Source organism: Pseudomonas mendocina (assembly GCF_900636545.1).
GTDB lineage: Bacteria > Pseudomonadota > Gammaproteobacteria > Pseudomonadales > Pseudomonadaceae > Aquipseudomonas > Aquipseudomonas mendocina.
The window spans coordinates 2,231,398-2,343,605 of record NZ_LR134290.1 but is presented as its reverse complement, the minus strand read 5'-3'; the positions used below and the strand labels follow the sequence as shown (position 1 = coordinate 2,343,605).

Genomic DNA, 112,208 nt, shown 5'->3' with positions numbered 1-112,208 from the left:
TCGACGGTGGGCTTGCTCATGGTGTCCTTAACAATACTGGCGCGGCACGGGTAGGCCGCCTCGGGCAAAGTCCGTATCATAACCAACCTGTCAAGCCCCTGACAGGGTGCATGCCACCCTGTCAGGGCCGTTCACCCACGAGCCAGCGGCTCGAACCTGCCTCATCACGGATACGATCATGATCAAACTGCACACCAACCACGGCGTCATCACCCTGAACCTGTTCGCCGACAAGGCCCCGGAAACCGTGGCCAACTTCGAGCAATACGTGAAGGAAGGCCATTACGACGGCACCATTTTCCACCGCGTAATCGGCAACTTCATGATCCAGGGCGGCGGTTTCGAGCCGGGCATGAAGCAGAAGCCGACCCGCGCGCCGATCAAGAACGAAGCCAACAACGGCGTGGCCAACAAGGTCGGCACCATCGCCATGGCCCGCACCATGGAGCCGCACTCGGCCAGCGCGCAGTTCTTCATCAACGTCGCCGACAACAGCTTCCTCAACCACAGCGCACCGACCGTGCAGGGCTGGGGCTACGCCGTATTCGGTGAAGTGGTGGAAGGCATGGACGTGGTCGAGAAGATCAAGGGCGTGGCCACCACCATGAAAGCGGGCCACCAGGATGTACCGGTCGACGACGTGATCATCGAGAAGGCCGAAGTCGTAGCCGAGTAAGTCGATGATCCTGCTGATCTCCGATCTGCATCTCGAAGAGAAACGCCCGGACATCACCCGGGCGTTTCTGCTTTTTCTCGCCACCCGTGCACGTCAGGCCGAGGCGTTGTACATCCTCGGCGACTTCTTCGAAGTCTGGATCGGCGACGACGGCATGACGCCCTTCCAGCACGAGATCGCTGGCGCCCTGCGCGAACTGAGCGAAGCCGGCACGCGCATCTACCTAATGCACGGCAATCGCGACTTTCTTATCGGCAAGCGCTTCTGCCGCGAAGCGGGCAGCACCCTGCTGAGCGATCCGCACAAAGTGCAGATGGGCGGCGGGTCGGTTCTACTCATGCACGGCGACAGCCTGTGCACCCTGGATGTCGGCTACATGAAGCTACGCCGCTGGCTGCGTAACCCGCTCTCGCTGCTGATTCTGCGCAATCTGCCGCTGAGCACCCGGCAGAAATTGGCGAGCAAGCTGCGCAACGAAAGCCGAGCGCAAACGCGGATGAAGGCCAGCGACATCGTCGATGTCACGCCCGAGGAAGTGGTCAGGGTAATGACCGAGCACGGCGTGCGCACACTGATCCATGGTCATACCCATAGGCCAGCGGTGCATGAACTGGAAGTGAACGGACAACCGGCACGGCGCATCGTGCTGGGCGACTGGGATCGTCAGGGCTGGGCGTTGCAGGTCGACGAAACGGGCTTCAACCAGGCGCCGTTCGAGTTGACTCCTGCCTGACCCTGTTCGACTCGAACTGACCTTGTAGGAGCGGCTGGGCGGCACTCCGCTTCAGCCGCGAAGGCCACTGTCTCCGCGTTCGCGGCTGAAGCCGCTCCTACAATTATTGGAAAACCGCTTCGCGGCTGCTTTCTGCAGGCACACCACTATGGAAACGGAACTGCTCGTCCGGCGAGGTAATCAGTTCCCGCTCCACCGCACGCACCACCTCGATACGCGCATCCACATCGGCCGCATCGCCATACAAATAGGCGAGCTTGAGATAACCCCGATAGTGGCGCCCTTCACTCTCCAGCAATCCGGCGTAGAACTTGGCCAGCTCGGCATCCAGGCGCGGTACCAGCGCCGCGAAGCGCTCGCAGGAGCGCGCCTCGATGAACGCGCCAACCACCAACACATCCACCAGGCGCTCCACTTCGCCACCGCGTAGCAGTGCACGCAACCCTGCGGCGTAACGCGAGGCGGAAACATGGCGAACCTCGATACCGCGCCCGCGGATGATCTTGCTCACCTGCTCGAAGTGCACCAGCTCCTCACGGGCCAAACGCGACATTCTCGCGGTCAATTCGGTCTTAGTCAGGTAGCGCCCCATCAGGCTCAGGGCCGTCTGCGCTGCCTTGTATTCCAGGTTGCGGTGGTCGAGTAGAAGAATCTCTTGCTGGCGCAGGGCCTCTTCCAGCCAGGCATCGGGAGTGGCAACGCCGCCGAGAAACTCGAGAATTTCCTGCAGGATCGTGACAGATTCCTCACCATTGCTCGGAACATGCTGGGCATTTGACATCATATTTGAAGCGCTCTCGGTGCTGGCGAGGTTGGAAATGGCGGGCCATTATACGAGTGGCAAGCCGGACGACCAGCACGCCGTTGATACAGGTCAAGAAGCTGCTGGTAATGACGCACCTATAGTTGGATAAGCGCTATTCACTCTCAGGGAGACGACCATGCAAGCGATCCGTAGCATTCTGGTGGTGATGGAACCCCAGCACCCCGAAGGCCTCGCGCTGAAGCGGGCAAAACTGATAGCTGGAGTCACCCAGTCGCACCTGCACCTGCTGGTATGCGACAAGAAAGGCGACCACAGCGCGTGGCTAAGCGACCTCAGCAGCAGCCTCACCGGGGAAGGTTTCAGCGTCTCCACCCAGCAGTCCTGGCATGACAGCCAGCACCAGACCATCATCGCCGTGCAGCAGGCCGAGGGCTGTGGCCTGGTGATCAAGCAGCATCTGCCGGACAACCCGCTGAAGAAAGCCATCCTCACCCCCGAGGACTGGAAGTTGCTGCGTTATTGCCCAGGCCCGGTGCTGATGGTCAAGACCGAACGCCCCTGGACCGGCGGCACCATCCTCGCCGCAGTGGACGTTGGTAACGCCGATGGCGAGCACCGCACCCTGCATGCCGGCATCATCAGCCATGGCTACGATATCGCCGGCCTGGCCAAGGGCACGCTGCACGTGACCACCGCCCACCCGACGCCAATGTTGTCGGCAGCCGACCCGACCTTCCAGCTCAAGGAAACCATCGAGGCCCGCTACCGCGAACAGTGCCGCAGCTTTCAGGCCGAGTACGACATCAGCGACGAGCGCCTGCATGTGCTCGAAGGCCCTGCCGACGTGGTGATTCCACAGGTCGCTCACCAGCTCGATGCTGCGGTCACGGTGATCGGCACCGTAGCGCGCACCGGGCTATCCGGCGCCCTGATCGGCAATACCGCAGAAGTCATTCTCGATGCGCTGGAAAGTGACGTACTGGTGCTCAAGCCGGACGAAATCATCGCCCACCTCGAGGAACTGGTGGCGCAGCGCTGACCCGCACCTGAAACGAAAATGCCGCTCTAAAGGAGCGGCATTTTCTTTTTTCTCAAAGGACCGACTACACCCGCAGCTCGAGACCTTCACGTAGAAATTTCGGCGCGATGTAGCGCTCGTAGTGCGCCTCGGAGAGCAGGAAAAATTCCCTGTCGATGGCATCGCGCAGCTCGGGCAGCGGCCAGTTGCGAAACTCCGGCAGCAGCACCATGCCGTAGGCCTCCAACTGATTGATCACCCGCGCGCCCCTGGCGATCAGTTGATAGGCCCAGCAATACGGCGACTGTTGTGGCACGAAGCGAATCTGCCGCTGCTCCAGCTGCTGCCGCAGGCGCTGCTCGTCGAACACCTCGACCTTGGCCGTCATAACCTGCACCAGCAGCACCTCCAGACGCGTCCAGACGGCACGCTTTTCATCGTCGTTATAGCTGTTCCAGTTGATCACCTCGTGATGGAAGCGCTTGCAACCGCGGCACACGACATCGCCGTAAACGGTCGAACACAAACCCACGCAGGGCGTCTTGATGCGCTGATTGGACATGGCGAAACAACATAAACAGCAAAACGGCCTGGCATCTTAGCCCTTTGTCTAATCCAGATCACCCCTGCCGACAGACCACTGAAAACAACCTGCGCTGGCACTAGCGCGTTAAAAACGGCCTCAAAATGCTTATTTAAAGCAGCGAAACCGCGCTTTTTTGGCTGTTTTTGCCGGGCCGCCACCGATCTTGGCTTGCCTGCCAATCCTTTTCAGCAAGCTGCCGCGACAAGGAGATCGGCTTAACTTTATTCGCACTTTCCATTAGAATCGGCCCGCCTTTTAAGGCGCCAATGTCCGTTGGAAGCTGTTTTCAAAGCGTCACGAGCACAGTCGATCCTGCAGGTACGATGACGGCGCAGCCACTCGGAGTCCCCCCGAGTCTCTGCGCCCGCCCTCATCAGAAACCGTCCTGCCGGCGTAAAACTTTGAAAGCAGCTTCTACAAGAGACTCATGAAACCTCGGCTGCTCGGCTCATAAAGTCGAAAAGCGCCTGGTTCGTGGGTATCTGGATCGCGTCCCGGACAACCCTTTGGGACCACTGATGAGGGTAATAACTGTGCTTGAAGCCTATCGCAAACACGTAGCAGAGCGTGCCGCTCAGGGTATCGTGCCCCAGCCGCTGAACGCCGAACAAACCGCAGGCCTGGTCGAGCTGCTGAAGAACCCGCCGGCTGGCGAAGAAGAATTCCTGCTGGATCTGATCACCAACCGCGTACCGCCAGGTGTTGACGAAGCTGCCTACGTCAAGGCCGGTTTCCTCTCTGCCGTTGCCAAGGGCGAAGCCACTTCCCCGCTGATCAGCAAGCAACGCGCTGTCGAGCTGCTGGGCACCATGCAGGGCGGCTACAACATCGCTACCCTGGTCGAGCTGCTGGACGACGCCACCCTGGGCACCGTCGCTGCCGAACAACTCAAGCACACCCTGCTGATGTTCGACGCCTTCCACGACGTCGCCGAGAAAGCCAAGGCCGGCAATGCCAACGCCAAGGCCGTCATGCAATCCTGGGCCGACGGCGAGTGGTTCACCAACAAGCCGGCCATCGCCGAGAAGTACAGCCTGGCCGTATTCAAGGTGCCTGGCGAAACCAACACCGACGACCTGTCCCCTGCCCCGGACGCCTGGTCGCGTCCTGACATCCCGCTGCACGCCCTGGCCATGCTGAAAATGGCTCGCGACGGCATCGTCCCTGAGCAGCAAGGCGCCATCGGCCCGCTGAAGCAGATCGAAGAGATCAAGGCCAAAGGCTTCCCGGTCGCCTACGTCGGTGACGTGGTCGGTACCGGTTCCTCGCGTAAGTCCGCCACCAACTCAGTCCTGTGGTTCTTCGGCGACGACATTCCGTACGTTCCGAACAAGCGCGCTGGCGGTTTCTGCTTCGGCACCAAGATCGCCCCGATCTTCTACAACACCATGGAAGACGCCGGCGCCCTGCCGATCGAGTTCGACGTATCGAACATCAACATGGGCGACGTGATCGACGTCTACCCGCACGCGGGCAAAGTCTGCAAGCACGGCACCGACGAAGTCATCACCACCTTCGAACTGAAGACCCCGGTGCTGCTCGACGAAGTCCGCGCTGGCGGCCGTATCCCGCTGATCGTCGGCCGCGGCCTGACCGAGAAGGCGCGCGCCGAACTGGGCCTGGGTTCCTCCGATCTGTTCAAGAAGCCGGAGCAGCCGGCTGACAGCGGCAAGGGCTTCACCCTGGCACAGAAGATGGTCGGCAAGGCCTGCGGCGTCGAAGGCGTCCGTCCAGGCACCTACTGCGAACCGAAGATGACCACCGTCGGCTCCCAGGACACCACCGGCCCGATGACCCGCGACGAGCTGAAAGACCTTGCGTGTCTGGGCTTCTCCGCCGACCTGGTGATGCAGTCCTTCTGCCACACCGCTGCTTATCCGAAGCCGATCGACGTCACCACCCACCACACCCTGCCGGATTTCATCCGCACCCGTGGCGGCGTGTCCCTGCGTCCGGGCGACGGCATCATCCACAGCTGGCTGAACCGCATGCTGCTGCCGGATACCGTCGGCACCGGTGGCGACTCGCACACCCGCTTCCCGATCGGTATTTCCTTCCCGGCCGGCTCCGGCCTGGTGGCCTTCGCCGCCGCCACCGGCGTGATGCCGCTGGACATGCCGGAATCGGTTCTGGTGCGCTTCAAGGGCAAGATGCAACCGGGTATCACCCTGCGTGACCTGGTCCACGCCATCCCCTACTACGCCATCCAGAAAGGTCTGCTGACCGTCGAGAAGAAAGGCAAGAAGAACATCTTCTCCGGCCGCATCCTCGAGATCGAAGGCCTGGACAACCTGACCGTCGAGCAGGCGTTCGAGCTGTCCGACGCCTCCGCAGAACGTTCGGCTGCCGGTTGCACCATCAAACTGCCGGAAGCAGCAATCGCCGAGTACCTGAAGTCCAACATCACCCTGCTGCGCTGGATGATCAGCGAAGGCTATGGCGATGCCCGCACCCTGGAGCGTCGTGCTCAGGCGATGGAAGCCTGGCTGGCCAACCCGGTACTGATGGAAGCCGACAAGGACGCCGAGTACGCCGAAATCATCGAAATCGACCTGAGCCAGCTCAACGAGCCGGTACTGTGCGCCCCGAACGACCCGGACGATGCCCGTCTGCTGTCCACCGTGGCCGGCGACAAGATCGACGAAGTGTTCATCGGTTCGTGCATGACCAACATCGGTCACTTCCGCGCTGCCGGTAAGCTGCTGGACAAGGTCAAAGGTGGTATCCCGACTCGTCTGTGGCTGTCGCCGCCGACCAAGATGGACGCCCACCAGCTGACCGAAGAAGGCTACTACGGTATCTACGGCAAGGCCGGTGCACGCATGGAAATGCCGGGCTGCTCGCTGTGCATGGGTAACCAGGCACGTGTGGCTGCCAACTCCACCGTGGTCTCGACCTCGACCCGTAACTTCCCGAACCGCCTGGGCGATGGCGCCAACGTGTACCTGGCCTCTGCCGAACTGGCTGCGGTCGCTTCGATTATCGGCAAGCTGCCGACCGTCGAGGAGTACATGGCCTATGCGAAGGATATCGACAGCATGTCTGGCGACATCTACCGCTACCTGAGCTTCGACCAGATCGCTGACTTCCGTGAAGCCGCGGCCAACGCCAAGATCCCGGTCGTTCAAGCCTGATCGCAGCGTCGTGAAAGGAGCCCCGCCTAGTGCGGGGCTTTTTTATGCGTCATCGCACCGTTTCGAATCGTCCAAGTGCTCACCGCTCCTGATGCCTGCCGTGTGGCATATGCCTTGCTTCGTTACAGGCAAACGGCCTGTCCAACAACGGAACCGGCCTCTGCGACAACGGCGTCGCACTCGATTCGGGACCGCTCGGCCCCGCAATCCAGTGCGACGTTTTTTATGGGCCAGCGACGGCCGGCCAACGTTTTGCGTGACGTTAAGGAAAGCAGCATGAGCGAACACGACACCCCTCGCGACGATGCCCTGTCCTGGGCCTGGGGCAGCAACGCCCCGGAGAAGAGCGTGCTGAACATCGGCTTCATGGCCCTGAGCGATTCGGCCTCGGTGATCGTTGCCGCCACCCAGGGCTTCGCCGAGAAATACGGACTCAGCATCAGGCTGCATCGCCAGTCGTCCTGGGCCGGCCTGCGTGATCGCCTGCTCAGTGGCGAGCTGGATGCCGCGCACAGCCTCTACGGGCTGATCTACGGCGTACAGCTGGGCCTCGGTGTTGGCTCAGCCACCGACATGGCTGTACTCATGGGATTGAACCAGAACGGCCAGAGCATCAACCTCTCGCACTCGCTGCAGGCCGCGGGCGTGACCAGCGGCGAGGCACTGCGCAAGCATGTGCACCAACATGAAGCACGCCTGACCTTCGCCCAGACCTTCCCCACCGGCACTCATGCCATGTGGCTGTATTACTGGCTGGCCAGCCAGGGCATTCATCCCTTGCGCGATGTCGACAGCGTGGTGGTCCCACCACCGCAGATGATCGAACACCTTAAAGCCGGGCGCATCGACGGTTTCTGCGTCGGCGAACCCTGGACCGCCAAGGCCGTCGATGAACAGCTCGGCTGCACCCTGACCACTATCCAGGCAATCTGGCCGGATCACCCGGAAAAGGTACTGGGTTGCACCCGCGCCTTCGCCGAGCAGAACCCCAACACCGCCCGCGCACTGATCATGGCGGTGCTCGAAGCAGCGCGTTTCATCGACGAAAGCGAAGAGAACAAGCGCAGCACTACGCAACTGCTCAGTGGCAGCGACTATGTCGATGCACCGCTGTCGGCAATCAGCCCACGCTTTCTCGGCCAGTACCAGGACGGCCTGGGGCACGCCTGGCTGGACGAGCACCCACTGCGCTTTCACGCCGGTGGCCTGGTCAATCAGCCGTACCTGTCCGATGGCATGTGGTTCATGACCCAGTTCCGCCGCTGGGGCCTGCTGCGCAGCGATCCCGACTACCTGGCAGTGGCCCGCCAGGTTCAGCAACTGGCGCTGTATCGGGAGGCGGCAACGGCTCTGGACATCGTCGTGCCGGGCGAAATGCGCAGCTCTATCCTGCAGGACGGCAGTTGCTGGGACGGCAGCAACCCGGCAGCCTATGCCCGCAGCTTCCGCCTGCACGCCCTGGCCGAAAGCCCGGCTGTCACCCTGTAATAGCCGGGAGAGCCATCGATGCTGCGTATCCTCCTGATCAACGACACCCCAAAGAAGGTCGGTCGCCTGAAAAGCGCGCTGATCGAGGCCGGCTTCGAGGTGATCGACGAATCTGGCCTGACCATCGACCTGCCCGAACGCGTCGAGGCGGTACGCCCCGATGTGATCCTGATCGACACCGAGTCGCCCGGCCGCGACGTCATGGAGCAGGTAGTACTGGTCAGCCGCGACCAACCACGGCCCATCGTGATGTTCACCGACGAACACGACCCCGGCGTGATGCGCCAGGCGATCCAGAGCGGGGTCAGCGCCTACATCGTCGAGGGCATCCATGCCCAGCGCCTGCAGCCCATTCTCGACGTGGCCATGGCCCGCTTCGAGAGCGACCAGGCGCTGCGCGCGCAGCTGCAGGCGCGCGACGCACAGTTGGCCGAACGCAAGCGTGTGGAACTGGCAAAGGGCCTGTTGATGAAGATGAAGAGCTGCAACGAAGAAGAGGCCTATACCCTGATGCGCCGCCAGGCCATGAGTCGCCAGCAGAAATTGATCCAGGTGGCCGAACAGATCATTGCGATGCATGACATGCTCGGCGGCTGAGCAACTGTACCGCTGAAACAGTTCACTGTATCGGTACGGACTGTATCACTCGGGCAACTGTTGCAGCCGCCTTCGCTGGCGCCTGTGTATGCCGCGCTCTGCTGGGCTCGGCTAGGGTAGACAGCCCCTAGCCGAGGACTTCCTCATGACCGAACACGACCTGCTGGCCGAAGCCGACCGCCGCGCCCTGGCCTACCTGGACGGCATTACCACCCGCCGGATCTTCCCCGACGCCTCAGCCATCGCCGCCCTGGCCACCTTCGACCAGCCCCTGCCGGAGCAAGGCCATGCTGCCGATCAGGTACTTTGCCAGCTCGACGAAATTGGCTCACCAGCCACCGTGGCGAGTAATGCCGCACGTTACTTCGGCTTCGTCATCGGCGCGACGCTGCCAGTGGCAGCAGCTGCGGAACGCCTGGTACTGGCCTGGGATCAATGCGCCTCGTCCTTCGACAACTCGCCAGTCGCTGATCGACTGGAGAAAATTGCCGGACGCTGGGTCTGCCAAGCGCTGGGGCTACCGGATCAGAGCGCCGTGGGGTTTGGCACCAGTGCAACTGCCTGCACCCTGGCCTGTATTTCTGCCGCACGGCGCGTGCTACTGGCTCGCCAGGGCTGGGATTTCGATGGTGACGGATTACTCGGCGCACCGCAGATCCGCGTCGTACTCGCAGAAACGGCACACATCACGGTGAAGAAAGCGCTGCGCGTGCTCGGCTTCGGCATGAACCACCTGCACTATGCGCCAGTGGACCAGTACGGGCGTATAGACCCGGCCCGGCTCCCTGAACTGGATGAACGTTCGCTACTGATATTGCAGGCCGGAGAGGTCAATACCGGCGAGTTCGACCGTTTTGCCGAACTGATTGCCATCGCCCGCGCGGCTAACGCCTGGGTGCATGTCGATGGCGCATTCGGCCTATGGGCACGCGCCTCATCCTCAGCGCATTTGCTCGAGGGCGTCGAACTGGCAGATAGCTGGACGACCGATGGACACAAGTGGCTGAACACCCCCTACGACAGTGCCATGGCGATCTGCCGTGACGCCGATGCACTGGCCGCCGCGATGAACAGCGATGCGGCCTACGCCTCGGCAAGCAAGGATGCGCAGAAGAACCTGACACTGGAGTTCTCTCGTCGCGCCCGTGGCATCGCCATCTGGGCGGCCCTGGCCAACCTGGGCCGCACCGGCCTGCAAGCGATGATCGACCGCCATATCCGCCAGGCTGAAGAGCTGGCCAGCACACTGCGCAACGCCGGCTATCAGGTACTGAACCGGGTTGTGCTGAACCAGGTATTGGTGCGTGGCGATACGGACGAACAGACCATCGCCATTCGCCAAGCAGCCCAGGCATCTGGCGAAGTCTGGTTCGGCCCGACCGTCTGGCAGGGCCGCCCCGCCTTTCGCCTGAGCCTCTGCTCCTGGCGCACCGAAGACGCCGATGTGGAGGCACTGGGCGCCTTGCTACTGCGTTTGAAAGATGAGTTGAGCTGAAGCGACTGATTCGCTGTTTTCGCCTGCAACTGCGCTGGACAGCGCAGTTCGGCAGCCCTTATCTTTAGCGCCGGCCACACCTGTGGCCAACGTCGCTCGGACGGTTCCGGGCGCTTACGTATCCGAGGAAATCATGGCTGAGAACGCCAAGCGCCGCTTTGCGCGCATCGATCGTCTCCCCCCCTACGTCTTCAACATCACCGCCGAACTGAAGATGGCCGCACGCCGTCGCGGCGAGGACATCATCGACTTCTCCATGGGCAACCCCGACGGTGCGACCCCGCCGCACATCGTCGAAAAGCTCGTGCAAGTCGCCCAGCGTGAAGACACCCACGGATACTCCACCTCCCGCGGTATTCCCCGCCTGCGCCGCGCCATCTCGCGCTGGTACAAGGACCGCTACGACGTGGAGATCGATCCGGAAAGCGAAGCCATCGTCACCATCGGTTCCAAGGAAGGCCTGGCGCACCTGATGCTGGCTACCCTGGACCACGGCGATACCGTGCTGGTGCCCAACCCCAGCTACCCGATCCACATCTACGGCGCGGTGATCGCCGGCGCTCAGGTGCGCTCCGTACCGCTGGTGCCGGGCGTGGACTTCTTCGCCGAGCTGGAACGGGCTATTCGCGAGTCGATCCCCAAGCCGAAAATGATGATCCTCGGCTTCCCCTCCAACCCCACCGCCCAATGCGTGGAGCTGGACTTCTTCGAGCGCGTGGTAACCCTGGCCAAACAGTACGACGTACTGGTGGTGCACGATCTGGCCTACGCCGACATCGTCTACGACGGCTGGAAGGCGCCGTCGATCATGCAGGTGCCGGGCGCCAAGGACATCGCGGTGGAGTTCTTCACCCTGTCCAAGAGCTACAACATGGCCGGCTGGCGGATCGGCTTCATGGTCGGCAACCCCGAGCTGGTCAGCGCCCTGGCACGGATCAAGAGCTACCACGACTACGGCACCTTCACCCCCCTTCAGGTGGCGGCCATCGCCGCGCTGGAAGGCGACCAGCAGTGCGTACTGGATATCGCCGAGCAGTACCGCCAACGCCGCAACCTGCTGGTCAAGGGCCTGCACGAGATCGGCTGGATGGTGGAAAAGCCCAAGGCCTCGATGTACATCTGGGCCAAGATTCCCGACGCCTATGCTCATCTTGGTTCACTGGAGTTCGCCAAGAAGCTGCTGGCGGAGGCCAAGGTCTGCGTCTCGCCGGGCCTGGGTTTTGGTGACTATGGCGACGACCACGTGCGCTTCGCCCTGATCGAGAACCAGGACCGCAGCCGCCAGGCACTGCGCGGCATCAAGGCGATGTTCCGCGCCGATGGCTTGCTGCCGGGCAAGCCGGCCAAGGCCGAGTGAGCGATCACCGAGGGCGCCGTCAGGCGCCCTTTTCTTTACGCCACGGGGAACTGACAAGTTCTGCGACAATTAGGGACGTTAGCCCAGGCTGAGCGGTAGTTTTGGATAATTGCCGGACAAAGTGAACGTCCGTACACTGCGCGCCCCTCCCTGATGGTTTCCCCAAATGCTCTTCGTTTTGCGCATGCTGTTGATGGGCGTGCATTTCATCGTGGCCGGCTTGCTCGGTCTGCTGCTCGGCCTGTGCCGTCCCTTCAACCCTGATAACAGCCGCCTGTGCGCACGCCTCTATTCGCTGCCCGCCCTGCGCCTGCTGCGCCTGAAACTCAAGACCGATGTACGTCCACTGCTGGAGCATCAGCGCTCCTGCGTGATCATCGCCAACCACCAGTCCAACTTCGATCTCTATGTGCTAGGCCGCGTGGTGCCGGAACGTACCGTAAGCATCGGCAAGAAGAGCCTCAAATGGGTACCGTTCTTCGGCCAGTTGTACTGGCTCGCCGGCAATGTGCTGATCGACCGCAGTAATGCCGCAGCGGCCAAACGCGCGATGCTCACCACCACCGAAACCCTGCGTCACCGTGATACCTCGATCTGGGTGTTCCCCGAAGGTACGCGCAACCTAGGCCGCGGCCTGCTGCCGTTCAAGAAAGGGGCATTCCAGATGGCGATAACCGCCGGCGTGCCGATCATTCCGGTATGCGTGAGCAACTACAGCCAGGCCATGCGCCTGAATCGCTGGAACAGCGGACATATCCTGATTCGCTCGCTGCCGGCGATCCCTACGGCGGGCCTGAGCCTGGACGACATGCCCGCGCTGATCGAACGTTGCCAGCAGGCCATGAGCGAGTGCATCGCCAGCATGGATCAGGAGCTGGCCGCCGCTTAAGTGAGCGCGCCGGGTTGCCGGCGTGAAATGGCAACCCACACCAATCATCAAATCGATCGATAGTTACTCTGCAGAGCATCCATTATTCAATCGAAATGACTTAGGCGATTCTGTGCCCACGCCAACTCCTGACCTGGAGCACAGAACATGTCCCGCCTCTCCCAAGCCGCCCGTAACGGCGCCCTCGCCGCCATCGGCCTGTATCTGATTAGCACCTCCACGGTGCTGGTCCTGAGCTACGCCACCTTGCAGCGCAGCGTCCCGGCCTTCGAACAGCCGGGCCCGCTGCATAGCCTGACCAGCCAATTGCCCACCCTGCTCCGCGCCATCGCGTTGGGCTGAGTCAATGATCATGATCAGAAGCCAACGCAGCCGCCTGCTGCTACTGGCCAGCCTGTCTCTGCTCACGACTCTGCTGGCGCTCAGCGGTATTGGCAAAAGCTCCGCCAGCGCTGTGGCGCGCAATATCGAGTGCAGCCATAAGCTGGCCCATCATCTGGACCTTGCCGAAGGCCTCAAGCGCCAGCGCAGCAGCCCGCCACCGAACCGGAGCGAATCCCTCTCGCCCTACTTCGTACCAGTCGAACACGCATGAAAAAGCCCGGTTAACCGGGCTTTTTCATGACTCGAATCAGGCTCAGGCCTTGGCTTCCTTGCCCTGCGCCACGAAGCGCATCATCCACTCGGCAACGGCATTGCCTTGCTGCGAGTGTTTGAGGCTGTCCACACCCTGCTGGTAGATCTGCTCACCAAGATGCTGCTGGCGCAGGTCGAGCAACGCACGCGAATAATCATGGACGAACTCGGGATGCCCCTGGAAACACAGCACCTGATCTTCGATATGGTAGGCGCCAATCGGGCAGAAATCGCTGGAAGCCAGTAGCGTCGCCTTCTCCGGCAGACGGGTAACCTGGTCCTGATGACTGATCAGCAGTTGCAGTTCGTCCAGCGCCGGGCTCATCCACTCGGGTTTGCTCTGCAGGCGGTAACTGTGTACGCCGACACCCCAGCCCTGCTCTGCGCGCTCGGCCTTGCCGCCCAGCAGCAACGCCAATAGCTGATGACCAAAGCAAATGCCCAGCAGCTTGTCGCCACGCTTGTAGCGCTCCAGCAGGTATTCCTTGAGCGTTTGAATCCAGGGCTCACTGCCAAAGGAGTCGGCCTTGCTGCCAGTCACCAGATAGGCATCGAACTTCTCGCTATCGGGCGGGTAATGCCCCTCCACCACGTTGTAGACACTGAACTCCGCCGCCACCGGCTGTTGAGCGAACAGCTGCTCGAACATGTGGCCATAACCCTGATACTGGTCGACCAGTTCAGGGCGAAGGATGTCAGTTTCCAGGATGCAGATACGCAGTGACATGAGGTTTCCTGTGGTGAGCACGGAGTGCGGGTGATTTGTGCGTTTTACTTAACACATGAACCTGCACAAAGGAATAGCCGGGCCTGATTTTCAAACATATTCGCGCGCTCTTCCCCCTGTGCAACGCCTCAAACGATCGTCAATTAAAATTTACAACGCAAGCGTACGCCAGTGCCGGATCGAATCACCATCAGCCGCCTCGATAGTTACCATGCACACCATTCACTTCTGTGATTGCCAGAGCGCGAGGAATATCGACACATCGGGCAGTCGCCCTCATCGCACAGAAGGAAACCGATCATGAGCATCTACGCCGCACTCGCCAGCTTCGCCGCCGCCTCCGCCTTCCAGACCGCTGCACCGGTTCGTCCCGAGCAGGCCGCAGCCGCTGCTCGCGACACTCGTCCAAGCTGACACGCCCACAGGAGAGCAGCCATGCACAGCCAACTCAGCCTGGACGCCTACGGCGTCACCTACGTCCACCTGCAAGACGGCGGCCTGCAGTTCGAAAGCGAAGCGGCCCTGCAACTCGACGACGGCAGCATGCTGACCTTGCGCATGCCGACCCGTCACAGCGAGATGCTGGCGATTCACGAGGCCGTGTGCATTCGCCAGGGGTGGTGCCAGGCGGCGTGAAATCGCGATGGTCTAGACTCCTCAAGGCGTCGTTCAGACGCCTTCTTCAACGGAAAGAGGAACCAGACCATGCAGACACGCAATCTGATCGCCCTGATCGCAGGCAGCCTGCTGCTAAGCGGCCATGCCTTCGCCGATCGTCCCGGCAGTGACTGGATCAGCATCGAGGATGCTCTGAACAAGGCTCGCGCAGCCGGGTACTCCGAGATCCACAAGATCGAGGCCGATGCCAAGGGGTACTGGGAAGGTGAAGGGGTCAAGAAAGATGGCCGCGTCCATGAGTTTCGCATCGACGGCAAGAGTGGCGAAGTGACCCACGACCATCACGACGATTGACCGCACCAACGAAAACGGCCCTCACGGGCCGTTTTCCATTCACCCAAGGCGTTAGAACCTGTCACCCCTTGCGGCCTTCTCCAGCAACAGTGCCGGCGGCAGGAAACGCTCGCCGTACTGCTCGGCCAGGTACTGAGCACGCGCGACGAAGTCCTTCACCCCGTACTGGTTGATGAACTGCAGCGCACCGCCGGTCCAGGCTGCGAAGCCGATGCCGAAGATCGAGCCGATATTGGCATCGGCCACTGACTTCAGCACACCCTCTTCCACGCAGCGAACCGTCTCGATGGCCTGGATGAACAGGATGCGGTCGCGCACGTCTTCCTGCGCGATTTGCGCATCAGCCTTCTCGAAACGCGCCTTGAGCTCAGGCCACAGGTACTTCTTGCCACTGGCTGGAGCGCCGGCCGCAGGGTAGTCGTAGAAGCCCATGCCCGCCGCTTTGCCCGGGCGTTTGTATTCACCCAGCATCAGGTCGATCACGGCAAAGGCCGGGTGTTCTGGAATGGATTTGCCCTCGGCCGCCAGATCCTTGATGGTCTGCTGGCGGATATGGTTCATCAGGCTCATCGACACTTCGTCACTGATCGCCAGCGGCCCGACCGGCATGCCGGCCTTGCGCGCCTCGTTCTCGATCATGGCCGCGCTGACGCCTTCACCGAGCATGGCCAGGCCTTCATTGGTGAAGGTGCCGAACACCCGCGAGGTGAAGAAGCCACGGCTGTCGTTGACCACGATGGGCGTCTTCTTGATCTGCATGACGTAGTCGAAGCCGCGCGCCAGGGTCTCGTCACTGGTCTTCTCGCCACGAATGATCTCCACCAGAGGCATCTTGTCGACCGGGCTGAAGAAGTGCAGGCCGATGAATTTCTCCGGTTTGGCCACGGCAGTGGCCAGGCCGGTTATCGGCAACGTCGAGGTGTTGGAAGCGATCACTGCATCGCTCAGCGCGGCGGTTTCGGCGGCGGCAGTGACCTTGCCCTTGAGCGCACGATCCTCGAACACCGCTTCGATGATCAGGTCGCAGCCGGCGAAATCCGCCTCACTGTCGGAGGCAGTGATCAACGCCAGGAAAGCCTCGCGCTGCTCGGCCGTCATGTGGCCCTTGCTGACTTTCTTGTCGAGCAGCTTGGCCGAATAGCTCTTACCCTTCTCCGCCGCTTCGACGGACACATCCTTGAGCACCACCTCGATACCGGCCGCCGCCGACACATAGGCGATACCGGCGCCCATCATGCCAGCGCCGAGCACGCCAACCTTCTTCGTCTGGGTTTTCGGATAGCCCTGTGGGCGCGAGCCGCCGGCATTGATTTCATTGAGCTGGAACCAGAAGGTGCCGATCATGTTCTTCGCCACCTGGCCGCAGGTCAGCTCGGTGAAGTAGCGCGCCTCGATGATCTGCGCGGTATCGAAGTCGACCTGCGCCCCCTCAACCGCCGCGCACATGATTTTCTCCGGCGCCGGGAAGCAGCCCTTGGTCTTGTCGCGCAACACGCTCGGGGCGATGGCCAGCATCTGCGCCACGTTCGGCGAGCTGGGTGTGCCACCGGGTATCTTGTAGCCTTGCACGTCCCACGGTTGCTTGGCGGCAGGGTTGGCGGCGATCCAGGCACGGGCCTTGGTCAGCATCTCATCGTGGTCGCTGGCCAGGTCGTGGATCAGGCCTGCCTTGAGCGCCGCATCCGGGCGCACCTTCTTGCCTTCGGCCAGGTACGGCAGGGCTTTCTCCAGGCCGAGCAGACGCACCATACGCACCACCCCGCCACCGCCTGGCAGCAGACCCAGGGTGACTTCCGGCAGACCGAGCTGCACGTGGCTCTCATTAAGGGCGATGCGGTGGTGACAGGCCAGGGCGATTTCCCAGCCGCCGCCCAGCGCCGCACCGTTGATGGCAGCAACCACCGGCTTACCGAGGGTTTCCAGGCGGCGTAGCTGACCCTTGATCTTCAGGATCATCTGGTAGAAGCCTTGAGCCTCGACCTTGGTGACCTTGATCAGCTCGTTGAGGTCGCCGCCAGCGAAGAAGGTCTTCTTTGCCGAGGTGACGATAACCCCCGCAATCGAATCCTTTTCCGCTTCCAGACGATCGACTATTTGGCCCATGGCCTCGCGATATACCGCGTTCATGGTATTGGCGCTCTGGCCGGGCATGTCCATGGTCAGGACGACGATATTGTCCTGGCCCTTTTCGTAACGGATAGCGTCAGTCATTTTTATCTTCTCTTCCCAAAACTGTGGGAGCTGCGTAGGGCGGGTGCAACCTGCCAGCACACGAATGGCGGGTTTCACCCGCCCTACCGATCAGATTCGTTCGATGATGGTGGCGATGCCCATACCGCCGCCGACACACAGAGTGGCGAGGCCATAGCGCAGCTGGCGCTTCTCCAGCTCGTCGAGCAGCGTGCCAAGGATGGCGCAGCCAGTGGCGCCCAATGGGTGGCCCATGGCGATGGAGCCGCCGTTGACATTGACCTTGTCCTCACTCACGCCCATGTCCTTCATGAACTTCATCACCACCGAGGCGAAGGCCTCGTTGACCTCGAACAGGTCAATGTCGTCGACAGACAGCCCTGCCTTGGCCAGCGCCTTGCGCGTGGCCGGCGCAGGTCCGGTTAGCATGATGGTCGGGTCGGTGCTGGTCACTGCCGTGGCGACGATGCGCGCACGCGGCTTCAGGCGCAGTTCCCTGCCCTTGGCCTCGGAGCCGATCAACATCAGCGCCGCGCCGTCGACGATGCCCGAGCTGTTGCCGGGCGTGTGCACGTGCTCGATACGTTCGACATGGCTGTAAACGCGCAACGCGGTGGAGTCAAAGCCCATCTGCCCCATCATCTCGAAGCTGGGCTTGAGCTTGCCCAGGCCTTCGAGGGTGGAGTCGCCACGGATGAATTCGTCATGATCGAGCAGCACGATGCCGTTCTGGTCAGCCACCGGGACCAGCGACTTGGCGAACGAACCATCAGCGCTGGCACGTGCCGCCTTCTGCTGCGAGCGCAAGGCGAAGGAGTCGACATCCGCGCGACTGAAGCCCTCCAGAGTGGCGATCAGATCGGCACCGATACCCTGAGGTACGAAATTGCTGTGGATGTTGGTTTGCGGATCCATGACCCAGGCGCCGCCATCGGAGCCCATGGGCACGCGCGACATGGACTCCACGCCGCCGACCACCACCAGATCCTCGAAGCCTGAGCGCACCTTCATCGCACCCAGGTTCACCGCCTCCAGCCCCGAAGCGCAGAAACGGTTGAGTTGGACACCGGCGACGCTGACGTCCCAGTCAGCAACCATGGCTGCGGTCTTGGCGATATCGGCGCCCTGATCGCCCACGGGCGTTACGCAACCGAGGACGATATCGTCCACCTGGCTGGTATCCAGATCGTTACGCGCCTGCAGGGCATCGAGCAGGCCGGCAACCAGTTGTACCGGCTTGACGCTGTAAAGCGCGCCATCCTTCTTGCCCTTGCCACGGGGCGTGCGCACCGCGTCGAAAATATATGCTTCGGTCATGGCGTCCTCGGAGACTAATACGGCGCTGGCGGAACAGGTTGCCCCAACCACGCATGTTCATATTGAGCCTGCCTACCATAGCGCCGAGGCGTTGGGGCTCAATGACCGAAGCGCTCAGTGCTATTGACCACTGAGCTCAGACGAACGGTCGTTTGACCTTCGGGAGGCGCTGAAAACGAAGCAGGCTGTCTGCCTCAAGCCCCACTACGGGATGGCCAAAAGCCATGCATAGCCTGAAGTTCTAACCACGGCCCATTAGCAACCAAGTCATCTAAAGGAACAGTGATGCCAGCCCTAGAGTTAATCGTGTTCCCGCCATCGAACGGGCACAGGGAGCCGCTGCCGGGACATGCCGGAGCGGCGAATCAGAAAGACGCCCAGGTGTGACGTAACGGCCTGCCAGACAGTGCGGCAGCCCCCGACGACACCCATAACAACAAAAGGCATGCGGCCATGTTGAAACAGCCGAAATACCGCCAGGCTGGAGTTATCCTTTTCGCCACTGCGGTCATCCTGATCCTTCCCAATCTGACCCGTCTGGTCAGTTGAACCTCCACAGCACCCGCCACTGTGCCGACGCCGTAGCGCGTTCAGCGCAGGGCGGGTATCCACCATGCAAGCAGCACGGGAATCAGCCCGAATGCCAGCAGGGTCGAGCACAGCACCAGGCTGGCGACCTGCTCCGGCGAGCGACCTGCGCGCACGGCGAACAGGTAATTGAACACCGCCACCGGCATTGATGACTGCAGTACCAGCACGGCGTGCGCCAGCGGTTGCAGGCCCATCGCCCAACCGACGATCCAGCCCAGCGCCGCACCACAGAGAATGCGCAGCAGGCCCAACAGCATGCCGTTGCCCAGGTGCTTCACGCGGATGCTCGCCAGCGATACGCCCAGGGTGATCAGCATCATCGGGATGGTCATGCCGCCCAGCAGGTCAACGGTGTTGGCCAGCCAGCGGGGCAGTTCGAAATCGAGCAACAGTACAGGAAGGACCAGCGCCAGGCTGATCATGATTGGGTTGACCAGCAGCCCCTTGATCGAGCGCTCGGCCCCGGACAACAGCATGCCGATGCTGAAATGCCCCACTGACAACACCAGGAAGAAAGCCACTGCCAATGCCAAGCCGGCCTCGCCAAAAGCGAACAGCGCCATGGGCAGGCCCATGTTGCCGGAGTTGGGAAAGAGATAGGCCGGCACCAGCACTTTCCAGTCGATGGCGAACAGGCGGCTGAGCAGCAGGCCAACCAGCCCCATGAACAGCATCACCAGTACACAGGCCAGCGCCATCTGCGAGAAGGCGCCGAGATCCAGGTTTGCTCGGCTCAGGGTCGACAGCACCAGGCAGGGCGTGCCGATGTTCAGCACCAGCCGCGCGACAAAATCAGTGGGATAGGCGTGACCACTACGCGCCCAGCCGTAGCCGATACCCGCAGCAATCAATACCGGGGCCAGAACAGCGAACAACTCGGCTAACATCTGCTACTCCCGTCACGTCGAGCGCCGCATCCTAGACTGCATGGCAGCCTCGGGCAACGCTGCCGGGCCAATTGACTCGTTCTGGAGCCCCTCATGCGCATCATTTTCCTGCTCGCCGGCCTGCTCACGCTGCTCAATGCCCACGCCGGTGAAATCGACCAGCCTGCCGCCATCTCCGCCCTGCAGCGCAGCGATAGCCTGCTTATCGACGTGCGCAGCGCCGAGGAATTCGCAGACGGTTCGTTGCCCGGAGCGATCCGTATCGGCCATGAAGAAATCGCCGCGCAGATTGCTAGCGTCGCGCCTGATCGGAATCGCCCAGTGGTGCTCTACTGCCGTAGTGGGCGCCGCTCGGCCCTCGCCCAGCAGACCCTGGAAGAGATGGGCTACAGCCACGTGATCAATGCCGGCGCCTATGAAGATCTGCAGCCACTGCTGGAGAACCGCGAATGAAAACAACCCTGCTGCTGGCACTGCTAACCCTGACCGGCGCGATACAGGCTGCCGAGTTCGAAGTGCAGCTTGAGGAAGGGCGGCACACCTGGAATACCAACGAACTGCTGAAGCACCCAAAAGCTCGCGATATCGAGATAGTCGACGACGTCAGCTACAAACGCACCATGCAGTATCGCGCCGTACCGATCAGCGAACTGCTGAGCGACGTGACGCCGGGCGATCATCTGCAGGCCGTGGCCCTGGACGGCTTTGCCGCCGAATTGCCGGCAGCGATTTTGCTGGCCAGCGAGGGCGCCAAGGCCTGGTTGGCCATCGAAGACCCACAACATCCCTGGCCGCCGCTGGCCAAGGGCAAACCCAGCGCTGGGCCGTTCTACCTGGTCTGGACCGATCCGTCCGCCAGCCAGATAGGCCCGGAACAGTGGCCCTATCAGGTCGCCAGGATTCGCCAGCTGGCGCCGGTCGAGCAGCGCTTCCCTGCCCTGCTGCCGGCACCGGACGCCAATCCCGAGATCCGTGCCGGATTCGCTGCCTATCAGAAGAACTGCATGGCCTGCCACCGACTCAATGGCGCTGGCGACGCCGAGTTCGGCCCCGACCTGAACATTCCGCACAATCCAACCGAGTACTTCAACGGCGAATTTCTGCGCCAGTACATCCGCGACCCGCAGAGCCTGCGGCGCTGGCCGCAGGGGCGTATGCCTGGCTTCAGTGAGCAGACCATCAGCGGGGTGGAACTGGAGCAACTGATCGGCTATCTGCAGCATATGGCGCAGCGCAAGATCGACCGCTAGGAGGACAGCATGCATCGCAGCAGACTGGGCAACCTCGTCATCGACTGCAACTCGGACGATCTACTGGCAGAAGCCCGGTTCTGGAGCGAGGCGCTAGGCTATCCGCTGCCGGAGACGATCGACGGCGACAGTCCATTCATCCAGTTACGAACCCCGCCGGGCGAGGTACAGGTAATCATCCAGCGCGTATCACACGAGGCTCGCGCTCATCTGGACATCGACACCGACTCGATTCCCGATGAAGTCGCGCGCCTGGAACGGCTGGGTGCCACGGTCGTCACCCGCAAAGAGGCCTGGGTAGTGATGCAGGCCCCCAGCGGTCACCGCTTCTGCGTCGGCAGCCCCTATCGCACCGGTTTCGACGAGCACGCCAACCACTGGCCCGAATGAGCGCAGACTGAGCCCAAGGACAAAGCGCCCTCTTACTGCTGCCGCACCTGCAACAAGGGCGCGACCTGCACCTGCGCATGCATCTGCTCACAGCCACCACCACGGCGCATGCCCCGCACCGGGCAGGCATCGAGATAGTCCAGGCCGACTGCCAGCTTGAGGTGACGCTCCGGGCGCGCCAGGCAGTTGGTCACGTCGAAGCTGTACCAGGCGTCGCCCACCCAGGCCTCGGCCCAGGCGTGGCTGGCCAGGTGCTCGGAGTCATCGGTGTAGAGATAGCCCGACACATAACGCGCCGGTACGCCCAGGCTGCGCGCGCAGGCGAGAAAGGCATGGGTGTGATCCTGACAGACGCCACGGCGCCCGGCGAAGGCCTCGGCAGCACTGGTGTCCACCTCGGTGATGCCGGGCTGATAGACGATGTGCGTATTGAGCGCGTGCATCAGGTCGATCAGGCCGTTGCGATCCGTGCGTGCCCTGCTCTGCTGCGCAGCGAACTCACGCATGGCGTCATCGGCCTGGGTCAGGCGGGTGAAACGCAGGAACGGCAGCGCTGACTGGCGCTCATGTTCCGCCTCACAGGCTTCGTCGATCTCTACCTGGCCACGGGCGCCGATGACAATGGACTCGTGCGGCTCGTCCAGGGTCAGCACATGCAGGATGTTGCCGTAGGGATCGAGCTGGGCATGCACCGGGCGTGGCAGGTCGAGTTGCCAGCTGAGCACCTGCTGGCGTTCACTGTCATGCGGGGTCAGACGCAGGTACTGGATGCTCGCTCGCACCTGATCATCGTAACGGTAGGTGGTGTCGTGGCTGATCGAGAGTCTCATGCGACCTCCAGGTAAGACGTATGGATGGTGTTGCCCAGCTGGCGCACCAGCAGGATGAAGTCGGTCAGCCAGGCGTGCAGGCCTTCGTCGAGCACCTCACCGATGCTGGTGTAGCGCAGGCGGGCATCCAGTTCGGCGGCCAGGCGCTGTGCCGGGCGACCGTTCTCTCCGGGTAGACCGGCGAGCATCAGGTTCAGTTCTTCCATGCAGGCACGCAGCGAGCGCGGTACGTCCGGGCGCAACAGCAGTAGTTCGGCGACCTTGCGTGTGCGCGGCGAGCCACGGTAGATCTCGGCAAAGGCCTCGAACGAGGACAGCGCGCGCAGCAATGCACTCCATTGGTAATAGCTGCGTGCGGTGCGCTCTTCCAGCTCGTCGATTTCCTCGCCGAGCATTTCGTAGCGCGCATCGAGCAGGCGCAAGGTGTTGTCAGCGCGCTCGATGAAAGTACCCAGGCGGATGAAGCGATAGGCCTCGCCGCGCATGATGGTGCCGAAGGTGGCACCACGGAACAGGTGCGAACGCTCCTTCACCCATTCGCAGAAACGGCTGATGCCGTAGCGCCCCAGGCCCTGCTCGGCGATACCGCGCATCTCCAGCCAGGTGGCGTTGATGTTCTCCCACATGTCGGCAGTGATCCGCCCGCGCACGGCATGGGCGTTGCTGCGCGCGGCCTGCAGGCAACAGTAGATGCTGCCCGGGTTGCTCGCATCGAGGGCGAAGAAGTGCAGCATGCGCTCGGCGTGCAGCGGGCCGTGGCGCTCCAGGTAGTCATCCAGGGTGCCGGTGATCAGCAGCGGCATGGCCAGTTCATCGAGGCCGTCACCACGGCCGTCCTGCGGCATCAGCGAAAGCGAATAGCTGACGTCGAGCATGCGCGCCAAGTTCTCCGCACGCTCGAGGTAGCGCGACATCCAGTACAGGTCGGAGGCAGTTCTACTCAACATGGTTCAGTCCTCCACCACCCAGGTGTCCTTGGTTCCGCCGCCTTGCGACGAGTTGACCACCAGCGAGCCTTCGCGCAGTGCCACGCGAGTCAGGCCACCGGGCACCAGGCGGGTTTCACGACCGGTCAGGACGAATGGGCGCAGGTCGATATGGCGCGGTGCGATGCCGCGTTCGACGAAGGTCGGGCAGGTCGACAGGCTCAAGGTCGGCTGGGCGATGTAGGCCTCCGGCTTGGCGATCAGGCGCGCTCGGAAGTTCTCAATCTCGGCCTTGCTCGCCGCCGGGCCCACCAGCATGCCGTAGCCGCCTGAGCCCTGGGTTTCCTTGACCACCAGCTCGGACAGGTTGGCCAGCACATGGGACAGTTCTTCCGGCTTGCGGCACTGCCAAGTCGGCACGTTCTTGAGAATCGGCTCCTCGTCGAGATAGAAGCGGATCATGTCGCCAACGTAGGGGTAGACCGACTTGTCGTCAGCCACGCCGGTGCCGATGGCATTGGCCAGCACCACGTTGCGCGAGCGGTAGGCCGACAGCAAACCAGCGACACCGAGCATGGACTCGGGGTTGAACGCCAGCGGATCGAGGAAGGCATCGTCCAGACGGCGGTAGATCACATCCACCTGGCGCGCACCGGCGGTGGTGCGCATGTAGACCTTGTCGTCGCGTACGAACAGGTCGGCGCCCTCCACCAGTTCCACACCCATCTCGCGAGCGAGGAAGGCGTGCTCGAAGTAGGCGCTGTTGAAGCGCCCCGGCGTCAGCACCACCACCGTGGGGTTGTCCAGCGGGCTTGAACTCTTCAGCGCATCGAGCAGCAGATTCGGATAGTGATCCACCGGGGCCACGCGTTGCGCGGCGAACAGCTCGGGGAACAGGCGCATCATCATCTTGCGGTCTTCGAGCATGTAGCTGACGCCGCTGGGGGTGCGCAGGTTGTCCTCCAGGACGTAGTAGCTGCCGTCGCCGTCACGCACCAGGTCGACCCCAGCGATATGTGCGTAGATGTCACGGTGCAGGTCGAGGCCCTGCATGGCCATCTGGTAACCCTCGTTGGCCAGCACCTGCTCGGCCGGGATGATGCCGGCCTTGATGATGCGCTGGTCGTGGTAGAGGTCGGCGAGGAACAGGTTGAGTGCCTGCACGCGCTGGATGCAGCCACGTTCGACGATGCGCCATTCGCTGGCGGGGATGGCGCGAGGAATGATGTCGAAGGGGATCAGGCGCTCAGTGCCCTGATCATCGCCGTAAAGGGTGAAGGTGATACCGGCGCGGTGGAACAACAGGTCGGCTTCTCGTCGGCGCTGGGCCAGCAGATCATCCGGCGTCTCTGCCAACCAGCGGGCAAATTCGCGGTAGTGCGGGCGGACAGCGCCGCTCGCGTCGTACATCTCGTCATAAAAGGTGCGGGCCATGCCGTACTCCTTGTCACCCGGACTTGCGGGTATCTCTGCAAGCCCCGAGCCAGAGAAATTAATCCTTTAATATCAACAGGTTACCGAAAAACCAAAAACATTAAGCACCGTCATGGTGCACAGCAATGTTTCCGTCATGACGCTCCGCCCCATTGCGTCGCACAGCTTGCGTTGAAACACGGCAAGTACCGCGTCGCGCGACGGTCGAAACGACCGCAAGCCCCTGTCAAAGGGCTCAGACACTTGCCTGCCACATTGCGTGACCGCCCGGTCAAGCGCAACCGCTTTTACCGCAGCCGCGCCATGAAAAGGGACGGATGAAGGGGCTTCACCACCCCATCAGCTCGACTGCAGACGGTCGGCGATGGCTTGAACCGCGCTGTCGAGGTGCTGCTCATGGTTGAAGCCGGACGCTTTGAGCGGCTTGAGGTCGTGATCGGCGGCTGGCAACCAATGCAGTTCGATCGCCGCTGAAAGGTCATAGCCTGCAACAGTCTCGCGATTGCCCAGAGCATCACGCTCGCCCTGAATGATCAGCGTCGGCGTGCGCAGCGCAGCCAAATGGGCGACTCGCGGCTTTTCCGGTTTACCAGCGGCATAGAAGGGATAGCCCAGACAAATCAGCACTGAAGCGCCCAGCTCATCGGCCAGCAGGCTGGCCATGCGCCCGCCCATCGACTTGCCGCCGATGGCCACAGGCCCTGCGACCCGTTTGCGCACCTGAGCATGTATGTCACGCCATTGCTGCAGCAGTTGCGCCTGCGGATTGGGCGGCCGCTTGCGCCCATACACCCGCCGCTGCGCCATGTAGGTGAACTCGAAGCGCACCACGCGCACACCGCGCGCGGCAAGACCTTGAGCCATGTACTGCATGAATGGGCTGTCCATCGGCGCACCGGCACCATGCGCCAGGATCAGCGTGCCAGAGGCTGCCTGCGGCGGTTCGTCCCACGCCCAGGGTAGTCCCTGCTCACATTGACCGGCGTCAATAAACCCAGATGGCCCTTTGCTCATGCTTGCCTCGCGTCGATATCCGTGGTGTCCGTGGCTTGCTCATGCCTGCGTCCACCACGGTTATCGGCCGCTCTGCCATAACCGTGGATGGAAGCCCAGACATGAACACAACAACCCGTTCCGCCTACAACTACAGGGTGGTTCGCCAGTTCGCCATTATGACGGTGGTTTGGGGCATCGTCGGCATGGGACTCGGCGTATTCATCGCTGCCCAGCTGGCCTGGCCCGAACTTAACTTGAACCTACCGTGGACAAGCTTCGGCCGTCTGCGCCCGCTGCATACCAATGCGGTGATCTTCGCCTTCGGTGGCTGCGCTTTGTTCGCCACCAGCTACTACGCGGTGCAACGCACCAGCCAGACCACGCTGTTCGCGCCAAAGCTGGCTGCCTTCACCTTCTGGGGTTGGCAACTGGTGATCCTGCTCGCAGCCATCACCCTGCCCCTGGGCTGGACCAGCTCCAAGGAATACGCCGAGCTGGAATGGCCGATCGATATCCTGATCACCATCGTATGGGTGTCCTACGCCATCGTCTTCTTCGGCACGGTGATGCAGCGCAAGGTCAGCCACATCTACGTCGGCAACTGGTTCTTCGGCGGGTTCATCCTCACCGTGGCCATCCTGCACGTGATCAACAACCTGGAAATCCCGGTCACCCTGACCAAGTCCTACTCGCTGTATGCGGGCGCGACCGACGCGATGATCCAGTGGTGGTACGGCCACAACGCCGTGGGCTTCTTCCTGACCGCCGGTTTCCTGGGGATGATGTATTACTTCGTGCCCAAGCAGGCCGGTCGCCCGGTCTACTCCTACCGCCTGTCCATCGTCCACTTCTGGGCGCTGATCGCGGTCTACATCTGGGCCGGCCCGCACCACCTGCACTACACCGCCCTGCCTGACTGGGCGCAGAGCCTCGGTATGGTGATGTCGCTGATCCTCCTGGCTCCGAGCTGGGGTGGCATGATCAACGGCATGATGACCCTGTCCGGTGCCTGGCACAAACTGCGCACCGACCCGATCCTGCGTTTCTTGGTGGTTTCGCTGGCGTTCTACGGCATGTCGACCTTCGAAGGTCCGATGATGGCGATCAAGACCGTCAACGCCCTGTCCCACTACACCGACTGGACCATCGGCCACGTACACGCCGGCGCCCTCGGCTGGGTTGCCATGGTGTCCATCGGCTCGCTGTATCACCTGATTCCGAAGGTCTTCGGTCGCGAGCAGATGCACAGCATCGGCTTGATCAATGGCCACTTCTGGCTGGCCACCATCGGCACCGTGCTCTACATCGCCTCGATGTGGGTCAACGGCATCACCCAGGGCCTGATGTGGCGCGCAGTCAACGAAGACGGCACCCTCACCTACTCCTTCGTCGAAGCGCTGGAAGCCAGCCATGTCGGCTTCGTGGTGCGGGTGATCGGCGGTGCGATCTTCTTCGCCGGCATGCTGCTGATGGCCTGGAACGTCTGGCTGACCGTACGTAGCGCCAAATCGACCGAGATGGAAGCCGCTGCGCAGTTCTCGGTAGAAGGAGCCCACTGATGAAACACGAGATTCTCGAGAAGAATATCGGCCTGATGGCCCTGGTGATGATCCTCGCGGTCAGCATCGGTGGCCTGACCCAGATCGTCCCGCTGTTCTTCCAGGACGTCACCAACGAGCCGGTGGAAGGCCTCAAGCCCTACAACGCGCTGCAACTGGAAGGCCGCGACATCTACATCCGCGAGGGCTGCGTTGGCTGCCACTCGCAGATGATTCGCCCGTTCCGTGCCGAGACCGAGCGTTACGGCCACTACTCCGTGGCCGGCGAAAGCGTCTGGGATCACCCCTTCCTGTGGGGTTCCAAGCGTACCGGTCCGGACCTGGCCCGTGTCGGTGGTCGCTACTCGGACGAGTGGCATCGCGCTCACCTGTACAACCCGCGCAACGTCGTGCCCGAGTCGATCATGCCCGCCTATCCCTGGCTGGTAGAAAACAGTCTCGACGGCAAGGACACCGCCAAGAAGATGAGCGCGCTGCGCATGCTCGGCGTGCCCTACAGCGACGAGGATGTCGCCGGTGCCGGTGACGCGGTCAAGGGCAAGAGCGAGATGGACGCCCTGGTCGCCTACCTGCAGGTGCTGGGCACCGCCGTGAAGAACAAGAGGTGAGCGCCATGTTCGAGCTTATCGATATCGGCACCCTGCGCGGCATAGGCACCGCGCTGGTCCTGATCGCCTTCACCGCCGTCACCCTCTGGGCCTACAGCGGCAAACGCCGCGACGCCTTCGCCGAAGCGGCCAATCTGCCCTTCGCTGATGAGCCCAAGCCCGCCGTTTCGAGGATCCAAGCATGACCACCTTCTGGAGCTGGTACATCACCCTGCTGACCGTCGGTTCGCTGGTCGCGCTGTTCTGGCTGATCTTCGCCACCCGCAAGAGCGAAGTGCACAAGAACCCGACCGAGCAGACCATGGGACACTCCTTCGATGGCATCGAGGAGTATGACAACCCACTGCCGAAGTGGTGGTTCATGCTCTTCCTCGGCACCCTGGTGTTTTCCGTTGGCTATCTGGTGCTCTACCCGGGCCTGGGCAACTTCAAAGGCCTGCTGCCGGGCTACAAGGATGGCTGGACCCAGGTCAACCAGTGGCAGCGCGAGATGGATCGTGCCGATGAGCTGTACGGCCCGATCTTCGCCAAGTACGCGGCCATGCCCATCGAGGAAGTGGCCAAGGACGAGCGCGCGCTGAAAATGGGCGGACGCCTGTTCGCCTCCAACTGCTCGGTCTGCCACGGCTCCGATGCCAAGGGCAGCTATGGTTTCCCCAACCTGGCCGACAGCAGTTGGCGCTGGGGCGGCGAGCCGGAAACCATCAAGACCACCATCATGCATGGCCGTATCGGTGTAATGCCGGCACAAGGCCCGATGATTGGCGAAGATGGCGTACGTAACGTCGCAGCCTACGTCCTCACCGAACTCGCCGGCCGCGAACTGCCGGAGGGTACCGACGCAGACATCGCCGCCGGCCAGCAGATCTTCGCCAGCACCTGCTTCGCCTGTCACGGCGCCAGCGGCAAGGGTACTCCGGCAATGGGTGCACCTGACCTGACCCAACCGAGCGCCTTCATCTACGGCAGCAGCTTCGCGCAACTGCAACAGACCATCCGTTATGGTCGCAGCGGCAACATGCCAGCCCAGGGTGATTTCCTCGGTAACGACAAGGCCCACTTGCTGGCCGCCTACGTGCTCAAACTGAGCCAGGGCGAAAACAAGTAACCTCCCCTGCTTTACCGGCGACCGCATCACGGTCGCCGGCCCCTCTCCATATGTATGCGACCCAGTGTCGCACCTGCCGACCAATAGCCCTGCAATTTTCTTGAACTGGGCTAAGCTGCCTTTCAGTCGCCATCTGTCACAACTCCAAGGCGATCCTTTCTTAGCGCTGCGCAAACTTACTGCGCCAAAAGCTCGCAGAGCGTTTTCGGGTACCTCTCGCAAGGCCCGTTAAAGCCTCTGGAACCCAGTTCGTGTCGGCATGCTGCGTTGCAATGGCTACCTGCTTTCTCCATACTTGCCGCCGATTTTTGCCCCATAAAACTCCATTAACCGTGGAACCCCTAGCATGAGCACAGCAATCAGTCAGACTGCTTATAACTATAAGGTGGTCCGCCAGTTCGCCATTATGACGGTGATCTGGGGGGTCATTGGGATGGGTCTAGGCGTGTTCATCGCCGCACAACTCGTGTGGCCAGAACTCAACCTGGGCCTGCCGTGGACGAGCTTCGGCCGTCTGCGCCCGCTTCACACCAACGCGGTGATCTTCGCCTTTGGCGGATGCGCACTGTTCGCGACCTCGTATTACGTGGTCCAGCGCACCTGTCAGACGCGCCTGATCTCCGACGGTCTGGCTGCCTTCACCTTCTGGGGTTGGCAAGCTGTCATCGTGCTCGCCGTGATCACCCTGCCGATGGGCTACACCAGCACCAAGGAATACGCCGAGCTGGAATGGCCGATCGACATCCTTCTGGGCCTGGTCTGGATCACCTACCTGGTGGTGTTCTTCGGCACTATCGTCAAGCGCAAGACCAAGCACATCTATGTGGGCAACTGGTTCTTCGGGGCGTTCATCCTCGTGACCGCAATGCTGCACATCGTCAACAGTGCCGCCATGCCGGTGAGCCTGTTCAAGTCGTACTCGGCCTATGCCGGCGCGACCGACGCGATGATCCAGTGGTGGTACGGCCATAACGCCGTGGGCTTCTTCCTGACCACCGGCTTCCTGGGCATGATGTACTACTTCGTACCCAAGCAGGCCGAGCGTCCGATCTACTCGTATCGCCTGTCCATCGTGCACTTCTGGGCGCTGATCACCCTGTATATCTGGGCCGGTCCGCACCACCTGCACTACACCGCCCTGCCTGACTGGGCGCAGTCCCTGGGCATGGCCATGTCGGTCATCCTGCTGGCTCCGAGCTGGGGCGGCATGATCAACGGCATGATGAGCCTGTCCGGTGCCTGGCACAAACTGCGCACCGACCCGATCCTGCGTTTCTTGGTGGTATCGCTGGCGTTCTACGGCATGTCGACCTTCGAAGGTCCGATGATGGCGATCAAGACCGTCAACGCCCTGTCCCACTACACCGACTGGACCATCGGTCACGTGCACGCTGGCGCCCTCGGCTGGGTAGCGATGATCTCCATCGGCTCGCTGTATCACCTGATTCCGAAGGTGTTCGGCCGCGAGCAGATGCACAGCATCGGCCTGATCAACACCCACTTCTGGCTGGCTACCATCGGTACCGTGCTGTACATCGCCTCGATGTGGGTCAACGGCATCACCCAGGGCCTGATGTGGCGCGCAGTCAACGAAGACGGCACCCTCACCTACTCCTTCGTCGAAGCCCTGGAAGCCAGCCATGCAGGCTATGTAGTGCGCATGATCGGCGGCGCCTTCTTCGTCACCGGCATGCTGCTGATGGCTTACAACACCTACCGCACCGTGCGTGCCGCCAAGCCGGCTGAATACGAAGCAGCTGCGCAGATTCCCGCCGGAGTAGCTCACTGATGAAACACGAAATCATCGAGAAGAATATCGGCCTGATGGCGCTGCTGATGGTAATCGCCGTCAGCATCGGCGGCCTGACTCAGATCGTCCCGCTGTTCTTCCAGGACGTCACCAATGAGCCGGTGGAAGGCCTCAAGCCCTACACCGCGATGCAACTGGAAGGTCGCGATATCTACATCCGCGAGGGCTGTGTCGGCTGCCACTCGCAGATGATTCGTCCGTTCCGTGCCGAGACCGAGCGTTACGGCCACTACTCCGTCGCCGGCGAAAGCGTCTGGGATCATCCCTTCCTGTGGGGTTCCAAGCGTACCGGCCCGGACCTGGCCCGTGTCGGCGGCCGCTACTCGGACGAATGGCATCGCGCCCACCTGTACAACCCGCGCAACGTCGTGCCTGAGTCGAAGATGCCCGCCTACCCATGGCTGGTGGAGAACAAGCTCGACGGTCGCGACACCGCCAAGAAGATGGAAGTCATGCGTGGCTTCGGAATCCCCTACACCGATGAAGATATCGCCGGTGCCCGCGATGCCGTGAAAGGCAATACCGAAATGGACGCGCTGGTTGCGTACCTGCAGGTTCTCGGCACTTCCATCAAGAACAAACGGTAAGACGCTATGGACATCGGGATGATTCGCGGCATCGGCACGGCGGTGGTTTTCATCGCCTTCATCGGCGTGGTGCTCTGGGCCTACAGCAGCAAGCGCAAATCGAGCTTCGACGAAGCTGCCAACCTGCCCTTCGCTGACGACCCCAAGCCCGAGTCCAAGCGTGATCAGGACTCTTCCAGGAGCAATAACCAATGACCACGTTCTGGAGTTGGTACGTAACCATTCTGTCTCTGGGCACCATCTTCGCCCTGACCTGGCTGATCTTCGGCACTCGCAAGGGTCAGCGCCAGGAAACTACCGAAGAAACCGTCGGCCACAGCTTCGACGGCATCGAGGAGTATGACAACCCACTGCCGAAGTGGTGGTTCATGCTGTTCGTCGCCACCATCGTCTTCGCCCTCGGTTACCTCGCCCTGTACCCGGGTCTGGGCAACTTCAAAGGCCTGCTGCCTGGCTACGACTACGTCGACAACGAAAAGCAGACACCTTTCGCTGCTGGCGTACAAATCGCTGACGGCTCCATGCGTCACGCTGGCTGGACCGGTGTGCACCAGTGGGAAAAGGAAATGGCGCGCGCCGACGAGCAATACGGCCCGCTGTTCGCCAAGTACGCCGCCATGCCGATCGAGGAAGTGGCCAAGGACGAGCAAGCCCTGAAAATGGGTGGCCGTCTGTTCGCTTCCAACTGCTCGGTCTGCCACGGCTCCGACGCCAAGGGCAGCTACGGCTTCCCCAACCTGACCGACAACGAATGGCGCTGGGGCGGCGAGCCGGAAACCATCAAAACCACCATTCTCAAGGGTCGTGAAGGCGCCATGCCGGCTCAAGGTCCGGCCATCGGCGAAGACGGCGTGCGCAACGTTGCCGCCTACGTCCTAACCCAACTGGCCGGTCGTGAGCTGCCGGAAGGCGTGGAAGCCGATATCGAAGCAGGTCAGAAGGTCTTCGCCGGTACCTGCTTCGCCTGCCACGGCGCCGATGGCAAGGGGACTCCGGCCATGGGTGCGCCGAACCTGACCAACCCGGCAGCGTTCATCTACGGCAGCAGCTATGCTCAGTTGCAACAGACCATCCGTTATGGTCGCCACGGCAAGATGCCAGCCCAGGAAGAATTCCTCGGCAACGACAAGGTGCATCTGCTGGCCGCCTACGTGTACAGCCTGTCGCACCAGAGCGAAGAGCAGTAATCGCAACGACTCTTTGACAAGGGTCAATGAACGCCCGGGTCGCGACCGCTCGTCGCACCCGGGCGTTGTCTTTCAGGCGTACCATATAGACACCGTGAAACGACCCTGACCGGCACGTATCGGCCCGGGCTGCCATTCAACCGCTTTGGTATGCATTGATGAGCGAACAGATTCCCGTCCAGGACGTCACCCCTCCTTCCCCTGCCAAGAATGCCAGCGTCGATCTCTACGCCAGCCGCGAGAAGATCTACACCCGCGCATTCACCGGACTCTATCGTAACCTTCGCCGCGTTGGCGGCGCCCTGCTGTTCCTGCTCTTCTTCGGCACTGTCTGGTTGAACTGGGAAGGCCGTCAGGCCGTCTGGTGGAACCTGCCGGAACGCAAATTCAACATCTTCGGCGCCACCTACTGGCCGCAGGACTTCATGTTGCTGTCCTGGCTGTTGATCATCTGCGCCTTCGGCCTGTTCTTCATCACCGTATTCGCCGGGCGCGTCTGGTGCGGCTACACATGCCCGCAGAGCGTGTTCACCTGGGTCTTCATGTGGGCGGAGAAGGTCACCGAGGGTGACCGCAACCAGCGCATGAAGCTCGACAAACAGCCCATGAGCGGCAAGAAATTCGGGCGCAAGCTGGCCAAGCATGGCATCTGGGTTGGTGTCTCGCTGCTCACCGCCATCACCTTCGTCGGCTACTTCACGCCGATTCGCGACCTGGTGATCGAGATATTCACCGGTGAAGCCAGTGGCTGGGCCTACTTCTGGATCGGCTTCTTCACCCTCGCCACCTACGGCAACGCCGGCTACCTGCGCGAGCAGGTATGCATCTACATGTGCCCCTATGCGCGCTTCCAGAGCGTGATGTTCGACCAGGACACCCTGATCGTTTCCTATGACCCGCGTCGCGGCGAAAAACGCGGTCCGCGCAAGAAGGACGCCGACTACAAGGCCCAAGGCCTGGGTGACTGCATCGACTGCAAGATGTGCGTACAGGTCTGCCCTACCGGCATCGACATCCGCGACGGCCTGCAGGTCGAGTGCATCGGCTGCGCCGCGTGCATCGATGCCTGTGACGACATCATGGACAAGATGAACTATCCCAAGGGGCTGATCAGCTACACCACTGAACACAACCTGTCTGGCCAGAAGACCCACCTGCTGCGTCCGCGCCTGATCGGGTACGCTGTCGCGCTGGTAGCCATGATCGGCCTGTTCGCCTGGGCCGTGGCCACACGCCCGCTGGTGGGGCTGGACGTGCTCAAGGATCGCGTACTGTTCCGTGAGAACGAGCGCGGCCATATCGAGAACGTCTACACCCTGAAGATCATGAACAAGGCACAACGCGACATGACCTACGTGATCACCGCCGATGGTCTCGACGGCCTGGTTTATGAAGGCAAGCGCGAAGTGCGGACGCTGGCCGGTGAGGTGTATTCCTTCCCTGTCGAGCTTTCCATCGCACCGGAGAAGCTGCCCTCGAGCGCCAACAACATCATCTTCCACGTACAATCCGTGGATGACCCCAGTATCAAGACCGACGCCGACAGCCGCTTCATTGGCCCCAGCGTCCGCTGACAACGGAAAGAGCATGTCCGAGCAAAACCCATCGCCAACCAAACCCTGGTACAAGCAGTTCTGGCCCTGGTTCATCCTGTTCCTGCTGGGCTACTCGGTGGTGCAGGGCCTGACCCTGCTCACCATCGCCACCAAGAACCCACCCGGGCTGATCTCCGACGATTACTACGACGTCGGCAAAGGCATCAACCAGTCGCTGGAGCGCGAGAAGCTGGCCGAGCGCCTGCAGCTGCACGGCGAGCTGGTGCTGGACAACACCACCGGCGTCGCCACCCTGGCGCTGGAAGGCAACAGCAAACCCCAGCAGATCGTCCTCAACCTGATTTCGCCGACCCAACCGGAGCGTGACCGCCGCGTCATCCTGCAGCCAGCCACTGACGGCCAGTATCGCGGGCAGATGGTCGACCAGGTCAGCGGCCGCCGTTTCGTCGAACTGCTCGGCCAGGAAGGCAGCCAGAACTGGCGCCTGTTCGAGGAAGAGAACATCACCGATGGCCAGACCATCCTGATCGGTGACAACCCCTCCTACTGACTCAGCCGATGCCCGCCCCTACTCCTTGCTATCACTGTGGCCTGCCGGTGCCTCCCGGCAGCCATTTTCGCGCCGACGTCCTGGGGCAGAGCCGGGAAATGTGCTGCCCCGGCTGCCAGGCCGTGGCCGAAGCCATCGTCGCCGGGGGGCTGGAGCATTACTACAGCCATCGCAGCGAAAACTCTGCCAACCCTCAAGCCCTGCCACAGGCGCTACCTGATGAACTGGCACTGTATGACCGCAGCGATGTGCAGCGTCCTTTCGTGCAGCACGAGGGCGAACTGAGCGAAACCCAGTTGCTGATCGAGGGTATCAGCTGTGCCGCCTGCGGCTGGCTGATCGAGAAGCACCTGCGCGGCGTACCGGGCGTGGCCGAAGCGCACCTGAACCTGTCCAACCACCGCCTGCAGGTGCGCTGGCAGGACAGCCAGATACCCCTGAGCAAGCTACTCGCCGAGTTGCGCCGCATCGGCTATGCCGCGCACCCCTGGCGCGCCGATGAGGCGGCCGAACGTCTGGCTGCGGAAAACCGCCGGCGCATGCGCGAACTGGGCGTGGCCGGCCTGTTGTGGATGCAGGTGATGATGGCGACCATGGCCACCTGGCCGGAATTCAACATCGACCTGTCGCCGGAGCTGGACAAGATTCTGCGCTGGACCAGCCTGTTCCTGACCACGCCCATCGTCTTCTACTGCTGCGGTCAGTTCTTTCGCGGCGCGCTGCGCGACCTGCGCACCCGCCACCTGACCATGGACGTATCGGTCTCCCTGGCCATCGGCGGCGCTTACGTGGCCGGCATCTGGTCGACCATCACCGGCCAGGGCGAGCTGTATTTCGATGCTGTGGGCATGTTCGCCCTGTTCCTGCTCGCCGGCCGCTACCTGGAACGGCGAGCACGCGAGCGCACAGCTGCAGCGACCGCACAACTGGTGCAATTGCTGCCAGCGTCCTGTCTGCGCCTGGAGGCCGACGACCAGAGCCAGCGCATCCTGCTCAGCGAACTGCGTGTCGGTGAGCGGGTGCTGGTGCAGCCCGGCTCGCTGATTCCAGCCGACGGCCGCATCCTTGCTGGCCAGTCGAGCGTGGACGAATCACTGCTCACCGGGGAATACCTGCCGCAGGCACGCAGTATCGGCGACGGGGTAACGGCAGGCACGCTGAATGTCGAAGGCCCGCTGACCGTCGAAGTGCAGGCGCTGGGCGATGCCACTCGCCTGTCCGCGATCGTGCGCCTGCTGGAGCGCGCGCAGAGCGAGAAACCACGCCTGGCGGAAATAGCCGACCGCGTCTCACAGTGGTTCCTGCTGTTCATCCTGGTATCCGCCGCCGTGGTCGGCTTCGCCTGGTGGGAGATCGACTCCAGCCGCGCCTTCTGGGTCGTGCTCGCTTTGCTGGTGGCCACCTGCCCCTGCGCCCTGGCGCTGGCCACCCCGACAGCCCTGACCACGGCCACCGGCACCCTGCACAAACTGGGCATGCTGCTGACCCGCGGCCATGTGCTCGAAGGCCTGAACCAGATCGACACCCTGGTACTTGACAAGACCGGCACCCTGACCGAAGGCCGGCTGACGCTCAAGGCTATCCATGCGCTGCGCGACCTCGACGGGGGCGACTGCCTGGCACTGGCCGCCGCGCTGGAGAACCGCTCGGAACACCCCATCGCCCGCGCCTTCAGCCAGGCGCCACGCGCGGCAGAATCCGTCGACAGCCACCCAGGCCAGGGCCTGCAGGGCAGCGTCGACGGTCGCCTACTACGCATAGGTGAGGCCAACTTCGTCTGCGCCCTCAGTGGCCAAACCGTCCCCACGATTGCCAGCGAGCACGGCCAATGGCTGCTACTGGGCGATGAACAGGGGCCGCTGGCCTGGTTCGTCCTCGACGACCGCCTGCGCGAGGATGCCCCCGACCTGATCGCCGCCGCCCGCGCCCGCGGCTGGCACATCCATCTGCTTTCAGGCGACAGCTCGCCGATGGTCGGCGAAGTTGCCCGCCAACTGGGCATCGAAGATGCCCGTGGCGGCCTGACTCCGGACGCGAAGCTGGCGGTGCTCAAGCAGTTGCATGGCGAAGGCCGTCGCGTGCTGATGCTCGGTGATGGCGTCAACGACGTACCGGTGCTGGCCGCTGCAGACATCAGCGTAGCCATGGGCTCGGCGTCCGACCTGGCGAAAACCAGCGCAGACGCGGTGCTGCTATCGAACCGGCTGGGCAGCCTAGTCGACGGCCTGCGACTGGCCAAACGCACCCGACGTATCATCATCGAAAACCTGACCTGGGCCACCCTGTACAATGGTCTCGTATTGCCCTTCGCCGCCCTGGGCTGGATCACGCCGATCTGGGCAGCCGTGGGCATGTCGCTCAGCTCGCTGCTGGTGGTACTCAACGCGCTGCGCCTGAGCCGCACCCCGAACATGTAGGAGCGGGTTCCCTCGCGGAGGCGGTTCGCGAGCCTCGCTCCTACTCAGACGCCTCCATGGAGACCGCATGTCCGCCCTTTATATCCTGATCCCCGTCGCCATTGGCCTGGTCGGCTTCGCCATCTGGCTGTTCTTCTGGGCAGTGGACAGCGGCCAGTACGATGATCTGGACGGGCCGGCACACAGCATTCTGTTCGACGACGAAGATCCCCTGCACAAGGCCGGCATCGAGCAGGCCGAGGAACAGAGCAAGCAGGACAAGCCCGATGCTTGAACTGGCACCTCTGCTGGTGTCGGCGTTGATCCTCGGCCTGCTCGGCGGAGGGCATTGCCTGGGCATGTGCGGCGGCCTGATGGGGGCGCTGACCCTGGCGATTCCACCCGATCAGCGCGGCAGACGCCTGCAGCTGTTATTGGCCTACAACCTCGGGCGCATTCTCAGCTACAGCCTTGCCGGCCTGCTTCTCGGCCTGGCGGGTTGGGCCATTGCCGGCAGCAAGGCCGAGGTGGTCATGCGCACAGTGGCTGCACTGCTACTGATCGCCATGGGGCTGTATCTGGCTGGCTGGTGGAGTGGCCTGACCCGTATCGAAGCGCTGGGACGCGGCTTGTGGCGGCATATCCAGCCGCTGACGCGGCGCTTCATGCCGGTCACGAGCATCCCCAAGGCGGTGGTGCTAGGCGGGCTCTGGGGCTGGCTGCCGTGCGGCCTGGTGTACAGCACGCTGCTGTGGGCTTCCAGTCAGGGCAGCGCCGTGGACAGCGCCCTGCTGATGCTGGCCTTCGGCCTGGGTACCTGGCCGGTTCTACTGGCCACCGGGTTGGCGGCAGAGCGCATTACCGCTCTGCTGCGCAAACGCGGCGTACGCATGGCTGGCGGCCTGTTGGTCATCCTGTTCGGCATCTGGACCCTGCCCGGCCCTCATCAACATTGGCTGATGGGGCACTGAGCGCAGCAAGCCTCAAGCTGCAAGCCGAAGCGCTAGGCCACCGTAACGTGCCCCTACGCGCCCTTGATACAGGTCAAGGTCGTTGCGTCCCAGCATCCCTAGACTGGCCACACAGCCTGTCCAGGATTATTTCCCATGCAAGACGCCATCCAGTGGGATGCCGACCTGATCCGCCGCTACGATCTCGCCGGCCCGCGCTACACCTCTTACCCGACCGCCGTACAGTTCCACGACGCCATCGGCCCGTTCGACCTATTGCACGCGCTGCGCGACAGTCGCAAGGCCGGACGCCCGCTGTCGCTGTACGTGCACATCCCGTTCTGCGCCCACATCTGCTACTACTGCGCCTGCAACAAGGTCATCACCAAGGATCGCGGTCGTGCCCTGCCCTATCTGGAAAAGCTCGAGCGGGAAATCGAGATCGTCAGTCGCTACATCGACAAGAGCCAGCCGATCGAGCAACTGCATTTCGGTGGCGGCACGCCGACCTTTCTCAGCCACGACGAACTGCGCCGGCTGATGCAGCACCTGCGCCAGCACTTCAACCTGCTGGATGACGACTCCGGCGACTACAGCATCGAGATCGATCCACGCGAGGCCGACTGGTCGACCATGGGCCTGCTACGCGAACTGGGCTTCAACCGCGTCAGCCTCGGCGTCCAGGATCTCGACCCCGAGGTACAGCGTGCGGTCAATCGCCTGCAAACCCTGGAGGAAACCCGCGCCATCGTCGAGGCGGCGCGCACCCTGCAGTTCCGCTCGGTGAACATCGATCTGATCTACGGCCTGCCCAAGCAGACACCGGAACGCTTCGCCCGTACCGTTGCCGAAGTCATCGCCCTGCAGCCGGATCGCCTGTCGCTGTTCAACTACGCGCACCTGCCCGAGCGCTTCATGCCGCAACGACGCATCAGCGCCGACGACCTGCCCAGTCCGGCCGACAAGCTGGCCATGCTGCAGAACAGCATCGAACAACTGACACGCGCAGGTTATCGCTACATCGGCATGGACCACTTCGCCCTGCCTGACGACGAGCTGGCAATCGCCCAGGAAGAAGGCACCCTGCAACGCAACTTCCAGGGCTACACCACTCATGGCCATTGCGACCTGATCGGCCTGGGCGTTTCAGCCATCAGCCAGATCGGCGACCTGTACAGCCAGAACAACAGTGATATCAATGTCTACCAGCAGACCCTGGGCAACGGCCAGCTGGCGACCCGTCGCGGCCTGCACTGCAATGCAGACGACCGCCTGCGCCGCGCCGTGATCCAGCAACTGATCTGTCATTTCGAACTGCACTTCGGCGGTATCGAGCAGGCCTACGGGGTGGTATTCCGCGATTACTTCGCGGCGCTCTGGCCGGAGTTGGAGCAGCTCCATCGCGATGGCCTGATCGAGCTGAGTGCGGAAGGTATCGAGGTTCGCCCGGCAGGGCGTCTGCTGGTGCGCTCGCTGTGCATGCTGTTTGATCGCTACCTCAATGATCAGGTGCGCCAGCGCTTCTCGCGGGTGATCTGAGCAAACCGATCAGCGCCCGTGACGGATTCACACCGTCACGGGCACTGTCTTTATCCCATTGCCAGCGTCGATGCCGTTTGCTTCTGGGTATCCGTGAGATTGTTGTCACGCATCAGCTTGATCAGGTTGGCGTTGGCCGACGTCAGCGCACTGTTGAGCGAAGCGAGTTCGCTCTGCAGCCCCTCGAGCTTTTGGCGCTTGGCCTCTGCATCCAGGCTCTGGTCACTCATGATCGCTTCGATCTGCGCCTGCTTCTCGACGATCTGAGCCCGTAGCTCGCGAATCATCTTGAGCAGATCCTTGATCGCCTGAGGCAAATCGCTTTTGTCGATATCCTCGTTTTCCTCGGACTTGGCCGACATGCTTTTGCCCAGTTGCGAAAGACTCACACGCAAGCCTTCACGCACTTCCTCCGGACTGCTCTCGGCTGCGGTGTATTGTCGCTGTACGCTTTGAGCGAGATTGCTCAGCGGGCCGCTGGATTGGATACGCATCACGGTGCTCCCTGCCTTGGACTATGGTTCTACCAGTCATATCGGCATCAGAGCGCCAAACTTGAGCGCCTGGTCAAATCAGCATATGGCTGGCCGCGGTACGAACCCTGGGGTACCCTTACACTCATTGCGTGTATATACGGGAAGCCGAACGATGTCCGAGAGCATCAAGCTGCGTTCGCAGCACCAAGCCCATTGCAAGGATTGCAGCCTGGCTGCCTTGTGCCTGCCCATCTCTCTGAACATGGAGGACATGGACGCGCTCGACGATATCGTCAAGCGCGGCCGCCCGTTGAAGAAAGGCGAGTTCCTGTTCCGCCAGGGTGATACCTTCGGCTCCGTATTCGCCGTGCGCTCCGGTGCATTGAAGACCTTCAGCCTCAGCGATGGCGGCGAGGAACAGATCACCGGTTTCCATCTGCCCAGCGAGCTGGTCGGCCTGTCCGGTGTCGACGGCGAACGCTACCCGGTTTCGGCGCAGGCACTGGAAACCACCTCGGTCTGTGAAATTCCCTTCGAGCGCCTCGATGACTTGGCCCTGCAACTGCCGCAACTGCGCCGCCAGTTGATGCGCATTATGAGTCGTGAGATCCGCGACGATCAGCAGATGATGCTGTTGCTGTCGAAGAAGACTGCCGACGAGCGCATCGCCACCTTCCTGGTCAACCTTTCGGCGCGCTTCCGCGCCCGCGGGTTTTCCGCCAATCAGTTCCGCCTGGCCATGTCGCGCAACGAAATTGGTAACTATTTGGGCCTTGCGGTAGAGACCGTGTCTCGCGTATTTACCCGCTTCCAACAGAACAAGCTGCTCGAAGCCGAAGGCAAGGAAGTGCACATTCTCGACCCAATCGAACTGTGCGCCCTGGCCGGTGGTAATCTCGACGTTTGAGTTCGCAAGGTGTTCGCGGGCTCAACGCATTAGGACCCGACGATGATCTTTGACGAATTCAGTATCAAGACCCTGATCCGCCCGGTACCGGACTTTCCCAAACCGGGCGTGATCTTTCGCGACATCACCCCGCTGTTCCAGTCGCCACGTGCCCTGCGCATGGTTGCCGACAGCTTCATCCAGCGCTACGTCGAGGCTGAGTTCAGCCATATCGGGGCCATGGATGCCCGTGGCTTCCTGATCGGCTCGATCATCGCCTACGAACTGAACAAACCGCTGGTGCTGTTTCGCAAGCAGGGCAAACTGCCGGCGGACGTACTCAGCGAAGGTTATCAGACGGAATATGGCCAGGCTTTTCTCGAAGTCCACACTGACAGCCTTTGCGAAGGCGACTCGGTATTGATCTTCGATGATCTGATTGCTACTGGCGGCACCCTGATCGCCGCCGCAAACCTGGTACGGCGGATGCGTGCCAGCGTTTTCGAGGCCGCGGCCATCATCGACCTGCCGGAACTGGGCGGCTCGCAGAAGCTGCAGGATGCCGGCATTCCTACCTTCACCCTGACGGCCTTCGCACTCGACGATCGCTAAGCAGCCTCGCCCGCCGCTCGAGCAACCGAAGGCGGGCTCCCGTATCAGCCGGGCGCTGCCCGGCATCACCACAGTCATAGCCAGATTCCCATGCACGAACTCGAACTGAATCCATCCAGTGATTGGCGCCAGCGCCTGGGCGATTTCATGGACGGCACGTCCGTACAACGCCTGATCACCCTGCTGATCATCGTCAATGCCGCCATTCTCGGCCTGCAGACCTCACCGTCGATCATGGCGGACTGGGGTATGCCGCTGCTGATTCTCAATACCTTGATCCTCGCCTGCTTCGTCATCGAACTGGCTCTGCGTTTTCTCGCACGCGGCATTGGCTTGCTGCGCGACCCTTGGGCCGTATTCGACTGCCTGGTGGTCGGCATCGCGCTGGTGCCGGCCAGCGGCCCGTTCGCCGTGCTGCGCGCCTTGCGCGTACTGCGAGTCCTGCGCCTGGTGTCGATCAACCCGAGCATGCGCAAGGTGGTGCAGGCCCTGCTCGCCTCGCTACCCGGCATGGGCAGCATCGTCATGCTGATGGGGCTGGTGTTCTACGTCGCCGCGGTGATGGCTACTCAGTTGTTCGGCCAGAGCTTCCCTGAGTGGTTCGGTAACATTGGCGCCAGCCTCTATACCCTGTTCCAGGTGATGACCCTGGAAAGCTGGTCGATGGGCATCGTCCGCCCGGTGATGGAACAGCATCCACTGGCATGGCTGTTCTTCGTGCCCTACATCCTCATCGCCACCTTCATGATGCTCAACCTGTTCATTGCCGTGATCGTCAACGCCATGCAAAGCACCCACGAGCCCAACGCCGAGGAACAGGCCGCAGCAACCCGGGAACAGGCAATTCTCGACGAATTGCGGGCACTGCGCAGCGAAGTGGCCGAACTGCGCCGTAACGCCCCCTAGGCCATACCATCCGTGCCCACCGTCGCGCCTGGGGCGGTGAGCATGATCTTCTGTTGAGACCCGCCCGTCAGACCCGCCTTAAGTTGGCGGCGCATCGCGCCTGCACGTCCGATAGTTACATCGTTCAATGACACAGTTGGCCTGTCGAGGTCCTTGACCTCTACCCGAATGCTGTCACCCGAAGCCGCACAACAATCGGGAGCGCCAACTCCCCATAAGAGGACTCGAACGATGAGCGCCAGTGCCACCCTGCCCCAGCCGAAATCCAGCTTTCCGGTGCGCCGCATGGACTTCAGCTTCAGCGAAACCCCGAAATACTGGTTCTACGATGACCCCTTCATGAGCCAGTTCATGAACAACTTGTCATCGCTGTTCCCCTACGGCGAGAAGTTCTTCGTCGACAGCGTGCGTGCGGTGCGTGATCAGGTCAGCGAACCGCAGTTGAAGAAGGACATCAGCGCCTTCATCGGCCAGGAAGCCATGCATTCCAAGGAACATGCGGCCTATAACGATTACGCCAATCAACACGACATCGACCTGGAGCGCCTGGAGCTGCGCATCAAGGTACTGCTGGAGTGGGTAACCCGCTTCAGCACCAAGAAGCAGCGCCTCGCGGCTACCTGCGCTCTGGAGCACTTCACCGCGACCATGGCCGAGCAACTGCTCAAACGTGAAGACCTCACCACGCAGATGAACGATCCGAAGCTGTACCAGCTGTGGATGTGGCATGCCATTGAGGAGAACGAGCACAAGGCGGTGTGCTATGACGTGTACCAGAAAGTCTATGGCGGCTATTTCACCCGTACACTGGTGATGCTGCTGACCACCGTGATGTTTCTCGGCGTGATCGGCTGGTTCCAGATTCACCTGTTGCACAAGGACGGTCAGTTGTTCAACTGGCGCAGTTGGGGCTTTGGCCTGAAGAAGCTGTTTGGCCCGCGCAACGGCTTCTTCACCAAGCTGATTGGTCCCTACCTCGACTACTACCGCCCGGGTTTCCATCCCAAGGATCACGATACCGAAGCACTGGAAAACCGCTGGCGCGAGCGCCTCGGCTTCAGTAACTGATGTCCCAAGGGCGGCTCTGGCCGCCCTTTTTCATGCCCAACCAGATGGAGTGCGCCATGCGCCCCACCTTCGCTGCACCGCTTGAGCACGACGCCCTATGTCAGCCCAGCCGCAGCTGTCCCATGCTCCGCAGCACGCTAGCACCAGTGAACAGCATGACGATCTGCTCCTCGGCCAGAGCACGGATCGCGTCACGCCGCTGGGGTTGGCCGATGTAGTCCAGCGACTGCTCGAACAGGCTGCGGCTGATGATCCCGGACACCTGGTGCACCGCCGCCGCGCTGACGATCCCCGGCAGCAGCTTGAACTCGATGATGTCTTCGGCCATGTCCTCGGCAAAGTCATCCATCACCTGGCGCAGCGCTTCGCGCAACACGGGCGAGGCGCCATGCAGTTCACGTACCCCGATAATGAAGGCCTCCGGGTGCTCGGCGACGAAGTCGAAGAACAACTGCACCGTCTCGTGACAGACCCGCCGCCCACGCCCAAGGTCGATCCCCAGCAGTTTGGGCACTGTCGGCCCATCATCCCTGACCGCACGCTGTGCAGCCTCGCGGCGCAAATCCCGTAGCGGCTGACGCAGTAATCGGGTGATCTCGCCGATCACGGTCAGGCCAAGGTCGTCGACATCGCGAAAATGCCGGTAGAAGGTGTTGGGGTTGAGCCCCGCCTCGCGCGCCAGCTCTCGCAATCCGAGGCTGCTGAGGCTGCGACTGGTTGAGGTAAGACGTAACGCAGCGTCCATCAGCAGGCGCTTGCCAGGCGCTTCGCTGCCCTTGTCGCGCACCTGAGCATCGTCGTTGTGCATCCCATCCCTACCTAAAGTTGGTTTGTCGATTCGACCACTTGCCGCAAAGTATACACATGTCTACCTTGGTATACAGATGTATACACCAACAAGAACGACAAGCAGGAGTTCGGCCATGAATGCGTCCGTGTCACCCCCTACCGCTGCCCGTCATTGCAAGATCGCCATTCTTGGCAGCGGTTTCTCCGGCCTCGGCATGGCCATTCGTCTCAAGCAGCAGGGTGAGCAGGACTTCCTGCTATTCGAGAAGGAAGCCGGTGTCGGCGGCACCTGGCGGGTGAACAACTACCCGGGCTGCGGCTGCGACGTGCAATCGCACCTGTATTCCTTCTCCTTCGAACCCAACCCGAACTGGACACGGATGTTTGCCAGGCAGCCGGAAATCAAGGCGTACCTGGAAGGTTGCTGGGAGAAATACCGACTGCAGGACAAGACCCTGCTGGGCACCGAGGTCGTGCAGATGCGCTGGGATGAACATACCGAGCTGTGGCACCTGCAGGATCGCGCCGGCAACCAGTACAGCGCGCAATTCGTGGTATCCGGCATGGGCGCACTGTCGACGCCGTCGATCCCCAAACTCAAGGGCCTGGAGAACTTCACCGGTGAGGTCTTCCACTCGCAACAGTGGAACCATGACTACGACCTGAACGGCAAACGCGTGGCGGTGATCGGTACCGGTGCATCGGCCATCCAGTTCGTGCCACAGATCCAGAAGCAGGTGGCGCAGCTCGATCTATACCAGCGCACCGCGCCGTGGATCATGCCCAAGCCAGACCGCGCCATCCAGGATGGCGAGCGCGCACGCTTCAAGCGCTTCCCGCTGGCGCAGAAGCTCTGGCGTGGTGCGCTGTATGGCATCCTCGAAAGCCGGGTGATCGCCTTCGCCTTCGCCCCGCGGCTGCTGCGCATGGCCCAGGGTATCGCCAAGCTGTACATCAAGAAGCAGATCAAGGACCCGGTACTGCGCGCCAAGGTGACCCCGGACTACACCATGGGGTGCAAGCGCGTGCTGATCTCCAATGACTACTACCCGGCACTGACCCAGGCCAATGTCGAGGTCATCACCGACGGCATCGCCGAAATACTCCCAAACGGCGTTCGCACCGCCGACGGACAGGAGCGCGAAGTGGACGCCATCATCTTCGGCACCGGCTTCACCCCCAGCGACCCGCTGCCGCGCGGCACGGTGTTCGGTCGTGCAGGTGTCGATCTGCTCGACACCTGGCCGCAGGGACCGGAAGCCTACAAGGGCACGATGACCGCCGGCTTCCCCAACCTGTTCTTCCTCATGGGGCCGAACACCGGCCTGGGCCACAACTCCATGGTCTACATGATCGAGTCGCAGATCACCTATGTACTCGGTGCCCTCAAGCAGCTCGAAGAGGGCCGGCTGCAGAGCCTGGAGCCCAGGCGCGAGGCGCAGGACGCCTTCAACCGCAAGATCCAGGGCACCCTCGGCAACACCGTATGGAACGCCGGCGGCTGCATGAGCTGGTACCTGCACCCGGTCAGCGGGCGCAACTGTACGGTATGGCCGGGCTTCACCTGGCGCTTTCGCATGCTGACTCGTAATTTCGATCCGCACGCTTATCACTTCAGCCGCCAAAACGCCGCGCATCCAGCGCAGAGCAACGCCATCACCCTCGACGTGCAGGAGGTCCGCGCATGAAATCCTTCGAGAACAAGGTGGCCGCCATCACCGGCGCCGGCTCCGGTATCGGCCGCGCGCTCGCCTATCACCTGGCACGCCAGGGCTGTCACCTGGCGCTCTCCGACGTCAATGTCGAGGGGCTCAGGGAGACCGCCGAGCAGGCGCGCAAGCTTGGCGTCACGGTCAGCGAACAGCGCGTCGACGTCGCCGACCGCGCCGCCGTCGAAGCCTGGGCCGAGCAGGTCGTCAGCGAATTCGGTCGGGTCAATGCCATCTTCAACAATGCCGGCGTGGCCCAGGGCGGTACCGTGGAGGGCAACGACCATGCCGATTACGAATGGATCATGAACATCAACTTCTGGGGCGTGGTCAACGGCACCAAGGCCTTCCTGCCGCATATCAAGGCCAGCGGCAGCGGTCATGTGATCAACGTATCCAGCGTATTCGGCCTGTTCTCCCAGCCCGGCATGAGCGCCTACAACGCCAGCAAGTTCGCCGTGCGCGGCTTTACCGAGTCACTGCGCCAGGAGCTGGACATGGCCGCCTGCGGGGTTTCCGCCAGCTGCGTGCACCCGGGCGGCATTCGCACCAACATCGCCAAGACCGCACGGATGAACGACAGCCTGGCCAAGGTCACTGGCCAGGACGCCGAGCAGGCGCGCCAGCAGTTCAACGACCAGTTGCTGCGTACCACCCCGGAACAGGCGGCCAAGGTCATCATAAATGGAGTGCTGGCCAACAAGCGGCGCATTCTGATCGGTGCCGATGCCCATGCCCTGGACTGGATGCAGCGCAGCATGCCGTCGCTGTACCAGCGCCTGGTGACCGTCTCGATGCGCCTGGCAGCACGCTTTGCGCCAAAGCCTAGAAGCGTGAACAAGGTCCGCGAAGCGGCCGAGTAGAGATTCCTCGGTAGCAGGCACAGGGCCGGCCATTGCCGGCCCTGTGCGTTTGTCGGGCAACGCTCGCAACCGCGACAGATGAACTAAGGTAAGGGAACAGACGCACCACTCATCCACGCGGCGCCGCTCCCGGCTCCCGGCTGGAACCTCGGTGTAGCGTCGACATCGAGGGCGGCGCCTTGGTCTACGAGGTGGCCTCATGAGCGCGCTTACCTGCACCCATCGCGATCACGTCATTCACGCCAGCGTCATGGAACATCCAGGCCTGCCAACACCCTGGGCCGGGGGTTGCCAGATTACCGACCCCAGCGGAAACACCAGTAAACGTCAGACGCTACCGCTGGATTACGCTTTCATGGATGACCTGAGCAAGGCCCAGCACGCCTCCATCGCCCATGGTAAATGGCTGGTGGATCAGAAGCTGGATCACGGCCGTAACTGGCACTGAGGGCAACTCAGACGTAGCCCGGATGGGAGAGATTGTAAATCGACCCCGGACTCCCTCCGGGCCACGAACTTAAGCATCTTTGCGCAACGGATCGAGCAATGGCTTGAGGCCGTTATGGTCGATCTCCTGCATCAGAGCCAGCAATTGGCCCAACTCCCCCTTGGGAAAGCCCTCGCGGGCAAACCAGTTGAGGTAATGCCCCGGCAGATCGGCAATCAGCCGATCCTTGTATTTGCCGTAAGGCATGCGACGGGTCACCAGGAGTTTCAGCGCTTCGGGGTTCATCGGTCACTCGGGTTGCCGGAAAACAGTCCGGTCATTGTGCCTGACATCACTGGATCAGCGCCTCACGAACGAAATCCAGCCGATCCTGGCCAAAGAACATTGCCTCGCCGACAAAGCAGGTCGGCGCACCGAATACACCACGCTTCACCGCCTCTTCGGTACTCGCCTTGAGTGCGTCCTTCACCGCCGGTTCGGCAATTTGCGCCTGCAAGGCGACCGCATCGAAACCCACCGCGGCCAATACTTCAGCCACCCTGGCTGGGTCGCTCATATTCACCTCATCCACCCAGATGGCCTGGAACAGTGCCTGCAAGGCAGCACCGAAACGCGCGGGCTGATGCAGTTGCACCGCCACCAGCAGGCGCATCAGCGTCAGGGTGTTGATCGGGAAATGCGGATTGAAGCGCATCGGTACGTCGTAACGCTCAGCAAAGCGCGCCAGATCACGAATCATGTAGCGTCCCTTGCTCGGGATCATCGCCGGCGAAGCATTGCCGGTGGCCTGAAATACACCTCCCAGCAGCATCGGCCGGTAGACCAGCTCAGCGCCGCACTCGCGGCACAGCGCCGGTAACTGGGTATAGGCCAGGTAGGATGCCGGGCTGCCCAGGTCGAAGAAGAACTCCAGCGTCTTGCTCATCAGCTTCACTCGCTCGTTGTTGTGCTTATCGACTTGGGGCGGCTTACCAGCGCTCCATCCACGGACGAAGGTCCAGCTCGAAGCTCCAGGCATCACGCGGCTGGGCATGGAGGAACCAGTAGCTGTCGGCGATATGCTCAGGATCGAGAATGCCATCCTGGTCCTTCCTGGCATATAGCTCGGGAAAGTTGTCGCGGATGAAGGCAGTATCGATGGCGCCGTCCACCACCACATGGGCGACATGGATATTCAGCGGCCCCAGCTCACGTGCCATGCTCTGCGCCAGCGCGCGGATGCCGTGCTTGGCGCCAGCAAAGGCGGCGAATCCAGCGGCGCCACGCAGGCCAGCGGTTGCACCGGTAAACAGAATGGTGCCGCGCCCGCGCGTGACCATGCGCTTGGCCACAGCCTGGCTGGTCAGGAAGCCGGCAAAACAGGCCATCTCCCAGATTTTGAAATACTTGCGCGCGGTTTCGTCGAGGATGCTGCACGGCACGTTGGCGCCGATGTTGAACACCATCACCTCGATCGGGCCGATATCACGCTCGATGGCCTCGACCAGCTCGGCCACCTGCTCCTCGCGCCGCGCATCGGAGGCGAAACCATGGGCCTCGCCACCTTCGTGACGGATGCCCTCCAGCAGTGGCTGCAGTTTGTCCAGGCTGCGCCGGGTGACGCAGGCGACATAACCCTCACGGGCGAAACGCCGGGCAATCGCACCACCGGTGGCATCACCTGCTCCGATGATCAAGGCGACCTTCTTGTTCTCGTTCATGGGCCTCTCCATTGACTAACGATCGTTAGCCTAACGAACGTTATGCTACGCTTGCGGGCGGGTCAAGCCAGCACACAACGGTATCTCATGCGCTATTCCGCCGAGCACAAAGCCGAAACCCGCGAGCGCCTGCTCGCCAGCAGCGCCGCCCTTGCCAAGCAGCAGGGTTTTGCCGTGACCGGCGTGGATGCCCTGATGAAGACCATAGGCCTGTCAGGTGCGGCGTTTTACAGTCATTTTCCAAGCAAGGATGCGCTGTTCGCCGAACTGGTCGAACGGGAGCTGCGTAACAGCCTGAACCGACTGGGCGCTGAGCCGGGTGACGCCGGGCGCGATAAACTCCAGCGCTGCCTGGCAGCCTATCTCAGCCTGGCGCATGTCGAGCAGCCAGACAGAGGCTGCGCATTGCCCACACTGGGCGCTGAAATTGCGCGCGCCGACGACAGCGTGAGGCAGCGTACCGAGCAGCAGATCGTGCAATTGCAGCAAACCTGGGCCGAGATCATCGGCGATCCGCAATTGGCCTGGAGCATCCTTGCGCAGTGCCTGGGCAGCCTGCTGCTGGCACGCATGATGGTCAGCCAGGAAGCTCGCCAGCAGGTGCTCAGCGCCAGCCTGGACATGCTCGAACACACATTGCAGCCTGTCGGCTGAGCACGGATGCCGTTAACCTACGCGAGTTCTTTCTGCCAGGATCGATCCATGTCGCACACCCCCTCCCCGCTGGTTTGTGAAAACCCATTGCACGCCGTCGAGGTACGCATCCTCGGTTGCCTGATCGAGAAACAACTGACCACCCCGGAAACCTACCCACTGACGCTCAATGCCGTGCAGTTGGCCTGCAACCAGAAGACCAGCCGTGAACCGCTGATGAACCTGGAAACCGGCGAAGTCGGGCGTTATCTGCGCACCCTGGAAGGCCGTGGCCTGGTGCACCTGGTCATGGGCAGCCGAGCCGACCGCTGGGAGCAGCGCTGCGACAAGCAACTGGAGCTGGTCAAGCCGCAGACGGTGCTGCTCGGTTTGCTGCTGTTGCGCGGCCCACAGACCCTCAACGAATTGCTCACCCGCAGCAACCGCATGCATGACTTCGACGACGTGGCCGAAGTGCAGCATCAACTGGAGCGTCTGATCGCTCGCGGCCTGGTCGTGCTGCTGCCACGCCAGAGTGGCCAGCGCGAGGATCGCTACATGCATCTGCTGGGCGAACAGGCCGATCTGGAGGCTCTGTTGGCCAACCGTCCGGCTGCTCGCGGGGAGGCTGCGGCACCTAACGAAGATCGCCTGGTCGAACTGGAAGCGCGCATCGCAGCGCTCGAAGAGCGCCTGGCCCGCCTGGAGGGCGCGCAATGACCGCTACACCTATGGAAAAGGAGCCCACAGCGTTGAACCTCAAGACTCGTTTCAGCCTGATTCTCACCGCTGCCCTGTTCGCAGCCGGCTGCAGCAACACGGCGGAAAAATCCGAACCGGCGGCCACGCCTGCCGACGCCAACCAGGGCTGCACCTCCTCTGCAGTCGAAAACCTCAAGGGCAAGACCGCAACCCCGGAGCTGCTCGAACAGGCACGCCAGCAGGCGGGCGCCAGCACGGCACGCATTCTGACACCCAACAGCGTGGTGACCTTGGAATACAATGGTCAGCGCCTTAACCTCAACGTCGATGATCAGCGAGTGATCACCCGCGTATCCTGCGGTTGATGCCACCAGGTGCGGGTTGCCCGCACCACTTGCCGACAACGTCCACCACCCTCGCATAGGCCAACGCCATGACCACCCAAGTGGAGCCCTGCGCCGAGCTGATGCTGGATAACCAGCTGTGCTTCGCCCTCTATTCCACCTCACTGATGATGACCAAGACCTACAAGCCGCTGTTGCAGGCGCTCGGTCTCACCTATCCGCAGTACCTGGCCATGCTGGTGCTATGGGAAAACGAGGGCATCACCGTCAGCGAGATCAGCGCACGCATGCTGACCGACCCGGGTTCGCTGACACCTCTGCTCAAGCGCCTGGAAAGCGAAGGCCTGTTGCAACGCCAGCGCAGCAGTCAGGATGAACGTGTAGTGCAGCTGTACCTGACCGACAAAGGTCGCGCTCTGCACGAACAAGCCAAAGCATTGCCTGCCTGCATCCTCAAGGCTTCAGCGTTGAGTGTGGAGCAGTTGAGCAAGCTGCGTGATGACCTGATCGAACTGCGCGGCCACCTGCAAGACGCCCTCTGATACCTGGCGATGCCAGTCATCGCCTGCTCCCGCAAAACCCTAGCCCTCCCCTCTTTGGGCGAAACGCCGCGTGCATCGTATCCAGCGATCTCACTGAGTACCGCGCCCACTCCAGCCCAACTCATGCTGAGCTGCCACAGCATCTGAATCGGGCAAATCCCCCCTAGTGTCGTCCGCAAGGCATGGATACATCCCTTGCCAGCCGTGCTTATTCCTGAAAAGCAAATCCCTATAACTAAATCTTCCATATATTTATCTTGCACACTAATGTTTATCGCAATACAGTTCTCCCCATGGAAACGGTTGGCGAACAAATGATTAGCGAACCAATCCATCCCCAACTCACCGACAAGGATCACCGCCATGACTATCGAAAACGTTCTCTACCGTGCAACCGCTGAAGCCTTTGGTGGCCGTGAAGGCCGCGCCGTTTCCTCCGACGGCGTCCTCGATATCGCCCTGACCACCCCAAAAGAGCTTGGTGGCGCCGGCGGTAACGGTACCAACCCGGAGCAGCTGTTCGCGGCCGGCTATTCCGCCTGCTTCCTCGGCGCCCTGAAATTCGTCGCCGCCCGCGACAAGCTGAGCATCCCGGCTGACACCTTCATCGAGGGCACCGTCGGCATCGGCGCCATCCCCACCGGCTTCGGCATCGAAGTGGAACTGCGCATCAGCCTGCCCGGCCTGGCCCCGGAAGCCGCACAAACCCTGGTGGATCGCGCGCACATCGTTTGCCCGTACTCCAATGCCACCCGCGGCAACATCGACGTCACCCTGACCATCGTCTGACAGATAGCAGGCAGCGCTCGCGGCCAGAGCCCGAGCGCGGCCTCAAGAGGAGAACCACCATGAAAACCCGCACCCTGTTCGCCACCGCACTGACCGCCATCGCACTCAGCGCGTCGCTCACCACCCTCGCCCACAGCGCCGAGGCCACGCCCTACCGCTACGGCCAGAACCTGGATATCGCCAAGGTGATTTCCATCGACGTGCCCAATAGCCCGCAGTGCGAAGTGGTGACAGCGCAGATGACCTACCGCAACAGCGCGGGTGACGTGAAGGTTCTCGACTACGAACAACTCTCCAGCGTTTGCACCAACCAGAACTGATAGCCAGCAGCCCAACTGATCGACAGGAGCTTGACCATGAACATTTCTCGCACTCTGACCGCCGGGCTGCTCGCCCTGGCCATCAACAGCAGCTTCGCCGCCGGCAGCCCCGGCGTGGAACGTACCACTCAAGGCTTCCTCGATGCCCTGGCCGCTGGCGGCGGGCAGCCGCTGGAAAGCCTTTCGCCGAAAGACGCCCGTGCCGTGCTGGTCGGCGCTCAGGCCGGGGTCAAGGTGGATGTGTCAGGTATCGTCGTCGACACCAAGGTGATTCAGGTGAATAGCCAGTCGCTCACCCTCAAGGTGGTGCGTCCTGAAGGCGCTCGCGGCATTCTGCCCGGCTTCATGTTCTTCCACGGCGGTGGCTGGGTACTGGGTGATTATCCGACCCACGAACGCCTGATCCGCGACCTGGTGGTGGGCTCTGGCGCGGCGGCGATCTACGTCGATTACACGCCGTCGCCTGAGGCCAAGTACCCGACCGCGATCAATCAGGCCTATGCCGCGACCCAATGGGTCGCCGACAACGGCAGCCAGATCGGTGTCGACGGTTCGCGCCTGGCCGTGGCCGGCAACAGTGTTGGCGGCAACATGGCTGCTGTGGTGGCCATCAAGGCCAAGGAAGCCGGTACGCCGAAACTGCGCGCTCAGGTGCTGCTGTGGCCGGTGACCGACGCCAACTTCAACAATGCGTCGTACAACCAGTTCGCCGAAGGCCACTTCCTGACTCGCGGCATGATGGAATGGTTCTGGAACAACTACACCACCGACCCGAAACAGCGTAACGAGATCTATGCCTCGCCCCTGCGCGCCAGCCTCGAACAACTCAAAGGTCTGCCGCCGGCTCTGGTGCAGACTGCCGAGATGGACGTGCTGCGCGACGAAGGCGAAGCCTACGCCCGCCGCCTGAACGCTGCCGGCGTGCCGGTGACCGCCGTGCGCTACAACGGCATGATCCACGACTACGGCCTGCTCAATGTCGTGGCTGAAGTACCAGCGGTACGCACTGCCCTGGATCAGGCCGCGCAGACGCTGAAGAACAGCCTCAAGTAAGCGACTGAAAAACAAAACCCCGCCACCGGTAAGGTCGCGGGGTTTCGTTTTTTGTGGGGCGGCTTTTAGCAGCGGGTTGTTTCTGTCGCGGCTAAAGCCCCTCCCACCGTACCGCGAGATTACGCCAAGCTACGCACCTGTTCCCAGGTCAGATCCAGGCATTTGCGCGCCTTCTCCACCAGCTCATCCACTTCCGCCTGGCTGATTACCAAAGGCGGCGCGATGATCATGGTGTCGCCCACGGCGCGCATGATCAGACCGTTGTTGAAGCAGTAGCCACGACACACCATGCCCACGCCCACATCACCCGAGAAGCGCTTGCGCGTGGCCTTGTCCCGCACCAGTTCGATGGCGCCAAGCATGCCGACGCCGCGCACTTCGCCCACCAACGGGTGATCGGCCAGCTCACGCAGGCGCTTTTGCAGATAGGGCGAGGTTTCTGCCTTGACCCGCTCGACGATGCCTTCTTCCTTGAGAATGCGCAGGTTCTCCAGCCCCACCGCCGCCGCCACCGGGTGGCCGGAATAGGTGAAGCCGTGGTTGAAGTCGCCGTGCGCTTCGATCACCTCGAACACCTTGTCGCTGACGATCAACCCGCCCATCGGCACGTAGCCCGAGGTCAGGCCCTTGGCGATGGTCATCAGGTCAGGCTTGAGACCGTAATGCTGGCTGCCGAACCACTCGCCGGTACGGCCGAAACCGCAGATCACCTCGTCGGCGACGAAGAGAATGTCGTACTTGGCGAGGATTTCCTTGATGCGCGGCCAGTAGCTGTCCGGCGGAATGATCACGCCACCGGCGCCCTGGATCGGCTCGGCGATAAAGGCCGCCACGTTTTCCTCGCCCAGTTCGAGAATTTTCTTCTCCAGTTGGTCGGCCGCCCAGATACCGAAGGCGTCCGGGGTCATATCACCGCCCTCGCCGAACCAGTACGGCTGCGGGATATGCGCAATACCCGGAATCGGCAGGTCGCCCTGCTCGTGCATGAACTTCATGCCGCCGAGGCTGGCGCCGGCCACGGTGGAGCCGTGGTAGCCATTGTCGCGGCCGATAATGATTTTCTTCTGCGGCTGCCCCTTGCATGCCCAGTAGTGGCGTACCAGACGCAGCATGGTGTCGTTGCCTTCCGAGCCGGAGCCGGTGAAGAACACGTGGTTCATGCCGGCCGGCGCCAGCTGGGAGATGGCATGGGCCAGCTCCAGCACCGGTGGGTGCGCGGTCTGGAAGAAGGTGTTGTAGAACGGCAGCTGCAACATCTGTTTGGAAGCTGCAGCGACCAGTTCCTCGCGGCCATAGCCGACGGCCACGCACCACAGGCCGGCCATGCCATCGAGGATCTTGTTGCCCTCGCTGTCCCACAGGTGCACACCTTTGGCCTCAGTGATGATGCGCGGGCCCTTCTCGGCCAGCTGCTTGTAATCACTGAACGGCGCCAGGTGGTGAGCCTGGCTCAGCGCCTGCCAGTGTGCGGTTTTCGAGTTATTCATGTCGCCTCCTTCGATCCGGGACATCACAGGTACCAGCGGTATTCGCGCGGGCTGATGTCGTGCATGAAGGCCAGGTGATCCTGGCGTTTGTTCTCGCAATAAACCATGACGAACTCGCTGCCGAGGCCGGCGGCGACGCGCTCGCTGGCCTGCATGCGGCGCACGGCGTCGAGCATGTCCTTGGGAAAGTCGACGCCGCTGGAGCGGTCGTCATTCAGGGGTGCGATGGGCTCGACCTGGGCGTCGAGGCCCTGCTCGATACTGGTCAGCAATGCCGCCAGCACCAGATAGGGGTTGGCATCGGCGCCCGGCAGGCGGAATTCCAGGCGCAGGTTGCGCGCGTCGGACTCGGGGATGCGCACGCAGGCGTCGCGATCCTCGAAGCCCCAGCTGGCCTTGCTCGCCGAGTTCACCTGGGCGCCAAAGCGACGGTAGCTGTTGTGGTTCGGCGCGTAGATCGGCATCAGCTGCGGCAGCAGTTCCAGGCAGCCGGCCACGGCATGGCGCAACGGACGCTGCTCGTCACGCGCCAGCAGGTTGTCGCCCGCCTCATCGTAGAGGCTGACGTGGATGTGCATGCCGCTGCCCGGATACTGCAGGTAGGGCTTGGCCATGAAGCTGGCGCGATGACCATGCTTGAGCGCCACCCCACGGGTCACCCGGCAGAACAGCGCCGACCAGTCGGCAGCCTGCAGCGGGTCGGCGTTGTGGCTGAAGTTGATCTCGAACTGCCCCGGGCCGATCTCGGCGGTGATCACCGTGGTGTCGATGCCCTGCAGACGCGCGGTCTCGCTGATGTCGTCGAGCACCTCGGCAAAGCGCGAGAGCCGCTCGATATGCATGTTCGGCTGATCGTCGGCATCCCCGCTCACGTCATCGCGCGGGTACTGTGGCAAGCCGTCCTTGAGCGCCTTGTCGAATAGATAGAACTCCAGCTCGAAGGCCACCACCGGGCGAATGCCACGTGCCGCCAGGCGCTGCACCACGCGCGCCAGCACCTCACGCGGCTCGAACTCGATGGGCGCCTCGGTGCCATCGGAGCTGATCAGCATCTGCCCCATCGGCTGACGCTCCCAGTTCACCAGCTTGAGCGTGCCGGGGATCAGTCGCCGTGGCGCGTCCGGGTCGCCGTCATGGAAGCAGTAGTCGCCGATCTCGTAGAGGCCGCCCTGGGCGCCAAGCAGCACGCAGTTCTGCGGCAACTTCAGGGCGCTGCCGGCAGCGACCTTCTCCAGCATCTCGATGGGGTAGCGCTTGCCGTAGAAATGCCCGGGGATATCCAGACAGATCAGGTCGACGAAGCGCACCTCGGGGTGGGCCTGGCGGAATTGGCGGACTTCGTCGAGCAGCTCGACTCGGGTGGCGTTCATTGTGGTTATTTCCGATTCACGGGAGGTCAGGTGTAGATCCACAACACCCGCGCAGGGGTGTCGCCTTGGTTGGCATAACGCAGGTGCGCATAGCTCGGCACCTGGAAAACATCGCCGGGGTAAAGGGTGGCGCTCTGTTCGTCCTCGCCCAGCCACAACGTCAGTTGGCCTTCGAGCACGTAGCCGGCTTGCTCGGAGCGGTCGCTCATCTGCCGCTCGCCACTGCTGGCGCCCGGCTCGAGCAGGCTGTCGACCACCATGAAGGCGCCCTGCAGCGTGGGCGAGGCCATGATGTCGGTGATGCCACCGGCCAGGTACAGGGTGCGGCGTTCGTCGGGGCGGGTGACCCAGTCCAGCGCCTTGGGTTTGGGCAGGCTGTAGAAATAGGTGGTGGGTACGTCGAGCGCCTCGGCGATGGCGGTCAGATCCGCCACCGTCGGGCGCGACAGACCACGCTCGACCTGCGAGAGAAAGCCCACCGAACGGCCAATGCGCTCGGCCAGTTCGTTGAGGGTGACCTTCTTGTGCTTGCGCAGGTCATGGATAAGCACGGCCAGGGCCGCCATCTCCAGGTTCTGGTTCATCTCGGCGCTGTCCATGTCAAAAGCTGTCTCTCAGTCGATACCAAGCCTTGCCGATGGCCTCCAGGGGCGCGGCCAGGCGTTCGTTGAAGGGAAAGTCGGGGGTGCGCAGTTGCTGGTACAACGCCAGTACGTCTTCATGGCCGAGAATGGCATCGCTGACTGCTCGTGCAGCCGCCAGGGTCGGCAATACGCCATGACCGGAAAAGCCCTGTAGCCAATAGCGGCCGTTCTCGCCGCCGATATCCGGCGTGCGCGCACGGGTAATGTCGATATGCCCGCCCCAGGCGAAGTCTATGGCTACGCCTGCAAGTTGCGGAAAGACGCGCTCGAGGAAAGGCCGCGTGGCAGCAGCCATGTCCCTTGGCAGGCCGCCCAGGTAGGTGCAGCCACCGCCGAACAACAGTCGGTGATCCGGCGTACGTCGGAAGTAATCGAGGACGAACTGGTTGTCGGTGACGCAGGCGTTGCGCGGCAGCAGTGATTCGGCACACTCGGCGCCAAGCGGTTCGGTGGCGACCTGGTAGGTGCCGACCGGCAGGATACGCCGGGCCAGACGCGGCTCCAGATCGTCGATATAGGTATTACAGGCCAGCACAAGTTGATCGGCCTGCACGCTGCCCTGCTCGGTGCGCACGTGGTAACCGTCGCCCTGCTTATTCTGACTAAGTGCGCGGCTCTGCTCGAAAATCTGTCCACCGGCGCGAACGAAGGCCTCGGCCAGCCCGAGCGCTAGCTTGAGCGGGTTGAGGTGGCCGGCTTCTGGGTCATAAAGACCCGCCTGATAGCGCTCACTGGCGACCCATTGCGGCATCTGTTCGCGAGAGACGAACTGCAGCGCGCGGTGCCCCCATTTGTAGGCGGCCTGCTCCTGCCATTCATGCAGCAGGGCTACGCGTCGCGGCAGCACCGCCGTCCACAGGTGCCCACGGCGGTAATCGCAATCGAAGCCATGCCGTTGCGGTAGTTCACGTAGCTCGCGCGCCGCCCAGGTCATGCCGTCCCAGAGGCGGCGGGCACGCTCAAGGCCGAGGGCCTTTTCGAGCGGCGGCATATCGCAGGACCAACCAAGAATCGCCTGCCCGCCATTACGCCCGGAGGCGGCCCAAGCAACGCGACTGGCCTCCAGCACAATCACTCGCCGCCCCGCTTCTGCAAGACGCAGAGCGGTATGCAGACCACTGAAACCCGCGCCGATCACCAGCACATCGCACTGCAGGTGCCCCTGCAGAACCGGATATGGCCTCAGTCGATCCTCGCAACTATGGGCGTAGTAGCTGTCGACGTGCTCACTGGCGTGGCGAAACATAGACGACCCATGAAATTTAAATTAATTAATTTCATGAAAATCTATAGAGATAAATTCATAAAGGCAAGCCGAGCGGCTTAGCCAGGCGCCTCTACAGCTTTGGACACGAACTCAAGCGACCTGCTGCTGCCACTCCACCGCACATTCGAGATGAGCGAACAGCCCCTCGTCTATCGCTTGCGCCAATATCAGGCGCAGGCCTTCGCTGTCGAGGAAAGCGTCTCGTGAGGCCGATGATTGCCACTGCCCCTCCACGTGCCAGGTCAGCGGATCACTGCGCAACGAGAACACTCGCAAGCCTAGGCAACCGGGCACGTCTCGCCCCACTTCGTCTAGTCGGGCCAGGCACTGGCCCAGCCGAATCGAGCGATCGTGGCGGGCGCGAATGGTCATGCGATGAATGATGCTCATGGCAACCTCCTGGAATTGGATCAATACAGACCGGCAGCATTCCGCTGCAATACATGGGGCGCCGCTTGCGGCTCGTCGCAAGCCGCTTCGCCAACAGCCTTGGAGTCGAGCCAGGCGGTGGCGAGCAACAACAGTGTCAGCGGTGCGATCAACCATTTACTGGACATCGCTCGCTCCTTGATTGGCTCATTGGGCACCACTCAGCGGGTGACAGGGCTAATGCATGCGTTCGAACCAACGTAGAGACACGGCGCGATGGAGACAGAGATTAGTGAGAAGGTCATCAGGGTGTTAGCCGATTACTGGCAAATTATTGCCTAAAACTGCATGACCAAAAATTGCAATACCCGGGTGCACGGAACGTGCAAGATTCGTTGAAATACTCTGTATCACTGGCCATTTGCCCATTACTGGGAAATATTTGCCTAATCCTGTCGTCGCTCATGACTTGCCTGAAAAACCTGGCTAGGCTTCGCTGACTTTCCGGAGGCGCGCCATGCAGTCACCCATTCACACCGCTACAAATCTCGACACCCCTCTTGCCGAACTCAGCCATGAAATGGCGCGCCTGGTCGATCGCTTCGTACCCGAAGACGGTTTGCACATCACAGCCATTCCCGGCCTCAAACTGGCGCGCGCAACCTCGCCAAGCCTGCCGATACAGACGGTCTACGACCCCTGTCTGTGCATCATCGCGCAGGGCCGCAAGGAGATCCGCCTGGGCGACGAACTCTATGTCTACGACCCTCTTAACTACCTGGTAGCCTCAGTGGTATTGCCGGTGACTGGCCGTGTGATCGAGGCCAGCCCGGAAGCGCCGTATCTGAGCCTGGCGTTGGAAATCGATCCGGCACTGATCAGCAGCCTGCTGACCGAGATGCCACCCATCCCGGCGCCAGACGCGGCCTCCCAGCGCGCGCTGTTTCTCGACCGTCTCGACCCACGCCTGCTGGACGCGGTGATCCGCCTGCTGCGCCTGCTGGAAACCCCACGCGACATCGCCATGTTGGCTCCGCTGGCCCTGCGCGAAATTTTCTATCGCATGCTACTCAGCCCGCAGGGCCATCGCCTGCATGAAGTGGTGATAGCGGACAGTCAAAGCCAGCGCATCTCCCGCGCCATCGAATGGCTACGCAAGAACTTCGACCAGCCGCTGCGTATCGAGGAGCTGGCCCGCGAGGTGAACCTGAGCCCGTCGACCCTGCACCATCGCTTCAAGGCCGTCACCGCCTTCAGCCCGCTGCAATACCAGAAGCAATTGCGCCTGCAGGAGGCTCGCCGCCTGATGCTGTGCGACAACCTGGAAGCGGCTGCGGCGAGCTACCGCGTAGGCTATGAAAGCCCATCGCAGTTCAGCCGCGAGTACAGCCGCTTGTTCGGCGCCCCACCACAGCGTGATATCGCGCGCCTGCGCCAGGCTGCGCAGAATCAGGTAGCGTCCTGATCACCGTTTTCCGTGGGAGGCGCCTCAGCGGCGAGCTTTTTCGCCTCGTTCAGGCTGATCGCGGCTAAAGCCCCTCCCACGCCAGCAGCTACAACCCCATCTGCTTGGCGATGATCTCGTTCATGATCTCTCGCGTGCCGCCGCCGATGGAGAGGATGCGGTTATCGCGATACAGGCGCTCGACCAGGCTTTCGCGCATGTAACCCATGCCGCCCATGATCTGCACCGCATCGTAGGTCAGGCGGTCAGCGATATCGGTGGCGAAGTTCTTGGCCATGGAAATTTCCTTGATCACGCTCCTGCCGGCCGCCATCTGCGCGGCCTGGCGGTAGGTGAACTCACGGGAGACTTCGAGCTGCGTAGCCATCTCGGCCAGGCGGTGCTTGAGCACCTGGAACTTGCCCACCGGCTTGCCGAACGCCTGGCGCTCACGCGCCCATTTCATCGACTCCTCCAGGGCCAGTTGCGCGGTCATGTTGGCCATGATCGCCAGACTCAGGCGCTCGCTCTGAAAGTTGGCCATGATGCAGGCGAAGCCGGCGTTCTCCACACCGATCAGGTTTTCCACCGGCACCTTGCAGTCGTCGAAGAACAGCTCAGCAGTGTCGGAGGCCCACCAGCCCATCTTCTTCAGCTTGCGGCCGACGCTGAACCCCGGCGTCCCCTTCTCCACCAGCAGCAGGCTGACGCCGCCGAAGCCCTCGCCGCCGGTGCGCACCGCCACCGTGTAGTAGTCGGCACGCACGCCGCTGGTGATGAAGGTCTTGCTGCCATTGATGCGGTAGTGCTCGCCGTCGCGCACGGCGCGCGTCTTGAGGTTGGCCACGTCGGAGCCGCCAGTGGGCTCCGTCACCGCTAGCGCCATAATCTTCTCGCCGGCCAGCACCTGTGGCACCACGCGCTCGCGCACAGCGGGCTTGGCCCATTTGACGATGGGCGGCAGGCCGATATCCAACGAGCCGAGCCCGGCCACCAGTCCGCCCGAGCCACTGCGCATCAGTTCCTCGCTGGCTGCGACCTTGGCGAATACATCGCCCTCGTGGCTGCCGCCGAACTGCTCCGGGTAGCCAATACCGAGAATGCCCGCTGCACCTGCCTTGAGGTACAGCTCGCGAGGAAACTCCTCGGTCTCCTCCCACTCATCGATATGCGGCAGGATCTCGCGCTCGACGAAACGTCGGACGGAATCGCGAACCAGTTGGTGAGACTCATCGAAATACGACTGAGGGGCGGCCATGCGGGTACTCCCGTTATTGTTTTGGCCACCCTAACCTAGCGCTTGCTTGGTTTTCAAGCGGGCGTTTCATTTCTGCTCGCGCAGCACCTTTCTCACACGCTCGCCCATTTCGTAGGCAGGCCCTTCCACCGACTGGAAGTTGCGGGTGTAACGCTGGGCAAAGCCACTGGTGCCCCACTCGCGATACTGCTGCACATGCCAGAGCTCGTGCGCCCAGAGCACGGAATCCTCGGCGGCCGCTTGCGCATCTCGAAACACCACCACATCGACCAGGGTCACGGCCTGCACGTCCGGGTTCTGCAGCATCACAGTGGCCGCATCCATCTCGTCGGTGATGCCCACGCGAAAGCGCACTTCGTCCAGCAATGAATCGTCGTAGAAGGGCGCAAGCTGCGCTCGAATCATCAAGGGGATGGGTTCGGTACCTGCCCTCAGTGCAGCCTGGCGCGACTGCAGCAACCAGGCCTCAAGCCGAGCGGCAGCGAGGTTCAGGCCATCTTCGCGCACTCGTACCGGATCAGGCACACAGAGGCAGGAGCCGCCCAGGCACACCTGTATCTGCCCGGCCGGGCATTGCGCCTGCGCAACCAGAGGCGCTCCCAGCATGAGCAGCAGAGTACCAAGGCGCAGAGTGTCAGTGATCACAGGCACTCCGAATCGGAGGGTTTTGACGGCTTACAGACTGATCGGACGACGGCCAGCCAGGGCGTGAGCCAGGGTACCGCCGTCGACCAGCTCCAGTTCGCCACCTAGCGGCATGCCGTGAGCAATGCGCGAGGCGACCAGGCCCTTGCCCGCCAGAATCTGCGCAATGTAGTGCGCCGTGGCCTCGCCCTCTACTGTCGGGTTGGTGGCCAGGATCACTTCACTGAAGGCGCCAGCCTCGATGCGTTCCAGCAGTTCGGGAATGCCGATGGCTTCCGGACCCAGACCATCGAGTGGCGACAGATGGCCCTTGAGCACGAAATAGCGCCCGCGATAGCCGGTCTGTTCCACCGCATGCACGTCCATCGGACCCTCGACCACACAGAGCACACTGTCGTCACGACGCTCGTCGAGGCATAGCTGACAAACTTCATCTTCGCTGAGGCTGCGGCAGCGCTTGCAGTGACCCACGCCCTCCATCGCCGCATTGAGCGCCTGCGCCAAACGCTGACCACCGCTGCGATCACGCTCGAGCAACTGCAAGGCCATGCGCTGCGCAGTCTTCTGCCCGACACCGGGCAGGATGCGCAAGGAGTCGATCAGTTGGCGAATCAGGGGGCTGAAGCTCATGGAAGTCCTGCAAAAGTTGGCGGGCAATGATCTGGTGGGCTAAAGCCCACCCTACGAACGGGTGCGCTTTGCACACCATCACCACGGGGCGACCAGACGGCATGTAGTACAAGGCGCGAAAGGCCGCGAGCACCGGAGTTTACGTCTGTAAATGAGGATGCTCGGGGCCTTTCGCAACGCAGTAATGCGTGCCGGCTGGGCGTCACTGACTCAGAAAGGCATTTTGAAGCCGGGGGGAAGCTGCATCCCTGCAGTCATGCCGGACATCTTTTCCTGGCTGCTCTGCTCGACCTTACGCACCGCGTCATTAACGGCAGCAGCGATCAGGTCCTCCAGCACTTCCTTGTCTTCCTGCATCAGGCTGTCATCCAGGGTGATGCGCTTGACGTCGTGGCGACCGGTCATCACCACGCTCACCAGACCGGCGCCGGACTGGCCAGTGACTTCGGCATTGGCCAGTTCTTCCTGCATCTTCTGCATTTTTTCCTGCATCTGCTGAGCCTGCTTCATCAGGCCTGCCATGCCACCTTTCATCATGTCGGTATCCTCGGTGCTCGGGGTTAACAAGTCGTAGAAAACTAATTAGTGCTGCCTGGCCGTCGTCACGAAACGAACTGCTAGCTAGGTGTATCGATAGGCTCGATGCTGTCGTCGCGCACCTTGGCGGCGAACTGCTGAATCATCTGCTGCACCAGCGGGTCGGCCTGGATCGAAGCCTCGGCGCTACGCTGGCGCTCGGCACGACGACGCGCAGCCGCCTGGGCCGGGGTTTCCTGCTCGGGCTTGCACAGCTCGATGCGCAGTTTGATGCTGCGGCCCTGCTGCTGGTTCAGCGCGTCGTTCAGACGACGCTGCTGCGTCGGGTTGAACAGTGCGCTGTGCGCCGGGTCCAGGTGCAGCAGCCAGTCATCACCATTGGCTTCGATCAGGGTGCAGTTGGCGGCGATGCTGCCAGTCATGCCGCCCAGTCCAAGCTGCGGGAACAGTGACAGCCACTCTGCCGCCAGCCCGGTAGCCGGCTTGGCGGCGGGCAACGGTTCTTCGACCACGGGTGTCGCGGATTCGGCCTGGCCGAAATCGTAGTCGAGTGTTTCGGCGTCCATTTCCACGTAGTCGTAGTCGCCGGGTGGTGGTTCATCGTCACCGCCATCGGTGTCCGTTACAGGCTGCACGATCTCGTTCGTTGCAGGCGCCGCAACCACATCAGTTGCGGCCGCTACAGGCTCAGCGACAGCAGCGGACTGAACGGGTACGGCGGCCGGCTCAGGGCCCTTGGCCGTTTCCCAGGGCACGTCGACTGCAGCCGGCGGCTCAGGGGCAGCTACCTCTGGCTCTGGCTCTGGCTCTGGCTCTGGCTCTGGCTCTGGCTCTGGCGACAGATTGGCAACTGGCGCTGCAAGCGCTTCAACCGCTGGGACTGGCTCTTCTTGCACGACAGGCGATACGGTCGCAACCACGGTGGCCGGGCTGGGCTCGGCAGGAATCGCAACAGCGGGCGCCAGCACGGCGGGAGCGACTGGAGCAGAAACCACTGGAGCCGGCATAGCGGTGCCGGCCACTGGGCTCTGTTGGGAATCAGCAGTGGCCTGGCTGATCCCCAAGGGCTTTAGCGTGACCTTTGGCGCGTCATCAGCGCCCGCCGGGCGGAAAGCCAGCATCCGCAGCAGCACCATCTCGAAGCCACCGCGCGGCTCAGGTGCAAGCGGCAGGTCGCGACGACCGATCAGGGCCATCTGATAATAGAACTGCACGTCTTCTGCCGGCAGCGCCTTAGCCAACTGCAGCACGCGCTCGCGATCGCCCTGGCCGTTATCCACGGCATCCGGCAATGCCTGGGCGATGGCCACGCGGTGCAGCACGTTGAGCATTTCCGCCAGCACGCCGTTCCAGTCCGGCCCTTGTTCGGCCAGATGACGCACCGCCTCGATCAGCGCCCGCGCGTCACCTTCGATCAGTGCATGCAGTACACCGTAGACCTGGCCGTGATCCAGTGTGCCGAGCATCGCACGCACATCGGCAGCCAGCACTTTGCCCTCACCAAAGGCGATGGCCTGGTCGGTGAGGCTCATGGCGTCGCGCATCGAGCCGTCGGCAGCACGGCCAAGCAGCCACAGCGCATCGTCTTCGAACGGTACGTTCTCGGCGGTCAGAACATGAGTCAGGTGCTCGACCACGCGCTCCGGCGGCATGTTCTTCAGCGAGAACTGCAGGCAGCGCGACAGCACGGTGACCGGCAACTTCTGCGGATCGGTGGTGGCGAGCAGGAACTTCACGTGGGGGGGCGGCTCTTCCAGGGTCTTCAACAGCGCGTTAAAGGAGCTGGTGGAGAGCATGTGCACTTCGTCGATCAGGTAGACCTTGAAGCGGCCGCGACTTGGCGAGTACTGCACATTGTCGAGCAGTTCGCGGGTGTCTTCGACCTTGGTGCGGCTGGCGGCATCCACTTCGATCAGGTCGACGAAGCGTCCCTCATCGATTTCCCGACAAACCGAGCAGGTACCGCAGGGCGTGGAGCTGATGCCGGTTTCGCAGTTCAGGCACTTGGCGATGATCCGCGCAATGGTGGTCTTGCCTACACCACGGGTGCCGGTAAACAGGTAGGCATGGTGCAGACGCTGACTGTCGAGGGCGTTGATCAGGGCTTTGAGCACATGGGTCTGGCCGACCATTTCGCGGAACGAGCGCGGACGCCATTTACGTGCAAGAACCTGATAACTCATGGAAAACCGTCATGTGAGGAAAGCAAAAGTGGGCTAATCCTAGCGGAGCAACCGGCAAATTGCATCCGCCAACCGAACCCCTTCGAGCGCGCGCAGGGGCTCGGCAGATAGCGCTGTTCAAATCTTGAACAATGGCGTATCATCCTCGCCGTTAGTACCACGCTGCAAGTCAAAAAGGCCCTTGCACCTCCTCGCTGGTTTCCCGGTTCATCGTCTAGCGCTCCCTGCGCTGCCGCCCTCCCCGATCCCACCTGCTGACTGACCAGGCCAACTCGCCGCTCATCGGTGCTGTTTCTCTGCCTGCCTCCGACGTACCGACCACGCCGAAGAACCGTAACAATGGAACTTTATCGTGCCAATAAAGCTCCGAATGGTTTACTTGCTAAGGCCGCATTTCGGCCAACCTCATGGAGCAATACAACGCGCATCGATGCGCACATGTTTTAAGGAAATACCTAGAAAAATGAATACTCAACATCAGATCCAGAAAGCCATCAGCACGCTGACTCACGCCTTCGCACCTTTCGACTGCCGTATCCAGGCCGCACGCAAGGGCAGCTTCAGCTTTACCCTGGTCGACAAGACCGGTATCGCCCAATACAGCCAGCGCCTGTACCCAGGTCAGTACAACGACGATTCGCTGCAACAGGTGATCGAGCGTACCCGCCAGTCGCTCACGGCCTGAACCAATTCACCATCCCGAGGTCCAAGCTGGCCAACCTCAGGATGGAGTAGGACATGGAACTCACCAACCAGCAACTCGTCGATCATCTGTTCAATCCGTTGCGCGCCAGCTTCAGCTCGCCACGCCCGGATGGCAGCATCATCCTCGCACTGCTCGACGAGAGCGACAGCACCGTCTATAGCCGGGTCCTGGCCAAGCCACAGATCACCGACCAGGATGCCTTCGCCCAGAGCCTGGAAGAGATTCGCCTGGAGCTGGCGGTGCGCGCCGGTAACATCCCGGCCGACCTGCGCAAGACGCTCAAGGAACAGGACAGCGTGTTGAACTATCGCACAGCCTGATTTCCCCTCTCGTCCGTCATGAAGAACGCCCGTTGCCCCCTGGCACCGGGCGTTTTCGCTTGGCCCCGCGACATTCAGCTGTCGTAAAGCGGCGTCATGAATGCCGTCGCCGGTCCCTTCTCGCGCGCCAGCGCTCGTTCCAAATCGGTAAATTAATTGATTCAAATCAAGAGATTGCGGCAAATACGAGAAATAAAATCACGCCCGAACCAATTCCCGTGAGCGACTCACAGTGCCAGGTGATCACCGCTAACAACCACTAACCCAGTAATCCGCCAGTCCAGCACTGGTGTGGCACAAGGAACACGAGCACCCCGGGTTTTCTTCACTTCATGTCGAGGGAAACCACGATGAAACACAACCATCTTGCTTTTCTCCTGGCCAGCCCCCTGGCCATCGCCATAGCCACCGCAACGGCGGCCAACGGCGCCCCTGAAACCGAGCACATCACCAACCATAGCTGCAGCCTTCCCGAGGGCGGCCAGGTGATCGGCGGCCAGGCCACCATCACCCAGCACGGCAACGCCATGGACGTGAACACGTCCACACACCGCACCACCATCAACTGGCAGCGCTTCAATGTCGGCCCGGACAACAAGGTCACCTTCATCCAGCCTGACGGCAAATCCATTACGCTCAACCGGGTGCTCGGCGGCGACCCGTCGAAGATCTATGGCGCTCTCACCTCCAACGGCCAACTGATTCTGGTCAACCCCAACGGCATCATGTTCGGCCCCAACGCCCACGTTTCCTCCAGCGCGCTGGTGGCGAGCGCCGGCTTCCTCACAGAGGAACAGGCCCGGCAATTCGCCGAAACCGGCAAGCTGGACATCCACCTCACCGGCAACGTGACCAACCAAGGCTGCATCACCGTGCACGACAACGGCATGGTCGCCCTGCTGGGCGCCCAGGTGAACAACGCCGGGGTGATCGAAGCCCACAAGGGTATGGTCCAGCTCGCCACCGGGCCACAAGCCGCCCTGGACTTCTACGGCGACGGCCTGCTGAACATCGCCATCGCTGGCGAGCCTGGGGAAAAGAACAGCGTCAACGCCGACGTCAAAGGCGGCGTGCACAACAGCGGCGAGATCGACGTCGGCAACGGCACCGTCGCCATGAGTGCGGCCCGGGCTACCAAGCATCTCGACTCGGTGATCAATATAGGCGGCGCTGTCATTGCCGATTCGGTGACCAATGACGGCGGCACCATCGTTCTGGCCAACTCCGCACAAACCGCTGTCACCGGCCAGCTCAGCGCCAAGGGCGTGAACGGCGGTGAAATCCGCATTCTCGGTGACGAGGTGACTGTCGCCGGCAACGCCCAGGTCGACGCCAGCGGTACACAAGCCGCAGGTGGCAAGGTGCTGGTGGGCGGCAGCTACCAGGGCAAGGGCAGCGAGCCGGCTGCCAGCCGCACCACGGTGGCCGAAGGTGCCCAGCTCAAGGCGGACGGCAAGACCGATGGCGGCCAGGTGGTGGTCTGGAGCGACGGCAAGACCCATTTCGCCGGCAGCGCCAGTGCCCAGGGCGAACGCAAGGGGGGCGTGGTCGAAACCTCTGGCAAACAGCTGACCATCGCTCCGCAGGCCCAGGTCAATGCCAGCGGTGGTCAGGCTTCGGGCAAATGGTTGCTGGATCCGGAAACCGTGAACATCGAGGCCGAAGGCGGTGCTCCCGGCAGCGATACGGTGGCCGCCAGCGCGATTGCCTCGGGCCTGAAGAACAGCGACGTGGAGATCAGCGCCAGCCAGCGCATCAACGTCAACTCGGCGGTCATCGCCCAGGATGCCGGTTATCACACGCTGTACCTGCAGGCCGACGGCACCGCCGCCCCGGTGAGTGTCTACAAGGACACCGGCGATCCCTTCGCCGATGCCAAGCGCAACGACAGCGGCTCCGTCTATATCAATGCGCCGATCCTGCTCCAGGATGGCCACCTGTACATTGCCGCCAGCGGCGACGTGCTGCTCAACAACCCCACCGGCTCGCAGTCCGGCGATGCCGGCTACCTCGGCCGGGCGATCATCGACGTCGGCAACGGCACGATCTGGATCAAGACTTCCAACAGCGCCTCGGTCATCCAGCAGCAAGGCACCGCGCTGATCGGCAAGAACGTGGCCGTGGAAGGCGCCAGCGTGCTGCTCGACAGCCCGCTCAACCATGCTGGCACACTGGCGGGCAAGGCCAGCAATGGCAAGTTCATCTATAACCAGACCTCCAGCGACGGCGTACACACCGGCAAGGTGCAGGTCACCCATGATCGCGTCACTGAAACCCAGGACGGCGTCAGCGCCTCGGCCATCGCCAAGCTGGGCGAGCACTGGATGTGGGAACGCACCGGCGAGGAGCCGCACCACCTCACCATCGACGAAAGCACGCCGTTCCAGTACCTGGTCTTCGAGGCACTGGAATATGTCGATCACAAGAACCATCAGCCGATCGCCGGCGACAAGACCGACTCTGACTACTGGGTCTCGTCGCTGACCTTCAAGAACCCCACCACAGGCGATGTCTGGGTGGTGTCCTCGAACCCGGCCGTAGCCAGCGGCATATCCGTCACCCGCAATGGCGAAGCCACCAGCGAGCTGCCGCCGGGCTTTGCCCTGGGCACCCCCATGGGCAGCGTGACCGCCTCCACCCAGGGCTGGGGTGTCACTGATGGCAAAGGCGATCAGGGCCATGAGGCGGCCTCCAACGCGATCAACCGCAATGGTGCCGAGAATGCCTCGGATCAGTTGGTCGTGGACCTGGGCAGCAGCACCTCCAGCGTCGATGCCGAAGCCAATGACCTGTGGCATTCGGGCAACAAGTACGAGAGCGGCGTTGTCAGCTTCCTCGGCACCAAGGACACCAGCCAGGACGGTGGCGTTACCCTCAAATCGCAAACCGCGCAACTCGAGGGCAAGATCGCTGACGCCCAGCGTGAATATGGCGATGCCAATCCCGACTTCACGGCCAGCGTCGGGCTGCCGGAAAATGCCTCCGAGAACAGCAAGGCGGTCAAGGGCGTGGACGACTTCGTCGATCGCCAACTGAAGCAGGATCGCTTCGACGTCAAGGTCACCCCGAGCACCGAGGCCACCGCCAGCTCCGATGTCGGCGACTACACCGTCGGCGGCAGCATCGATGCCAGCGGCTATGCCGGACAGCGCTACCAGGCCTCGGTCAAGGAAGGCACGCTGCATGTCACCCCGGCCGAGCTGACCGTTACCGCTAATGACAAGCAGAAAGTCTATGGCGACGCCGATCCGGCTCTCGACTACAGCGTTTCCGGCGCCAAGCTCGGCCAGACCGGCGAGCAACTGCTCAATGGTGGCGCGCTGGTGCGTCAACCCGGCGAGAACGTCGGAAACTATGGTATCGAACAGGGTGAACTCGCGCTGAACAACGGCCTGGGTGGCAACTACACCCTGACATTCGTCGATGGCCAGCTGCAGATCACCCAGGCCACGCTGGATGTCACGGCGCAGGACAAGAGCAAGGTCTACGGCGAGATCGACCCTGCCCTGACCTACGTGGTCTCCGGGCTGAAGAACGGCGATACCCGCGAGCAGGTGCTGAGCGATGGCACGGTCAAGCGTGAGGCTGGTGAGAACGTCGGCACCTATGGCATCACCAATGACAGCCTGGCCCTGCTGAGCAACAACTACATCCTGCAGTTCCATGATGGTGTGTTCAGCATCACCCCGGCCGACCTGACCGTCACCGCCAAGGACAAGAGCAAGGTCTACGGCGACGCCGATCCCAAGCTCACCTTCGAGGTGAGCGGCCTCAAGCGTGGCGACACCGCGACCTCGGTGCTCAACGCCGGTACGCTGGAGCGCGAGAGCGGTGAGAACGTCGGCCAGTACGGCATCCATCAGGGCACCCTGGACCTGAACGGCCAGGCCGGGCAGAACTACGTGCTGCACTACGTGGACGGTGACTTCTACATCACCCCCGCCACCCTGACCGTCGATGCCGATGGCAAGACCAAGGTCTACGGCGACTTCGACCCGGCGCTCACCTACAGCGTCAGCGGCCTGAAGAACGGCGATGCCCAGGCCGACGTCCTGGCCGGCGCACTGAGCCGTGCCGAAGGCGAGAACGTAGGCACCTATGCCATCGGCCAGGGCAGCCTCGACCTCACCTCGGGCAAGGGCCAGAACTATGTGCTGAGCTTTAGCGGCGATGACTTCACCATCACCCCGGCAAGCCTGACCGTCAGCGCCGATAGCAAGACCAAGGTGTACGGTGACCTCGATCCCAAGCTCACCTACAACGTCACCGGTCTGAAAAATGGCGACAGCCAGGCCGAAGTGCTCAATGGCGGCGCGCTTGTTCGCGCTCCCGGCGAGAACGTCGGCGACTACGCCATCGGCCAGGGCGAGCTCGGCCTCGGTGAAGGCAAAGGTAGTAACTACGTGCTGTCCTTCGTGGATGGCAACCTGGCCATCACTCCCGCAACCCTGACCGTGGAGGCACAGGACAAGAGCAAGGTCTATGGCGATGCCGACCCTACCCTGACCTACGTGGTTTCCGGGTTGAAGAACGGAGATAGCGCTGCCTCGGTGGTCGGCGGCGAGCTGACCCGGGAAGCCGGCGAGAACGTCGGCAACTACGGCATCATCAACGACAGTCTGGCTCTGCTGAGCAACAACTACGTCCTGCAGTTCCATGATGGGGTGTTCAGCATCACTCCGGCCGAGTTGACCGTTACCGCCAACGACCAGAGCAAGGTCTACGGCGACGCCGATCCCAAGCTCACCTTCGAGGTGAGCGGCCTCAAGCGTGGCGACACTGCGACCTCGGTGCTCAACGCCGGTACGCTGGAGCGCGATGCCGGTGAGAACGTCGGCCAGTACGGTGTCCATCAGGGCACCTTGGACCTGAACGGCCAGGCTGGTCAGAACTACGTGCTGCACTACGTGGACGGTGACTTCTACATCACCCCCGCGACCCTGACCGTCGATGCCGATGGCAAGACCAAGGTCTATGGCGACTTCGACCCGGCGCTCACCTACAGCGTCAGCGGCCTGAAGAACGGCGATGCCCGGGCAGACGTCCTGGCCGGCGCACTGAGCCGTGCCGAAGGCGAAAACGTCGGCACCTATGCCATCGGCCAGGGCAGCCTCGACCTCACCTCGGGCAAGGGCCAGAACTACGTGCTGAGCTTTACCGGCGATGACTTCACCATCACACCGGCAAGCCTGATCGTCACTGCCGACAGCACGACCAAGGTGTATGGCGACCTCGATCCCAAGCTCACCTACAGCGTGGCCGGCCTGAAGAATGGCGACAGCCAGACCGAAGTGCTCAATGGCGGCGCACTGAGCCGCGCTCCCGGCGAGAACGTCGGCGACTACGCCATCGGCCAAGGCGAGCTCGGCCTCGGTGAAGGCAAGGGTGGCAACTACGTACTGTCCTTCGTCGACGGCAACCTGGCCATCACCCCGGCCACCCTGACCGTGGAGGCACAGGACAAGGGCAAGGTCTACGGCGACGCCGATCCGACCCTGACCTACGTGGTCGCCGGGCTGAAGAACGGCGATACCGCTGCCTCGGTAGTCAGCGGCGAGCTGACTCGAGAAGCTGGAGAGAACGTCACTCCCGAAGGCTACGCCATCACCCAGGGCACGGTGGAGCTGAGCAGCGGCAATTACCGCATGGTGTTCAAGGACGGCAAGCTGCAGGTTTCCCCAGCCGAACTGACCGTCACCGCCGACAACAAGACCAAGGTACAAGGCGAGAAGGACCCTGCGCTCACCTACAGCGTCTCTGGCCTGAAACGCGGCGACTCCGCCGATGTGGTTAAGGGCCAACTGAAACGCGAACCCGGCGAAGCCCCCGGCCAGTACGCCATCGGCCAGGACGGCAGCCTGACCGCGGGTAACAACTACACCGTGACCTTCGAGGGCGGCACCCTGACCATCACCGGCCCGCTGGCCCCTGACCCGCTGCCGCCGCTGCCGGTCACCGCGCAATCGCCCGGAAACACCCGTTGCACCGCTGTCGAATCACCCTCGGCAGTCTCGGCCAACTACTCCATCTCGCCGGCTGTGATCCGTACCTATGCCGTGCAACTGGTCTGCAAACCCCGGTCCTATGGCGACACGACCAGCACCGTACCGACCCTGCTGGACGTACTGAGCTACGCCAACAGCCGCTTCGAGAACGGCAAATTCATCGTCCCGGACTGGAACCGTACCCTCATCCCTAACGAGCTCAGCGCTCCGACCCAGGGAGGTAAATAGTCATGAACGCACATCCTTCCAAACTCACTCGGGTGGCCGCAGCAGTACTCTCCGCACTGATGCTGATTGACGGCACCCAAGCCGTGGCTGCCCCGCTGGGGCAGCTGGACCCTGGCCGCGTGGAGGTTCCCGATCGCTCGGGAACCCGCAACTCCGTTACCACCATGCCTGGCACTCTGGAGCTGCCTGCAACCATCATCACTCCAGAGATCGAAGAGCAGCCAGAGGAGATGACCGTTCTACCCGGCAATATGACCCGCTTCCTGGTGAAGAAGGTCAACATCGTCGGTGCCAATAGCTACCCGGCAGGCACCTTCGCCTCCCTGGCCAGCCGCCTGGAGGGAAACCGGGTAAATATCCAGGAGATCAACGAGGTGGTGAATACCATCACCCAGCGCTACCGCAAGGCAGGGTTCCTGCTGGCCAAGGCCTATCTCCCGCAGCAACGCCTGGAAGACGGCGTCCTCACCATCCAGGTGTTCGAGGGTAAGGTCAACGAGGTGACCTTCAGCGGGCCTTCCAATACGACCCTGGAGCGTTATGCCGAAAACATCCGCAACGAGACGCCACCGACCAGCACGACCATCGAACGCAACCTGCTGCTGATGAACGACGTTTCGGGTAACGACAGTCGGGCGATGCTGCAGGCCTCGCCGGTCGAGGACGGCACCGACCTGGCCGTGGAAAACAGCTTGCGCAAATACGAAGGCTTCGTCGGTTTCGATAACCGCGACAGCCGCTACTTCGGTCCCTGGCAACTCTACGGCGGCGTTGGCGTGAACGATCTGACCGGGCGCGGCGACCATCTTGGCGTACGCGCCGGCCGCTCCATCGAGGGCAACAAGATGACCTTCGTCGAAGGCCAGTACGAGTTGCCGCTGGGCAGCAAGGGCGACGTGCTGAGCCTGCTCGCCCAGCACAACGATGGCCATGCCGACACCTACTCGTTCCTCAACCCCAACAGCTCGGGCGATACCTTCGCGCTGCGGCTGACCCGCCCGTGGATACGGCTGCGCGACGAGACGCTGAAGACCTCGGCGGCCTTCACCTACTACAACGGCACCTCCGAGTACCTGGATGACAAGAGCCTGCCGCCCTCCAGCGAGGACCGCATCCGCGCCCTGCGCCTGGGCGCCAGCTACGACTGGTACGACGCTTATGGCGGCAAGAACCTGCTCAAGGCCGAGCTGAGCCAGGGGCTGGACATCATGGGGGCAAGCAGCGAGAGCCGCCTGAACCCGTCCCGCGAACAGGGTGAGACCGACTTCACCAAGCTGCAAGTGGATGCACAGCGTATCCAGGACCTGTCGGGCCTCATGCCGGGCCTGAACCTCTACCTCGCCGGCAGCGCGCAGACTGCGTTCGGCCAGCGCCTGCTCTCACCCGAGCAGTTCGGCGTGGGCGGCAGCGAGTTCGGCCGGGGCTACGACCCGTCGGAGATCACTGGTGACAGCGGCATCGCATTGAAGACCGAGCTGCAGTACAACCATGTGCATGCGTTCAACGACTACGCCGTACCAACGCAGTACTACAGCTTCTGGGATGCCGGCAAGGTGTGGAGCGAAGAGCCGACCTGGGTTCGCTCGGAGAGCCTGTCATCGGCCGGATTCGGCGCCCGGATCAATGTGTTCAAGGACACCTACGTATCGCCTGAGGTCGCCTTCCCGCTCACCCGCTCGGTATCGGCCAGAGAGCTGGATGACGATAACGGCAAGGCGCCCAGGTTCTACATCAACTTCCTAAAACTCTTCTGAGAAGGTGAACATATGCTCGGCAACACCCCTGGCCTTTTAAGCCGGCGACGATGTCGCGGGTGATTGAACGCACAGTGCACAGGGCGGCCATGCTTATCGGCGTGGCCGCCTTCAACCAATGCCGCATCAGCCTAAGGGCTGTCGCTCGAAAGCCTGGTCGACAAGATCTTGGGGCGATGCAAAACGCCGCCGCATCACAGAAGTGATAAGCACAAAGAATAGAAAGAGGGAAAACTGGAGGTGGACCCTACCAGCCACACCCCGGCACTCGATGTCACCGCTGCGGCTGCTCCCTTCCGGGCCTGACCGGGTTCACGGCTGATCAATGCGAGGGGACCGGCAGGGCCACCATAACGCTGCCCGCCATTGCGACGGGCCGCGCCATTGTAACGACTAAACGCAAACTTACAACTGCTTCAAACACTTAGATACGCCGGACGCTCACCTCAAACCCGGAAACGGCCCACCAGTTGGGCCAAACCATTGGATAGCTCGGACAGGTGCTGGCTGGCCCGCGTGCTCTGCTCGGAAGTCTGCGCCGCTTCATTGGACAGGTCGCGAATATCGCTGATGTTGCGCGCGATCTCTTCGGTGACGCTGCTTTGCTCCTCGCAGGCCGTGGCGATCTGCGCAGCCATGTCGTTGATGCGCTGTACCGAATCACCGGTGACGCTCAACGCCTGATCGACGCCAGCGGCCTGCTCCACGCTCTGCCGGGCCCGGGCGCTGCCCGAGTGCGTAGCCTTGACGGCGTTCTGTACACCAACCTGCAGGCGCTCGATCATTTGCTGAATGTCCTTGGTCGACTCCTGGGTGCGCGCGGCCAACGCCCGCACTTCGTCAGCCACCACGGCGAAACCGCGGCCCTGCTCCCCCGCGCGTGCCGCCTCGATGGCCGCGTTGAGCGCCAGCAGGTTGGTCTGCTCGGCGATGCCCTTGATCACCGCCAGCACCGCGCCGATGTTGGCCGTTTCCTGCTCCAGGGTCTGGATGGTGTCGGAAGCGCTTTCCACTTCCTTCGCCAGTTGCCGAATCGAATTGATGGTCACGCCGACCACCTGCGCACCCTCACGTGATTGCACTTCAGCATGCCGGGCGGCATCAGCGGCGTTCTGGGCATTACGCGCGACTTCATGCACCGCCACGCTCATTTCGGTCGCTGCCGTGCTGACCTGGTCTACCGCGGCATGCTCGCTGCTGATCAGCCGATCATTGGCAGCCGCCATCCCCGCCAGGCTCTTGGCCGAATCAGCCACTTCGCCGGTTACCCGCCCGACCTCCCTGATCAAGGGTTGCAGCTTGTCGAGAAAGCGATTGAAGGCATGGCTGAGCTTGCCCAGTTCATCCTTAGACAAAACGTCCAGGCGTACCCGCAGGTCGCCATCGCCGTCAGCGATCTGCTCGATGCGGTAGAGCAGGCTGTGCAATGGACGGGTCACCAGCAGCGGGAAGCCCACCACCAGCACCACGCACACTAACAAGCCGATGGTAATGATCACGCCCTGCTGCCAGGAGAGTGCTTCACCACGGGCGATGGCCTCGGTGCCAACCGCGTTGGCCGCGTTGTCCTCCAGCTCACCCAGCTTGTCGATGGCGCTTCGCGCCTCCTCGAATTGCGCTTCGCTGTCGGAGAAACTCAGTTGGCTGGCGGCGTTGGGATTAGAGCTGGCCATTTCCAGTACACGCAGCGACGTCGCTTTCCAGCGCTCGTATCCACGATCGAATTCCGCCACCAGGGCCAGCGCCTCGCTGCCTGGCTGCATCGCGGCGAACTTGTGTACGCGGTCATAGGCTTGCTGGAGGTTCTCGGCATGTGAGGCGCGCAGCTCGGCGGCATGCGCTCCGGAGTCCTCATCGAGCAGGCTCCGTTCGGCAACGAAGGCCTGATAAAGATCGCGATCAGCGTTGAGCAGCAGACTGATGGCTGGCAGATGACGATTGGTCAGCGTGGTGCTGGACTCGGCAACCTGGGTGATGCCACGCATGCCCAGCGCCCCCATGGCCACCATCAAGGCGGCCAGCAACAGAATAGGCAGGGCGATCTTCCAGCGAAACCCTAAATCAGCGAATGCGCGCAGCATGATGGCACTCCAGCAATGGGCAGGTTTCAGTAGCTTAGTCGAGCCACGCCAAGTCGCCGTCTGGCTTGCCAGAAACAATGAAAATGCATCGAGCGCTCACCGCTACACGCCGAGCGGCGAGCCACGCCCAGGGCCACGAGCCCCACGGAAGCGGAATACCGATACGTTTTTTAATCGCGTACTGGAACCACAAGGGCCGCTGCGACACTAAGCCCTATCGGAAGTGCCTGCTGCGGCGCTACCGAGGCGTATCTTTTATGCTAGCTTTCCCACGTTTTCGGCCGAGCAGGCCCGCGCCTGCTGCGCCGAACCTCTCACCTGCAAACGGAGTTACATCATGGCAATCACCAAAGACCAACTGATCAGCGACCTGGCCGAGGCCGTATCCCTGCCGAAAGCCACTGTCCGCACCCTGATCGATCAGTTGGGCGAAATTGTCGGCGACGCGCTGGAAAACGATGGTGAGATCACCCTGCCGGGTATCGGCAAACTGAAAGTGAGCGAGCGCCCGGCACGTACTGGCCGTAACCCGCAGACTGGCAAGAGCATCGAAATCGCTGCCAAGAAAGTGGTCAAGCTGGTGCCGGCCAAGGCCCTGACTGACGCGCTGAATTGATTGTTCGCCGGCCCGGAGCGCAATGCCCGGGCCGGCTCTGCTGGCTACTCCACCACCTGCAGTTCGGTAACGATGTAACGGTTACCCTCCTGGCGCGCCTGGAAGCGCACCTTCTCTCCCGCTGAAACTCCTTCCAGCAGTTCCGCTTTCTCAACCTCGAACACCATGGTCATCGGCGGCATGCCGATACTGGCGATGGGGCCGTGACGCAGGGTGATCTTCTGCGCGGCGGCGTCCACCTTGCGCACCTCGCCCTGGCTCAGCGGCGTGGGGTCGGCGGCCTGCAACGGCAGACTGAACAGGGCGGCCAGCGCCGCGATCAGCAATGGCTTTTTCATGCGTGTTTCCTCTCGTAGGTCAGTCGGCCAGCACCCGGATGGTGCCGACCATGCCGGCCTGGTAGTGGCCGGCGATCAGGCAGGCGAAATCGAATTCGCCTGCGCGGTTGAAGGTCCAGATCATCTCGCCGCTCTGCCCCGGCGCAACGTGGGCCATGTAGGGCTCGTCGTGTTCCATGCCGGGAAAACGCAGCATTGCCTCGGCATGTTCATCCAGGGTTTCGCGGGTACCGATGACGAACTCGTGGAGGATCCTGCCGTCGTTGCGGTGGACGAAACGAATGGTCTCGCCCTGCCGGACCTGCAGCCGATCCGGGGTGAAACGCATCTGATCGGTCATGCGGATCTCGATGGTGCGGTCGACCTCACCGGCATCGCCGGCGATGCCCCAGGGCTTCTGCTCCCTGATCGTTGCGGCGGCCTGATGGCGCTCGTGCGTCTCGCTATGGGCCAGCGCTGCCGGGCTGCCGAGCAGCCCGATCAGGGTCAGAACCATTAACTGTGCTGTTTTCATCGGTGAATCCTCGCTTGCTGTGGGGACCGGGCCGCGTGGCAGCCCGCCCCGTCAATGCCCGGCATGACCACCGGGCTTGCGTACCTGCACTTCCACCGGTGCCTCGAGCGGCTGCTTGAGTGGCATAGACTGGCCGCCGCCGCCGTGCGAGCGGCTCGGGTTGGCCAGTGCGCCCTTCCACTCATAGGCCACGGTGCCGGCCGGATGCTTGAACCAGCCCGGGTCGAGGTAGTCGCCAGCGGCCTGCTCCTTGCGCACCTTGAGCATGGTGAACATGCCGCCCATCTCCACCGAGCCGAACGGGCCGTCGCCGGTCATCATCGGCACGGTGTTGTCCGGCAGCGGCATCTGCATCTCCGCCATGTCGGCCATGCCGCGCTCGCCCATCACCATGTAGTCCGGCACCAGTTTGGCGATCTTGCGGGTCATGTCGCGGTGATCGACACCGACCAGGGTCGGCACGTCGTGGCCCATGGCGTTCATGGTGTGGTGGCTCTTGTGGCAGTGCAGCGCCCAGTCGCCCTCCTCGTCGGCGATGAACTCGAGCTGGCGCATCTGCCCCACCGCCACGTCGGCGGTTACTTCCGGCCAGCGCGAACCGACCGGGGTCGGCCCGCCGTCGGTGCCGGTGACCTCGAACTCGTGGCCATGCAGGTGGATCGGGTGGTTGGTCATGGTCAGGTTGCCGACGCGCAGACGCACCCGCTCGCCCTGGCGCGCCACCAGCGGGTCGATGCCGGGGAACACGCGGCTGTTGAAGGTCCACAGGTTGAAGTCGAGCATCTGCATGATCTTCGGCGTGTAAGCGCCCGGCTCGATGTCGTAGGCGCTGAGCAGGAAGCAGTAGTCGCGGTCCACCTCGCTGATCAGCGGATGATGCTCCTTGGGGTGGGTGACCCAGAAACCCATCATGCCCATGGCCATCTGCACCATCTCGTCGGCGTGCGGGTGGTACATGAAGGTGCCGGGGCGGCGGGCGAGGAACTCGTAGACGAAGGTCTTGCCCACCGGAATCGCCGGCTGGGTCAGCCCCGCGACGCCGTCCATGCCGTTGGGCAGACGCTGGCCGTGCCAGTGGATGCTGGTGTGCTCGGGCAGCTTGTTGGTGACGAAGATGCGCACCCGGTCGCCCTCCACCACCTCGATGGTCGGCCCCGGCGACTGACCGTTGTAGCCCCACAGGTGGGCCTTGTAGCCGGGCGCCAGCTCGCGTACCACCGGCTCGGCGACCAGGTGGAACTCCTTGACGCCGTTGTTCATGCGCCACGGCAGGGTCCAGCCGTTGAGGGTGACCACCGGGTTGTAGGGTCGCCCACTGCCCGGCTGCAGCGGCGGTTGGGTGTCGGCGCTGGCCTGCAGCACCGGCTCGGGCAGGGCCGCCATAGCCACCCGGCTGACCGCCGAAGTGGCCACCGCAGCGCCGATGGCGCCGGCCCCGAGAAAGAAATCGCGTCGTGAAACCATCTGGGAAATTCCTTGTTCAGTGGCCGGCGGCGGCCGGCTCGGCAGCAGCGGCAGGCGCCGCGCCGAGCGAGGGATTGGGGGCGCCCAACAGGGCCATGTCGAGGTCGGCGCGCGCCAGCCAGAAGGCGCGCTGCGCCTGCAGGTAGCCATCCACTGCCTGCACCTGGCGGCGCGCATCGGCGAGCAGGTCGAAGGTGCTGATGAACATGCCGTTGTAGCGCAGCAGGTTTTCCTCGGCGATGCGCTGACGTAGCGGCAGCACCTCGGTGCGGTAGTGCTGCGCCAGCTCGAAGGAGTTGCGGTAGGCGTGATAGGCCTCGCGCACCTGCGAGCGCGCGTTGATCGCCGTCTCGGCGGCGCGGTTGAGCGCCTGGCGATACTGCGCCTCGGCGCGCGCCACCTTGGCACCGCTCCAGTCGAACAGCGGCAGCTCAACGCTGATCTCGTAGCCTCGTTGGGTCGGCTCCTCGTTGGAGCGGTTGTTGACCACGCCCAGCTCCAGCACGTTGATGAAACGCGTGGTGCGGGTCAGGCCGAGGTTCTGCGCCAGACGCTCGGCATCCAGGCGCACGGCCTGGATGTCCTGGCGCTGGCTCATGGCCAGGCGCTCCACGTCCGGCAGCTCGTCGGCGCTTTTCGGCAACGTCGGCAGGCGTTCGGGCAGGCGGTAGTCGAGTTGCTCGCCCCACAGGCCGAGCAGCCGGGTCAGCTGCTCGCGGCTGCGCACCCGCGCCTGTTCGGCCTGCAACAGACCGATGCCGGCCTCGGCGTAGAAGTTCTGCTGCTCGGCCTGCTGCAGCCTGCTGAAGTTGCCCACCGCAACCATGCGCCGGGCCAGCTCGGCGCTGGCTTCGGCGGCGTCCAGCACCTGCCGTGCGTAGACCAGGCTCTCCTCGGCGGCGACCGCCTGGTACCAGGCCTTGCGCGTCTCACTGGCCAGGTCGAACACCGCCAGGCTGGTCTGCCGCTGCAGTTGCTCGAAGCGCCGACCTTCCAGGCGCGAGGTCAGCGGCAGGGCGATCAGGCGTGCCAGGTTCAGGTGCAGGCCGCGCTCGTATTCGACCTCGCTGCCCTTTTCCAGACGGCCATAGGAGAAACCGGGATTGGGCAGGCGCCCGGCCTGCACGCGCTCGGCCTCGCCGATGCCCAGCTCGTCGAAGGACGCCTGCAGAGCACGGTTGTTGAGCAGCGCCAGCTGCACCGCGGCGTCCAGGCTCAGGGGTTCGGCCAGCAGCTCGGCGACGCGTGCATCGATCTGGCTGCGCCCGGCCTCGTCGCGGGCCCACAGCAGTTGCTTGTCCAGCTGGCGCTCGGCGCTTTGCTGCACCGGGTCGAAACCGCCGTCCTCGCTGAAACCGGCGCAGCCGGCCAGCAGCAGCGCGGCGCAGAGCAGCACGGCGGGTTTAATGGTGGTCATGGTCACCTCCCTCGACGGGCTCGGGGCCTTGCTCGGCCGGCTGCTCCCAGCCTTCCATGCTGTAGGTGCGCCAGCCGCCGATACGGCCGACCAGATCGTTAGCCGCGCGCCAGTCCTGCAACGGCTCGTCGGCCTGGGCGCGGTAGTCCTGCAGAGGGAAACGGTAATCCTGCGCCGGCACGGCGGCGTTGGCGTCCAGCGGATCGGGCTGGGCCGCCATCAGGATGCCGGGCAGCGCCAGGACGGCGATGCCCAGCAGCCTTCCGGCAAGGGAATGCAAAATCATGATGTGTTCTCGCGTACGGCGGCCAGGCGGCCGCGTGAGCTACAGGCGCCGCAGGACGGCGCTACCTAAGGGGCTCAGGCGAGAGAAGGACGCGGGGGGCGTTCGGGCGTGTCGGCCACGCCGACGATAAGGCGGTCGGGCCAGGCTGTAGCCGGCTCGACGGTTTGCAGGGCAGAGTCATTCAGAAACGGCTGACTGGGCGCGGCGACACCGACGCAGAAGGCGCACAGGGTGCAGAGGCTGCCATCGGCGGGAGCATCGCTGCTGGCCACCGGGGCGGCGTCCTGATGCGCGCCATGTGCGCTGTCGGCCGCCATGTCGTGGTGCATGCCGTGCTCGCCCTGCTGAGTCGAGCTCATCTGCAGAGCGCCGCTGCGATGCACCTGCTCGCACAACTGCATGCCGAGCGCCGCCATGGCCTGTGCCGGCAGGGCCAGCATCAGCATCCAGATCAGGGCGGTACGCAGGGTTTTGCGCATGGGGTCGCGAAGCCAGAGTCAGAGGGCGATGGGGCGGATTATCCGCGCGCTGGCCGCTTTGTCCAGCGCTACAGTGTCAGGTGACCGGCATACAGGCCATAGCCGGCCAGCACGGCGGTCAGCAACACGGCGGCGAAGATCGGCCATTCGTAGCGGGTGAACAGCACCTGCCCCTGCTCGCGCTTGGCCTGGCGAAACAGCAGCGCCCCCGGCGCGTAGAGCAGCGCCGACAGCAGCAGGTACTTGACCCCGCCGGCATACAACAGCCAGATCGCGTAGCCCACCGCCAGCAGGCCGACGGCCAGATCCTTGCGGCGTAGCCCGGCCTGGTCTTCGTAGGTTTCACCGCGCAGCGCTAGCAGCAGCGCATAGACCGCCGACCACAGGTAGGGCACCAGAATCATCGACGACGCGAGGTAGATGAGCGACAGGTAGGTGCCCTGGGAAAACAGGGTGATCAGCAGAAACAGCTGGATCATGCCATTGGTCAACCACAGCGCGTTGACCGGCACCTGGTTGGCGTTCTCCCGACGCAGAAAGGCCGGCATGGTGCCGTCCTTGGCGGAGACGAAGAGGATTTCGGCGCACAGCAGTGCCCAGGACAGCAGCGCACCGAGCAGCGATACCGCCAAGCCGATGCTGATGAACACCGCGCCCCAGCGCCCCACTACATGCTCCAGCACCCCGGCCATCGACGGGTTCTGCAGCGCCGCCAGCTCGGGCTGGCTCATCACACCCAGCGACAAGAGATTGACCAGCATCAAAAGCGCCAGCACGCCGAGAAAGCCGATCACCGTGGCCTTGCCCACATCGCGGCGGCGCTCGGCACGCGACGAGTACACGCTCGCCCCTTCGATGCCGATGAACACGAACACGGTGACCAGCATCATGTTGCGCACCTGCTCCAGCACCCCACCGAATTGCGGGTTGCTGCGCCCCCATATGTCGCGGGTGAAGATATCGCGATCGAAAGCCAGCCCTACGATGATGATGAACAGCACGATCGGCACCAGCTTGGCCACGGTGGTGATCATGTTGATCAGCGCAGCTTCCTTGATGCCGCGTAGCACCAGGACATGCACGCACCACAGCAACACCGATGCGCAGACGATAGCCCGCGGCGTATTGCCCTGGCCAAAAGCCGGGAAGAAGTAACCCAGGGTAGAAAAGAGCAGGACGAAGTAGCCAACATTGCCCAGCCAGGCGCTCATCCAGTAGCCCCAGGCCGAGGAAAAACCCATGTAGTCGCCGAGGCCCGCCTTGGCGTAGACGTACACCCCGCCATCGAGCTGCGGCTTGCGGTTGGCCAGGTTCTGGAACACGAAGGCCAGCGCCAACATGCCCACCGCGGTGATGCCCCAGCCGATCAGCACCGCGCCGACATCGGCCCGCGCGGCGATGTTCTGCGGCAGCGAGAAGATCCCGCCACCGACCATCGAGCCCACCACCAGTGCGGTCAGCGCCCCCAGGCCCAGCTTGCGACTTCCATCCGACATGGCGGCTCCCTCGTACGGTTACCGCCAAACTCTAGTCGAGGCTGGTACAGCTGCCAGGCAGCTCAGCCCAGCATGGTCACATGACGCGGATGGCTGGCCACGCGCTCGAGCCAGGCGCGCACGGCCGGGAAGGCTTCGAGGCTGAAACCGCCCTCATCGGCCACGTGGGTGTAGGCATACAGGGCGATATCGGCGATGGAGTAGTGCTCGCCGACCAGATAGGGCGTGCGTTCGAGCTGTTTCTCCATCACCTTCAGGGCCTTGTAGCCGAGCTTCAGGCAGCGCGCGTGCTCCTCGCGGCGTTCCTCGGGCATGCCCTGATAGAGCTGGATGAAACGCGCCACCGCAACGTAGGGCTCATGGCTGTACTGCTCGAAGAACTGCCACTGCAGCACCTGAGTGCGCAGGCGCGGCTCGCTGGGCAGGAACTCGCTGCCATCGGCGAGGTAGTTGAGAATGGCGTTGGACTCCCACAGGCAGGTGCCGTCGTCCAGTTCCAGCACCGGGATCTTGCCGTTGGGGTTCTTGGCCAGGAAGGCTTCGCTCTGCGTCTCGCCCTTGAGAATGTCGATCGGCACCCACTCGTAGAGTTTACCGAGCAGATGCAGCATCAGCTTGACCTTGTAGCAGTTGCCCGAGCGGTAATCACCGTAGACCTTGAACATCGCGTTGCCCTCCCTATCAATCCTCGCGGCATGCTCGCCGCCAATTGCCCCCGCTTCTGTAGGAACTACTACGCCCGGGAAATTCGCGGCTGAAGCCGCTCCCACAGAAACCAATCAATCACGCACCCTGCGCGTCACGGATAACCGCCGCCAGTCGGCGCAGCCCCTCGCCCAGGCGCTCCGGCGCCACATGACTGAAGTTCAGTCGCAGGTGGCCGGGGTTGGCATCCGGATCGATGAAGAACGGCTCGCCCGGCATGAAGGCAACGTTCTGCGCCAAAGCAGCATCGAGCAGCGTGCGGGTATCGAGCGGCTGCTTGAGGGTCAGCCAGAAGAACAGGCCGCCCTGGGGGATTTCCCACGTTGCCAGATCACCGAAGTGCTCCTGTAGCGCCGCCTGCATGGCGTCGCGGCGAATGCGGTAGAAATCGCGCAGCTCGGCCAGGTGACCGCGGTACTGCTCGCTCCCCAGCCACTGCAGCGCCTGCCATTGGCCGATACGGTTGGTATGCAGATCGGCCGACTGTTTCAGACGCAGCAGATGCGGATACAAGTCCTTGGTGGCAATCAGGTAGCCAACACGCAGCCCCGGCAGCAGCGTCTTGGACACGGTGCCGGTGTAGATCCAACTGGCCTTCTTCAGGCGGCTGACGATGGGGGTGGCGCTGCCGGCGTCGAACACCAGCTCGCGGTATGGCTCATCCTCGATCAGAGTCACGCCGAACTCGTCGAGCAGCGCCGCCACAGCTTCACGCTTGGCTTCGCTGTAACGGGTGCCGGACGGGTTCTGGAAGGTCGGAATCAGGTAGGCGAAAGCCGGCTTGTGGTTTTCCAGACGCTGGCGCAGCGCCGCCAGTTCGGGGCCGTCGGCCTCCTGCGGGACGCTGATGCAATCGGCGCCGAACAGCTGGAAGGCCTGCAGCGCGGCCAGGTAGGTCGGCGCCTCGAGCAATACTTCGGTGCCCGGATCGATGAACAACTTGGAGGCCAGGTCCAACGTCTGCTGCGAACCGCTGACGATCAGCACCTGGCTGGCATCGCAGGGCACACCGAGGGCGCGCGCTTCGGCGGCGATGGCTTCGCGCAGCGCCGGCTCACCCTCGCTCATGCCGTATTGGCCCATGCTCGCCGGCATCTCGGCCCAGTCCACCTTCGGCAGCATCGGTTCGGCCGGCAGACCGCCGGCGAACGACATCACTTCCGGACGTTGCGCCGCGGCAAGAATTTCACGAATCAGGGAGCTTTTCAGGCGGGCGATGCGTTCGGAGAAGGCCATGGGATGTCCTGGGGTGCAAAAGTCATTGGAATTAAGTCAAACTGCTTGACCGAAACTACGATGCCGCACCGAGATACGTCAATATGACTGACCTAAAAAATTTCCCCGAGAAATTTTTAACGTCGCACAGCGACGGCCCACAGGGTGGCCGCCAGGGAAGACAGGCCATAAAGAACAGCGCCATTCAGCAGGAAGCCATGGAAGCCTTCTTCTTCGGCTATCAGGCGTTCACCGCCAAGCCTGACGAGATGCTGGCAAAGCGTGGACTATCACGGGTGCACCACCGCATTCTGTTCTTCATCGCCAAGTATCCGGGCCTGAACATGACCGAGCTGCTCGGCTACCTCGGGGTCAGCAAGCAGGCGCTGAACATGCCGCTGCGTCAGCTGATCGAGATGAATCTGGTGCAGAGCGAAGCGGCCGCAGACGACAAGCGCAAGCGCGTTCTAGGCTTCACGCCCGAGGGCGCCAAGCTGGAGCAGGCCCTGCGCCGCGAGCAGGCGCGGCTGCTGCAGCGGGTATTCACAGAGGTGGGAGATGAAGCCGTGGAAGGCTGGCTAGCGGTAAACCGTGCCCTGGCGCGGGGACGCGCCTAGGAAACGCCGCGGCAGCGCAAGCCACCGCGGCAGAAAGAAATCACGCGGCAGCCTGCCGCTCGCGCAATTCATTCGCGCCGCGGAAGAACACCAGCCCCTGCGCCACGCAAACCGCCAGTGCCGGCACTATAGCCAACGGCAAAAACAGCACACTGGCGAACATCACACCGCTGGCGATGGACAGCCAGGCCATGATCCGCAGAGAGGTGTACGCCAGCCTCACCTTGAGCAAACGAATACCGAACCAGGTTATGCCGAGCCCCATGAGTACCATCAGACCCAGGTAGGCGATGGTCAGCACGCTAAGCGTCTTGAACAGCTGATCCCCAACCATGAAATCCATCACCCCGCTGACCAGGGCCAACGCAACGACGATCCAGACCGGCCAGCTCAACCCCTGCGCAGCAAAACGCTGCTCGATGAAACTCTTGAGGCGGATCAACAAGTAGTTGCCCAATAACATCAGCAGCAGCCCCAGCCAGCGGGTATAGCGCTCGACCTGCCCCACTTCTGCCTGGCCCAGCCAACTGCTGGCGAAAATGACGCCCAGCATAAGCGCGCTGCCCAGCGCCGACATCAGCGCCAACCAGCCAAGCACCTGCAACTGACGCACGCTCCAGCCTGGGAGCTGCCGCACCGGCAGGTCATCGATCAGTTCGACCTGCGGGGCACTGTAGGGATTATCCGGCTGCATGGGGCTTCCTTGTCCGTAAAGAAAGGCCAAGGCTAACCAGAGATCCGACGCTTGCCCAGCCCGACTGTACGGCCCAACCCAGCCATGGCTGTACCGCGACGCCGCTGCGGTGGCGCAATAGGCTTTGCCAGTCCCCGGAGAACGACCATGTCCACCGAACTGCTGCTCGCCTTCATCGCCTTCGCCTTCGTCACCTCGGTGACGCCAGGCCCCAACAACATGATGCTGCTCGCCTCGGGCGTGAACTTCGGTGTACGCCGGAGCATCCCGCACATGCTTGGCATCAGCCTCGGTTTCATGCTGCTGGTGGCCGCCGTAGGCCTGGGCCTTGGCCAGGTGTTCCAGCGCCTGCCGGTGCTGCATGACGTGCTGCGCTATGTCGGTGCTGCCTATCTGCTGTATCTGGCCTGGAAGATCGCCCAGTCCGGCGCGCCGCAAAGCCGTGGGAATCCCGAGGCCAAGCCATTTACCTTCCTTCAGGCCGCGGCGTTTCAGTGGGTCAACCCCAAGGCGTGGATCATGGCAATCGGCGCCATTACAACCTATACACCGCAGGATGGTTTTTTCAGCAACGTACTACTGATCGCGGCCCTGTTCGCGCTCGTCAACTGCCCCAGCGTGGGTCTGTGGACCGTCGCCGGCAGTATGCTGCGCAAGTGGCTGGACAACCCGCGCGCACTGCGCGCATTCAACATCAGCATGGCGCTGCTGCTGGTCGCCTCGCTCTATCCCATCATCGTCGACACTGGAATGTTCTGATGCAAGACGCCGCCCCTACCCGCCTGCGACCACTGGCGGACACCTCCACCTCGGCCGTGGTCGCTGGCTTCATCGCCATGCTCACCGGCTATACCAGTTCCCTGGTGCTGATGTTCCAGGCCGGCCAGGCTGCCGGCCTCACCGCCGGGCAGATTTCCTCGTGGATCTGGGCGCTTTCGATCGGCATGGCGTTGTGCTGCATCGTGCTCTCGCTGCGCTATCGCGCGCCGGTGATGATCGCCTGGTCCACCCCTGGCGCAGCGCTGCTGATCACCAGCCTGCCGCAGGTGTCCTATGGCGAGGCGATTGGCGCCTACATCCTGGCCTCGGGCCTGATCGTGCTGATCGGCCTGACCGGCACCTTCGACCGCCTGATGCGCCGCATCCCTGGCTCCATCGCCGCCGCCCTTCTGGCCGGCGTGCTGTTCAAGATCGGCCTGGAAATCTGCGTGGCTGCCGAGCAGCAACCCATCCTGGTGGTGGCCATGCTGCTCGCCTACCTGCTGGGCAAGCGCCTGTGGCCACGTTACTCGGTGCTCTCCGCGCTGATCGTCGGCAGCGTGCTGGCTGGTGTCTTCGGCTTGCTGGATTTCACAGGTTTCCAGTTGCAACTGGCCACGCCTGAGTGGACGACGCCGAGCTTCTCCCTGGGCGCCGCCATCAGTATCGGCATCCCGCTGTTCATCGTCGCCATGGCCTCGCAGAACCTGCCAGGCATGGCTGTCCTGCGCGCCAATGGCTATGACGTGCCAGCCTCACCGCTGCTGACCAGCACCGGCCTGGTGTCGATTCTGATGGCACCGTTCGGCAGCCACGGGATTCACATGGCCGCCATCAGCGCCGCCATCTGCGCCGGCCCGGAAGCCCATGAAGATCCGCGCAAGCGCTACACCGCGGCGGTCTGGTGCGGGGCGTTCTATGCCATTGCCGGCATCTTCGGCGCCACCCTGGCCTCGCTGTTCGCCGCGCTGCCGGCGGCGTTGATCCTGTCCATCGCCGCGCTGGCACTGTTCGCCTCGATCATCGGCGGCCTGACCCAGGCCATGAGCGAGCCCAACGAGCGCGAAGCGGCGCTGATCACCTTCCTGGTCACCGCCTCAGGCATGACCCTCGCCGGCGTCGGCTCGGCGTTCTGGGGCATCGTCGCCGGCCTGCTGACCCTGGCCGTGCTGAACTGGGGCAAGCGCTAGACTCTCTATAGCCCGGATGCAATCCGGGAGCACTCTGCCAGGCCGCCCCGGATTGCATCCGGCTACGGACTCGGTCGAAGTGAGAGGGGCTTTAGCCGCGACTATCGCAGGCAAAGCCCCTCCCATCTTTAACGCTACGCCTTTTCCCCTTGCACCACCGGCTCGGCCAGCTCGACGCCGTGTACACGGTTAACCCACAGCCCGAACAGCGCAGCGGTGACGAACATGATCAGGCTGTAGATGGCTGCGGGAATGGCCATGGTCGGGTTGTTCAGCAGCGCCGGGCTGAGCGCCAGGGCGATGGCCAGGGTGCCGTTGTGGATGCCGATTTCCATGGCGATGGCAATCGCCTGGCGCAGGTTGAGCTTGAGCAGGCGTGGCACGCAGTAACCCACCGCCATGCTCAGCAGGTTGAAGGCCAGCGCCGCACCACCCACCGAAGGCGCGTAGTCCAAGAACGTACGCCAGTCCTTGGCCACCGCCAGCAGGATGATCAACAGCAGGAACAGCGCCGAGACGATCTTCACCGGTTTCTGCATGCGCTCGGCGAAGCCGGGGAAACGACTGCGCAGCCACATGCCGATGGCCACCGGCCCCAGGACGATGACGAACACCTGCACCACCTTGGCGAACTGCAGCGGAATGGCCTGGTCGGCGGACATGAAGTAAGCCAGCGACAGGTTGACGATCAGCGGCATGGTCAGAATCGCAATGACCGAATTGACCGCAGTGAGGGTGATGTTCAGCGCTACGTCACCATGAGCCAGATGGCTGTAGAGGTTGGCTGTGGTACCGCCTGGCGAGGCCGCCAGCAGCATCAGACCGACGGCCAGTGCCGGTGCCAGGCCGAACAGCTTGGCCAGGAAGAAGCACGCCAGCGGCAACAACAGCAGCTGGCAAGCCAGGCCGATCAACACCGGCTTGGGGAATTTGGCCACGCGGGCGAAGTCGGCCAGGCTCAAGGACAGGCCAAGCCCGAGCATGATGATGCCCAGCGCAGCGGGAAGGAAAAACGTCAGCAAGGGATCGGCGGTCATTATTGTTATCGCTCCAGTTGAACCTGGCAGGATTTTGCGCAGTCAGGGCCACTGCTGACAGTGGCCTTGCGAGCCAACCTTAGCCTGCGTGCAGACTACCGGGCTAGAGCGATCAGATTGCCGTAGCGCCACCATCGACCGCCAGTGCATGGCCGGTGGTGAACGCGGCATGGTCGCAGCACAGGTAGAGCACCGCGGCCGCAATTTCCTCGACCTTGCCGATGCGCCCGACCGGGTGCATGGCGGCGGCGAACTCGGCCTTCTTCGGATCGGCTTCATAGGCGCGGCGGAACATATCGGTGTCGATCACCGCCGGGCACACCGCGTTGACGCGGATTTTCTTCTTCGCGTATTCCACCGCTGCGGATTTGGTAAGGCCGATGACCGCATGCTTGGAAGCGGCATAGATGCTCATCTTTGGCGCGGCGCCAAGACCGGCCACCGATGCGGTATTGACGATGGCACCACCGCCCTGGGCCAGTAGCAGCGGGATCTGGTGCTTCATGCACAACCACACGCCCTTGACGTTGACACCCATGATCGCGTCGAACTCAGCCTCGTTGCCATCGGCCAGCTTGCCCTGCTCGATCTCGATGCCGGCGTTGTTGAAGGCATAATCCAGGCGACCGTACTGCGCCACCGTGGCGTCCACCAGCGCCTTGACCTCGGCGTCGCGGGTCACGTCACAGCGCACGAAGCAGGCCTCGCCACCGGCCGCGTGAATCAACTCGACGGTGCCCTCGCCGCCAGCCACATCCACGTCGGAAACCACCACCTTCAGCCCTTCGGCAGCGAAGGCCTGGGCCGTGGCACGGCCAATGCCGGCGGCACCGCCGGTGACCAGGGCGACCTGGCCGGAGAACGTCATGCTCATGTCTGCTTCCTCGCAGCGATTCTTGTTGAATTAGCGAGGAGTCTAGCCAGCAAGCCAGACGGCGAGCAGCACTATCAGGCTCTGGAGTGGTGGGTCATGCAGGGCGCTGATGGCGACGCCACCAGCGCGGTGCCGCGATCAGCGGGTAGCCCGGATTGTAATCCGGGACAGATCGGACAGCATGCCAGAACGCCCCGGATTTCATCCGGGCTACAGGGCTCAGGCGCGCAGTTCGGCAACCACCGCCGCCAGCGCCTGCGCCGGATCGGCGACCTGACTGATCGGGCGACCGATCACCAGGTAATCGGAGCCGGCCTCCAGCGCCTGACGCGGGGTGAGAATGCGCTTCTGGTCATCGGCACAGCTGCCGGCGGGACGGATACCTGGGGTCACCAGTTGCAGGCGCGGCTGCGCGACCTTCAATGCCTGCGCTTCCTGCGCCGAGCAGACCAGACCGTCGAGCCCAGCCTCGGCGGCCAGACCGGCCAGGCGCAGTACCTGCTCCTGCGGCGGCACGTCCAGGCCGATACCGGCCAGGTCCTGCTGTTCCATGCTGGTCAGCACCGTCACGCCGATCAACAGCGGCTTGGCGCCAGCCAGCTTGTCCAGTTCATTGCGGCAGGCCGCCATCATGCGCAGGCCACCGGAACAGTGCACGTTGACCATCCACACGCCCAGCTCCGCCGCGGCCTTGACCGCCATCGCCGTGGTGTTGGGAATGTCGTGGAATTTCAGATCGAGGAACAGCTCGAAGCCCTTGGCCTGCAGCGCTTCTACCACCTGCGGCCCACTGCGGGTGAACAGCTCCTTGCCGACCTTGACCCGGCACAGCGCCGGATCGAGCTGATCGGCCAGGGCCAGAGCGGCATCACGGCTGGGAAAGTCGAGGGCGACGATGATCGGAGTTTGGCAGGCGGGCATGGGCGGGTCTCGAACAGGATAAAAACGCCGCGCATTGTAGCGCAAAGCTCACCGCCACTGGTCGCGACTGAAGCCAGACGCCAGGCGGGGCTTTGGCCCGGATGCAATCCGTGGCCGTGACTTTGACACGAAGGTATCGCGGCTGAAGCCGCTCCTAAGGGGCAGTGAATATTTGTAGGAGCGGCTGAGCGGCACATTCGCTTCAGCCGCGAAAACCTTAGGCCAGCCAAACGGTCAGGCGATCAAACGCTCACGCAGGCGCCCGAGCATGCCCATCAGGCTGCCCACCTTTTCCTGTTCACGCTCGTCACGCGGCACCTCGGCCAGGCGGCTGACCAGCTGCTGAGGCTGCGTGCGCCAGATCAGCGCCTGCTCGGCAGCAGCCTTGAGGCCCTTTTCGAACAGTCCGCGGCGAATCGGCTTGGGCAGATAACGAAATATCTGCGCCTCGTTGACCAGCCGCAGCAGCGCCTGGGTGTCCTGAAAAGGCGTGACCACCAGGCTGAGCAGGCGTGGGTGCGCCTGCGCCAGGGTCTTGAGCAGCGGCGCGGTGTCTTCGCCAGCCAGCTTGAGATCGCTGACCAGAATGTCCACTGTCTCGTTGTTGAGCATTAACATGGCCTCGGCCAGGTTGCGCGCACGTAGCAGGTTGTGGCCGCCCGCCACGCAGAACTCGCCGACGACGCCGAGCGTGCCCGGCTCATCGTCAAGCAACAACAGCGTCAGCGGCGCGCTCAGTTTCTCGCTGGCAACAGCCTGCAAGGGCTGCGTTTGGCGCACGGCCAGTTCAGCCGCCTGGCGCAGGGTGAACGCCATTTCCTGCTGGTCCCACGGTTTGGTCAGGTAGCGGAAGATACCGCCGTTGTTCACGGCGTCCACCGCTGCGTCCAGGTCGGAATAACCGGTGAGCAGGATGCGCAAGGTATTCGGCACAATCTCCCGCGCCTCGGCCAGCAACTGCGCCCCACTCATCTGCGGCATGCGCTGGTCGCTGACCAGCACGTCGACATGTTCCTCACGCAGGCGCTGTAGCGCACGCAGCGGGTCACTTTCGGTCAGCACCTCGTAATGGCGGCGAAACTGCAGGGCGAGACTGCGCAGAATGCGCTCCTCGTCGTCGACGAACATGATGCGAACGGGTGCGGACATCAGGCGCTCCTTTTCATGGCGACGGTAGCGGGCAATGGCAGGCTAATGAGGAAACGCGTGCCTCGTCCCGGCTCGGAGGCGACGCGGATCTGGCCGCCGTGGTCCTGGACGATCTTGTAGCTGATGGACAAGCCGAGGCCGGTGCCCTGGCCGACCGGTTTGGTGGTGAAGAAGGGATCGAATATCTTCGCCATGACCTCGGGCGGCATGCCCCGACCGTTGTCCTGTAGCGAGACGTGGATGCCCTGGGCATCGGCCCAGCTGCGGATCTGGATGCGCCCCATGCCATCGATGGCCTGGGCGGCGTTGGTCAGCAGGTTGAGCAGCACCTGGTTGATCTGCGATGGCGCGCAGGCGATACGCGGCAGCTCGCCCAGTTGCTGCACCACTTCGGCCTTGTCCTTGATGTGATTGCGGGCGATCAGCAGCGCGCTGCGGATGCAGTCGTTGAGATCGACCTCCTCGCTCATGGCGCGGTCGAGACGAGCAAAATCCTTGAGGCCAATTACCAGTTCGGCAATCTGCTCCAGCCCGTAGAGGGTGTCGCCATACAGCTGCTTCAGGTCCTCGGCGAGCAGCTCCGGTGCGGCCTGTTGGCGAGCCTGTTCGGCAGCGTGTAGCGCCTGGCTCAGACTTGCCTCGTCGCAGTCGGGGTCGTTCAGGCACTGGCCCAGGCGCGCCTGTGCGGCGGCGAGTTCGAACAGTGGCTCACTCAATTCACGCAGCAGCTGCACGTTGTTTTTCACGTAGCCCAGCGGCGTGTTCAACTCGTGGGCGACGCCGGCGACCATCTGCCCGAGCGACGCCATCTTCTCCGATTGCAGCAACTGCACCTGGGACTCCTTGAGATCCACCAGCGCCTGGCGCAGTACGCGGTTGCGCTGGGCGACCCTCGCCTCCATGGCCTTGAGCAGGTCCAACACCGTGCCCAGGCCACAGTACTCGCCCTGAGCGTCGATCAGGATGAAGTCCTCGGTGATCGGGTACTGCAACTGCGCGGTGACCTGTTTTGCAGCCTCCTCCAGACCGGCTTCCAGGCTGACGATCAGCGGCGCTTCATTCATCACCTCGCCAACCGGGTGACGGCCACGCAGATCGCGCCCGAAGCGCTGCATGAAAATATCCTGCAGCGTGGCGCGACTGACCAGGCCGAGCGGCCGATTGTACTCATCGACCACCGGCAGGGAGAGAAACGCACGGTGTTCGGCCGCCAGGAACAGATCGGCAACCTCATTGATACTCATCGACGCTGCGAGCGGCGTGACGACTCGCATCAGCGATTGCAGCGCTCTGGCATGGGACACGAACGGCCTCCCCTGCTATCGGAAAGCCGCTATTTGAGCAGCACCAGGTTGCCATCATGTGACAGGCATCACACGCAGATGCGCCAGCCAGGTGCATCAGCCTTTTGCCTGCACTCTTTTCGTTCACTGCATACGGCGCCTACCTTCTCCATACTGCGCCTTGCAGGTACCCAGCCCCCTGGCATGACCACTGCACGGCAAAACGCATTCTCTTTGCCACGGGTTGCAGCCATGCCCTACCAGACCACCATCGGCAACCTCGTCTACCGTTTCGCCGACCTCAAGACGCTACTGGCCAAGGCCAGCCCTGCGCGTTCCGGCGATTACCTGGCCGGGCTCGCTGCCGCGACCTATGAAGAACGCATGGCGGCCAAGCTCGCGCTGGCCGATGTGCCGCTCAAGTGTTTTCTCGACGAGGCGCTGATTCCCTACGAGCAGGACGAAGTCACCCGCCTGATCATCGACCGCCATGACGCCGCCGCCTTCGCCCCGATCAGCCACCTCACGGTCGGCGACCTGCGTGACTGGCTGCTGCTGGAGAAAACCGACAGCACGCGACTGACCGCAGTGGCCACTGGGCTGACACCAGAAATGGTCGCGGCGGTGAGCAAGCTGATGCGCAATCAGGACCTAATTCTGGTGGCGCGCAAATGCCAGGTGATCAGCCGTTTTCGCAACACTCTGGGCCTGCCCGGTCACCTGGCCGTGCGCCTGCAGCCCAACCACCCCACCGATGATGTGCGCGGCATTGCCGCCAGCATGCTCGACGGCCTGCTCTACGGTTCCGGCGACGCCACAGTGGGCATCAACCCGGCCAGTGATTCGCTGCCGACACTGATGCGCCTGTGGCAAATGATGGACGAGGTGCGCCAGCACTTCGAAATCCCCATGCAAAGCTGCGTGCTGACCCACGTCACCACACAGATCCAGGCCATCGAAGCCGGCGCACCGATCGATCTGGTGTTCCAGTCCATCGCGGGCACCGAGGCCAGCAACGCCGGTTTCGGCGTCTCCCTGGCAATCCTGCGCGAGGCCCACGAGGCCGCGCTGGCGCTGGGGCGCGGGACGTTGGGTGATAACGTCATGTACTTCGAAACCGGCCAGGGCAGCGCCTTGTCGGCCGGCGGCCACCATGGCGTCGACCAGCAGACTTGCGAGGTGCGCGCCTACGCCGTAGCCCGCGAGTTCCGCCCATTGCTGGTCAACACCGTGGTCGGCTTCATCGGCCCGGAATATCTCTACGACGGCAAGCAGATCATCCGCGCCGGGCTGGAGGATCATTTCTGCGCCAAGCTGCTCGGTCTGCCGATGGGCTGCGACGTCTGCTACACCAACCACGCGGAAGCCGACCAGGACGACATGGACAGCCTGCTCACCCTGCTTGGCGCAGCCGGCATCAACTTCATCATGGGCATCCCCGGCGCCGACGACATCATGCTCAACTACCAGAGCACCTCATTCCACGATGCGCTGTATCTGCGCAGCGTACTGGGCCTGAAACGTGCACCGGAGTTCGACGCCTGGCTGGCGCGCATGGCCATTACCGAACCAACAGGCCGCCTGCGCGACATCGGCCGCGGCCACCACCTGCTCAAGCAACTGCCGCATATCTCGGGAGCCGCGTGATGAGCAACGACCTGATCCAGCACAATCCCTGGGACGAGTTGCGCGCGCATACCTCGGCGCGCATCGCGCTTGGCCGCGTTGGCTGCAGCCTGCCCACCCGCGAGGTGCTCAAATTCGGCCTGGCACACGCCCAGGCGCGCGATGCGGTGCATCGGCCGCTGGATTTCGCCGAGCTCAAGCATCAACTTCATACCGCCGGTTTCCGGGTGCTGAAAGTACGCAGCAATGCTGAGGACCGGCAGACCTACCTGCTGCGACCGGATCATGGCCGCCACCTGCACGGCGACTGTCAGGTACAGTTGCAACACGAATTGCCTGCACCAGAAATCGCCATCGTGCTGGCCGACGGTCTCTCGGCCGTCGCCGTACAACGCCATGCCCTGCCGCTATTGCAAGCCTTTCGCGATCGCTTCGATACCGACTGGGCCAACACACCAGTGGTGCTGGCCGAACAAGGCCGTGTGGCGATTGGCGACGGCATCGGCGAAGCCCTGCGTGCCCGCCTGGTCATCGTGATGATCGGTGAGCGTCCGGGACTGACCTCACCGGACAGCCTGGGCCTGTACCTGACCCATGCGCCACGGGTAGGCTGCCTGGACAGCGCGCGCAACTGCATCTCCAACGTGCGCCCCGAAGGCCTGCCCTACGAGTTGGCGGCGCACAAGCTCAACTACCTGACGCGCCAGGCGTTGCGCCTGCAACTCAGCGGCGTATCGCTCAAGGACGACAGCAACCTGCAGCCGGTGCGCGAGCTACCGGCCTGACAAGCCGGTTGCGAGCGGGTATGGTGGAGGTCCTTACCCGCAAGAGGAATCGATCATGCCCTGGTATGCCTGGCTCATCCTGATCCTGGCCTTGGGCTCCATCCTCGGCAGCCTCCTGCTGCTACGCGACACGGCGAAGAAATTGCCGCTGACCGAGGAACAGCTCAAGCGTATTCACGAGCGCAACGTCGAACAGGACGCCAAGGACAGCCGAGAGCGCTGATCCGTCCTGTACGTCATCTCTACTCTGACAGCCTGCTAAACTGCGCCTCCTTCTCCTGAGGAGGCGCCATGCCCCTGCATCTGCGGCTGCTGCTACCGGCCTTCACCCTGGCGCTGGGTCATGCCTTGGGTTTTATCCAGCCGGTCGGTCTGTTGCTTGGCACGGCTGCCTGCGTCCTGATCCTGCTTGGCGAACGGCGCCTGCCGGCGTGGCTGTGGCAAGCGTTGGTGCTTGTCGCTGGCATCGCATTGGCGGCTCACTTGCTACCGGGTTTCAGCCCCTGGACGTTGTGGCAACCACGGCAGATCAGCCCTGACGCACCGCCCTACGCGCTGCGCCTGTCCTGGGACAAGCTGCTGCTCGGCACCGCTCTGCTAGCCTGGTGGCTGGGGCAAAGCCGCCGGCCCGTTATATCGCTGAAACTGGCCTGGCTGGCGTGCCTCGCAACTCTGCCGCTGATACCGGTTCTCGCCATGGCATTGGGGCTGGTCGCCTGGCAGCCGAAATGGCCGCAAGGCGTACTGCTGTGGCTGGCAGTCAATCTTGGCGCGGCGGTGCTGGCGGAGGAGCTACTGTTTCGCGGCGTACTGCAGCCTGTACTGGTCAAACGCCTGGGTAGCTGGCCCGGCTTGCTGCTGACTGCAGGCCTGTTCGGCGTAGCCCACCTGCCCTTCAGCACGCTATTCGCGATGGTGGCTGCCTTGGCGGGACTGGGCTATGGGCTGGCCTTCCACTACAGCGGCCGGATAAGCCTGGCCATTGCTCTGCACGCTGCCGTCAATCTTGTGCACTTTCTATTGCTGAGTTATCCGCTAAGACTGGCATGACGGCAATGCGGTAAGGCGAGAAGATGCGCTGCAATTCACCGCTGACGCGCAGTTGCTCGAGCAGGGCAGCAAAGCGCTCGGAGCTTATCGGCGCACCGCGGCGAAGCATCGCATGATGGCGATAGACCTGATCGATTCGCTCGGAAATCAGCAGTTGGCGGGCGTAATCGCGATTGCGTTCGAGGAAATCGTAGAGATTGGAACGTGTCACCAGCGCGACATCGGCGCGTCCGCGTATCACCATCAACAGATTGCTGTCGTGGGAATGCCCCAGGTTGGCGTTGAAGGTGCTGCTGAGGAATTCCGGATCGCTGTTGAACTGGGCGAACCCGTAGTGATAACCCCGATAAAGTGCCAGGCGCTTGCCTGCGAGCTGTTCGAAGTATGCCTGGTCACGCAGCTCTTCATTCCTGGCGACGAATAGCTCGGCATCCTCCAGGCCCATGTCGATGGCTTCGGCATCGATATCCTGCCACCCCCATTGCGGGTTCTCGAATATCGCCATGTCGATGCGCCCACGCTGCAAGTCGCCGAAACGGCGCACGATGGCAGTGGGCAACATGGTGAAGTGGTATTCGCTCTGCGCGTTATTGAGCGCTTCGAGCAATTGCGGCAGAAGCCCGCTCGACTCCTGCAGGTTGGACTTGATCACATAGGGCGGAAAGTGCGCGCCACCGACCTTGACCACCTCGGCAGCGCAAAGAAAACCGGCAAGTAACAGACACAAGGCACCCACACATCCATGAACCCAGCGCCGCGTATGCCGCATCTCGAATCCCCAATTCCTTCTGCCAGTGAAGTGCAGCCTACCCGACTCTCTCTTGACCGACTAGATGGATTTTATGGCGCCAGCACTTTGTTACGCGATGGCAGACGATAGCCCCAAGTCGCCTCAATAGTGCTCCACGCTGCGTGGGTTTGTTTGCTCTGCCCGAATCGGCTACAGGTCTTTGCACACCAGTGACAACGCCTCTTCGGCCAATTGGTCCAGGCTCATCGGCCCCTGCGGACGGAACCAGGTATTGGTCCAGCTCAGTGCTCCGGTGAGAAAACGCCGCTGGATGAAAGGGTCGCCCTTGAAGTAGCCAGCATCGCGCGCCTCGCCCAGCACCGTCAGCCAGATCTGCTCATAGGTATCACGCAGGGCCAGCACCTGCGCCTGGCCATCGTCCGAGAGCGAACGCCATTCGTAGACCAGCACGGCCATGGCCTCACCGGTCCCGCCCATGATCGACTGCAGTTCGCAACGGATCAGCGCCAGCAAACGCTCGCGCGTACCCTGCGCCGAGGCCAGCGCAGCACGCATCAGGGCGGTGTTGTAGACGATGGTTTCCTCCATCACCGAGCGCAGGATTTCCTCCTTGCTCTTGAAGTGATGAAAGATGCTGCCTGACTGAATGCCAATGGCTGCGGCCAGGTCACGCACGGTGGTGCGCTCGTAGCCCTTGCTGCGGAACAGGTGTGCGGCCATCTGTAGCAGCTTGCCGCGGGCACTGTCCGGATCGGTTACCTGGCCACTGTCGACCAGCTCCTGCATCACGGCCTGGGCTTTGTGTTCGTCCACGCTGACTTCTCCCCTGGTTGCCCTGCTCGGCGATTGTTCTGATGAATTCTTCATGCTGCCGGCAAGTGCTTGTCTTGCTTGATGAAATGTATGCGGCGCCAGCTAACCAAGCAAGCGCTTGGCCGCACTTTTGGCCAGTTTGTCGTGTTTTACCACTTTTCAACCAAGCGCTTGCTTGGTAGTGTGAACTCACCTTCTCAAATGTGTGACGGGCCAACTCCAATGACCAAAACCGTACGCATCGGCTGCGCCTCCGCTTTCTGGGGCGACACGTCCACCGCTGCCGCTCAACTGGTTCGCGGCGCCGAACTGGATTACCTGGTGTTCGACTACCTGGCCGAGATCACCATGTCGATCATGGCCGGCGCCCGCATGAAGAAGCCGGACGACGGCTACGCCCGCGATTTCGTCGAAGTGCTCACGCCTCTGCTGGGCGAACTGGCAGCGAAAAAAACCCGCGTCATCAGTAACGCCGGTGGGGTTAACCCGATGGCCTGCGCCGCCGCCCTGAGCGCAGCCTGTGAGCAGGCCGGGGTGAACCTGAAGATCGCCGTGCTGCACGGTGACAACCTGCAACCCAAGCTCGGCGAGCTGGTCAAGGCCGGCACCCGCGAGATGTTCACTGGCGCCGCGCTGCCGCCCTTCTGCGTTTCGGTGAACGCCTACCTCGGCGCACCGGGCATCGTCGCCGCGCTGGAACAGGGCGCCGATATCGTCATCACTGGTCGCGTGGTCGACAGCGCGGTGGTCAGCGCCGCTCTGGTGCACGAGTTCGGCTGGGCCTGGAGCGACTACGACAAGCTGGCCCAGGCCGCGCTGGCCGGACACATCATCGAATGCGGCGCGCAGTGCACCGGTGGCAACTTCACCGACTGGCGCGACGTGCCGGACTACGAGCACATCGGCTTCCCCATCGTCGAAGTTGAAAACGATGGCCGTTTCGTCGTGACCAAGCCGGATGGTTCCGGCGGCTTGGTCACGCCTTTTACCGTTGGCGAGCAGATGCTCTACGAGATCGGCGATCCGCGCGCTTATCTCCTGCCGGACGTGATCTGCGACTTCACCCAGGTCGAGCTGAGCCAGGTTGGCGACAACCGCGTGCAGCTGCAGGGCGCACGCGGCCTGCCACCGACCGACCAGTACAAGGTCAGCGCCACGCACCCGGACGGTTTCCGCTGCACCGCCAGCTTCCTGCTGGCCGGCATCGATGCCGTGGCCAAGGCTGAGCGCGTTGCCGAGGCGATCATCAACAAGACTGAAGATATGTTCGCCGAGCGCGGCTGGGGCCCTTACCAGGAGGTCAGCGTCGAGCTGCTCGGCAGCGAAGCCACCTATGGCGTCCATGCTCACCGCAAATACAGCCGTGAAGTGGTAGTGAAGATCGCCGCACGCCATGCCAAGAAAGAGGCGCTGATCCTGTTCTCCCGCGAGATCGCCCAGGCTGCCACCGGCATGGCGCCGGGTCTGACCGGCATCGTCGGTGGCCGCCCAACCGTCTACCCGGTGATCCGCCTGTTCAGCTTCCTGGTGGACAAGAGTGCCTGCGCCCTGAGCGTCGAGATCGACGGCGAACGCCAGCCGGTCGCCCTGCCGCAGGTCGATACTTTCGACCCAGCCCAACTCCGTGCGCCAGCCGCCCTGCCCGTACCGATGGGTGAAGCCGACGCGGCCGTGCCGCTGATCCGCCTGGCCGTGGCCCGCTCCGGCGACAAGGGCAACCACAGCAACATCGGCGTGATGGCCAGAAAGCCCGAATACCTGGCATGGATCGCTGCTGCGCTGACGCCCGAAGCCGTGGCCAACTGGATGACGCATACCCTGGACGCCGAGCAAGGCCGCGTCAGCCGCTGGTACTTGCCGGGCAGCCACAGCCTCAACTTTCTGCTGGAAAACGCACTGGGCGGTGGTGGCGTCGCCAGCCTACGCATCGACCCGCAGGGCAAGGCGTTCGCCCAGCAACTGTTGGAGTTCCCGGTGCCGGTGCCCAAGGCGCTGGCCGACAGCCTGAACACTGCAACCGTCTCGTAGCGCGCCACGCGCACCGCAATCACTCAGGACAACAAGAACAATGAGCTACGACTCCGTATTCAAACCTGGCCTGTTCAATGAACAGACCATCCTGGTCACCGGTGGTGGCAGCGGCATCGGTCGCTGCGTGGCCCACGAGCTGGCCCACCTCGGCGCCCATGTGGTGCTGGTCGGGCGCAAGCAGGAAAAGCTGGAGAAGACCTGCGCCGAGATCACCGAGGACGGCGGCAGCGCCAGCTTCCAGGTTTGCGACATCCGTGACGAAGAAGCCGTGAAGGCCATGGTCAGCGCGGTGATCAGGGAGCGCGGGCGCATCCATCAGCTTGTGAACAACGCCGGCGGCCAGTTCCCCGCGCCGCTGATCGGCATCAACCAGAAAGGCTTCGAGACCGTGGTACGCACCAACCTGGTGGGCGGCTTTCTGGTGGCCAAGGAAGTCTTCCTGCAGAGCATGAGCAAACACGGCGGCAGCATCGTCAACATGCTCGCCGACATGTGGGGCGGCATGCCCGGCATGGGCCATTCGGGCGCAGCGCGGGCCGGCATGGAGAACTTCACCAAGACCGCCGCCTACGAGTGGGGCCACGCCGGTGTGCGGGTCAACGCCGTGGCGCCGGGCTGGATCGCCTCCAGCGGCATGGATACCTACCCCGAGTCGATGAAGAACATGATCCGCAACCTCAAGGATCACGTGCCGTTGCAGCGCATCGGCAGCGAGTCAGAGGTCGCCTCGGCCATCGTCTTCCTGCTCAGCCCCGGCGCCAACTTCATCAGCGGCAACACCATCCGCATCGATGGTGCCGCCAGCCAGGGCACCCGCGCCTGGACGCTGGGCAAGGCGAGAAACAGCGAGTCCTACAACGGTTTCCACCGGGCCTACGTGCCCGACGTACTGAAAGATCAGGAGTAAGGCGATGCCCGTGATCCAATCGGAAATCGATGTCCATGGCGAAGCCTTCGCGCAGAACCGCGAAGCCATGCTGGCAGCCATCGCGACCTTCCGCGACGTCGAACAAAAGGTGCTCGACAAGGCGCAGGAAGCCAAGGCCAAGTTCGAGAGGCGCGGCCAATTGCTGCCGCGCGAACGCATCAACCTGCTGCTCGATGCCGGCGCGCCCTTCCTCGAATTGTCCTCGCTGGCCGGCTACAAGCTGCACGACGACAAGGATGGCAGCCAGGCCGGTGGTGGCATCATCGCCGGTATCGGCTACATCGCCGGCGTGCGTTGCCTGGTGATCGCCAACAACAGCGCGATCAAGGGCGGCACCATCTCCCCCACCGGCCTGAAGAAGTCGCTGCGCCTGCAGCAGATCGCCGTCGAGAACAAGCTGCCGGTGGTGACCCTGGCCGAGAGCGGCGGCGCCAACCTCAACTACGCCGCCGACATCTTCGTCGAAGGCGCGCGCGGCTTCGCCAACCAGGCGCGGATGTCCGCCATGGGCCTGCCGCAGATCACCGTGGTGCATGGCTCCAGCACCGCCGGCGGGGCCTACCAGCCCGGCCTTTCGGACTACGTGGTAGTGGTGCGCGGCAAGGCCAAGATGTTCCTGGCCGGCCCACCTCTGCTTAAAGCAGCCACCGGCGAGATCGCCACCGACGAGCAACTCGGCGGCGCCGAGATGCACGCCCAGGTCGCCGGTACCGCCGAGTACCTGGCCGAGAACGACGCCGACGGCGTACGCCTGGCGCGCGAGATTCTTGGCATGCTGCCGTGGAACCAGCAGTTGCCGGCGCGTCCGGCGAAAAGCTGGCGCGAACCGCTGTACCCGACCGAGGAACTGCTCGGCCTGGTGCCGGCCGACGCCAAGAAACCCTACGACGTACGCGAGATCATCGCGCGTATCGCCGATGGCTCGGAGTTCCTCGACTTCAAGAACGAGTTCGACAGCCAGACCGTCTGCGGCCACCTGCAGATCGAAGGCCAGGCCTGCGGCTTCATCGGCAACAACGGCCCGATCACCCCGCAGGGTGCGGCCAAGGCAGCGCAGTTCATCCAGCTGTGCGAGCAGAGCAACACGCCGATCCTGTTCTTCCACAACACCACCGGCTTTATGGTCGGGACGGAATCGGAACAAAACGGCGTGATCAAGCACGGCTCGAAGATGATCCAGGCCGTGGCCAACGCCACTGTGCCCAAGCTCACCATCGTCGTCGGCGGCTCCTACGGCGCAGGCAACTACGCCATGTGCGGCCGTGGCCTCGACCCACGCTTCATCTTCGCCTGGCCCAACAGCCGCACCGCCGTGATGGGCGGCGCCCAGGCCGGCAAGGTGCTGCGCATCGTCACCGAGGACAAGCACGCCAAGGAGGGCAAGGAAGCCGATCCGAAAATGCTCGACATGCTCGAGCAAGTCACTGCGCAGAAACTCGACAGCCAGTCCACCGCCCTCTATGGCACCGCCAGCCTGTGGGATGACGGCCTGATCGACCCACGTGATACGCGCAAGCTGCTGGGCTTCTTGCTGGACATCTGCGCCGAAGCCAACCTACGGCCTCTGAAATCCAACCGTTTCGGCGTCGCCCGTTTCTGACCCTCATCATCGGAGCACAACAACAATGATCTTCACCCAGGAACACGAAGAACTCCGCCGTACAGTCCGTAACTTCGTCGACAAGGAAATCAACCCGCACGTCGATGAGTGGGAAAAGGAAGGCCGCTTCCCCATTCATGACATTTTCAAGAAGGCCGGCGAGCTGGGCCTGCTGGGCATCTCCAAGCCGGAGAAATTCGGCGGCATGGGCCTGGACTACAGCTATTCGATCGTCGCCGCCGAAGAGTTCGGCACCATCCATTGCGGCGGTATCCCCATGTCCATCGGCGTGCAGACCGACATGTGCACCCCGGCCCTGGCCCGCTTCGGCTCCGATGAGCTGCGCGAAGAGTTCCTGCGTCCGGCAATCACCGGCGAGATGGTCGGCTGCATCGGCGTCTCCGAAGTCGGCGCCGGCTCCGACGTGGCGGGCCTGAAGACCACTGCGCGCAAGGACGGCGACGACTATGTGATCAACGGCAGCAAGATGTGGATCACCAACTCGCCGTCGGCCGACTTCATCTGCCTGCTGGCCAACACCAGCGACGACAAGCCGCACGTCAACAAGTCGCTGATCGTGGTGCCGATGAAGACCCCGGGCGTCAGCGTCAGCCCGCATCTGGACAAGCTCGGCATGCGCAGCTCCGAGACCGCCCAGGTGTTCTTCGACAACGTGCGCGTGCCGCAGCGCTATCGCATCGGCCACGAAGGCGCCGGTTTCATGATGCAGATGCTGCAGTTCCAAGAAGAGCGCCTGTTCGGCGCGGCCAACATGATCAAGGGCCTGGAACACTGCGTCGACACCACCATCGACTACTGCAAGCAGCGCCACACCTTCGGCCAGCCGTTGATCGACAACCAGGTCATCCACTTCCGCATGGCCGAGTTGCAGACCGAGATCGAAGCCCTGCGCGCGCTGGTCTACCAGGCCACCGAGCAATACGTGAAGGGCCGCGACGTGACCAAGCTGGCGTCGATGGCCAAGCTCAAGGCCGGCCGCCTGGGCCGCGAGGTATCCGATGCCTGCCTGCAGTACTGGGGCGGCATGGGCTTCATGTGGGACAACCCGGTGTCGCGCGCCTACCGCGACGTGCGCCTCGTCAGCATCGGCGGCGGTGCCGACGAAATCATGCTCGGCATCATCTGCAAGCTGATGGGCATTCTGCCCGGAAAGAAAAAATAGCCGGAACGATTCTGCGAGCTGATGGTTCCCACGTCGAGGCGTCGAACCGTCCGCGTGGGAACCCATAACGGGACGCTCCGCGTCCCAGCGACGCAGAGCGTCGCCAAATGCATTCCCACGCGGAGCGTGGGAACGATCTAAAGGTGCCCCCATGAGCGACCTGCCCCACTGCGAAACCCTGCTGCTGAATCTCGACGCTGGCGTGCTGCACGTCACCCTCAACCGCCCGGACAGCCGCAACGCCATGAGCCTGGCCATGGTCGGCGAACTGCGCGCCACGCTGGAGGCCGTGCGTCATGACCCGAACGTGCGCGCCCTCGTTCTGCGCGGCGCTGGCGGCCATTTCTGCGCCGGCGGCGATATCAAGGACATGGCCGGTGCACGCGCCAAGGGTGGCGATGCTTACCGCGAGCTGAACCGCGCCTTCGGTGCGCTGCTGGAAGAAGCCCAGGCCGCGCCGCAGGTACTGGTGGCCGTGCTGGAAGGTGCCGTACTGGGTGGTGGCTTCGGCCTGGCTTGCGTCTCCGACGTGGCCATCGCTGCCAGCGGCGCCAAGTTCGGCCTGCCGGAAACCACGCTGGGCATCCTCCCCGCGCAGATCGCGCCCTTCGTCGTCCACCGAATCGGTCTGACCCAGGCACGCCGCCTGGCCCTGACCGCCGCCCGCTTCGACGGTGCCGAGGCCCTGCGTCTGGGCCTGGTGCACTACTGCGAGCAGGATGAAGCTGCCCTGCAACAGCGCCTGGACGAGATCCTGGAGCAAATTCGTCAGTGTGCGCCGCAGGCCAACGCCCAGACCAAGGCCCTGCTGCTGGCCAGCGAACGTGAAGCACTCGGCCCGCTGCTCGACCGCGCTGCCGAACAGTTCGCCGCCGCTGTGACCGGCGCCGAAGGTGTCGAGGGCACCATGGCTTTCGTGCAGAAGCGCAAGCCGAAGTGGGCTCAGTAGTAGCTCCCCTCTCCCCAAGGGGAGAGGGAACAAATAGAACGTAGCCCGGATGCAATCCGGGGATCGCCCCACAGGAGCACAAAGATGCCCGCATTCAACAAGATCCTGATCGCCAACCGCGGCGAGATCGCCTGCCGGGTGATGCGCACCGCCATCGAACTCGGCTACCGCACCGTGGCGGTGTACTCCGAGGCTGATGCCGACGCTCGCCACGTACAGATCGCCGACGAAGCCGTGTGCATCGGCCCGGCCCAGGTCAACCAGTCCTACCTGCGCATCGGCGCCATCATCGAAGCCGCGCGCAAGACCGGCGCCGACGCCATTCACCCCGGCTATGGCTTCCTCTCCGAGAACGCCGATTTCGCCCGCGCCTGTGAAGCAGCCGGCATCGTCTTTATCGGCCCGACCGTGGAAGCCATCCACCTGATGGGCAGCAAGCGCCTGTCCAAGATCGCCATGTGTGACGCCGGCGTGCCCTGTATCCCCGGCTACGAAGGCGCCGCCCAGGATGATGACACCCTGGCCAGCGAAGCCGAACGCATCGGCTACCCGCTGATGATCAAGGCCAGCGCCGGTGGTGGTGGTCGCGGCATGCGTCTGGTGCACGAATCCGCCGAACTGCTGGGGCAGATCCGCACCGCCCGCTCAGAGGCGCAGAACGCCTTCGGCTCCGGTGAGCTGATCCTCGAACGCGCAGTGATCCGCCCACGCCACGTGGAGATTCAGGTGTTCGGCGACCAGCACGGCAATATCGTCTACCTGGGCGAACGCGACTGCTCGGTGCAACGCCGCCACCAGAAGGTGGTCGAGGAAGCACCCTGCCCGGTCATGACGCCGGAGCTGCGCAAGGCCATGGGTGAAGCGGCGGTCAAGGCTGCAGCTTCGGTCAACTACGTCGGCGCCGGCACCGTGGAATTTCTGCTCGACGCCAGCGGCGAATTCTTCTTCCTGGAAATGAACACACGCCTGCAGGTCGAGCACCCGGTGACCGAGCTGATCACCGGGCAGGATCTGGTGGCCTGGCAGATTCGCGTAGCCGAGGGCCAGCCCCTGCCGCTGCTGCAGGACGACATTCGCCTCACCGGCCATGCCATGGAAGTGCGCCTGTACGCCGAGGATTCGGCCGCCGGCTTCCTGCCGCAAACCGGCCAGGTGCTGCGTTGGGAGCCCGAGCTGCTGGCCGGTGTGCGCATCGATCACGGCGTGGTCGAGGGCCAGGCCGTCACCCCTTTCTACGACCCGATGCTGGCCAAGGTCATCGCCTACGGCGAAACCCGCGACGAGGCCCGGCGCAAGCTGGTGCGCGCGGTCGAGCAGTGCGTACTGCTTGGCGTCAACGGTAACCAGCGCTTCCTCGCCAACCTGCTCAAGAACCCGGAGTTCGCTGCCGGCAACGCCACTACGGCGTTCATCGCCGAACACTTCGCTGATGACCCCAGCCTGCACCCGCACACCGCCAGCCTGGCCGAACTGGCCATGGCCGCCGCCCTGCTCTATCAGGTCTCGGCCGACGCCCGTGCACACCAACCCGGCCTGTCCGGCTGGCGCAGCGCCGGCAGCGCGCCCTGGCGTTTCGTCCTCAAGCAGGGCGAACACAAGCACACTGTGGAGCTGGACGTGCTCGCCAGCGGTGCCCAAGCGCACCTTTGCGTGCGCCGGGGCGAGGAACAGCTGTCCTTGCGCCTACTGGCCAGCGACGGCCGCTGGCTGACTTTGGAGCTGGACGGCGTACGCCGCCGCCAGGCTTACCACATCGAAGGCGAACACCTGTGGCTGTATGGTGAACACGGCAACCTGGAGCTGGTCGATGTCACCCACGAGCCAGCCGGTGGGCAGAACGCCGCCAGCAGCGGCGCGGTGAAGGCACCGATGGATGGCGCCATCGTCGACGTACTGATCGCCGAGGGTGCCAGCGTGAGCAAGGGACAACTGCTGGTGGTGCTGGAAGCGATGAAGATGGAGCACCCGCTCAAGGCTGGCGTCGACGGCATCGTTCGCCGCGTCGGCGTGAGCCAGGGCGACCAGGTGAAGAATCGCCAGTTGCTGGTGGAGATCGAAGCCGCCGAGGTTTGACCACATCACCGTGGGAGGGGCTTTAGCCGCGAGCGTTGTTCATCGCGGCTAAAGCGGATCGCCGCCCGGCCCTTCCCACAGCCCCATAACAACAATACCGGAGCACGCCCATGTCACTTTCCGGCAAGACCCTGTTCATCACTGGCGCCAGCCGTGGCATCGGCCGCGAGATCGCCCTCAAGGCCGCCGCCGATGGCGCCAACATCGTCATCGCGGCCAAGAGCGCCGAGCCGCACCCAAAACTTGAAGGCACCATCTTCAGCGTCGCCGCCGAGGTCGAGGCCGCTGGCGGCAAGGCGCTGGCCCTGCAACTGGACGTGCGTGACGAACAGGCTGTGGCAGCCGCCATGGCCCAGGCTGCCGAGCACTTCGGCGGCATCGATGCGCTGATCAACAACGCCGGGGCCATCAAGCTGGTGGGCGTGGAGAAACTCGAACCCAAGCGTTTCGACCTGATGTACCAGATCAACACCCGCGCGGTGATGGTCTGCAGCCAGGCGGCCCTGCCCTATCTCAAGAAGAGCGCCGGCGGACATATCCTCAACCTCTCCCCGCCGCTCAACCTCGACGCCAAGTGGTTCGCCCAGCACGGCCCCTACACCGTCACCAAGTACGGCATGAGCATGCTTACCCTGGGCATGAGCGAGGAGTTCAAGAAGTACGGCATCAGCGTCAACTCGCTGTGGCCGAAGACCATGATCGCCACTGCCGCCATCGAGTTCGAACTGGGCAGCCGCGACGCCTTCAAGCGCGCGCGCACGCCAGCGATCATGGCCGACGCAGCCCACGCGATCCTGGCCAGCCAGGGCCGCAGCAACACCGGCCGCCTGCTGATCGACGAGGACATCCTGCGCGAACAGGGCGTCAGCGATTTCGAGCCGTATCGCTTCGATCCCGCGGGCGGCAGCCTGGTGCCGGATCTGTTCGTCGATTGAGGCCTCGGATGCGTCGGCTTCGTAGCCCGGATGCAATCCGGGGATCCCATGCACGGATCTACCCGGATTGCATCCGGGCTACGGGGCGCCTTGACCCGTAGGGTGCGCAGCGCGCACCGAGACAACCTTGGGATTTGCGCCTGGCCCGGTGCGCACGGCGCACCCTACGAACGGCAAGGCTATTTGCCGATCTGCCCGCCGCTCGGCGCAGCAGAGCCATGGTTGCTGCGCGTGTGGCTGACTAGAGTCAGAACTCGCCTCCAATTCATAACAGCCAAGTGCGAGCCCCATGAGCCAAGCCGATCTGATTTCGCCCTTCCGCTTCCTGGCCCACCTGCCGCAACACCTGCCGCGTGTACCGCGCATGCTGCGTGGCCTCTACTACGCCGGCATCCGTAACCGCGAGAAGAATCTGTCGCTAGCCTGGGCGCTGCAGCGCGCCGCCGAGCGCCACCCCGAGCGCCCGGCGCTGATGGATGAACACCGCCAGCTCAGCTATCGCGCCTTTAATGCCTGGGCCAACCGCCTGGCCTGGGCGCTCAAGGCCGAGGGCGTCGGCCATGGCGACGTGGTCGCGGTGATGCTGGAAAACCGCCTGGAACTGCTGGCGATCCTCGCCGCGCTGAGCAAACTCGGCGCGGTCGGCGCTCTGATCAACACCACCCAGCGCGGCAGGGTACTGGCGCATAGCTTCAACCTGGTAAAGCCCGGCTTTCTGGTGATCGGTGACGAACTGCGCGGCGCCTTCGAGGAAATCGCCGCTCAGTTGCATAACCAGCAGGCGTGCCGCTACTGGATCGCCGACCAGGATTGCCTGCGTGATCCCGGCGAGGCGCCGGACGGCTGGCTCAACCTCACGCAGATCGCCAGCGGCCAGGCCGAGGACAATCCGCCGGATAGCCAGCATGTGCGCATGAAGGACGCCTGCTTTTTGATCTACACCTCCGGCACCACCGGCCTGCCCAAGGCCTCGATTATGAGCCATGGCAAGTGGATCAAGGCCTACGGGGGCTTCGGCCATTCCGGCCTGACCCTGAACGAACGCGACGTGCTCTACCTCACCCTGCCCTGCTACCACAACAATGCCGTCACTGTGTGCTGGAGCGCAGTACTGGCCGGCGGCGCGGCCATCGCCCTGCGCCGCAAGTTCTCCGCCAGCGCCTTCTGGAGCGACGTGGCGCGCTACCAGGCCACCTGTTTCGGCTACATCGGCGAACTGTGCCGCTATCTGCTCAACCAGCCCGAGCATCCAGCAGAACGAGGCAACAGCCTGCGCTGCATGATCGGCAATGGCCTGCGCCCCTCGATCTGGGCCGAGTTCAAGCAGCGTTTCGGCGTCGAGCAGATCACCGAGTTCTATGCCTCCAGCGAAGGCAACATCGGCTTCACCAACGTCTTCAACTTCGACAATACCGTCGGCTACACACCGGCCACCTACGCCATCGTCCGCTACGACCTGGAGAACGACCGCCCCGTGCGCGGCAACAATGGCTTCCTGCAGAAGGCCGACAAGGGCGAAGCCGGCCTACTGATCAGCGAGATCAGCGCCAAGTGGCCGTTCGACGGCTACACCGACCCCGCCAAGAGCGAGGCGGCGATCCTGCGCGACGTGTTCAAGAAGGGCGACGCCTGGTTCAACACCGGCGACCTGATGCGCGACATCGGCTGCAAGCATGCGCAATTCGTCGACCGCCTCGGCGACACCTTTCGCTGGAAAGGCGAGAACGTCTCCACCACCGAGGTGGAAAATGTGCTGGGCGCCTTCCCCGGCGTGGAAGATGCGGTGGTCTACGGCGTGGAGATTCCCGGCACCAATGGCCGTTGCGGCATGGCCGCGCTGCGCCTGGCGCCGGGTTGCGTGCTGGATGGCGCGGCGCTGGCCGCTCACCTGGATGCGGAGCTGCCGGCCTACGCCGCGCCGCTGTTCGTGCGCCTACTCGGCGAAGTCGAGACCACTGGCACCTTCAAGTACAAGAAGACCGACCTGAAGCAGGCCGGCTATGACCCGAACCAGGTCGATGGCCCACTCTACGTGCGCCTGCCCGGCGCAGACAGCTTCCAGCCGCTGAGTCGTGAAACCCATGCGGCCATCGAGCAGCAGCGTTATCGCTTTTGAGCTACTGCTTGAACTCGAACTGCACCTCGGCGCCTTCGATGGAATCCCAGTAGTCATCCACTCGCTCGTTACTGATCAGCCGACCGCTGATCTGGAACGGGCTCTGGACTTCGGGTTTCTCGCCAAACAGCGGTGGCAGCACCGGCGAGAGCTCTTCGTGGGTTTCGCTTTCCAGTGCCTGCTCGAACAGTTCCTGCGGCACGCTGAGATCCAGCGCCAGCTTCGATTCGGGCTCGGCTGTCTTGGGCTGTGGTGCCGCAGCAGGCTTGGGCTTGGCGGCGACGGGCGGTTTGGCGGGAGGCAGGGGTTTGTTTTCGACCACCTTGGCAGGCGGTGCAGGTTCGACCGGTTTGGGCTTGGCAACCTCGGCAACGGGCGCTGGCTCAGGCGCGGTGAACACTGCGGGCTCAGGTGCAGGCTGCTGCGCAACAGGCTCAGGCGCACGCTCACACGCACTAAGGAGCCCTAAACACAGCAACAGTAAAATGGACTTACGCATCATGGGACAAGGGTAACTCGATCAGTAACGTGCCCATGCTCCTCCGCCTGGGCGCGCCTGACAAGTCGACTTACACGACTTTTACCCGGAAGCTCATTCGGCTGACGGCTCCTTAGCCAGATGCTCGAGCTCGGCCTCGATATCCAGTTGCGGATAATCGGCCTTGAGCTGCTCCAGCAACCGCTGCGCCTCCTCCTGCTTATTGGCCTTGCGCAGCTCCAGCAGACGCAGCAACGCCTCGCGTGGTTCGCTCTGGATCACCAGTTCTGCCATCGGAGCAATTGCCGCCGCGCTGGCCATCGGTGCCTCCGCTCTATCGGTAGAAGGGGCCTGGCTCCTCATGCGCTCCTGAGGAACAGCCATACGCGCCATCGATTCAGTCTCGGCCGCACGCTTGGCCGCCATCGGCGCAGGTGCTGGCGCGGCAGGGCTCATCGCCACGCTCGGCGGCACGGCATCGAAGGCCTCAGGCGTTTGCTCCAGCGTACGCCAGGTCAGGCTGACGCCGATCCCCAGGCAAGCCAGACCGGCTACCGCCACCGACCAGCGCTGGCGACCGCTGCCAAACAGCCATTGGTGCAAGCGCTGCGCCCAGCTCGATTCAGCCTTGGCGGCCTGCTGCGTTTCACGGGCAGCCGCACTGGCCGCCGCCAGAATACGTGCATCCATCTCGGCAGAGGGTTCACCGCTGCCATGGGCACGGAAATGCGCCAACAGCTCTTGTTCGTGATCCAGCGGTTCTCGTTCATGGGTCATGCGGACAACTCCTCGGTGGCCAGCAGCCGGCGCAGTTTCTGCAGGGCATAGCGCAGACGGCTCTTGACCGTCTCGGCCGGTGTGCGGGTCAACTCGGCAATCTCGTTCAGTTCCAGGTCGCCATGAGCACGCAACAGGAACACCTCGCGCTGATCTTCCGGCAGATCGGCCAGTGCCGCCTGCAGTCGTTCGCTATCGCGGCTCAAGCTCCATTGCTGCTCGGGGCCGGGTCGCGGGTCGGCCTGGGCGTGCTGGCCTTCGTCATACTCGTCATGTCCGGCCTGATGACGGCCCGTCTTGCGCCAGTGGTCGATCAGGCGGTTGCGGGCGATCTGGTACAGCCAGGTCTTGAACAGCACCGCCTCGCGCTGCTCGCTCTGGCTGCGGATCAGGCTCATCCAGGTTTCCTGGAACACTTCCTCGGCCAGGGCATGGTCGCCACACAGGCCGAGCAGAAAGCGGAACAAGCCCGGCCGATGACGCTGGTACAGCGCGTTGAAGGCCGCGGCATCGCCGCGGCGGTAACGCCGCAATAGAGCGGCGTCGTCATCCGTGA

At 63.0% G+C, this 112,208-nt stretch carries 114 protein-coding genes and 1 other RNA gene (2 of these 115 only partly in view); 66 read left to right on the top strand and 49 right to left on the bottom strand.

The window, feature by feature from the left end; all coding sequences use genetic code 11:
• On the bottom strand, positions 1–20 hold the start of the coding sequence (locus tag EL191_RS10785; protein WP_041978750.1) for a glutamine--tRNA ligase/YqeY domain fusion protein. 1,645 nt of this gene lie to the left of the window's left edge; only the first 20 of its 1,665 coding nucleotides appear in the window; it begins with the start codon at positions 18–20; its stop codon lies beyond the left edge, outside the window.
• Positions 21–178: 158 nt separating this feature from the next.
• Here EL191_RS10785 and EL191_RS10780 point away from each other — a divergent pair, with 158 nt between their 5' ends.
• Both EL191_RS10780 and lpxH read left to right on the top strand, forming a co-directional pair.
• On the top strand, positions 179–676 hold the full coding sequence (locus EL191_RS10780; RefSeq protein WP_013715257.1) for a peptidylprolyl isomerase: 498 nt from the start codon (positions 179–181) through the stop codon (positions 674–676).
• 4 nt (positions 677–680) lie between these two features.
• On the top strand, positions 681–1,409 hold the full coding sequence (gene lpxH / locus EL191_RS10775; RefSeq protein WP_041978747.1) for a UDP-2,3-diacylglucosamine diphosphatase: 729 nt from the start codon (positions 681–683) through the stop codon (positions 1,407–1,409).
• A 103-nt stretch (positions 1,410–1,512) separates the two neighbouring features.
• Here the strand turns inward: lpxH and miaE are convergent, their stop codons facing one another.
• The gene (gene miaE, locus EL191_RS10770) at positions 1,513–2,193 is read right to left on the bottom strand and encodes a tRNA-(ms[2]io[6]A)-hydroxylase (protein WP_041978744.1); all 681 of its coding nucleotides are present in this window, start codon (positions 2,191–2,193) and stop codon (positions 1,513–1,515) included.
• 157 nt (positions 2,194–2,350) lie between these two features.
• On the opposite strand from miaE, the gene EL191_RS10765 reads away from it, so the two are divergent.
• The gene (locus tag EL191_RS10765) at positions 2,351–3,214 is read left to right on the top strand and encodes a universal stress protein (RefSeq protein WP_041978741.1); all 864 of its coding nucleotides are present in this window, start codon (positions 2,351–2,353) and stop codon (positions 3,212–3,214) included.
• Positions 3,215–3,278: 64 nt separating this feature from the next.
• Here EL191_RS10765 and EL191_RS10760 read toward each other — a convergent pair whose 3' ends face one another.
• On the bottom strand, positions 3,279–3,755 hold the full coding sequence (locus EL191_RS10760; RefSeq protein ID WP_041978738.1) for a DUF1289 domain-containing protein: 477 nt from the start codon (positions 3,753–3,755) through the stop codon (positions 3,279–3,281).
• 557 nt (positions 3,756–4,312) lie between these two features.
• Between EL191_RS10760 and acnB the strand changes: the two genes are divergently transcribed.
• From acnB to EL191_RS10720, 8 genes are all read left to right on the top strand, one after another.
• Complete coding sequence (gene acnB / locus EL191_RS10755) at positions 4,313–6,913, top strand: bifunctional aconitate hydratase 2/2-methylisocitrate dehydratase (protein WP_041978736.1); 2,601 nt, start codon at positions 4,313–4,315, stop codon at positions 6,911–6,913.
• A gap of 276 nt (positions 6,914–7,189) precedes the next feature.
• The gene (locus EL191_RS10750) at positions 7,190–8,401 is read left to right on the top strand and encodes a CmpA/NrtA family ABC transporter substrate-binding protein (RefSeq protein ID WP_041978734.1); all 1,212 of its coding nucleotides are present in this window, start codon (positions 7,190–7,192) and stop codon (positions 8,399–8,401) included.
• Between the two features lie 18 nt (positions 8,402–8,419).
• On the top strand, positions 8,420–8,998 hold the full coding sequence (locus EL191_RS10745) for an ANTAR domain-containing response regulator (protein WP_003240990.1): 579 nt from the start codon (positions 8,420–8,422) through the stop codon (positions 8,996–8,998).
• 145 nt (positions 8,999–9,143) lie between these two features.
• Entirely contained in the window at positions 9,144–10,493 is a 1,350-nt protein-coding gene (locus EL191_RS10740) for a pyridoxal phosphate-dependent decarboxylase family protein (RefSeq protein ID WP_041978730.1), read from the top strand.
• 133 nt (positions 10,494–10,626) lie between these two features.
• Positions 10,627–11,850, top strand: coding sequence for an alanine transaminase (gene alaC / locus EL191_RS10735; RefSeq protein WP_041978728.1), 1,224 nt, complete (start codon positions 10,627–10,629; stop codon positions 11,848–11,850).
• Positions 11,851–12,016: 166 nt separating this feature from the next.
• A complete protein-coding gene (locus EL191_RS10730) occupies positions 12,017–12,739 on the top strand; it encodes a 1-acylglycerol-3-phosphate O-acyltransferase (protein ID WP_013715247.1) in 723 nt (240 codons plus the stop codon).
• 147 nt (positions 12,740–12,886) lie between these two features.
• Positions 12,887–13,081 carry a hypothetical protein gene (locus tag EL191_RS10725; RefSeq protein ID WP_013715246.1) on the top strand — a complete coding sequence of 65 codons (195 nt, stop codon included), beginning with the start codon at positions 12,887–12,889 and terminating at the stop codon, positions 13,079–13,081.
• A 10-nt stretch (positions 13,082–13,091) separates the two neighbouring features.
• A complete protein-coding gene (locus tag EL191_RS10720; protein ID WP_174447356.1) occupies positions 13,092–13,334 on the top strand; it encodes a hypothetical protein in 243 nt (80 codons plus the stop codon).
• A gap of 42 nt (positions 13,335–13,376) precedes the next feature.
• Here the strand turns inward: EL191_RS10720 and EL191_RS10715 are convergent, their stop codons facing one another.
• A complete protein-coding gene (locus EL191_RS10715) occupies positions 13,377–14,102 on the bottom strand; it encodes an amidotransferase (RefSeq protein WP_041978724.1) in 726 nt (241 codons plus the stop codon).
• Between the two features lie 300 nt (positions 14,103–14,402).
• On the opposite strand from EL191_RS10715, the gene EL191_RS24700 reads away from it, so the two are divergent.
• The 3 genes from EL191_RS24700 to EL191_RS10705 all read left to right on the top strand — a co-directional run bounded on the left by EL191_RS24700 (position 14,403) and on the right by EL191_RS10705 (position 15,074).
• Positions 14,403–14,516 (top strand): PA2485 family small membrane protein, encoded by a 114-nt coding sequence (locus EL191_RS24700; protein WP_017360721.1) that lies wholly within the window; start codon positions 14,403–14,405, stop codon positions 14,514–14,516.
• A 21-nt stretch (positions 14,517–14,537) separates the two neighbouring features.
• Positions 14,538–14,738, top strand: coding sequence for a type III secretion system co-regulatory protein PtrC (gene ptrC / locus EL191_RS10710; RefSeq protein WP_013715243.1), 201 nt, complete (start codon positions 14,538–14,540; stop codon positions 14,736–14,738).
• Positions 14,739–14,807: 69 nt separating this feature from the next.
• Positions 14,808–15,074 (top strand): PepSY domain-containing protein, encoded by a 267-nt coding sequence (locus EL191_RS10705; protein WP_013715242.1) that lies wholly within the window; start codon positions 14,808–14,810, stop codon positions 15,072–15,074.
• Between the two features lie 51 nt (positions 15,075–15,125).
• Here EL191_RS10705 and EL191_RS10700 read toward each other — a convergent pair whose 3' ends face one another.
• From EL191_RS10700 to EL191_RS10690, 3 genes are all read right to left on the bottom strand, one after another.
• Positions 15,126–17,285 carry a 3-hydroxyacyl-CoA dehydrogenase NAD-binding domain-containing protein gene (locus EL191_RS10700; protein ID WP_041978722.1) on the bottom strand — a complete coding sequence of 720 codons (2,160 nt, stop codon included), beginning with the start codon at positions 17,283–17,285 and terminating at the stop codon, positions 15,126–15,128.
• A 90-nt stretch (positions 17,286–17,375) separates the two neighbouring features.
• Positions 17,376–18,581, bottom strand: a complete 1,206-nt coding sequence (locus tag EL191_RS10695) for an acetyl-CoA C-acetyltransferase (RefSeq protein ID WP_041978720.1) — start codon at positions 18,579–18,581, stop codon at positions 17,376–17,378.
• Positions 18,582–19,171: 590 nt separating this feature from the next.
• On the bottom strand, positions 19,172–20,059 hold the full coding sequence (locus tag EL191_RS10690; protein ID WP_041978718.1) for an AEC family transporter: 888 nt from the start codon (positions 20,057–20,059) through the stop codon (positions 19,172–19,174).
• A 93-nt stretch (positions 20,060–20,152) separates the two neighbouring features.
• Here EL191_RS10690 and EL191_RS10685 point away from each other — a divergent pair, with 93 nt between their 5' ends.
• From EL191_RS10685 to EL191_RS10675, 3 genes are read left to right on the top strand one after another with little or no spacing between them, the layout of a single operon-like run.
• Positions 20,153–20,512, top strand: coding sequence for a rhodanese-like domain-containing protein (locus EL191_RS10685; protein WP_041978715.1), 360 nt, complete (start codon positions 20,153–20,155; stop codon positions 20,510–20,512).
• Entirely contained in the window at positions 20,509–21,309 is an 801-nt protein-coding gene (locus EL191_RS10680) for a c-type cytochrome (protein ID WP_041978713.1), read from the top strand. Before EL191_RS10685 ends, EL191_RS10680 begins: the two co-directional genes overlap by 4 nt.
• Positions 21,310–21,318: 9 nt before the next feature.
• Complete coding sequence (locus tag EL191_RS10675; protein WP_013715236.1) at positions 21,319–21,699, top strand: VOC family protein; 381 nt, start codon at positions 21,319–21,321, stop codon at positions 21,697–21,699.
• A gap of 32 nt (positions 21,700–21,731) precedes the next feature.
• On the opposite strand, the gene EL191_RS10670 is transcribed toward EL191_RS10675, so the two are convergent.
• The 4 genes from EL191_RS10670 to EL191_RS10655 all read right to left on the bottom strand — a co-directional run bounded on the left by EL191_RS10670 (position 21,732) and on the right by EL191_RS10655 (position 25,903).
• The gene (locus EL191_RS10670) at positions 21,732–22,529 is read right to left on the bottom strand and encodes a transglutaminase family protein (RefSeq protein ID WP_041978710.1); all 798 of its coding nucleotides are present in this window, start codon (positions 22,527–22,529) and stop codon (positions 21,732–21,734) included.
• Positions 22,526–23,476 (bottom strand): alpha-E domain-containing protein, encoded by a 951-nt coding sequence (locus EL191_RS10665; RefSeq protein WP_013715234.1) that lies wholly within the window; start codon positions 23,474–23,476, stop codon positions 22,526–22,528. The genes EL191_RS10670 and EL191_RS10665 overlap by 4 nt, the downstream gene beginning before the upstream one ends.
• Before the next feature lie 3 nt (positions 23,477–23,479).
• On the bottom strand, positions 23,480–24,889 hold the full coding sequence (locus EL191_RS10660) for a circularly permuted type 2 ATP-grasp protein (RefSeq protein ID WP_013715233.1): 1,410 nt from the start codon (positions 24,887–24,889) through the stop codon (positions 23,480–23,482).
• 339 nt (positions 24,890–25,228) lie between these two features.
• Complete coding sequence (locus EL191_RS10655; RefSeq protein ID WP_174447355.1) at positions 25,229–25,903, bottom strand: alpha/beta fold hydrolase; 675 nt, start codon at positions 25,901–25,903, stop codon at positions 25,229–25,231.
• A 101-nt stretch (positions 25,904–26,004) separates the two neighbouring features.
• Between EL191_RS10655 and ccoN (EL191_RS10650) the strand changes: the two genes are divergently transcribed.
• The 14 genes from ccoN (EL191_RS10650) (at position 26,005) to hemN (ending at position 39,735) form a co-directional block, all read left to right on the top strand.
• Positions 26,005–27,444: a cytochrome-c oxidase, cbb3-type subunit I gene (gene ccoN / locus EL191_RS10650; protein ID WP_013715231.1), complete on the top strand. Its 1,440-nt coding sequence runs from the start codon at positions 26,005–26,007 to the stop codon at positions 27,442–27,444.
• The gene (ccoO, locus tag EL191_RS10645) at positions 27,444–28,052 is read left to right on the top strand and encodes a cytochrome-c oxidase, cbb3-type subunit II (RefSeq protein ID WP_017360715.1); all 609 of its coding nucleotides are present in this window, start codon (positions 27,444–27,446) and stop codon (positions 28,050–28,052) included. Before ccoN (EL191_RS10650) ends, ccoO (EL191_RS10645) begins: the two co-directional genes overlap by 1 nt.
• A 5-nt stretch (positions 28,053–28,057) precedes the next feature.
• The gene (locus EL191_RS10640) at positions 28,058–28,237 is read left to right on the top strand and encodes a CcoQ/FixQ family Cbb3-type cytochrome c oxidase assembly chaperone (RefSeq protein ID WP_013715229.1); all 180 of its coding nucleotides are present in this window, start codon (positions 28,058–28,060) and stop codon (positions 28,235–28,237) included.
• Positions 28,234–29,160, top strand: coding sequence for a cytochrome-c oxidase, cbb3-type subunit III (ccoP, locus tag EL191_RS10635; protein WP_013715228.1), 927 nt, complete (start codon positions 28,234–28,236; stop codon positions 29,158–29,160). The genes EL191_RS10640 and ccoP (EL191_RS10635) overlap by 4 nt, the downstream gene beginning before the upstream one ends.
• A gap of 346 nt (positions 29,161–29,506) precedes the next feature.
• Positions 29,507–30,949 (top strand): cytochrome-c oxidase, cbb3-type subunit I, encoded by a 1,443-nt coding sequence (gene ccoN, locus EL191_RS10630; RefSeq protein WP_041978708.1) that lies wholly within the window; start codon positions 29,507–29,509, stop codon positions 30,947–30,949.
• Positions 30,949–31,557 (top strand): cytochrome-c oxidase, cbb3-type subunit II, encoded by a 609-nt coding sequence (gene ccoO / locus EL191_RS10625; RefSeq protein ID WP_013715226.1) that lies wholly within the window; start codon positions 30,949–30,951, stop codon positions 31,555–31,557. Before ccoN (EL191_RS10630) ends, ccoO (EL191_RS10625) begins: the two co-directional genes overlap by 1 nt.
• A gap of 6 nt (positions 31,558–31,563) precedes the next feature.
• Positions 31,564–31,752 (top strand): CcoQ/FixQ family Cbb3-type cytochrome c oxidase assembly chaperone, encoded by a 189-nt coding sequence (locus tag EL191_RS10620; RefSeq protein WP_017677205.1) that lies wholly within the window; start codon positions 31,564–31,566, stop codon positions 31,750–31,752.
• Positions 31,749–32,744 (top strand): cytochrome-c oxidase, cbb3-type subunit III, encoded by a 996-nt coding sequence (ccoP, locus tag EL191_RS10615; RefSeq protein ID WP_017360714.1) that lies wholly within the window; start codon positions 31,749–31,751, stop codon positions 32,742–32,744. Before EL191_RS10620 ends, ccoP (EL191_RS10615) begins: the two co-directional genes overlap by 4 nt.
• Before the next feature lie 158 nt (positions 32,745–32,902).
• Positions 32,903–34,318, top strand: a complete 1,416-nt coding sequence (ccoG, locus tag EL191_RS10610) for a cytochrome c oxidase accessory protein CcoG (RefSeq protein WP_013715223.1) — start codon at positions 32,903–32,905, stop codon at positions 34,316–34,318.
• A gap of 13 nt (positions 34,319–34,331) precedes the next feature.
• Positions 34,332–34,850 carry a FixH family protein gene (locus EL191_RS10605; RefSeq protein WP_013715222.1) on the top strand — a complete coding sequence of 173 codons (519 nt, stop codon included), beginning with the start codon at positions 34,332–34,334 and terminating at the stop codon, positions 34,848–34,850.
• Between the two features lie 8 nt (positions 34,851–34,858).
• Positions 34,859–37,267, top strand: a complete 2,409-nt coding sequence (locus EL191_RS10600) for a heavy metal translocating P-type ATPase (protein WP_041978703.1) — start codon at positions 34,859–34,861, stop codon at positions 37,265–37,267.
• A 67-nt stretch (positions 37,268–37,334) separates the two neighbouring features.
• Positions 37,335–37,541, top strand: a complete 207-nt coding sequence (gene ccoS, locus EL191_RS10595) for a cbb3-type cytochrome oxidase assembly protein CcoS (RefSeq protein WP_013715220.1) — start codon at positions 37,335–37,337, stop codon at positions 37,539–37,541.
• Positions 37,534–38,217 (top strand): sulfite exporter TauE/SafE family protein, encoded by a 684-nt coding sequence (locus tag EL191_RS10590; protein ID WP_013715219.1) that lies wholly within the window; start codon positions 37,534–37,536, stop codon positions 38,215–38,217. The genes ccoS and EL191_RS10590 overlap by 8 nt, the downstream gene beginning before the upstream one ends.
• A gap of 135 nt (positions 38,218–38,352) precedes the next feature.
• The gene (gene hemN / locus EL191_RS10585; protein WP_041978701.1) at positions 38,353–39,735 is read left to right on the top strand and encodes an oxygen-independent coproporphyrinogen III oxidase; all 1,383 of its coding nucleotides are present in this window, start codon (positions 38,353–38,355) and stop codon (positions 39,733–39,735) included.
• A gap of 50 nt (positions 39,736–39,785) precedes the next feature.
• On the opposite strand, the gene EL191_RS10580 is transcribed toward hemN, so the two are convergent.
• On the bottom strand, positions 39,786–40,229 hold the full coding sequence (locus EL191_RS10580; protein ID WP_013715217.1) for a hypothetical protein: 444 nt from the start codon (positions 40,227–40,229) through the stop codon (positions 39,786–39,788).
• Between the two features lie 154 nt (positions 40,230–40,383).
• On the opposite strand from EL191_RS10580, the gene fnr reads away from it, so the two are divergent.
• The 4 genes from fnr (at position 40,384) to EL191_RS10560 (ending at position 43,683) form a co-directional block, all read left to right on the top strand.
• The gene (fnr, locus tag EL191_RS10575) at positions 40,384–41,118 is read left to right on the top strand and encodes a fumarate/nitrate reduction transcriptional regulator Fnr (protein ID WP_013715216.1); all 735 of its coding nucleotides are present in this window, start codon (positions 40,384–40,386) and stop codon (positions 41,116–41,118) included.
• A gap of 42 nt (positions 41,119–41,160) precedes the next feature.
• Positions 41,161–41,709 carry an adenine phosphoribosyltransferase gene (locus EL191_RS10570; RefSeq protein ID WP_013715215.1) on the top strand — a complete coding sequence of 183 codons (549 nt, stop codon included), beginning with the start codon at positions 41,161–41,163 and terminating at the stop codon, positions 41,707–41,709.
• Positions 41,710–41,799: 90 nt separating this feature from the next.
• The gene (locus EL191_RS10565) at positions 41,800–42,615 is read left to right on the top strand and encodes an ion transporter (protein ID WP_041978699.1); all 816 of its coding nucleotides are present in this window, start codon (positions 41,800–41,802) and stop codon (positions 42,613–42,615) included.
• Positions 42,616–42,846: 231 nt separating this feature from the next.
• Positions 42,847–43,683: a metal-dependent hydrolase gene (locus EL191_RS10560; RefSeq protein WP_041978697.1), complete on the top strand. Its 837-nt coding sequence runs from the start codon at positions 42,847–42,849 to the stop codon at positions 43,681–43,683.
• 100 nt (positions 43,684–43,783) lie between these two features.
• On the opposite strand, the gene EL191_RS10555 is transcribed toward EL191_RS10560, so the two are convergent.
• On the bottom strand, positions 43,784–44,491 hold the full coding sequence (locus tag EL191_RS10555; protein ID WP_041978693.1) for a TetR family transcriptional regulator: 708 nt from the start codon (positions 44,489–44,491) through the stop codon (positions 43,784–43,786).
• A 115-nt stretch (positions 44,492–44,606) separates the two neighbouring features.
• Here EL191_RS10555 and EL191_RS10550 point away from each other — a divergent pair, with 115 nt between their 5' ends.
• The 3 genes from EL191_RS10550 to EL191_RS10540 all read left to right on the top strand — a co-directional run bounded on the left by EL191_RS10550 (position 44,607) and on the right by EL191_RS10540 (position 47,492).
• Complete coding sequence (locus EL191_RS10550; protein ID WP_041978690.1) at positions 44,607–46,160, top strand: flavin-containing monooxygenase; 1,554 nt, start codon at positions 44,607–44,609, stop codon at positions 46,158–46,160.
• A complete protein-coding gene (locus tag EL191_RS10545; protein ID WP_041978688.1) occupies positions 46,157–47,044 on the top strand; it encodes an SDR family NAD(P)-dependent oxidoreductase in 888 nt (295 codons plus the stop codon). The genes EL191_RS10550 and EL191_RS10545 overlap by 4 nt, the downstream gene beginning before the upstream one ends.
• A gap of 199 nt (positions 47,045–47,243) precedes the next feature.
• A complete protein-coding gene (locus tag EL191_RS10540) occupies positions 47,244–47,492 on the top strand; it encodes a hypothetical protein (protein ID WP_013715209.1) in 249 nt (82 codons plus the stop codon).
• A gap of 69 nt (positions 47,493–47,561) precedes the next feature.
• On the opposite strand, the gene EL191_RS10535 is transcribed toward EL191_RS10540, so the two are convergent.
• Genes EL191_RS10535 through EL191_RS10525 form a run of 3 tightly spaced genes read right to left on the bottom strand, consistent with a single transcriptional unit; the run spans position 47,562 to position 49,192 of the window.
• Entirely contained in the window at positions 47,562–47,777 is a 216-nt protein-coding gene (locus tag EL191_RS10535; RefSeq protein ID WP_041978686.1) for a DUF3820 family protein, read from the bottom strand.
• A gap of 46 nt (positions 47,778–47,823) precedes the next feature.
• Positions 47,824–48,417 carry a 2-hydroxychromene-2-carboxylate isomerase gene (locus EL191_RS10530; protein ID WP_041978683.1) on the bottom strand — a complete coding sequence of 198 codons (594 nt, stop codon included), beginning with the start codon at positions 48,415–48,417 and terminating at the stop codon, positions 47,824–47,826.
• Between the two features lie 43 nt (positions 48,418–48,460).
• Entirely contained in the window at positions 48,461–49,192 is a 732-nt protein-coding gene (locus EL191_RS10525; RefSeq protein ID WP_041978681.1) for an SDR family oxidoreductase, read from the bottom strand.
• Between the two features lie 87 nt (positions 49,193–49,279).
• Between EL191_RS10525 and EL191_RS10520 the strand changes: the two genes are divergently transcribed.
• The 7 genes from EL191_RS10520 to EL191_RS10490 all read left to right on the top strand — a co-directional run bounded on the left by EL191_RS10520 (position 49,280) and on the right by EL191_RS10490 (position 53,575).
• Positions 49,280–49,846, top strand: a complete 567-nt coding sequence (locus tag EL191_RS10520) for a TetR/AcrR family transcriptional regulator (RefSeq protein ID WP_013715205.1) — start codon at positions 49,280–49,282, stop codon at positions 49,844–49,846.
• A 48-nt stretch (positions 49,847–49,894) separates the two neighbouring features.
• Positions 49,895–50,545: a YceH family protein gene (locus EL191_RS10515; RefSeq protein WP_041978679.1), complete on the top strand. Its 651-nt coding sequence runs from the start codon at positions 49,895–49,897 to the stop codon at positions 50,543–50,545.
• Between the two features lie 32 nt (positions 50,546–50,577).
• Positions 50,578–50,892 carry an I78 family peptidase inhibitor gene (locus EL191_RS10510; protein WP_013715203.1) on the top strand — a complete coding sequence of 105 codons (315 nt, stop codon included), beginning with the start codon at positions 50,578–50,580 and terminating at the stop codon, positions 50,890–50,892.
• A gap of 68 nt (positions 50,893–50,960) precedes the next feature.
• Complete coding sequence (locus tag EL191_RS10505) at positions 50,961–51,413, top strand: MarR family winged helix-turn-helix transcriptional regulator (RefSeq protein ID WP_017360702.1); 453 nt, start codon at positions 50,961–50,963, stop codon at positions 51,411–51,413.
• Positions 51,414–51,776: 363 nt separating this feature from the next.
• Positions 51,777–52,202: an organic hydroperoxide resistance protein gene (locus EL191_RS10500; RefSeq protein ID WP_041978677.1), complete on the top strand. Its 426-nt coding sequence runs from the start codon at positions 51,777–51,779 to the stop codon at positions 52,200–52,202.
• A 59-nt stretch (positions 52,203–52,261) separates the two neighbouring features.
• A complete protein-coding gene (locus tag EL191_RS10495; protein ID WP_041978674.1) occupies positions 52,262–52,522 on the top strand; it encodes a DUF2790 domain-containing protein in 261 nt (86 codons plus the stop codon).
• Positions 52,523–52,558: 36 nt separating this feature from the next.
• Entirely contained in the window at positions 52,559–53,575 is a 1,017-nt protein-coding gene (locus EL191_RS10490) for an alpha/beta hydrolase (RefSeq protein ID WP_013715199.1), read from the top strand.
• Positions 53,576–53,694: 119 nt separating this feature from the next.
• On the opposite strand, the gene EL191_RS10485 is transcribed toward EL191_RS10490, so the two are convergent.
• The 6 genes from EL191_RS10485 to EL191_RS24400 form a co-directional block, all read right to left on the bottom strand.
• Positions 53,695–55,062: an aspartate aminotransferase family protein gene (locus EL191_RS10485; RefSeq protein ID WP_041978672.1), complete on the bottom strand. Its 1,368-nt coding sequence runs from the start codon at positions 55,060–55,062 to the stop codon at positions 53,695–53,697.
• Positions 55,063–55,085: 23 nt separating this feature from the next.
• On the bottom strand, positions 55,086–56,432 hold the full coding sequence (locus tag EL191_RS10480; protein ID WP_041978669.1) for a glutamine synthetase family protein: 1,347 nt from the start codon (positions 56,430–56,432) through the stop codon (positions 55,086–55,088).
• A 26-nt stretch (positions 56,433–56,458) separates the two neighbouring features.
• Positions 56,459–57,016 carry a helix-turn-helix domain-containing protein gene (locus EL191_RS10475; protein WP_026042256.1) on the bottom strand — a complete coding sequence of 186 codons (558 nt, stop codon included), beginning with the start codon at positions 57,014–57,016 and terminating at the stop codon, positions 56,459–56,461.
• A 16-nt stretch (positions 57,017–57,032) separates the two neighbouring features.
• Positions 57,033–58,322 carry an NAD(P)/FAD-dependent oxidoreductase gene (locus EL191_RS10470; protein WP_041978667.1) on the bottom strand — a complete coding sequence of 430 codons (1,290 nt, stop codon included), beginning with the start codon at positions 58,320–58,322 and terminating at the stop codon, positions 57,033–57,035.
• A 111-nt stretch (positions 58,323–58,433) separates the two neighbouring features.
• On the bottom strand, positions 58,434–58,733 hold the full coding sequence (locus EL191_RS10465; protein ID WP_041978666.1) for an antibiotic biosynthesis monooxygenase: 300 nt from the start codon (positions 58,731–58,733) through the stop codon (positions 58,434–58,436).
• Positions 58,734–58,753: 20 nt separating this feature from the next.
• Entirely contained in the window at positions 58,754–58,900 is a 147-nt protein-coding gene (locus EL191_RS24400; protein ID WP_017363918.1) for a hypothetical protein, read from the bottom strand.
• Positions 58,901–59,229: 329 nt separating this feature from the next.
• Between EL191_RS24400 and EL191_RS10460 the strand changes: the two genes are divergently transcribed.
• The gene (locus EL191_RS10460; protein WP_017363919.1) at positions 59,230–60,177 is read left to right on the top strand and encodes an AraC family transcriptional regulator; all 948 of its coding nucleotides are present in this window, start codon (positions 59,230–59,232) and stop codon (positions 60,175–60,177) included.
• An 88-nt stretch (positions 60,178–60,265) separates the two neighbouring features.
• Here EL191_RS10460 and EL191_RS10455 read toward each other — a convergent pair whose 3' ends face one another.
• From EL191_RS10455 to dnaX, 5 genes are all read right to left on the bottom strand, one after another.
• The gene (locus EL191_RS10455) at positions 60,266–61,414 is read right to left on the bottom strand and encodes an acyl-CoA dehydrogenase family protein (protein WP_041978664.1); all 1,149 of its coding nucleotides are present in this window, start codon (positions 61,412–61,414) and stop codon (positions 60,266–60,268) included.
• A 66-nt stretch (positions 61,415–61,480) separates the two neighbouring features.
• Positions 61,481–62,059, bottom strand: coding sequence for an eCIS core domain-containing protein (locus EL191_RS10450; RefSeq protein WP_041978662.1), 579 nt, complete (start codon positions 62,057–62,059; stop codon positions 61,481–61,483).
• 30 nt (positions 62,060–62,089) lie between these two features.
• Positions 62,090–62,689, bottom strand: a complete 600-nt coding sequence (gene recR / locus EL191_RS10445) for a recombination mediator RecR (RefSeq protein WP_013715190.1) — start codon at positions 62,687–62,689, stop codon at positions 62,090–62,092.
• A gap of 210 nt (positions 62,690–62,899) precedes the next feature.
• On the bottom strand, positions 62,900–63,226 hold the full coding sequence (locus EL191_RS10440; RefSeq protein WP_041978659.1) for a YbaB/EbfC family nucleoid-associated protein: 327 nt from the start codon (positions 63,224–63,226) through the stop codon (positions 62,900–62,902).
• Positions 63,227–63,306: 80 nt separating this feature from the next.
• Entirely contained in the window at positions 63,307–65,409 is a 2,103-nt protein-coding gene (gene dnaX / locus EL191_RS10435) for a DNA polymerase III subunit gamma/tau (protein ID WP_041978656.1), read from the bottom strand.
• Positions 65,410–65,872: 463 nt separating this feature from the next.
• Here dnaX and EL191_RS10430 point away from each other — a divergent pair, with 463 nt between their 5' ends.
• The 4 genes from EL191_RS10430 (at position 65,873) to EL191_RS10415 (ending at position 74,422) form a co-directional block, all read left to right on the top strand.
• Positions 65,873–66,094 (top strand): hypothetical protein, encoded by a 222-nt coding sequence (locus EL191_RS10430; protein WP_013715188.1) that lies wholly within the window; start codon positions 65,873–65,875, stop codon positions 66,092–66,094.
• Between the two features lie 53 nt (positions 66,095–66,147).
• Positions 66,148–66,435 (top strand): DUF3509 domain-containing protein, encoded by a 288-nt coding sequence (locus tag EL191_RS10425; protein ID WP_041978654.1) that lies wholly within the window; start codon positions 66,148–66,150, stop codon positions 66,433–66,435.
• Positions 66,436–66,785: 350 nt separating this feature from the next.
• On the top strand, positions 66,786–72,668 hold the full coding sequence (locus EL191_RS10420; RefSeq protein ID WP_052435032.1) for an MBG domain-containing protein: 5,883 nt from the start codon (positions 66,786–66,788) through the stop codon (positions 72,666–72,668).
• A gap of 2 nt (positions 72,669–72,670) precedes the next feature.
• Positions 72,671–74,422 (top strand): ShlB/FhaC/HecB family hemolysin secretion/activation protein, encoded by a 1,752-nt coding sequence (locus tag EL191_RS10415; protein ID WP_041978652.1) that lies wholly within the window; start codon positions 72,671–72,673, stop codon positions 74,420–74,422.
• A 245-nt stretch (positions 74,423–74,667) separates the two neighbouring features.
• On the opposite strand, the gene ffs is transcribed toward EL191_RS10415, so the two are convergent.
• Both ffs and EL191_RS10405 read right to left on the bottom strand, forming a co-directional pair.
• An RNA gene (ffs, locus tag EL191_RS10410) (signal recognition particle sRNA small type) lies at positions 74,668–74,764 on the bottom strand.
• 104 nt (positions 74,765–74,868) lie between these two features.
• Positions 74,869–76,503 (bottom strand): methyl-accepting chemotaxis protein, encoded by a 1,635-nt coding sequence (locus EL191_RS10405; RefSeq protein ID WP_041978649.1) that lies wholly within the window; start codon positions 76,501–76,503, stop codon positions 74,869–74,871.
• A 337-nt stretch (positions 76,504–76,840) separates the two neighbouring features.
• Here EL191_RS10405 and EL191_RS10400 point away from each other — a divergent pair, with 337 nt between their 5' ends.
• A complete protein-coding gene (locus EL191_RS10400) occupies positions 76,841–77,119 on the top strand; it encodes an HU family DNA-binding protein (protein WP_013715180.1) in 279 nt (92 codons plus the stop codon).
• 44 nt (positions 77,120–77,163) lie between these two features.
• On the opposite strand, the gene EL191_RS10395 is transcribed toward EL191_RS10400, so the two are convergent.
• The 9 genes from EL191_RS10395 to EL191_RS10355 all read right to left on the bottom strand — a co-directional run bounded on the left by EL191_RS10395 (position 77,164) and on the right by EL191_RS10355 (position 85,054).
• Positions 77,164–77,457, bottom strand: coding sequence for a copper-binding protein (locus EL191_RS10395; RefSeq protein WP_017363925.1), 294 nt, complete (start codon positions 77,455–77,457; stop codon positions 77,164–77,166).
• A 19-nt stretch (positions 77,458–77,476) separates the two neighbouring features.
• The gene (locus tag EL191_RS10390; RefSeq protein WP_041978647.1) at positions 77,477–77,971 is read right to left on the bottom strand and encodes a cupredoxin domain-containing protein; all 495 of its coding nucleotides are present in this window, start codon (positions 77,969–77,971) and stop codon (positions 77,477–77,479) included.
• Positions 77,972–78,022: 51 nt separating this feature from the next.
• Entirely contained in the window at positions 78,023–79,435 is a 1,413-nt protein-coding gene (locus tag EL191_RS10385; protein WP_041978645.1) for a multicopper oxidase family protein, read from the bottom strand.
• Positions 79,436–79,451: 16 nt separating this feature from the next.
• A complete protein-coding gene (locus EL191_RS10380) occupies positions 79,452–80,852 on the bottom strand; it encodes a TolC family protein (protein WP_041978643.1) in 1,401 nt (466 codons plus the stop codon).
• A complete protein-coding gene (locus EL191_RS10375) occupies positions 80,839–81,138 on the bottom strand; it encodes a hypothetical protein (RefSeq protein ID WP_041978641.1) in 300 nt (99 codons plus the stop codon). The genes EL191_RS10380 and EL191_RS10375 overlap by 14 nt, the downstream gene beginning before the upstream one ends.
• A gap of 74 nt (positions 81,139–81,212) precedes the next feature.
• Positions 81,213–81,617 carry a hypothetical protein gene (locus tag EL191_RS10370; RefSeq protein ID WP_041978639.1) on the bottom strand — a complete coding sequence of 135 codons (405 nt, stop codon included), beginning with the start codon at positions 81,615–81,617 and terminating at the stop codon, positions 81,213–81,215.
• Positions 81,618–81,685: 68 nt separating this feature from the next.
• Positions 81,686–83,113: an arginine-ornithine antiporter gene (gene arcD / locus EL191_RS10365; protein WP_041978637.1), complete on the bottom strand. Its 1,428-nt coding sequence runs from the start codon at positions 83,111–83,113 to the stop codon at positions 81,686–81,688.
• 62 nt (positions 83,114–83,175) lie between these two features.
• Positions 83,176–83,778: a glutathione S-transferase family protein gene (locus EL191_RS10360; RefSeq protein WP_041978634.1), complete on the bottom strand. Its 603-nt coding sequence runs from the start codon at positions 83,776–83,778 to the stop codon at positions 83,176–83,178.
• A gap of 118 nt (positions 83,779–83,896) precedes the next feature.
• Positions 83,897–85,054: an aminotransferase-like domain-containing protein gene (locus EL191_RS10355; RefSeq protein ID WP_041978631.1), complete on the bottom strand. Its 1,158-nt coding sequence runs from the start codon at positions 85,052–85,054 to the stop codon at positions 83,897–83,899.
• Positions 85,055–85,137: 83 nt separating this feature from the next.
• Between EL191_RS10355 and EL191_RS10350 the strand changes: the two genes are divergently transcribed.
• Complete coding sequence (locus tag EL191_RS10350; protein ID WP_080764272.1) at positions 85,138–85,650, top strand: MarR family winged helix-turn-helix transcriptional regulator; 513 nt, start codon at positions 85,138–85,140, stop codon at positions 85,648–85,650.
• A 40-nt stretch (positions 85,651–85,690) separates the two neighbouring features.
• Here EL191_RS10350 and EL191_RS10345 read toward each other — a convergent pair whose 3' ends face one another.
• Positions 85,691–86,344, bottom strand: coding sequence for a hypothetical protein (locus EL191_RS10345; RefSeq protein ID WP_041978629.1), 654 nt, complete (start codon positions 86,342–86,344; stop codon positions 85,691–85,693).
• Between the two features lie 147 nt (positions 86,345–86,491).
• Here EL191_RS10345 and EL191_RS10340 point away from each other — a divergent pair, with 147 nt between their 5' ends.
• A complete protein-coding gene (locus EL191_RS10340) occupies positions 86,492–87,103 on the top strand; it encodes a LysE family translocator (RefSeq protein WP_041978627.1) in 612 nt (203 codons plus the stop codon).
• The gene (locus tag EL191_RS10335) at positions 87,103–88,293 is read left to right on the top strand and encodes a benzoate/H(+) symporter BenE family transporter (protein ID WP_013715167.1); all 1,191 of its coding nucleotides are present in this window, start codon (positions 87,103–87,105) and stop codon (positions 88,291–88,293) included. Before EL191_RS10340 ends, EL191_RS10335 begins: the two co-directional genes overlap by 1 nt.
• A 134-nt stretch (positions 88,294–88,427) precedes the next feature.
• Here EL191_RS10335 and EL191_RS10330 read toward each other — a convergent pair whose 3' ends face one another.
• The 5 genes from EL191_RS10330 to EL191_RS10310 form a co-directional block, all read right to left on the bottom strand.
• On the bottom strand, positions 88,428–89,330 hold the full coding sequence (locus EL191_RS10330; RefSeq protein WP_041978624.1) for a bile acid:sodium symporter family protein: 903 nt from the start codon (positions 89,328–89,330) through the stop codon (positions 88,428–88,430).
• Between the two features lie 112 nt (positions 89,331–89,442).
• Positions 89,443–90,204, bottom strand: a complete 762-nt coding sequence (locus EL191_RS10325) for an SDR family oxidoreductase (protein ID WP_041978621.1) — start codon at positions 90,202–90,204, stop codon at positions 89,443–89,445.
• Between the two features lie 219 nt (positions 90,205–90,423).
• Positions 90,424–91,125: an orotidine-5'-phosphate decarboxylase gene (gene pyrF, locus EL191_RS10320; RefSeq protein ID WP_041978620.1), complete on the bottom strand. Its 702-nt coding sequence runs from the start codon at positions 91,123–91,125 to the stop codon at positions 90,424–90,426.
• A gap of 234 nt (positions 91,126–91,359) precedes the next feature.
• Positions 91,360–92,277, bottom strand: coding sequence for a response regulator (locus EL191_RS10315; RefSeq protein WP_115291768.1), 918 nt, complete (start codon positions 92,275–92,277; stop codon positions 91,360–91,362).
• Positions 92,274–93,518, bottom strand: coding sequence for a sensor histidine kinase (locus EL191_RS10310; protein WP_174447358.1), 1,245 nt, complete (start codon positions 93,516–93,518; stop codon positions 92,274–92,276). The genes EL191_RS10315 and EL191_RS10310 overlap by 4 nt, the downstream gene beginning before the upstream one ends.
• A gap of 291 nt (positions 93,519–93,809) precedes the next feature.
• Between EL191_RS10310 and EL191_RS10305 the strand changes: the two genes are divergently transcribed.
• From EL191_RS10305 to EL191_RS10290, 4 genes are all read left to right on the top strand, one after another.
• The gene (locus EL191_RS10305) at positions 93,810–95,204 is read left to right on the top strand and encodes an ethanolamine ammonia-lyase subunit EutB (protein WP_026042258.1); all 1,395 of its coding nucleotides are present in this window, start codon (positions 93,810–93,812) and stop codon (positions 95,202–95,204) included.
• Complete coding sequence (gene eutC / locus EL191_RS10300) at positions 95,204–95,968, top strand: ethanolamine ammonia-lyase subunit EutC (protein ID WP_041978613.1); 765 nt, start codon at positions 95,204–95,206, stop codon at positions 95,966–95,968. The genes EL191_RS10305 and eutC overlap by 1 nt, the downstream gene beginning before the upstream one ends.
• A gap of 55 nt (positions 95,969–96,023) precedes the next feature.
• Positions 96,024–96,191: a DUF2897 family protein gene (locus EL191_RS10295; RefSeq protein ID WP_013715159.1), complete on the top strand. Its 168-nt coding sequence runs from the start codon at positions 96,024–96,026 to the stop codon at positions 96,189–96,191.
• Between the two features lie 68 nt (positions 96,192–96,259).
• Positions 96,260–97,018 (top strand): CPBP family intramembrane glutamic endopeptidase, encoded by a 759-nt coding sequence (locus EL191_RS10290; RefSeq protein WP_041978611.1) that lies wholly within the window; start codon positions 96,260–96,262, stop codon positions 97,016–97,018.
• On the opposite strand, the gene EL191_RS10285 is transcribed toward EL191_RS10290, so the two are convergent.
• On the bottom strand, positions 96,969–97,787 hold the full coding sequence (locus tag EL191_RS10285; RefSeq protein WP_172825336.1) for a substrate-binding periplasmic protein: 819 nt from the start codon (positions 97,785–97,787) through the stop codon (positions 96,969–96,971). The two genes, EL191_RS10290 and EL191_RS10285, sit on opposite strands and share 50 nt — an antisense overlap.
• 171 nt (positions 97,788–97,958) lie before the next feature.
• Positions 97,959–98,582: a TetR/AcrR family transcriptional regulator gene (locus EL191_RS10280; RefSeq protein WP_013715156.1), complete on the bottom strand. Its 624-nt coding sequence runs from the start codon at positions 98,580–98,582 to the stop codon at positions 97,959–97,961.
• Positions 98,583–98,804: 222 nt separating this feature from the next.
• On the opposite strand from EL191_RS10280, the gene EL191_RS10275 reads away from it, so the two are divergent.
• The 8 genes from EL191_RS10275 to EL191_RS10240 all read left to right on the top strand — a co-directional run bounded on the left by EL191_RS10275 (position 98,805) and on the right by EL191_RS10240 (position 110,397).
• Positions 98,805–100,610, top strand: coding sequence for an acyclic terpene utilization AtuA family protein (locus EL191_RS10275; protein WP_041978609.1), 1,806 nt, complete (start codon positions 98,805–98,807; stop codon positions 100,608–100,610).
• A 40-nt stretch (positions 100,611–100,650) separates the two neighbouring features.
• Positions 100,651–101,520: an SDR family oxidoreductase gene (locus EL191_RS10270; RefSeq protein ID WP_041978606.1), complete on the top strand. Its 870-nt coding sequence runs from the start codon at positions 100,651–100,653 to the stop codon at positions 101,518–101,520.
• A gap of 4 nt (positions 101,521–101,524) precedes the next feature.
• Positions 101,525–103,141, top strand: a complete 1,617-nt coding sequence (gene atuC / locus EL191_RS10265; RefSeq protein WP_041978603.1) for a geranyl-CoA carboxylase subunit beta — start codon at positions 101,525–101,527, stop codon at positions 103,139–103,141.
• A 25-nt stretch (positions 103,142–103,166) separates the two neighbouring features.
• Positions 103,167–104,324 (top strand): citronellyl-CoA dehydrogenase, encoded by a 1,158-nt coding sequence (gene atuD, locus EL191_RS10260; protein WP_041978601.1) that lies wholly within the window; start codon positions 103,167–103,169, stop codon positions 104,322–104,324.
• 151 nt (positions 104,325–104,475) lie between these two features.
• Entirely contained in the window at positions 104,476–105,273 is a 798-nt protein-coding gene (atuE, locus tag EL191_RS10255; RefSeq protein WP_017363947.1) for an isohexenylglutaconyl-CoA hydratase, read from the top strand.
• A gap of 84 nt (positions 105,274–105,357) precedes the next feature.
• Positions 105,358–107,346 carry an acetyl/propionyl/methylcrotonyl-CoA carboxylase subunit alpha gene (locus EL191_RS10250; protein WP_041978599.1) on the top strand — a complete coding sequence of 663 codons (1,989 nt, stop codon included), beginning with the start codon at positions 105,358–105,360 and terminating at the stop codon, positions 107,344–107,346.
• 110 nt (positions 107,347–107,456) lie between these two features.
• The gene (locus EL191_RS10245; RefSeq protein WP_041978597.1) at positions 107,457–108,281 is read left to right on the top strand and encodes an SDR family oxidoreductase; all 825 of its coding nucleotides are present in this window, start codon (positions 107,457–107,459) and stop codon (positions 108,279–108,281) included.
• A gap of 289 nt (positions 108,282–108,570) precedes the next feature.
• A complete protein-coding gene (locus tag EL191_RS10240; RefSeq protein WP_017363950.1) occupies positions 108,571–110,397 on the top strand; it encodes a long-chain-acyl-CoA synthetase in 1,827 nt (608 codons plus the stop codon).
• A gap of 1 nt (position 110,398) precedes the next feature.
• Here the strand turns inward: EL191_RS10240 and EL191_RS10235 are convergent, their stop codons facing one another.
• The 3 genes from EL191_RS10235 to EL191_RS10225 form a co-directional block, all read right to left on the bottom strand.
• Positions 110,399–110,797: a hypothetical protein gene (locus EL191_RS10235; protein ID WP_017363951.1), complete on the bottom strand. Its 399-nt coding sequence runs from the start codon at positions 110,795–110,797 to the stop codon at positions 110,399–110,401.
• A 192-nt stretch (positions 110,798–110,989) separates the two neighbouring features.
• Positions 110,990–111,652: a hypothetical protein gene (locus EL191_RS10230; RefSeq protein ID WP_017363952.1), complete on the bottom strand. Its 663-nt coding sequence runs from the start codon at positions 111,650–111,652 to the stop codon at positions 110,990–110,992.
• Positions 111,649–112,208 carry the 3' portion of an RNA polymerase sigma factor gene (locus EL191_RS10225; RefSeq protein WP_013715145.1) on the bottom strand. It continues 13 nt past the right edge of the window, so only the last 560 of its 573 coding nucleotides appear in the window; its start codon lies beyond the right edge, outside the window; its stop codon occupies positions 111,649–111,651. The genes EL191_RS10230 and EL191_RS10225 overlap by 4 nt, the downstream gene beginning before the upstream one ends.

Coding starts and splice junctions, on each gene's coding strand:
- ccoP (WP_017360714.1), top strand. CDS start 31,749: ATGACCACGTTCTGGAGTTGGTACGTAACCATTCTGTCTCTGGGCACC.
- ccoP (WP_013715228.1), top strand. CDS start 28,234: ATGACCACCTTCTGGAGCTGGTACATCACCCTGCTGACCGTCGGTTCG.
- ccoN (WP_041978708.1), top strand. CDS start 29,507: ATGAGCACAGCAATCAGTCAGACTGCTTATAACTATAAGGTGGTCCGC.
- EL191_RS10470 (WP_041978667.1), bottom strand. CDS start 58,322: ATGTTTCGCCACGCCAGTGAGCACGTCGACAGCTACTACGCCCATAGT.
- EL191_RS10690 (WP_041978718.1), bottom strand. CDS start 20,059: ATGTTAGCCGAGTTGTTCGCTGTTCTGGCCCCGGTATTGATTGCTGCG.
- EL191_RS10485 (WP_041978672.1), bottom strand. CDS start 55,062: ATGAATAACTCGAAAACCGCACACTGGCAGGCGCTGAGCCAGGCTCAC.
- EL191_RS10330 (WP_041978624.1), bottom strand. CDS start 89,330: ATGACCGCCGATCCCTTGCTGACGTTTTTCCTTCCCGCTGCGCTGGGC.
- EL191_RS10535 (WP_041978686.1), bottom strand. CDS start 47,777: ATGAACCCCGAAGCGCTGAAACTCCTGGTGACCCGTCGCATGCCTTAC.
- lpxH (WP_041978747.1), top strand. CDS start 681: ATGATCCTGCTGATCTCCGATCTGCATCTCGAAGAGAAACGCCCGGAC.
- EL191_RS10440 (WP_041978659.1), bottom strand. CDS start 63,226: ATGATGAAAGGTGGCATGGCAGGCCTGATGAAGCAGGCTCAGCAGATG.
- EL191_RS10715 (WP_041978724.1), bottom strand. CDS start 14,102: ATGTCACTGCGTATCTGCATCCTGGAAACTGACATCCTTCGCCCTGAA.
- EL191_RS10275 (WP_041978609.1), top strand. CDS start 98,805: ATGACCAAAACCGTACGCATCGGCTGCGCCTCCGCTTTCTGGGGCGAC.
- EL191_RS10590 (WP_013715219.1), top strand. CDS start 37,534: ATGCTTGAACTGGCACCTCTGCTGGTGTCGGCGTTGATCCTCGGCCTG.
- miaE (WP_041978744.1), bottom strand. CDS start 2,193: ATGATGTCAAATGCCCAGCATGTTCCGAGCAATGGTGAGGAATCTGTC.
- ccoO (WP_017360715.1), top strand. CDS start 27,444: ATGAAACACGAGATTCTCGAGAAGAATATCGGCCTGATGGCCCTGGTG.
- EL191_RS10675 (WP_013715236.1), top strand. CDS start 21,319: ATGCATCGCAGCAGACTGGGCAACCTCGTCATCGACTGCAACTCGGAC.
- EL191_RS10655 (WP_174447355.1), bottom strand. CDS start 25,903: ATGAGCAAAGGGCCATCTGGGTTTATTGACGCCGGTCAATGTGAGCAG.
- EL191_RS10375 (WP_041978641.1), bottom strand. CDS start 81,138: ATGATTTTGCATTCCCTTGCCGGAAGGCTGCTGGGCATCGCCGTCCTG.
- EL191_RS10680 (WP_041978713.1), top strand. CDS start 20,509: ATGAAAACAACCCTGCTGCTGGCACTGCTAACCCTGACCGGCGCGATA.
- atuE (WP_017363947.1), top strand. CDS start 104,476: ATGAGCGACCTGCCCCACTGCGAAACCCTGCTGCTGAATCTCGACGCT.
- EL191_RS10580 (WP_013715217.1), bottom strand. CDS start 40,229: ATGCGTATCCAATCCAGCGGCCCGCTGAGCAATCTCGCTCAAAGCGTA.
- EL191_RS10605 (WP_013715222.1), top strand. CDS start 34,332: ATGTCCGAGCAAAACCCATCGCCAACCAAACCCTGGTACAAGCAGTTC.
- EL191_RS10475 (WP_026042256.1), bottom strand. CDS start 57,016: ATGAACCAGAACCTGGAGATGGCGGCCCTGGCCGTGCTTATCCATGAC.
- EL191_RS10340 (WP_041978627.1), top strand. CDS start 86,492: ATGTCCACCGAACTGCTGCTCGCCTTCATCGCCTTCGCCTTCGTCACC.
- EL191_RS10705 (WP_013715242.1), top strand. CDS start 14,808: ATGCAGACACGCAATCTGATCGCCCTGATCGCAGGCAGCCTGCTGCTA.
- fnr (WP_013715216.1), top strand. CDS start 40,384: ATGTCCGAGAGCATCAAGCTGCGTTCGCAGCACCAAGCCCATTGCAAG.
- EL191_RS10400 (WP_013715180.1), top strand. CDS start 76,841: ATGGCAATCACCAAAGACCAACTGATCAGCGACCTGGCCGAGGCCGTA.
- EL191_RS10395 (WP_017363925.1), bottom strand. CDS start 77,457: ATGAAAAAGCCATTGCTGATCGCGGCGCTGGCCGCCCTGTTCAGTCTG.
- EL191_RS10750 (WP_041978734.1), top strand. CDS start 7,190: ATGAGCGAACACGACACCCCTCGCGACGATGCCCTGTCCTGGGCCTGG.
- EL191_RS10550 (WP_041978690.1), top strand. CDS start 44,607: ATGAATGCGTCCGTGTCACCCCCTACCGCTGCCCGTCATTGCAAGATC.
- EL191_RS10405 (WP_041978649.1), bottom strand. CDS start 76,503: ATGCTGCGCGCATTCGCTGATTTAGGGTTTCGCTGGAAGATCGCCCTG.
- EL191_RS10245 (WP_041978597.1), top strand. CDS start 107,457: ATGTCACTTTCCGGCAAGACCCTGTTCATCACTGGCGCCAGCCGTGGC.
- ptrC (WP_013715243.1), top strand. CDS start 14,538: ATGCACAGCCAACTCAGCCTGGACGCCTACGGCGTCACCTACGTCCAC.
- arcD (WP_041978637.1), bottom strand. CDS start 83,113: ATGTCGGATGGAAGTCGCAAGCTGGGCCTGGGGGCGCTGACCGCACTG.
- EL191_RS10325 (WP_041978621.1), bottom strand. CDS start 90,204: ATGAGCATGACGTTCTCCGGCCAGGTCGCCCTGGTCACCGGCGGTGCC.
- dnaX (WP_041978656.1), bottom strand. CDS start 65,409: ATGAGTTATCAGGTTCTTGCACGTAAATGGCGTCCGCGCTCGTTCCGC.
- EL191_RS10240 (WP_017363950.1), top strand. CDS start 108,571: ATGAGCCAAGCCGATCTGATTTCGCCCTTCCGCTTCCTGGCCCACCTG.
- EL191_RS10545 (WP_041978688.1), top strand. CDS start 46,157: ATGAAATCCTTCGAGAACAAGGTGGCCGCCATCACCGGCGCCGGCTCC.
- EL191_RS10740 (WP_041978730.1), top strand. CDS start 9,144: ATGACCGAACACGACCTGCTGGCCGAAGCCGACCGCCGCGCCCTGGCC.
- EL191_RS24700 (WP_017360721.1), top strand. CDS start 14,403: ATGAGCATCTACGCCGCACTCGCCAGCTTCGCCGCCGCCTCCGCCTTC.
- EL191_RS10570 (WP_013715215.1), top strand. CDS start 41,161: ATGATCTTTGACGAATTCAGTATCAAGACCCTGATCCGCCCGGTACCG.
- EL191_RS10515 (WP_041978679.1), top strand. CDS start 49,895: ATGTCGCACACCCCCTCCCCGCTGGTTTGTGAAAACCCATTGCACGCC.
- ccoO (WP_013715226.1), top strand. CDS start 30,949: ATGAAACACGAAATCATCGAGAAGAATATCGGCCTGATGGCGCTGCTG.
- EL191_RS10700 (WP_041978722.1), bottom strand. CDS start 17,285: ATGACTGACGCTATCCGTTACGAAAAGGGCCAGGACAATATCGTCGTC.
- alaC (WP_041978728.1), top strand. CDS start 10,627: ATGGCTGAGAACGCCAAGCGCCGCTTTGCGCGCATCGATCGTCTCCCC.
- EL191_RS10560 (WP_041978697.1), top strand. CDS start 42,847: ATGAGCGCCAGTGCCACCCTGCCCCAGCCGAAATCCAGCTTTCCGGTG.
- EL191_RS10640 (WP_013715229.1), top strand. CDS start 28,058: ATGTTCGAGCTTATCGATATCGGCACCCTGCGCGGCATAGGCACCGCG.
- EL191_RS10355 (WP_041978631.1), bottom strand. CDS start 85,054: ATGGCCTTCTCCGAACGCATCGCCCGCCTGAAAAGCTCCCTGATTCGT.
- EL191_RS24400 (WP_017363918.1), bottom strand. CDS start 58,900: ATGTCCAGTAAATGGTTGATCGCACCGCTGACACTGTTGTTGCTCGCC.
- EL191_RS10685 (WP_041978715.1), top strand. CDS start 20,153: ATGCGCATCATTTTCCTGCTCGCCGGCCTGCTCACGCTGCTCAATGCC.
- ccoG (WP_013715223.1), top strand. CDS start 32,903: ATGAGCGAACAGATTCCCGTCCAGGACGTCACCCCTCCTTCCCCTGCC.
- EL191_RS10525 (WP_041978681.1), bottom strand. CDS start 49,192: ATGAACGAGAACAAGAAGGTCGCCTTGATCATCGGAGCAGGTGATGCC.
- EL191_RS10480 (WP_041978669.1), bottom strand. CDS start 56,432: ATGAACGCCACCCGAGTCGAGCTGCTCGACGAAGTCCGCCAATTCCGC.
- EL191_RS10600 (WP_041978703.1), top strand. CDS start 34,859: ATGCCCGCCCCTACTCCTTGCTATCACTGTGGCCTGCCGGTGCCTCCC.
- EL191_RS10455 (WP_041978664.1), bottom strand. CDS start 61,414: ATGGCCGCCCCTCAGTCGTATTTCGATGAGTCTCACCAACTGGTTCGC.
- EL191_RS10380 (WP_041978643.1), bottom strand. CDS start 80,852: ATGACCACCATTAAACCCGCCGTGCTGCTCTGCGCCGCGCTGCTGCTG.
- EL191_RS10730 (WP_013715247.1), top strand. CDS start 12,017: ATGCTCTTCGTTTTGCGCATGCTGTTGATGGGCGTGCATTTCATCGTG.
- EL191_RS10725 (WP_013715246.1), top strand. CDS start 12,887: ATGTCCCGCCTCTCCCAAGCCGCCCGTAACGGCGCCCTCGCCGCCATC.
- EL191_RS10290 (WP_041978611.1), top strand. CDS start 96,260: ATGCCCCTGCATCTGCGGCTGCTGCTACCGGCCTTCACCCTGGCGCTG.
- EL191_RS10285 (WP_172825336.1), bottom strand. CDS start 97,787: ATGCGGCATACGCGGCGCTGGGTTCATGGATGTGTGGGTGCCTTGTGT.
- EL191_RS10465 (WP_041978666.1), bottom strand. CDS start 58,733: ATGAGCATCATTCATCGCATGACCATTCGCGCCCGCCACGATCGCTCG.
- EL191_RS10305 (WP_026042258.1), top strand. CDS start 93,810: ATGCCCTACCAGACCACCATCGGCAACCTCGTCTACCGTTTCGCCGAC.
- atuC (WP_041978603.1), top strand. CDS start 101,525: ATGCCCGTGATCCAATCGGAAATCGATGTCCATGGCGAAGCCTTCGCG.
- EL191_RS10505 (WP_017360702.1), top strand. CDS start 50,961: ATGACCACCCAAGTGGAGCCCTGCGCCGAGCTGATGCTGGATAACCAG.
- EL191_RS10695 (WP_041978720.1), bottom strand. CDS start 18,581: ATGACCGAAGCATATATTTTCGACGCGGTGCGCACGCCCCGTGGCAAG.
- EL191_RS10415 (WP_041978652.1), top strand. CDS start 72,671: ATGAACGCACATCCTTCCAAACTCACTCGGGTGGCCGCAGCAGTACTC.
- EL191_RS10360 (WP_041978634.1), bottom strand. CDS start 83,778: ATGTTCAAGGTCTACGGTGATTACCGCTCGGGCAACTGCTACAAGGTC.
- EL191_RS10555 (WP_041978693.1), bottom strand. CDS start 44,491: ATGCACAACGACGATGCTCAGGTGCGCGACAAGGGCAGCGAAGCGCCT.
- EL191_RS10665 (WP_013715234.1), bottom strand. CDS start 23,476: ATGTTGAGTAGAACTGCCTCCGACCTGTACTGGATGTCGCGCTACCTC.
- EL191_RS10390 (WP_041978647.1), bottom strand. CDS start 77,971: ATGAAAACAGCACAGTTAATGGTTCTGACCCTGATCGGGCTGCTCGGC.
- EL191_RS10490 (WP_013715199.1), top strand. CDS start 52,559: ATGAACATTTCTCGCACTCTGACCGCCGGGCTGCTCGCCCTGGCCATC.
- EL191_RS10780 (WP_013715257.1), top strand. CDS start 179: ATGATCAAACTGCACACCAACCACGGCGTCATCACCCTGAACCTGTTC.
- EL191_RS10350 (WP_080764272.1), top strand. CDS start 85,138: ATGACTGACCTAAAAAATTTCCCCGAGAAATTTTTAACGTCGCACAGC.
- EL191_RS10310 (WP_174447358.1), bottom strand. CDS start 93,518: ATGAGTATCAATGAGGTTGCCGATCTGTTCCTGGCGGCCGAACACCGT.
- EL191_RS10620 (WP_017677205.1), top strand. CDS start 31,564: ATGGACATCGGGATGATTCGCGGCATCGGCACGGCGGTGGTTTTCATC.
- EL191_RS10565 (WP_041978699.1), top strand. CDS start 41,800: ATGCACGAACTCGAACTGAATCCATCCAGTGATTGGCGCCAGCGCCTG.
- EL191_RS10425 (WP_041978654.1), top strand. CDS start 66,148: ATGGAACTCACCAACCAGCAACTCGTCGATCATCTGTTCAATCCGTTG.
- EL191_RS10345 (WP_041978629.1), bottom strand. CDS start 86,344: ATGCAGCCGGATAATCCCTACAGTGCCCCGCAGGTCGAACTGATCGAT.
- EL191_RS10660 (WP_013715233.1), bottom strand. CDS start 24,889: ATGGCCCGCACCTTTTATGACGAGATGTACGACGCGAGCGGCGCTGTC.
- hemN (WP_041978701.1), top strand. CDS start 38,353: ATGCAAGACGCCATCCAGTGGGATGCCGACCTGATCCGCCGCTACGAT.
- EL191_RS10495 (WP_041978674.1), top strand. CDS start 52,262: ATGAAAACCCGCACCCTGTTCGCCACCGCACTGACCGCCATCGCACTC.
- EL191_RS10670 (WP_041978710.1), bottom strand. CDS start 22,529: ATGAGACTCTCGATCAGCCACGACACCACCTACCGTTACGATGATCAG.
- ccoN (WP_013715231.1), top strand. CDS start 26,005: ATGAACACAACAACCCGTTCCGCCTACAACTACAGGGTGGTTCGCCAG.
- atuD (WP_041978601.1), top strand. CDS start 103,167: ATGATCTTCACCCAGGAACACGAAGAACTCCGCCGTACAGTCCGTAAC.
- EL191_RS10370 (WP_041978639.1), bottom strand. CDS start 81,617: ATGCGCAAAACCCTGCGTACCGCCCTGATCTGGATGCTGATGCTGGCC.
- EL191_RS10295 (WP_013715159.1), top strand. CDS start 96,024: ATGCCCTGGTATGCCTGGCTCATCCTGATCCTGGCCTTGGGCTCCATC.
- EL191_RS10250 (WP_041978599.1), top strand. CDS start 105,358: ATGCCCGCATTCAACAAGATCCTGATCGCCAACCGCGGCGAGATCGCC.
- pyrF (WP_041978620.1), bottom strand. CDS start 91,125: ATGCCCGCCTGCCAAACTCCGATCATCGTCGCCCTCGACTTTCCCAGC.
- EL191_RS10720 (WP_174447356.1), top strand. CDS start 13,092: ATGATCAGAAGCCAACGCAGCCGCCTGCTGCTACTGGCCAGCCTGTCT.
- EL191_RS10500 (WP_041978677.1), top strand. CDS start 51,777: ATGACTATCGAAAACGTTCTCTACCGTGCAACCGCTGAAGCCTTTGGT.
- EL191_RS10530 (WP_041978683.1), bottom strand. CDS start 48,417: ATGAGCAAGACGCTGGAGTTCTTCTTCGACCTGGGCAGCCCGGCATCC.
- EL191_RS10745 (WP_003240990.1), top strand. CDS start 8,420: ATGCTGCGTATCCTCCTGATCAACGACACCCCAAAGAAGGTCGGTCGC.
- EL191_RS10335 (WP_013715167.1), top strand. CDS start 87,103: ATGCAAGACGCCGCCCCTACCCGCCTGCGACCACTGGCGGACACCTCC.
- EL191_RS10430 (WP_013715188.1), top strand. CDS start 65,873: ATGAATACTCAACATCAGATCCAGAAAGCCATCAGCACGCTGACTCAC.
- EL191_RS10270 (WP_041978606.1), top strand. CDS start 100,651: ATGAGCTACGACTCCGTATTCAAACCTGGCCTGTTCAATGAACAGACC.
- EL191_RS10230 (WP_017363952.1), bottom strand. CDS start 111,652: ATGACCCATGAACGAGAACCGCTGGATCACGAACAAGAGCTGTTGGCG.
- eutC (WP_041978613.1), top strand. CDS start 95,204: ATGAGCAACGACCTGATCCAGCACAATCCCTGGGACGAGTTGCGCGCG.
- EL191_RS10460 (WP_017363919.1), top strand. CDS start 59,230: ATGCAGTCACCCATTCACACCGCTACAAATCTCGACACCCCTCTTGCC.
- EL191_RS10385 (WP_041978645.1), bottom strand. CDS start 79,435: ATGGTTTCACGACGCGATTTCTTTCTCGGGGCCGGCGCCATCGGCGCT.
- recR (WP_013715190.1), bottom strand. CDS start 62,689: ATGAGCTTCAGCCCCCTGATTCGCCAACTGATCGACTCCTTGCGCATC.
- EL191_RS10540 (WP_013715209.1), top strand. CDS start 47,244: ATGAGCGCGCTTACCTGCACCCATCGCGATCACGTCATTCACGCCAGC.
- EL191_RS10760 (WP_041978738.1), bottom strand. CDS start 3,755: ATGTCCAATCAGCGCATCAAGACGCCCTGCGTGGGTTTGTGTTCGACC.
- EL191_RS10765 (WP_041978741.1), top strand. CDS start 2,351: ATGCAAGCGATCCGTAGCATTCTGGTGGTGATGGAACCCCAGCACCCC.
- ccoS (WP_013715220.1), top strand. CDS start 37,335: ATGTCCGCCCTTTATATCCTGATCCCCGTCGCCATTGGCCTGGTCGGC.
- EL191_RS10420 (WP_052435032.1), top strand. CDS start 66,786: ATGAAACACAACCATCTTGCTTTTCTCCTGGCCAGCCCCCTGGCCATC.
- EL191_RS10520 (WP_013715205.1), top strand. CDS start 49,280: ATGCGCTATTCCGCCGAGCACAAAGCCGAAACCCGCGAGCGCCTGCTC.